The following is a 109,815-nucleotide window of genomic DNA, read 5'->3' on the forward strand; positions in this document are numbered from 1 at the left end:
GCCCGCGCGCGCCCCCCCCCCCCCCCGCCCCCCGGCCGCCCCCCCCCGCCCCCCCCCCGCCCCCCCCCCCCGGGGGGGGCCCCCGGCCGGGCCCCCCCCTCCCGCCTGTTCCCGCCGGTTCCGCCCGGGCGCCGCAGTCGCGGCGCCGCGGCGGAGAGCGGCGTCAGTCCCGGTAGAGGGCGTCCAGCTCCTCCGCGTACCTGTCCCGGATGACGCGCCGCCGAAGCTTGAGGGAGGGGGTGAGCTCACCGGTGTCCGGGCCCCACTCCCCCGCCAGCACGCGGTGGCGCTTGACCTGCTCGGCCCGGCTCAGCCGGGCGTTGGCCGCGGCGATGGCGCGCTCCAGCTCGGCGTTCACCTCCGGATGGGCGACCAGGGCGTCCCAGTCCCCGCCGGTGTCGATGCCCCGGGCCGCCGCCCACACCGGGGCGACCTCGCGGTCGGGCACCACCAGCGCCACCAGGTAGGGCCGGCCGTCCCCGTGGGCGTAGACCTGGCCGACCAGCGGGTGCTCCTTGAGGGTGTTCTCCACCAGGGCGGGCGAGACGTTCTTGCCCCCGCTGGTCACGATGATCTCCTTCTTGCGGTCGGTGATCCACAGGTGGCCGTCCCCGTCCAGGCGCCCGACGTCGCCGGTGGCGAACCAGCCGTCGGCGTCGGTGGCCGGGCGCACCGCGCCCCCGGCGTCCACGTACCCGTCGAACACCGTCTCGCCGCGCAGCAGGACCTCGCCGTCGTCGGCGACCCGGACCTCCACCGTGGCGAGCGGGCGCCCCACCGAGCCCAGCCGGAACCCGGCCGTCGGGGTGTTGACGGTGGCCACGCCCAGGGATTCGGTCAGGCCCCAGGCGTCCATGACCGGCACGCCCAGGCCCGCCCAGAAACGGACGACCTCCTGGGGCATCGGGGCGGAGGCACTGGAGGCCCACACCACGCGGTCCAGCCCGACCTTCTCCAGGAGCGGGGCCAGCGCGAGGCCGCGGACCACCGCGAACCGTTCGGCGAGGTCCGGCGGGACCGGCTCGCCGCGCTCCAGGTGGGCGGTGTGCTCGGTGGCCACCGCCATGGCGGCCTCGATCCCCGCGCGCTGCTCCTCGGGCAGCCCCGCGATGCCCGCCCGCAGCGCCGAGGCCAGCTTCTCCCACACCCGGGGCACCCCGAAGAACTGGGGCGGGCGCACGTGCCGCAGCACCTCCACCAGGCGGGCCGGGTCGTCGCACATCCACACGTGGGAGGCGCGCAGCAGCGGCAGGTACAGGCCCAGGACGCGCTCGGCGATGTGGGCCAGCGGCAGGTAGCAGATGTGGGCGGCGTGCTCGGGCAGGTCGATGAGGGAGTCCAGGGCGGCCAGGTTGGTGAGCATCCGCCGGTGGGTGACCGCCACGCCCTTGGGGTCGCCGGTGGTCCCGGAGGTGTAGACGACGGTGAGCAGGGCGTCGGGCTTGAGGTCGTGGCGGCGCCCGAACGCGTCGCCCGCGGGGGTGGCGGCCAGGGCGGCGTAGTCGAGGTGGCCGCGGCCGGGGTCGGCCCCCGAGACCACGACCAGGGACTCCAGCGCCGTGCCCGGGTCGGCGGCCAGGGGTTCCCAGGCGGCCGCGACGGCGGCGTCCTCCACGACGGCGAGGCGGGCCCCGCTGTGCCGGGCGATGTAGGCGACCTGCTCGGGTGCGGCGGTGCCGTAGACGGTGGTGGGGACCGCGCCGATGTGCACCAGCGCCAGGTCGGAGAGCCAGTGCTCGGGCCGGTCGCCCATCATCAGCAGGGCGCGGTCGCCCGGGGCCACGCCGAGCGAGGCGTAGCCCTGGGCGAGGCGGGCGACGGCCGCGTTCACCTCGGACCAGGTGAGGGTCTCCCAGTCGGTGCCGGAGCGCCAGGACAGGGCGGGCAGGTCGGGGTGGACGGCGGCGTTGTGTTCGAGGAGGTGCGCGAGGGTGTGGTCAGGGGAGACGGCTGGGGGCACGGAGGGCTCCTGACGGTCGTCACTGCACTCACATGTGATCTAGAGCACAGGCGAGCGTAACACCGGGCCCCCGCCCCGGACAGACCCCGAACGGCACTCAGCCCCTGCGGGGACGCGGGTGCAGCTGCGAGGTGACCGCCAGCCGGTTGTAGAGGTTGATCATCGAGATCGCGACCTCCAGGGCGGCCAGCTGCTTGTCATCGAAGTGCTCGGCCGCCTCCGCGTAGACCTCGTCCGAGACCCCGCGGTCGCCCAGGCGGGTCATCTCGTCGGTGAGGGCCAGCGCCGCGCGCTCGGCCGGGGTGAAGTTCTCCCCCGCCTCGTACCAGGCCGACACCAGGAAGAGGCGCTGCTGCGACTCGCCCTCCTTGAGCGCCCGGCGGGTGTGCAGGTCGACGCAGAACGAGCAGCCGTTGAGGACCGAGGAGCGCAGTTTCACCAATTCGAGCAGGGTGATGTCGAGGTGCTCGGCGACGAGGGCGTCGACCTCGTCGAGTTTGGAATAGATCTCCGGGACCTGCTTGGACCACACGATGCGGTTCTGGGACACGGGGCTCCTCCTCGGTCGGGGCGGGCCCGCACGGCCCGCACTACCGGCAACATACGCGACGACGCGGCTCTTCCCGGGGCCGGGGCCGCCCTTTCCGGCACCGCGGGCCGCGCGCCGGCGGGGCGGCGGAGGCCGTTCGGCACCGTCCGCCCCCGAACGGCGGGAGGCCCTTTTCAGAAGAATCGCCGCCGTGATGGAGAGGGCTTTTATCGACACATTCTTCCGGAGCCGCAAGAAAAAGGATGCTACGTTTTCCGGGACCCATCGGGAACCACCCCGGGAGGCCCCCGCCGTGACCACGGAACCCCCGACCGCGTCCGAACAGGCCGACTCCCCCGCACCGCTGGGACGGACCGCGCTGCGGTTGGGGGGCAAGGCGTTCCCCCTGTACTGCTCGATGCTCGCCGGGACCGCCGGGAGCATGGTCACGGTCGGCGTGATCGGCAACACCGCCACCGCCGACCTGGCCGCCTACGCGCTGCTCATCACGGTGTTCAACCCGCTGCTCATGGTGGTGCAGGGTGCGCTGCGCGGGTCGATGCCGTTCATCGCCGAGAACGGCGACGATCCGGCCGCGCTGGCGCCCGTGGTGCGCGACTCCACCTGGCTGGCCCTGCTCATGGGCGGGGCGGGCGGGGCCGTCCTGGCCCTGGCCCCGCTGTGGGCACGTGCGATCGGGGTGGCCGGGCCGACCCTGGCGGCGCTGGGCGTGCTGCCCGCGGTGCTGACGGGTCTGGCCCTGGCGGCCTCCGCGCTCAAGGCATCGGTGACGGTGCTGCTCATCGGCCTGGGGCGGAACCGGTCGGTGATGCTGCTGAGTCTGGTCAACACCGGTGTGGCGGTGACCGTCACCCCGCTGCTCGTGCTGGGCGCGGGCCCCGTCCCCGGGCTGGGGCTGACCGGGGCGGCGCTGGCGCTGTTCGCGGACGGCTGCCTCATGGCGGTGCTGTTCCTGTACGTCTCGCGCCGCCGGACCGTGCTGCGCGGACACCGGGTGGGGACGGGCGCGCCCGAGTGGGCGGGCGTCGTGAAAATCGCCCGGGTCGGGCTGCCCACCGGGGCCACGCTGCTCATCAAGTTCGGGGCGCTGAGCCTGCTGGGCCTGGTGGTGGCCCGCGTCGGCACGGAGCAGGCGGCCGCGCACCAAGTGCTGGTGGTCGTCGCCAACCTGCTGTTCCTCCCGGCGGTCGCGGTGGGCCAGTCCGGCATCCCGTTCACGGCCCGGGCCGCCAAGCGGGGGTCGGTGGCGGGGGTGCGCCGCCCCATCACCGCCGGGTACCTGGTGGCGGTGCCCGCTGTGGCGGTCGGCCTGGTGCTGCTGTGGGCGTCGGGCGGGTCCGCGGTCGGGGTGTTCACGCCCGACCCGGAGGTGCGGGAGGCGGTCGTCGCGCTGCTGCCGGTGCTGGCGGCGGCGGTGGCGGCCGACGCCGTGCAGTCGCTGCCGGGGATGGGGCTGCTGGGGCTCAAACAGGCGCGGTACTCGATGTACACGTTCGCGGTCTGCTACGGGCTGCTGTGCCTGGCGGCGGCGCCCGCCGCCGCGCTGGGCGGACTCGCCGGGGTCTGGACCGCCTACGCGGTGGCCAACGCCGGCCTCGTCGTGGGCCAGACCGCGGCCTTCCGGCGACGGTCCGCCCGCCTGTGAGAGGCGGCCCCGGCCGCCGCCGGGGCGGGCTCGGTCAGGGCAGGTCGGGGTCGCGGGCGTCGTGGGCGAGCAGCGCCAGCGGCACCCGCCCGGCCAGGTCGAGTTTGGTGAGCGCGCTGGAGATGTGCGCCTTCACCGTGCCCAGCGACATGTGCAGCGCCCGGGCGATCTCGGTGTTGGACAGTCCGGCGGCGACCGCGTCGGCCACCTCGCGCTCGCGGACGGTGAGCAGGGCCAGCCGCTCCCGGGCGGCGCGGCGGCGCTCGGCGTCCCGTCCGCCCCCGGAGCCCGGCCCGGCCGCCCCGGCACCGGCGGGGCCGCCCGGGTCGGCATCGCCCGGACCGGCGCCGCCGCCCCGGGTTCCGGTACCGGGCCCGGTGTCGGCCGCGACCCGGTCCATGAGGGCTCGGGCGACGGCGGGCGAGAGCACCGGCTCCCCGGAGGCGGCCCGGTGCACCGCCTCGACGATCCTCTCCGGTTCGGTGTGCTTGAGCAGGTACCCGGCGGCCCCGGCGCGCAGCGCCCGGGCGACGGTGTCGTCGGCGTCGAAGGTGGTCAGCACGATGACCTGGGGGTCGTCGGCGCCGCCGGTGCGCAGCGCCCGGGTGGCGGCGATCCCGTCCATGCCCGGCATGCGCACGTCCATGAGCACCACGTGGGGCCGGTGTTCGGCCACCGCGGCGACCACCTGCTCCCCGTCGGCGGCCTCCCCGACCACGGCCAGGCCGGGCGCCCCGGAGAGCATGATCCGCAGCCCGGTCAGCACCAGCGGGTCGTCGTCGACCAGGAGAACGCGCACGGGTGTGTCCACGCTCCCCACTATCGCACCCCCGGCCTGCGGACCGCGGAGCCCGCCGGGACCGGTGGGCGGGCGAGCTCCCCCGGGGCCGCCGTCCCGGATGGTCGCGGGGCCGGGACGCCCTCGGGCCAGGGCAGCTCCGCGTCCAGGCGGAAGGCGCCCCCGTCGGGCCCGTGGGCCAGGGCGCCGCCGTCGAGGCCCACGCGTTCGGCCAGGCCGGTGAGCCCGGCGCCCGCCCCGGGGATCTCGGACACGGCCACCCCGACCGGCAGCGGGTTGCGCACCGACACCGCCAGCCCCCGGCCCGGACCGCCGTGGACCCGCACCTCCACCCGGGCCCCCGGGGCGTGCTTGCGGGCGTTGGTCAGCCCCTCCTGCACCACCCGGTAGGCGCTACGGCCCACCCGGTCGGCGGGGGCGGCGCCCTCGGGCAGCTCCACCCGGGCGGTCACGCGCTGCCCGGAGTCGGCGGCCTCGCACAGCAGCCGGTCCAGGTCGGCGAGGGTGGGCTGGGGCGGGGCGGTGCCCTCCTCCCCCGGGCCGTCGCCGACCCCGTCCCGGGCGGTGTCGGCGGCGCGCAGCACCGCCAGCACCCCGCCCAGCTCGTCCAGCGCCCGGTGGGCGTTGTCGCGGATGACCTGGACGGCCGCGCCGAGCTCCTCGGCGGTCGGCGGCGGGGCCTGGCCCTGCTCGCTCTGGCGGACCCGGTAGGCCAGGGCCCCCGCGTGCACCGACAGCAGGGACATCCGGTGGGCGAGGACGTCGTGCATCTCACGGGCGATGCGCCGGCGCTCGTCCGCGCGGGCCTCGTCCAGCCTGCGGTCCCGGTCGGCGCGGGCGCGCAGCACGTCCTCGCGCAGCCGCTCGACCAGCCGGAGCCGGGACTTGATCGCCAGCCCCCAGCCCAGGCAGCCCGAGAGCAGGAGCACGGTGACCGCGATCGCGAAGGAGACCTGGTGGCCGGGGACCAGGAGCAGGAACCAGGGCAGCCCGGCGAGCAGGGTGCCCGTCGCGACCGCGGCCGCCTGCCACCAGGGACGGCGCGCGGCGAGCCCGATGAGCGCGATGACCAGCGCCGCCACCGAGGCCGAGGACACGGCCGAGATCAGCCCGACGGCCACCGCCGTGCCCAGGGGGTGCCGGGGCCGCGCGAGCAGCGCCACGGAGGCCGCCGCGCCCAGGGCCACGTCCACGCCCCTCAGCCACGGGGGCACGTAGGAGTTGTACCCCGCCGCGTACAGGAGGGCGTACAGCACGGTCCACAGCAGCCCGGCGGCGACCGCCACCACCGTCCGCCAGGTCACGCCCCACCGACCGGCCCGGACACCGCGGTGCTCCGCGCTCCCGTCCTCCCCGGTCCCGCTCCCGGCCCCGCCGCCCGCCATCACGCCCCCCGTCACCGACGTCCCTTCCAGGGTAGGCCGGGGGCGGGCGGCGGCACCTCGGCCGAAAGGCCGATCCCGCGGTCCGGGGCGGTCGGCGCGGTCGTCGGCCGATCGGCCGACACTGCGGTGGCGGACCGCGTCCGATCGGCCGATGTGCGGCCCCGCCCCGCGGCGGGACGATCGGTGGCATGGTGAACGACGCTGTGCCGACAGACGCTGTGCCGAAGGACACCGGCCCGACGGGCGCCGGGCCCGCTGCCGAAGACGTGCCCGCCCTCGAACTGGTCGGGCTGACCAAGGCCTTCAACGGGACGACGGCCGCCGACGGGGTGTCCCTGTCCGTCCCCCGCGGGTCCCTGCTGGGGCTGGTGGGCCCCAACGGCGCGGGCAAGACCACCTCGATCTCCATGGCCGTCGGCCTGCTGCGCCCCGACGCGGGCACCGCCCGGGTGCTGGGCGTGGACATGTGGTCCGATCCGGTGGCCGCCAAGCGCCTGCTCGGCGTGCTCCCCGACGGCCTGTCCCTGCCCGAGCGGCTGACCGGCGGCGAGCTGCTCACCTACTGGGGAGGGCTGCGCGGGCTCGGCCGCGACCTGGTCCGCGAGCGGGCGGAGGAGCTGCTGCGGGTGCTGGAGCTGGACGAGGCCGACCGCAAGGGGGTCCTGGTCGCGGAGTACTCCACCGGTATGCGCAAGAAGATCGGCCTGGCCACGGCCCTGCTGCACGCCCCCCGCGTACTGGTGCTGGACGAGCCCTACGAGGCGGTCGACCCGGTGTCGGCGCGGGTGCTCACCGCGATCCTGCGCCGCTTCACCGACGGCGGCGGCACGGTGGTCGTCTCCAGCCACGTGATGGCCCTGGTGGAGCAGCTCGCCGACCGGGTGGCCATCATCGCCCGGGGCCGGATGCTGGCCGACGGGACTCTCGACAGGGTGCGCGGATCGGACGCCACCCTGGAGGACACCTTCGTGCGCCTGGTCGGCGCGCGCGGGATCGGCGAGGAGGAGCTGTCGTGGCTCTCGTCCTGATCCGCCTGAAGTTGGCACTGATGCGCCGCTCCTTCACGGGCATGCGCGTCCTGGGCCTGGTCCTCGCCCTGCTGGGCACCGCCGCGACCTGGTACTTCGCCCTCGCCGTCCCGGGCCCGGGGATCCGGTCGGACCTGTTCGCCCTGGTCTTCGCCGTCTGGGCGGCGGGCTGGGCGCTGGGCCCGACGGTCGCCAACGGTGCGGGGACGCTGCGGTCGCAGTATTTCGCGCTGCTGCCGATGGACCGCCGCCGCACCGGCGCGCTGCTGCTGGTCACGGCCTTCGTGGACATCGGCCCCGCGCTGACCCTGGTCGCTGCCGCGGCCCTGGTGTGGCACGGCGCGACGCTGTCGGCGGGCGCGGCCCTGGTCGCGGTGCCCGCGGCGCTGCTGCTGTGGATCTCGCTGATCGCCCTGTCGCGCCTGGTGTTCCGGGCCCTGGGCGCGGCGATGCACTCGCGGCTCGGCGTCGAGATCGCCTCGGTGCAGTGGGGGCTGATCCTGGCCCTGCTCTTCTTCGGGTGGATGGCCGTGCAGCCGGCGCTGGCGGCGACCCTGGAGCTGCGCGAGCACGGCCTGGGCGAGGGGACGGCGGGCGCGGTCCTGGCCGCGCTGCCCGCCTCCTGGCCGGTGCACGCGGTGGACGCGGCGGGGGCGGGCGACTGGGGCGCGGCCCTGGGGTGGCTGGCGGCCACGGCCCTGACCGCGCTGGTCCTGGCCTCGGTCACCGCGGTGCTGCTGGCCCCCCGGGTCGCGGCGCGCGGGGTGCGGCGCCGGGGGCGCCCCCTGGGCGCCCGGCCGCTGTCCCGCCCGGCCCGCGGCCTGCTGCCGGACACGCCGCTGGGCGCGGTGGTCGGCAAGGAGGTGCGCCAGTGGTGGCGCGATCCGTGGCGGGGCCTGGAGGTGCGCGCCGCGCTGTGGGCGGGCCTGTTCATCGGACTGTTGAGCTGGTGGAGCGAGGTGTTCGCGTTCTTCGCGCCGTTCTCCGGGGTGATCTGCGCGTTCATCATGGTGCTGGCCACGGCGAACATGTACGGGCACGACGGGACGGCGCTGTGGCAGGCGGTCGTGGGGCAGGGACGGGACACCGCCAGGGCGGACGTGCGCGGCCGGCAGGTCGCCGTCCTGCTGCTGAGCGCTCCGGGTGCGCTGGTGCTGAGCGCGCTGTTCATCGTGTCGACCGGCGAGCACTGGACCTGGCCCTACGTGCTCACCGGGCTGGCGGCGGTGTTCGGGGTGGGGTCGGGCCTGTCCCTGCTGTTCTCGGTGGTGGCCCTGTCCCCCGGTGTGGACCCGCAGCTGCGGGTGGACGCCAACGACAGCGGCGACAACCAGGTCCAGGTGTGGCTGTCCCTGGCGGCGCTGCCGGTGCTGACCGCCCCGGCCGTACTGGCGGCGGTGTTCCTGGGCCTGGCCGGGACGCCGTGGGCGGCGCTGCCGGTGGGGGTCGCCAACGGCCTGCTCGGGGCCTGGTGGCTGGGGCGGGTCGCGCACCGGCGGCTGGCGGCCCGCCTGCCGGAGACGTTCACCCGCATCCGCTACGGCAGGGAGGTCGCGCTCCGGTCGGTGCCGGAGCGGGGGTCCCTGCTGGACCGGCTGGAACGGACGGCGATCTCCGGCAACGGGGAGACCCGGCCGCAGGGGTCGTGAACGCGGCGCCGGGCCCGGGCGCGGACGGCGGCCCGGCTCAGCGCCCGGGCTCGGTGCGGACCTTCTCGTAGAGGGTGTCGAGGCCGTCCAGGAACGACGACAGGGCCAGGTCGAAGCTGTCCTCGTCGATCTCGGCGGCGTGCTCGGCCAGCCGGTGGGCCTGGGACAGGTTGGGGTAGCGGTCGCGGTAGACGCGCACGTCGTCGTCGAAGCCGCGGGCGAAGGAGCCGGTGGCCGACCCCAGGACCAGGTACCGGGTGGAGGCGCCGATCATGGTGGCGTACCGGGGCGGCCAGCCCGCGCCCACCAGGCCGCCGTGGATGGCGTCGGCGCGGCGCAGCGCCTCCTCCCGGCGGCCGGGGCCCGCGGCGATCACCGGCAGCAGGTTGGGGTGGGCGACCAGGGCGTCGCGGTAGGAGCGCGCCCACGCGGTGAGGCCCCGGCGCCAGTCGCCGCTCTCGAACGCGGAGACCTCGATGTCCCGGGTGACCTCCTCGGCGATGGCGGTGAGCAGCTCCTCCTTGGTGCGGTAGTGGCTGTACAGGGAGGCGGCCCGCACGTCGAGCTCCTCGGCGAGCTTGCGCATGGACAGCCCGTCCAGCCCGTCCCGGTCGATGAGCGCGAGCGCGGCGCGGCGGATGGCCTCACGGCTCAGGATCGGTGTCTTGGGTCGGGCCACGGGCGTAGGTCCCCTCTGCGGTCTGCCGGCACCGGCCCCTACCGGTGTCCGGCCCGATCATCGCACGCTACCGGGCCGGCCGGGCCGTTCGCGGAAGGGCGGGCCCCCTCTTGCACCGGCGGCGGGGATCGTCGTACCCTCACATAACCGAACACTGTTAGGTTAATTGGGAGCAGGCCGTGATCGATTTCTCGTTGAGCGAAGAGCAGCGCGCCGTCCGCGACTGGGTCCGGACCTTCGTCGAGCGGGAGCTGATGCCGCTCGAGAACGACGTGCTGCGGCGCGAACGCGAGGGGCACCCCCCGGGCCTGAACCGGGAGGAGCGCACCAGACTGCGCGACCTCGCCCGCAAGTCCGACTTCTGGGGCGTGGAGACCCCGGTGGAGTACGGCGGCATGGGCCTGGACCCCGTCACGGCCGCGGTCATCGAGATGGAGCTGGGCCGGACCTTCCTGACCTTCAAGTTCGGCGGCGAGGCCGACAACATCCTCTACCACTGCAACGAGGAGCAGAAGGAGCGCTACCTGCTGCCCACCATCGCCGGCGAGAAGCGCTCCTGCTTCGCCATCACCGAGCCGGGCGCGGGATCGGACGCCAAGGCCATCCGCACCCGGGCCGTCCGCGAGGGCGACGAGTGGGTGATCAACGGCGAGAAGACCTTCATCACCGGCGGCTACGAGGCCGACTTCGCCATGGTCTTCGCGGTCACCGACCCGGAGAAGGGCGCCAACGGGGGCGTGACCTGCTTCCTGGTGGACCGCGACATGGGCTGGACCGCCGAGCCCATCGACACCATGGGCGAGCGCCGCCCGGCCGCGCTGGTCTTCCAGGACGTGCGCGTCCCGCACGAGAACATCCTCGGCGAGGAGGGCAAGGGCTTCGCGCTGGCCATGCAGTGGATCGGCAAGGGCCGCTACCTGCTGCCCGCGCGCGCCGTCGGCAGCTGCGAGCGCCTGCTGACCATGGCCGTCGACTACTCCAAGACCCGGGAGACCTTCGGCGCGCCGATCGCCGACCGCCAGGCCATCCAGTGGATGATCGCCGACTCCCAGGTGGAGATCGAGGCGCTGCGCCTGCTCGTGCTGCACGCCGCCTGGCAGGTGGGCGAGGGCCGCGACTCGCGCCACGCGCAGTCCATCGCCAAGCTCTTCGGCGGCGTCAAGGCCAACGAGATCGTCGACCGCGTGCTCCAGATCCACGGCGGCATGGGGTACACGCGCGAACTGCCCATCGAGCGGTTCTACCGCGACCTGCGCCTGCTGCGCATCTTCGAGGGCACCGACGAGATCCAGCGCCGCACGATCGCCCGCGACCTGCTCAAGGGCCACGTCAAGGTGGGCGCAACCCTGGGCTGACCGCGGGGACGGGGCCCGTGCCGCGCAGGCACGGGCCCTTCACGCGTGCTCCGCCGGGAGTGTGTCCTAGCGGACGGCGACCAGGTCGCAGACGAAGATCAGGGTCTCGTTCGGGCCGATCGCGCCGCCCGCGCCGCGCTGGCCGTAGGCCAGGTGCGGCGGGATGACCAGCTTGCGGCGGCCGCCGACGCGCATGCCCAGGACGCCCTGGTCCCAGCCCGGGATGACCTGGCCCTTGCCGAGGGTGAAGCTCAGCGGGGCGCCGCGGTTCCAGCTGGCGTCGAACTCCTCGCCGTTGGAGAAGGCCACGCCCACGTAGTGCACGTCGACGGTGTTGCCGTGTCCGGCCTGCTGCCCCTCGCCGACCACGATGTCGGTGATCTGCAGGTCCGCCGGGGGCGGGCCTTCGATGGGGTCGATCTCCGGGCGCTCCAGAGCCATGGTGCTACCTCTTCTGTGACACAAGTGAACAGAGAGGGCCAGCGTATCGGTCCCGGGACTCAGTCCAGCAGCGCGCCGACCGTGGCGGCGACGACGTGCCCCTGCCCCTCGATCTTGAGCGGCCCGCTGTCGGCCTGGACGAACACCGACTCGCCGCGGCGCAGCTCGATCCGGCGGCCGACCTCGGGGATCAGCTCGACCCGGCCGTTGAGGGCCAGCACCACGGCGGGCCCCTCCCCCGGCAGGTGGGCGGTGACCCGGCCCGGGCCGATCTCGTGCAGGGCGAACTCCGGCGCGGCCGGGCGGAACTGCCGCCGCCCGTCCTGGACGGTCGGCAGGGAGTACGGGATGGGCAGGACCGAGAAGTCGACCACGTCGAGCAGCTCGGCCGGGTCCACGTGTTTGCGGGTCAGCCCGGCCCGCAGCACGTTGTCGGAACCCGCCATCACCTCCACGGCCGTGCCCTGGAGGTAGGCGTGCAGGTTGCCCGCGGGCAGGAAGAGGGCCTGGCCCGGCCACAGGGTGACCCGGTTGAGCAGCAGCGACGCCACCGCTCCGGGGTCGCCCGGGTAGCGGGCGGCCAGGTCGCCGATGATGCCGGCGTGGGCGCACCGGGGGCGGACCCGCTCCCACTCCTCCACGAAGCCGCCGATGAGCCGTTCGCGGTCGGCCCCGTCCAGGGTGAGCAGGCGGGTGAGCGCCGCCCGCAGCGCGGCGCGGTCGTCCTCCCGGGAGAGGTCCTCGCGCAGCAGGGCGGCCAGGTCGCAGGACAGGTCCAGCAGGTCGCGGTGGGCGGCGGCCGGCTCCCGGAAGCCGCACAGGGCCTCGAAGGGCTCCAGGGCCAGCAGCAGTTCCGGCTTGTGGTGGGGGTCGCGGTAGTTGCGGTGCGGCGCGTCGACCGGGATGCCCCGGCCCTCCTCGGCGGTGAACCCGGCCCGGGCCCGGTCGGCGTTCGGGTGCACCTGGAGGGAGAGGGGCTCGTCGGCCGCCAGGACCTTGAGCAGGAACGGCAGGCGCACCCCGAACCGGTCGACGACCTCCGGGCCCAGGACCCGGTGGGGTTCGGCGGCGATGAGCGCGGGCAGCGGGAGCGGGCCCTGCTCGCATTGCGCGGTGCTGGGGGCGCCGTGGTGGGCGCCCAGCCACAGCTCCGCCTGCGGGGTGCCGTCCGGCTCCAGGCCCAGCAGCCGGGGGATGGCCGTGCGCGCCCCCCAGGCGTACGGTCGGACCTGGTTGGTGAGCCTGTGCATCCGCTCCCCGCTTTCCCGTCTGCGTGTTCTCACCCCGTGGACGCTCCGGCGAGGTGGGGCCAGTCTCGCGAACGGAGCGCCCCTGCGTCGACCCGGCACGCCCCACTTCCGCGGTGGTGCACGCGTCACCTCACTGTGTGAGCGGGCGCCCGGCGGTCCCGGGACCCGGCGGCGGCAATGAAGTTACTGGGAAGTAAATCATGATCCCGGACACATGGACAGCACCGCCGTGTCACCGTCCGGCGAACAGCCGGGGGCCGAACGGGCGGAACGGCGTCGCGCCGGGGCCGCGCAGGGGACCGGGGGCTCCCGGAGGGGTCAGCGTACGCGGCGGACCCGGTCGGACTCGGCCGCCAGCCGGTCGATCACGGCCTGGAGCAGCGCGGGGTCGGCGGAGGGCAGGCCGACGATGTCCGACAGGTACAGCCCGTCCCCGGCACGCAGGATGATCTCGGCCAGGACGGGGTCCTCCAGCTCCTCGTGGAGCAGGCGGCGCCAGCGGTCGAACAGGTCCTGGACGTGCGCGAAGGCCTCGGGGGGCATGTCGTCCTGGCCGCGCAGCGCGGCGATGATCGCCCAGTAGAGCTCGCGCTCCTCCGAGCTCTGCGGCAGCGAGGTGCGCAGGAAGACGCGGACCACGCCCTCCTCTCCCTCCACCGCCTCGCGGAACTCCTGCTCGGCCAGGACGGACAGGCGCTCGATGAGGCCGGTGAGCATGGCGGCCTTGGAAGGGAAGTGGTACAGCAGACCGCCCTTGGAGACCGAGGCGGCGCGGGCCACCGCCTCGAGCGTCACCGATGAGTAGCCCTCCCGGATGAGGATCTCCTGGAGGGCGTCGAGGATGCGGTCGCGGGTGTTGGAAGTGTTCACGATTGACACTGTACCGGCTGGACGGTACTGTACCGTCTGGACGGTTGAAGAATCCCCGAGGTGCGCCCCGCGCGCCGCACGGTCGACAGCGCTTCCCGTCCCCACCGTCCGGCCCGGAGCCCGCCATCCCGCCGGAGCCGCGCCCGGCCGCTGCCGGGAACGCGGGAACAGCGAACACGTAACGAGGAGAGATGACTTCCGCCAAGGCCGGAAACGGACACGACCGCGCACGCAACGGCAGCCCCGCGCTGGCCGGTCCCCGCGAGTGGACCGCGCTGGCCGTCCTGGTCCTGCCCGTGATCCTGATCTCGGTCGACTCGACCGTGCTCGGCTTCGCCGTACCCGCATTGAGCGAACAGCTGGCGCCCACCGCGGGCCAGCTGCTGTGGATCGTCGACGTCTACGGCTTCATCCTGGCCGGGCTGCTGATCACCATGGGCTCGCTCGGCGACCGCATCGGCCGCCGCCGGCTGCTGATGATCGGTTCGGCCGCGTTCGGCGCCGCCTCGCTGCTGGCCGCCTTCGCCCCGACGCCCGAGGTCCTCATCGCCGCCCGCGCCCTGCTGGGCGTCGCCGGCGCCTCGCTCATGCCCTCGACCCTGTCCCTGCTGCGCAACATCTTCCTGGACGCGCGCCAGCGGCTGCTGGCCATCGCCCTGTGGGCCTCCGGTTTCTCCGGCGGCGCCGCGCTGGGCCCGATCCTGGGCGGCTGGCTGCTGGAGCACTTCTTCTGGGGCTCGGTGTTCCTCATCAACCTGCCGGTGATGGCCCTGATCCTGGTCCTGGTGCCGCTGCTGGTGCGCGAGTCGAGCAACCCCGACGCGGGCCGCCTCGACCCGGTCAGCGTGGCCCTGTCCCTGGCCGCGATGCTGCCCGCCGTGTACGGCGTCAAGAAGCTCGCCACCGAGGGCCTGTCCGTGGTCCCCGTCGCCTCGCTGGCGATCGGCCTGATCCTGGGCTACGCCTTCGTGCGCAGGCAGAAGAAGCTGGACGACCCGCTCATCGACGTGGACCTGTTCCGCAACCACGTGTTCAGCGTGGCGGTGGTCACTAACCTGATGATCGTCTTCTCGCTGGTGTCGTCCCTGTTCTTCCTGACCCAGTACCTCCAGCTGGTGCTGGACATCTCGCCGATGCGGGCCGGGATCGTCCTGATCCCGGGTCTGACGCTGTCGGTCCTGGCCGGCCTCGTGGCGGTGCGGCTGTCGCGCCGGCTGAGCCTGGCCACCGTGATCGGCGGGTCCCTGCTGGTGACCGCCGCCGGGTTCGCGGTGCTGGTCATCGCGCCGGTGAACGACGTCACGCTCGGCGTGACGGTCGTGACCACCGGGTTCGCGCTGATCGCGACCGGCGCCGGGTTCGCCGAGACGCTCACCAACGGCGCCATCATGTCGGCGGCCCCGCCCGAGCGCGCCGGTGCGGCCTCGGCCATCTCCGAGACCGCCTACGAGCTGGGCGCGGCCCTGGGCGTGGCCGTGCTGGGCAGTGCGCTGACCGCGTTCTACCGCTCGCACCTGACCGGCCCCGAGGGCGTGCCCGCCGACGCGGTGGACTCCGCCCGCGAAACCCTGGGCGGTGCCGCGAACGCCGCCGCCGACCTGGGCGGGGCCTCCGGGGCGGCGCTGATGGAGGCCGCGCGCACCGCGTTCACCAGCGGTATGCACATGACCAGCGCGATCGCCGTGGCGATCGTGGTGGTGGCGGCGGTCCAGGCGTGGCTGCTGCTGCGCGGCCGGGGCAACCCGGCGGTCGAGCAGCCCGAGCCGCCGGTGCTCGCCGAGCAGCACGGGCAGGAGCCGGCCGACCGGTCCTGACCCCGGCCCGGGAGGCCCCGCAGGGATGTCCTGCGGGGCCTCCCGCCTGTTCAGGGCAGGTGCAGCAGATCGACCGCCCCGCCACTCCAGCGGGGCGGCACCACGGCGTAGGCGTCGGCCAGGGCCGCGCCGCGCAGGCTGGCCGGACGGTCGTGGCCGACCGGGACGGCCCGGCCGCGCTCCAGGCGGACGGCGACCAGCCGGGTGTCGCGGGGATGGGCGTCCACCTCCCCGTCCAGCGGCACCGGGTCCGGATCGGCCGCGGGGTCGGGGCGCCCGGCCATCGCGCACAGCAGCGGAACGACCAGGGTGAGGGCCGCCACCAGGGCGGCCCCGGGGTTGCCGGGCAGGCCGACGACCGTTGTGCCCTCCCGGCGCGCCAGCAGCTGCGGGTGCCCGGGGCGGCAGGCCACCCCGTCCACCAGGACCTCCGCGCCCAGCTCGGCCAGCACGGAGCGCAGGTGGTCGGCGGGGCCCTTGGAGGAGGAGCCGCACACCACGAGCACGTCGGTGTCGGCCGCGGCGATCGCCGCCGCCAGCGCGCCGCGGTCGTCGTCCAGGTGGTCCGTCCGCTCCACCCGGCCGCCCGCCCACTCCGCCAGGCCGGGCAGCATCGGGCCGATGGCGTCGCGCACGAGGCCCTCGCCGGACAGGCCCGACGTGGTGACCTCGGCACCGGTGACCAGCACCCCGACCCGGGGTGCCAGCACCGGCAGGGTCTCGTGGCCCAGGGAGGCCGCCAGGCCCAGGACCGCCGGGCCCACGGCACGTCCCCGGGTGAGGACCGTCTCGCCCGGTGCGGTCTCCTCCCCCGTCCAGCGCACGTGCCGCCCCGCCCGTACCGGGCCCGAGACGCGGCCGCCGGAGCGTTCGGCCAGTTCGTAGGGCAGGACCGCCTCGGTCCCCTTGGGCACCCGCGCGCCGGTGGCGATCTCCACCGCCTCCCCGGGCGCCAGGCCCGCGGCGGCCACCGGGGCGCCCGCCAGGCCCGCGCCCACCAGCTCCCAGGGGCCGGGGCCGGCCACCGCGAAGCCGTCCATGGCGGAGGCGTCGAACGCCGGGACCCCGGTCAACGCGCGCACGTCCGCGCCCAGCACGGCGCCCAGCGCCTGCGCCAGCGGCACCTCGCGCACCGCGGCGGCCGCCCGCTCCCCCGCATCGCGCGCGCGGTCCCGGGCCGCCGGCCAGTCCAGCGGCCCGCCGCGGTCCGATCCGCACCCGCCCATGGCGTCGCCCTCCCGTCGTCAGCGGTCTGGCCACCATTGTCCACCCGGGGCCGTGACGGCGGCGTTTCCGCCTCCTCCCAGCGTGTGGGCCGGGGCCCGCGCAAACCCGATTTGCCGTCTGACGACTTTCCGCTAAAGTTCTAACCAGCGACAGGGCAACGGCCGAGGGAACGAGGCCGGGCCGGTCGACAAGCGGACGTGGCTCAGCTGGTAGAGCATCACCTTGCCAAGGTGAGGGTCGCGGGTTCGAATCCCGTCGTCCGCTCGGAGGAGACGCGCGGCCACCCCGGTGGCCGCGTGGAACTCGGTGGAGTGGCCGAGAGGCGAGGCAGCGGCCTGCAAAGCCGTCTACACGGGTTCGAATCCCGTCTCCACCTCACATCGCTTCACGCGGGCGGTTAGCTCAGTTGGTTAGAGCGCTACCTTGACACGGTAGAGGTCACAGGTTCGAATCCTGTATCGCCCACCAGTACGCAGCGGGCCGGAGGACACCTCCGGCCCGTTCGTCATGTGGGGGCCGTGGCCGGGCCCCGCGAACGCTCGGAAACGACGGCCCGGGGCGCGGTGCCCGTACGCATCACGGACGCCGGCGGTCAGGCCCCCTGTTTTCGGAGAGCACGTAAGACGCGCGTTCTTCGTTCCCATCCCGGCAGGCCGGCGAGCGGGAGGCCCCGCACCCTCCCCCGGCCCCCGCACGCGGCGACCCGCGTCGAATGCCCCTCTTTGCCCTGCCCTGTCAGGCCGACCTCTCTTCCCAGGGGTCGATCCCCCACCCCCTCCCCCACCAGAACATCTGGCAACGAATCCCTTTGCACCTTATGCCTAATTCTCCCTTTGGGTTCACATTAGAGCTTCTCTGCGACTGAGGATTCTGTTGTTTTAGACGAAGGATGCGCACTCCTTTTTTTGGCCCACCCGAAACGCGAGATATTTTTTCTCCGGCGACTCTTTCCGCTTTTTCGCTGTTACGGTTTCATCAAATGCCCGGCACCCGGGCCCACCGGAAAAGCCCGCGTTCCATTCCCATGGGCCCGCCCCCTCCGCAGCATGGACGGTGTGACCGTTGTCCGAAGAGAAACTCGTGGTCGTCCTCTCCGACCCCGACCGGCAGCGCCTGGAAGCACTCCGGGAAACGCTCGACGACTGGCTCGGGAACGACGCCCGCCTCATCACGACCCCCGACCTGGACCGGGCGCGCGAAGCGCTCCGCACCCTGTCCTTCGAACCCTCCGGTGGACCGCCACAGGTGGTCGTCGTCGCCGACGAGGACGCGGTGGCCGGCGAGACCGGGCGGACCGCGCTGAGCGCCCTAGGCGACGCCCCGGACGAGGCCGTCGTGGCCGAGACCCTCCTGCTCACCGCACGGCCCCCGGCACCGGACGGCATCGGGGACGTGACACCGGAGTACCTCGCCGCCCTCCGGGACGAGCCCGTGGCCCTGCTCCACCGCCCCTCCGAGACGGAGGACCTCGCCCTCCGCCTCACACGCAGGCTCCTGCCCGAACCCGTGCCGGAGTACCCCCTGGTCGTGGTCTTCGGGGACCAGCTCAGCCCCCGCGCGCACCGCACCAAGCGGTTCCTGGCGCTCAACTGGATCAACCACCTCGCGTTCCCGAGCGGCACCCCGACGGACGAGATCTGGGTCCTCATCGAATGGGGGTCCGGACACCACACGGTGCACGCCGATCCCTCGCTCACCACGCTGGCGAAGGAGCTGGGGCTCTTCCAGAGGGGCGGGGAGGGCCAGCGGTTCGACCTGGTCGTCACGGGCGGCGGCCCGGCGGGCCTCGCGGGGGCCGTGAGCTCCGCGGCCATGGGGTTCAGCACCCTCGTCCTGGAGGACGACTCTCCTGGCGGCCAGGCCGGGACCGGCATCAACCGCATCGAGAACTACCTGGGCTTCCCCGGCGGCATCCCCGCCCCCAGCCTGATCCGGCGCGCCCTGTCCCAGGTCATGCGGTCCCGGTACACCTACTGGATGCCGACGGTCACCGCCACCGCGCTCGAGCGCGAGATCCTCTCGGTGGACCTCGGGCAGGGAAACGTCGAGCTCAAGAGGTACCGGGTCCACTGGCGCGACCAGGACGGCGCCACCGGCACCTACTCGGCGGGCATGGTGCTGCTGGCCTGCGGGCGCAGGCCGCGCCGTATCGGCGCGCAGGACGAGGAGAAGTACGTCGACCGGGGCCTGTACTACGACGCGCTCCCCGGGGACGCCGACCTCCTCCGGCCCGACCCCGGCGGCGCCCGGAAGAAGGTCGTCATCGTCGGCGGGGGCGACACCGCGGGGCGCGCGGCCGTCCTCTTCAGCGCGGTCGCCGACGTGACCCTGGTGGTCCGGTCGGACCTGAGCATGGGCGGCCCCCTCCGGGAGGAGGTGGAAGCGCTCGTCAAGGCGAAAAAGGTCACCCTGTACAAGGAATGGATCGTTCGGAAATTCGTCGCCGGGGATATCCGCCCCTTCTCCCACGTGGTCGTCCATCCCACACGGTCGACCACTCCGGAAAAGACGATACCGGCGGACTTCGTCTTCGCGCTCATCGGCGGCGTGCCCGCCACCGAATGGCTCCGCCCGCCCGATGGCCAGAACCCGAACGCGGCCCGTGTGGCCCGGGACGGGAACGGCTTCGTCCTCACGGAACAGATCCCCTGGCCCTATCCCCGCAAGTACAAGCCGAACGGTGAGGAGGACCCCGACACCGAGAACCAGAAACCGAAGGTCCTGGCCTTCCAGACCACCGAGGAGGGCCTGTTCGCGGCCGGCGACGTGCGCGCCGCGTCGGTCCAGCGGATCGCACAGGCCGCCGGCGAGGGGACCGCGGCCACGGTGAGCATGGACGCCCACCTCAGGCGCAGGGACAACGCCGGCCTGGTCCTCGGCGACACCGTCAGCAAGGCCTACAGGTACTACCGGCGCGCCGGAAAATGACGACGGAGCACCAAGAGGAGAACACAGTGGCGGAGAAACTCACTCCGAACGTCCTCGTCGTGGGCACGGGCCCCATCGGGGCGCTGTTCGCCCGCGACCTGCACGCCCAAGGCAAGAACGTGCTGATGGTGGACGCCGGTCCCCAGACGGCCGGACGCTACGGGGAGCACCAGAAGAACTCCTTCCTCTACCAGCGCAACATCGACGAGTTCGTCAACGTCATCAAGGGACACCTCCACCCCCTGTCGGTGTCCACCCGAAGCGACATCCCGACGACCCTGGACCCCTCCTCCTACCGCTATGACACGGAGGAGTACGCGGGCTTCGTGCTCAACAACCAGAATCCGTACCAGAAGGAGGAGGACAACCTCGGCGCCTACGCCGCCACCTACGCGGTCGGCGGGATGGCCACCCACTGGACCTGTGCGATGCCCGAGTTCGACAAGGCCCTGGAACGCACCTGGGTGGACGAGAACGGCAACGAGATCGGTTACCCGCTCGGCGACCAGGACCTCAACGGCGGTTACGCGCACTCGGCCGAGGTGCTCAAGCGCACCACCGAGGCCTACCGGCACTCGGCCCGGCACCAGCTGGTGAAGAAGGTCCTCAACCAGGACGCCGGCTTCCAGGTCTCGGAGCTGCCCCTCGCGGTGCAGCGGCGCACGGACCAGAACGAACACGGCCACCGGGAGTTCGTCACCTGGAGCGCGGCCGACACCGTACTGGGAAGGCTCGCCGACCCCGCGTGGAAGAAGGGGGACGGCGAGGCCGAGTTCACGCTCCGGGCCGAGTGGCAGGCCACCCGGATCGAACTGGAGGGGGGCTCGGATTCCACGCCCGCGAAGGTCAAGCGCGTCCACCTGCGCAACCTGCGCGATCTCGGCAAGACCGCCGAGGTCGAGGCCGGGGCCTACGTGATCGCCTGCGGCCCGGTCCTCACCGCCCAGCTGTTGTACGCCTCCGAACTCGACGAGAAGCTCAACCTGCCCATCGGCAAGTACATGACCGAGCAGCCCATGGCCTTCTGCCAGGTGGTGCTCCGACAGGAGCACCTGGACGGCCTGGAAAGGCACCTGGACGAGGTCACCGGGGACAAGGACAGGCCGCTCGCACAGCAGGCGAAGGCCCGGGTCGCGGCCTACCGCGCCGCCCAGCGCAAGGTCCTCAAGGAGAACCAGAAGAACTTCCGCAAGGCCCCGGCCGACCCCATCCCGTTCCCCAAGGACGAGCCGGAGCCGAACCTGTACATCCCGGCCTCGACCGCGCGCCCCTGGCACTGCCAGATCCACCGCGACGCGTTCAGCTACGGGGCGGTCCCGCCCAACATCGACACCCGGCTCATCGTCGACCTGCGCTGGTTCGGCCTGTCCCGGCCCCGGGCGGCCAACCGGGTGGAGTTCAGCGAGCGCTACCGCGAGAACGGCGTGCTGAAGTTCCGCAACGTCGACTCCTTCGACATGCCCCAGCCCACCTTCCACTTCCAGCTCACGGAGGAGGAGCGGCACACGGCCGGGATGATGATGGCCGACATGATCAAGGTCGCCTCCCACCTGGGCGGTTTCATGCCCGGGTCGGAGCCCCAGTTCCTGGTTCCGGGGCTGCCGCTGCACGTGGCGGGGACCACGCGGATGGGCAACGACCCCGCCAACGACGGCAGGGCCCAGGTGACGGAGGAGCGCGACCACGTGGTCACGCCCCGGTCGAGGGTGTGCGGGACCTCGAACCTCTGGCTGGGCGGCAACGGCCTGCACCCGTTCGGCAACGCGGGCAACCCCACGCACACGAGCATGGCCATGGCGCACGTGGCCGTCCAGGACGTGCTCAGCGTCCTCAACGCCGGCACGCAGAGCTGAAGGGGGCGTCATGGCAGAGAGCAACACGGGCAAGAGCATCCTCACGGGCGTGCGGATCGGGATCACGCCCACCGGCTGGCGCAACGCCGACTTCCCGGACCTGACCGCGAACGCGAACGGAACGCAGTACTACACGGCCCAGGAGTGCCTGAAGGAGATCATCGCGACCGGGTTCACCGGGTGCAGCGACGACCGGGACTTCCCGAAGGACGCCGCAGCCTGGAAGGCGTTCCTGACGGCGGCCGGGCTGCCGAGCGGCCGGGAGTTCCACGTCACGGAGCCCTGGATCAGCACCTGGTTCACCACGGCCGGAGGCCACCGGCGCACGCTGGACTTCTACGAGGCGAACAAGGGGCAGTGGTCGGCCCGCGGGGTGCAGAACATCGGGGCCGCCGAGTTCGGCAACGCCGTGCACCTGCGGCCGCACGTGCCCCTCAAGCAGCGCAACCGGTTCTCCGACCAGCAGTGGAACGCCCTCGTGGAGGGCCTCAACGAGTTGGGGAGGCGGGCCGCCGCCGACGGGTTCCGCCTGTGCTACCACCCCCACATGGGGACCGGCGTGCAGACCCAGCCCGAGATGGACCGCCTGATGGCGGGCACCGACGCCGCGTACGTCCACCTGCTCCTGGACACCGGCCACCTCACCTGGGCGGGCGGCGACCCGGTGGCCGCCGTGCACCGGCACGGTGAGCGGATCAAGCACATCCACCTGAAGGACCTGAGGCCGGACAGGCTCGCGGGTCTGGACCTGGCGAAGACCTCCTTCAAGGACGGGGTGAAGGCCGGGATCTTCACCGTCCCGGGCTCCGACGGGAAGTGGACGGTGCCCTTCGACCAGGTGCTGAAGGCCCTGGACGACGTCGACTACGCGCGCGAGGACCGCTGGAAGAAGACCGGCCAGGCGCCGGACCCGCAGAAGAAGTGGCGCAAGTGGCTCGTGGTGGAGGCGGAGCAGCCCACCGTCGCGGACTTCCACCACGGAAAGAAGCCCAAGGACTACGCGGTCGACGCCTACTGGACCGTCAACAGCCTGCTCGGCGGTGCGAAGTCCTCCCCGAAGGGGGGTTCGTGATGACGGCCCACGCGCGGCCCGCCTTCACTCCGGAGACCATCGCCTCCGACACCGGGGACGGCTACTGGGTCCACCGGACCGGGGCGGGGCTGGTGACCTCCGGGCTGACGAAGCAGAAGGTGGAGAGGTACGGGCACTCCAACGGCACCTGGACCCGGAGCGACGTCTTCGACTTCGGCACCGGGGGACTGAACAAGCCGGTGGCGCTGGACCACGCCCGCCTCGGCACCGGCCCCCACCCGGACCTCGTCGTCTGCCACAACTACGGTCGGTGCATGTTCGGCTGCGGGAACGACGACGGGAAGATCTCCTGGCTCAAGCCGGACGCGAACGGGGCGTACACGCGGAAGGAGGTGGCCTCGCTGGTGGCGACCCACCGGGTGCGCCTGGGCGGATTCACCAGGAACCCGGCACAGGGCCTCCAGTTGGCGGCGTTCCCCGTCGTGGGCAAGGCCGCCCCGGGGACGCCGGAGGCCGAGAAGGGGGAGAAGGGGTTCCTCACGCCCTACAGCCCGGTCCTCTACGACATCCCGGCGGATCCCGCCGGGGAGTGGAGGCCCGCGTCGGCCCCCGGCCTGGACGGGCTGAAGTTCCGGATCATCCACGCGGTCGTCGCCGGGCACTTCCCCGGCACGCCGCGGCCCGACCTCCAGTCGTTCGTCGTCGCCTCCCACAGCGGCCTGGACTGGATCGGGCCGGGGCGGGACGGCGTCTGGATCCGCCGGCACATCGGCGACGGGGTCCCTCCGCGCGCGTCACAGGAGATCGGCAGGCCGCCGAACTACAAGGAGACCCCCCTGTTCGGCGGCAGCGGCAACGTCGCCGTCGGGCGGATCGGAGGACAGACCGCCTCCTGCATCGTCACGGTGGAGCCCTTCCACGGCAACACCGTCGCGGTCTACACCCGCCCCTGGGGGACGGGGAGCCCGTTCGAGCGGCCGTGGGAGCGCCGGGTGGTGAAGGTCTTCCCCCAGCCGATCGAATCCGATGAGGAGGGCCCGAAGAAGCGGTACGACGCGGTCGGGCACCACGTCGTGGCCGCGGACTTCGACGGGGACGGCGACGACGAGTTCCTCATCGCCATGCGCGGACCGCAGAACAGCGACCCGAACGAACCCACGCAGGGCGTCCTCTACCTGAAGGCGGACTCCACCGGCCGCGTGGTCGTGCGCGAGTGGGTGAGCAGGGACTCCACCGCCCACATCGCCGTGCTCGACGCGAACGGCGACGGCAGGCTGGACTTCGCCACCACCTCGTACCACACGGTCGGCTACTACAAGAGCAGGAAGACCGAGGTCCGGCTCTTCCGCAACACCTTCGCCCGGCCGGTGGCCGATCCCGTCATCCCGTCCAGCGCCGACGGCTGACCCACCGTCCACCGCCGCACGCGCCGCGCGGCGGAGAGCGCTCCGGAGCCGGGTACCGGTCCGGGGGGAGGGAGCGGAGCGTCCGCCCCTCCCCCGCACGGTGTGCCGGGCCGCGCGGCCCGGCACGGCCCCGGGGCGGCCGCGGGCGGGCTCCGGGCCGGCGGAGCCGGTCAGGGGCCCTTCCCGGCCTCCCCGGCCTTCCCGTGTTCCTCGGCGATGGCGCGGAAGCCGGTGATCAGGCAGCGCAGGCCGAACTCGAACTGGCCCTCGTGGGAGGTGAGGGCGCCGCCCTCCACGGCGCGCTGGAGGGCGTGGGCGCCGGAGTAGGCCTCCCCGACCTCGGCGGCCAGCTCCGGGGCCGCGACGCGCTCGTCCTCTCCGGACTGGGCGTCGCTGGTGGCCGCCCCGCAGACGTAGGCGTCCAGGGCCTCGATGATGTCGAGCTTGACCTGTTCGGGCAGGCCGGTGCCGTCGAACACCCGCAGCGCCGAGTCCAGCCAGGTGATCAGGGCCGGGCCGACGCCGCGGGCGGACCGGCGCAGATCCAGGATCCACGGCCGCTCGCGGAAGGCGGCCAGGTCCCGCCGGGCCCACTCCTCCAGCCGGTGCCACCACGGCCCCGGCTGTTCGTGCGGGAGCGCGTCCCGGGCCACCACCGTGTCCAGGATGAGGGTCTCCAGCGCCGTCCGGTTGGCGACGTAGGTGTACAGGGTGCCCGGGGCCACGTCGAGGCGTTCGGCGAGGCGGCGCATGGACAGGGCGGGCAGCCCGTCGGCCTCGATGACCGCGATCGCCTCGTCGACGATGCGTTCTCGGGTCAGGCTGCGGCGCGGACCGCGGCGGGGCGGGGATGTCGACGGCACCGGCCCAATCTAGCGCGCCGCCTCCGTCCGGCGGCGCACCGCGCGGGCGCCGAGCCCGCGCAGCAGCACCTCGAACGGCCCGCGCATCCCCTTCTTCTCCATGAGGGCGGCCACGACGACGGTGAGCAGCCACAGGCAGAACGCGAACAGGGCGGCGGTCGCCTCGGTCAGGTGCGCCGCCAGGCCCAGCCCCCACAGCGAGAGCACGGGGGCCATGACCATCGAGTGGGCGAGGTAGCCGCTCAGGGACCTCTTGCCCAGGGCCGCCACGGCGGCGACCGGCCGGGGTGTGCGGCCTTCCCGGGTGAGACGCCCGGCGGCGAGCACGAACAGGGCCGCGTACCCCAGCCCGCCCGCGAGCCCGGAGGTCCAGGCCAGCAGGAACAGCGCCGCCTCCGCGGCCTCCGACGCCGGGGTGAACACGCCCGCGTACGCCAGTGCCGAGGGGAGCGACCCCGCCAGTCCGAGGCCCACCCCGACGGCGGCCGTCGTGGTGATGAGGCGGCGGTGCCGGTGCGGCTCCTCCAGGATCCGCCTCCGGGCCGTCCACATGCCGATGAGGATCGCGGTGGGCATCACCACCCCGAGCCCGTTGGCGAACACCATCAGGAAGACCCAGCCCCACAGGCGGGTGACCACGGACTCCAGGTAGTCGGTGGTGCCGGAGCCGTTGAGGCTCAGTTCCTGCGCGCCCGGCTCGAGCGCCGGCGCCGCCCCGGTGGGCGGCAGGATCACCGAGGCGGCCAGGACGGCCGCCGACACGAGCAGGACCGCGGCGAGCAGGCCCGCTCCGGTGAGGATCGCGGCCCTGAGCCGGCGTTCGCCGCGGCCGAGGAACACCGCGCACAGGATCAGGCCGATGACGCCGTAGTCGCCCAGGACCTCGCTGCCCATGAGCAGCGCCGCGTGCGCGAGGCCGAAGACGACGAGCCACCGGTTGCGCGAGCGGATGACGGCCCGCGCCGCGTCCTCCCCCAGTTCGGCGGACCTGGCCTGGTAGGCCCGGACCAGCCCGTAGCCGACGAGGAAGGCGAACAGCGGGTACACGCGGACGTCGAGGAGGGCGATCATCGCGAAGCGGACGACCTGGTCGGCCACCGGGGTCGCCGAGGTCCCGCCTTCGACGGCGGCGACCCCGTGGAAGAAGATCGCGGTGTTGGACAGCACGATGAGCAGGAGCATCCCGCCCCGGGCGAAGTCGGGTGCCAGCAGTCGTCCGTTCATCGGCGCCTTCCTCTCTGAACGGCGTTCAATAATTGAACGGCGTTCAAGATTCTAGGCCGCGCGCCGTACCGGCACAAGGGGGCCGGGCGGGGGCATGATGGGCCCATGGCGGACGGCAGGGCCACTGTGGCCGAAGCAGCGGACCGGTACACGATCAGCGTCGACGGGGAGGTCGTGGGGTTCACGAAGTTCGTGGACGCCGACGACCGGCGGCGCATCTTCTTCCACACCGAGATCGACGAGCGCTTCTCCGGGCGCGGACTGGCCGGCACGCTGGTCGCCGAGGCCCTGGCGGAGACCCGCTCCCTGGGCCTGGGCATCGTGCCCGTCTGCCCCTACGTCGCCAGGTACGTCGAACGCCACCGCGAATTCGACGACGCCCTGCTCGAGGTGACGCCCGACGACCTGGAGCTCGTGCGCGCCCTGCCTCAGTGAGCCGGGCCCTCGACCGCCGTCCGACCGCGGAGGGTCCGCCCCCAGGGCTTGACGACCGAGATCGCGATGGCGAACGCGACCGCCGTGGAGGAGACCACCGGCGGGAAGAGCATCCCGGGATCGAAGGCCAGGTCGCCCCCGGAGGCCAGCGCCGCCCGCCCCTCCCCGGCCAGCGCCCCGACCTGCGGGGAGAGCGCGACGACCACCAGGAACACCAGGACCACGTTGAGCACCAGCTTGACCAGCACCCACCTGTAGCGCACGAGTCCGTACCTGCTCCCCAGGCCCAGCACCACACCGCTGGCCAGGGTGAGGGCGCCGACCGCCACCATGGGCCAGGTGGCGAACGCCGCCACCGCCACCGCCAGGGCCGCCCCGTCGCCGCCCAGCAGCGCGGTGGCCACCAGGATCCCCAGGACCAGGTCGAGCCCGAGCCACGCACCCGAGGCGGCGATGTGGACGATGAGGACGGCCTTGCGGGTGCGGGGGCCGAGCCTGCCCGCGCGCCGCCGCGGGACCCGCCGCGACCGCTCCCGTCCGCCCTGCCGCGCCTTCTCCGTGGCCCCCGCCGTGTCCATGGCCCCTCCGCTCCTCGCCCGTGCGGCCAGTATCCGCAGGGGACGGCGACACGGCGTACAGCGTGCGACGTATCCGCGCGTACGTGATTCCGCGGGGGTCCGGGTGATCCGCGCCACGTTCGACCGCCGGGGTGTCCATCGGGTTGAACGGTGTTTACCCTGGCGGTGAACGCCTGTTCACCCCCCTCCCCGGAGGCCCCATGTCGTCCGCACCGCGGATGCCCGTCCGGCTCACCACCGGTGTCCTCACCCTCTGCGGCATGATCGTCTCCCTCCAGCAGACCCTGGTCATACCGCTGCTCCCCGACCTGCCCCGCATCCTGGGCGTCTCCGCCGACGACGCCTCCTGGCTGGTCACCGCCACCCTGCTGACCGGCGCCGTGGCCACCCCGATCGTCGCCCGCATGGCCGACATGTACGGCAAGCGCCGCATGCTGCTGGTCTCGCTCGCGGTGATGACGGCCGGATCCCTCATCGCCGCCGTCGGCGGGGGCTTCGTGCCGCTCCTGGTCGGGCGCGCCATGCAGGGATTCGGGACCGCCCTGATCCCGGTGGGCATCAGCATCATGCGCGACCAGCTGCCCCGGGAGAGGCTGGCCGGGGGCATCGCCCTGATGAGCGCGACCCTGGGCATCGGGGGCGCGCTGGGGCTCCCGCTGTCGGGGGTGCTCTACGGCGCGTTCGGATGGACGTCCCTGTTCTGGTCCACCGCGGCCGTCGGCGCCGTGCTCACCCTGCTCATCCGGCTGGCGGTCGCCGAGTCGCCGCAGCGCTCCCCGGGCCGTTTCGACGTCCTGGGCGCCCTGGTGCTGTCCGTCGTCCTGGTCGGCCTGCTCCTGGTGCTGTCCAAGGGCGCCGCCTGGGGCTGGGGCGGACCGCGCGTGCTCGTCCTGACCGGGGTGTCGCTCCTGTTCCTGGCCCTGTGGATCCCGCTCCAGCTCAGGACCCGCGCCCCCATGGTCGACCTGCGCACGGCGGTGCTGCCGCCGGTGCTGCTGACCAACATCGCGTCGTACTTCACCGGGTTCGCGATGTTCCTCAACGGCCTCGTCCTCACCCAGGAGCTCCAGGTCCCGGCGGAGACCGGGTACGGCCTGGCGCTGCCGGTGGTCACCGCGGGTCTCCTCATGGTGCCGAGCGGGCTGATGATGCTGGTGTTCTCCCCCGTGGCCGGCCGCATGCTCGACCGCTGGGGAGGCAAGCCGACCCTGCTGTTCGGGCTGGCCGTCATGGGGCTGACCTACCTGGGCCGGGTCCTGGCCCCCGGTTCCCTGGCCAACGCGGTCCTGGGGAGCACCCTGGTCAGCGTGGGCACCGCCGTCTCCTTCGCGGCCATGCCCGTCCTCATCATGGGCGCGGTGCCCCGCGGAGCAACCGCCTCCGCCAACGGGATCAACTCCCTGGTCCGCTCCCTGGGCACCTCCTCGGCCAGTGCGGTGCTCGCCCTGCTGTTCGCCTCGCTGACGGTCACCGTGGACGGCGTGCCCTACCCGTCGGGCACGGGCATGGACGCCGCGCTGTGGGCGGGGGTGGCGGCCTGCGCCGCGGGCACCGTCGTCGGGCTGTTCATCCCGGTGCGGGGACGCGGGGCGGACCCCGGGGAGGACCCGGCCCCCGGCCCGGCCGACCGGGACCGCCGGCCCCGGGAGTCCACCGGGACCTGACACCGGGCCCGGAACCGGCGGCCGCGGGGCGGCCACCGCCGCCGCCCGGATGCGCGGTCCCTCCGGAGGCGGACCGTGTCCCGGCGCGCGGGAACCCCCGGTCGGCGCGGCCCGTATCATCGGCGACACCGCCCCAGGGCGCAGGACCTGCCGCCGCAACGGACCCGGGACAAGGCCCGCCGGGTCCCCTCCTCCCCCAGGGCCCGAACAGAGAGCACCCCCATGAGGATCAACAACGAATTCGTCGTCCACGCACCCGTCGAGCGGTCCTGGGAACTGCTCACCGACGTGGAGTCCCTCGTCCCCTGCGTTCCCGGGGTACGCCTGGTGGGGACCGACGGCGACACGCACCTGGCCGAGGCGCGCATCAAGGTCGGCCCCGCCGTGGTCGCCTGCCACGGCACCGCCCGCCTGGTGGAGAAGGACGAGGGCGCGCGCCGCATCGTCGTCGAGGCGACCGGACGGTCCCGGCGCGGCGAGGGGACCGGCTCGGCCCTCATCACCGCCGGCCTGCGCGGACGCGGGGAGGACACCGTCGTGTCCGTGACCACCGACCTGGAGCTGACCGGAGGGCTGACCCGCTGGAGCGAGCCCGTGCTCACCGAGGTCGCGGGCGGGCTCATGGAGCGCTGCGCCCGCCGCCTGGACGAGCGCGCGCCCGCATCCGGCACGGACGCCGCCCCGGCCGCCCCGGAGCGGGGCGGGGCCGGGGTCCAGCGGCTGTGGTCGGCGGCCGCCCTGGTGGTGGTGGCGGGCGGCATGCTGCTGGGCTACCTCCTGTTCGGCTGACCCGGCACCCCCGCTCTCCCGGCCAAAGCATGGCGGGAGGCTCGGTTCTCCTTGACCCCGGGCCGGGCACGCCCTGATGGCGCACGCATGGCAACTGATCACTCACTTGGAGTGACGACCATCGGGGGAACCGGAATGACCCACCTGGAGGACGACCGCGCGGCCCAGCGCCGTCTGGAGGGGCTCAGCCCCTTCGAGCTCAAGGGGCACCTCATCGACCTGGCCGAGGCGGAGCAGCGCAAGACCGCGCACGCCATGCTCAACGCCGGCCGGGGCAACCCCAACTGGACCGCCGCGCCGCCGCGGGAGGCGTTCTTCCTCCTGGGCCGGTTCGCCGTCCTGGAGAGCCGCGCCGCCTGGAACGAGTGGCCCGCCGTCGCCGGCATGCCCCGACGGGAGGGCATCACCGAGCGCTTCTCGGTGTTCCTCGACCAGAACGCCGGAGAACCCGGCACCGACCTGCTGCGGCGGATCCTCAACCGGGTGACGCACGACCGCTCCGACGCCGTCCTGCACGAACTCGTCGACGGCATCATCGGCGACAACTACCCGGTGCCCGACCGCATCCTGCCGTTCGTCGCGAAGTCCGTGCACGAGTACCTGGTGCACGCCATGGGCGGCCGGCAGCCCGAGGCCCCCTACGACCTGTTCGCGGTCGAGGGCGGCACCGCCGCCATGTGCTACATCTTCGACTCGCTCCAGGTGAACCGGGTGCTGCGGGCGGGCGACCGGATCGCGCTGATGACCCCGATCTTCACGCCCTACCTGGAGATCCCGCACCTGGACCGGTACGGCTTCGACGTCGTCGAGGTCAGCGCCTCGCGCGGGACCGCGGACGGCTTCCACACCTGGGACTACGACGACGCCGAGCTGGACAAGCTCGCCGACCCCTCGGTCCGCATGGTCTGCCTGGTCAACCCCAGCAACCCGCCGTCGGTGGCCCTGTCGGAGCGGGCCCTGGACCGCATCCGCGACATCGTGGAGAACCGCAACCCGGACCTGGTCATCGTCACCGACGACGTCTACGGCACGTTCGTGGAGGGCTTCACCTCGCTGATGGAGGTGTGTCCGCGCAACACCATCGGCGTGTACTCGTTCTCCAAGTACTTCGGTGCGACCGGCTGGCGGCTGGGGGTCATCGCGCTCCAGCCGGACAACACCGTGGACGCGCAGATCGCCCGGATGGGCGGGGAGGACGCCGAGGCGCACCGGCGCCGCTACGCCTCCCTCACCCTGGACCCGGCGTCGATGAAGTTCATCGACCGGATGGTCGCCGACAGCCGCTCGGTGGCGCTCAACCACACGGCCGGGCTGTCCACGCCCCAGCAGGTGCAGATGGCCCTGTTCGCGCTGTTCGCCCTCACCCACGCGCCGGAGGAGTACCACCGGCCCGTCAACGAGGTGCTGCGCCGCAGGCTCGCCGCGCTGTCGGAGAGCCTGGGCGTGGAGTTCCCCGACAACCCGCTGCGGGCCGGCTACTACGTCGAGCTCGACCTCCTGTACTGGGCCGAACAGCACTGGGGCTCGGAGTTCGCGGCCTGGATGAGGGAGAACTACGAGCCCGTGGACCCGGTGCTGCGCCTGTCCGAGGAGGACGGGGTGGTCCTGCTCAACGGCGGCGGCTTCGACGGCCCGGCCTGGTCGGTCCGGGTCAGCCTGGCCAACCTCGACCACGACGCCTACACCCGGATCGGCCGGGCCCTGCGGGAGATCGGGGAGGAGTACCACCGCCGCTTCACTTCGTCCCACGGCGCCTAGGACCTGTTCTCGGGTGTCCTCCCGTGCCGTCCGGCGTCCGCGGGGCGCCGGCGGGGCCGCAGGTCCCCGCCCCCGGCGGGCGGCGGCGCCGCGGCCGCCGGGCCGTCCGCCGACGGTGATGGCGGGCGGCGGGCGGGCCGGTGCGGAACGGACATTCGAAGGGCACGGCCTGGGCCGCCCCGAGTCGTGAGGAGGCCGCCGTGGGCGGTTGGATCACCGACCTGTTCCAGAACACCCCGGAGATCGCGCTGTTCACCGCGCTGGCGCTGGGGTACGCGTTCGGCAAGGTGCCGTTCGGACCGATCCGGTTGGGCGGGGTGTGCGGCACCCTGCTGGTGGCGCTGGTCATCGGCTACCTGACCGGAGCCCAGCTCGACGACGGGGTCAAGAACCTCGCGTTCGCGCTGTTCATCTTCGCCCTGGGGTTCAGCAGCGGGCCCCAGTTCTTCGCCAACCTCAACCGCAAGGGGTTGCGCTACCTGGGCTTTCCGATCATCGAGGTGGTCTCGGTGATCGGGGTGGTCCTGGTGTTCACGGTCCTGCTGGGGCTGGACCAGGGCACCGCCGCCGGGCTGATGGCGGGCGGCGCCACCGAGTCGGCGGCGCTGGGCACGGCGAGCGAGGCGATCGGCCGCCTGGGCCTGTCCGCCGACGAGACCACGGAGCTCCAGAACAACGTCGCCACCGCCTACACCGTCAGCTACCTGTGCGGTCTCATCACCATCGTGCTGCTGACCAGCCAGATCGCGCCCCGCATCATGCGGTTCGACCTGCGCGAGGAGTCGGCGAAGCTGTGGCAGAAGATGAGCGGCGGCCGGGAGCGGGCCGACGGGGAGACCCCGGCGCTGCCGGACCTGGTGGGCCGCGCCTACCGGGTCGAGCAGTCCGACGGGCGCAGCGTGGACGACATCCACGCCTCCCTGAACGGCCATTCGACCGTCGAGGAGGTGCGCCGCGGCGACCAGACCGTCAAACGCCCCGACCCGGGGTTCCGGGTGCGCACCGGCGACCTGCTGGTGCTGGTGGGCCGCCGGGCGGCGCTGGTGGGCGCCGAGGCGGTCATCGGCCCCGAGCAGGCCGAGGAGCCCGACACCGTCCTCCAGAGCCTGGACGTGGTGCTCACCCACCGCGGCACCGACCACCTGCCGCTGGAGTCGCTGGGCGAGGTGCTCGGCGCCGACCTGCGCGAGGCCGTGTTCATCCGCAGGCTCACCCGCACCGAGCAGGAGATCCCGGCGCTGCCCAAGACCCTGCTGCACACCGGCGACGTGCTCACCATCGTGGGGGCGCCCGCCGATGTGCGGGCGGTCGAGAAGAAGCTCGGGTACCCGGTGGTCTCCCAGAAGACCACCGACTTCGTCTACCTGGGCCTGGGCCTGGTGCTGGGCATCCTGGTCGGCCAGATCGTCATCCCGGTCGGGGGCGCCGACCTCACCCTGGGCACCGGCGGCGGGGCGCTGCTGTCCGGGCTGGTGTTCGGCTACCTGCGGGCCCGGCGGCCCACCTTCGGCTCGCTGCACCCGGCGGCCGCCGGGACGATGAAGGACCTGGGGCTGGCCACCTTCATCGCGGCGGTGGGCATGTCCGCGGGCCCCTCGGCCTGGCAGCTGGTGCAGCACTACGGGGTGATGCTGCCGGTGGCGGCGGTGCTGACCACGCTGATCCCGGCGTCGATCTCGCTGTTCGTGGGCCGGCGGCTGATGAGGATCGAGCCGCCGCTGCTGATCGGCGCGGTGGCCGGGCAGCAGTGCAGCACCCCGGCGATCAGCCAGGTGGTGTCGACGGCCGGGAACACGGTGCCCGTGATCGCGTACACGATCACCTACGCCATCTCCAACATCCTGCTGCCGTTGACCGGGCCGATCATCGTGGCCCTGGCAGGAGCGGTGGTCTAGTACCGAGGGACACGCGAGGGGCCCGCCGCCGGCCGGACCGGTGGCGGGCCCCTCGCGTGTCCGGTGCCGCCCGGGACCGCGTTTCCGGGGGGCCGGGCTTGTCCCCGGAACGCGGCTCTGGTGGTATGGATGTGTCCCCCGTCACCCTCGGCGGGGCGCACCCCGATCTGGCGCACGGAGCACGCGCGGGCGTGCCACGGACGGCTCCGCCGTGCGTCCGCGCCGGAGGAGACATGACCCGTCCCCCGCGGGAGAGCGGCCGCACGGACCCGTTCTCCGACATCCCCCCGGAGGTGGGCGCCCGCATGCGCTCCCTCGCACCGGTACTGGTGGAGGAGGCGCTCGCCGGCATCCACCACAGGCTCGGCGAGGCCCTGGTGGCACCGGACGCGAAGGCGGGGGCGCGCCGCCTGCTCGACATCGGGGTGAAGGGGTTCATGGAGCGGTTGGGGACCGGCCGCGGCCCCGACGAGGCGCTGCTCGCGCGCTTCCGGGCGTTCGGCGCCCACGAGGCCGGGCACGGACGCGGCCTGGAGCGCCTGCACGCCGGGATGCGCGTCATCGCCGCCGCCGTCTGGCGCGTCCTGTCCGACGACGACACCCTGTCCCGCGACCTGCTGGGGCCGCTGGGCGAGGCCGTCCTGCTCTTCGAGGAGGAGCTCGGCGAGGCCGCGGCCCAGGGGCACGCCCGGGTGAGCGCCGCGGGCGCCGACGCCTCCCGGCACCGCCGCACCCGGTTCCTGGAGGCCCTGCTGGCCGGGGTCGGCCGGGATCCGGCGGCGGTCACAGCGCTGGCCCGCGGCGCCCACTGGCGCACGCCCGAGCGCGCCGCCGTGGTGCTGCTCCACCCCGGGTCCGCGGGCGAGGGGGCCGCCCGGTCCGACGCCCTGCCCCCGTCGCTGCCGCCCGATGCCCTGGTGGACCTGGAGCGCCCCGAGCCCTGCGCCCTGGTGCCCGACCCCGAGGGCCCCGGCAGGCTGCGGGCCCTGGAGCGGTCGCTGCGGGGCTCCTGCGCGGTGCTGGGGCCGAGCGTGCCGCTGGAACGCGTCCCGGAGTCGCTGGAGCGGGCCCGGGAACTGGCCGAGCTCGTGCGTTCGGGCGCGGTCCCCGGGGAGGGGCTGGTGCGCTGGGACGACCACCTGCTGGCGCTGCTGCTGTCCCGCGACCCCGCCCTGCTGTCGGCGATGGCCCGGTCCCGGCTGGCACCGCTGGCCGAGCTGCGCCCGCACCAGCGGGAGCGGATGGCCCAGACCCTGCTGGCCTGGCTGGAGGCCGGGTCCAACGCCAACGAGGCCGCCGAGCGGCTGCACATCCACCCGCAGACCGTGCGGTACCGGATGCGGCGGCTGGAGGAGCTGTTCGGTGCGCGGCTGCGCGACCCCGGCGAGCGGTTCGAGCTCGAACTCGTGCTGCGCGCCCGCGGGCTGCCCGGGACCGCCGAAGGGCTCTGAGGGCCGCTCGGAGGGTCCCGGGCCGAACGGGGCCGGCCCCCGCGGGGTCAGTCCCGCGGGGCCAGGGCCCGCACCACCCGGGCCGGGTCGGTCCCCGGCGGCAGGATCGGGGCCAGGGCCGGGGTGGTCACCCCGTTCTCGACGTAGGCGGCGACGCGCTCGCGGCAGTACCCGGCCGGTCCGTGCACGATCAGCTCGTCCACCACCGCGTCGGGGATGGCGGCCAGCGCGCCCTTGCGGTCGCCCTCCTCCCAGGCCTTCCACATCGGGGCCAGCTCCTCTCGGCCCAGCCACTCGTGGAACGCCCGGTAGACCGGGACGTTGAGGTAGGCCGCGATCGCCCGGCGGCCGATCCCCCGGGCGGTGTCCGGGTCCACTTCGGGGATGACGAAGATCCGGGCGACGATCTCCTTGCCCTCGCCCTGTTCGTGCACGTGGGGGACCACGGTGCGCACGTCCTCGGCGGACAGCCAGTTGATGATGGCGCCGTCGGCCTCGCGTCCGGCCAGCCGCAGCATGCCCGGGCGCAGCGCCGCCACCAGGATCGGCGGGGCCTGCGGCGGCACCGCCCCCAGGGTGAAGCCCTGGACGGAGAACGTGTCGTAGTCGGCCTTGACCCGGGCACCGGTGAACGCCTCGCGCAGGAAGCGGACGGTGTCGCGGACCTTCTTGTAGGGCTCGGTGAAGGGGACGGCGTTCCAGCGCTCGACGATGATGTTGGAGGAGGTGCCCAGCCCCAGGGCGAACCGGCCGGGCGCGGCCGCGGCCAGCGTCGCCGCGCTCATCGCCAGGGTCGCCGGGCCGCGCGTGTAGGCGGGCACGATGGCGGTGCCCAGGCGCAGGTCGGGGGCCCAGACCGAGGCCAGGGCCAGGGGGGTGAACGCGTCGGTCGAGCCCGCCTCGGCCGACCACAGGTCGGTGTAGCCCTGGTCGGGCATGCGCTCGATGATCGCTCTCTGATCGGGGAGCGGGATCCCTTCGAGCGGAACGGTCATGCCCCAGCGACTGGTCATGGTGGCTCCCTGTCGGTGTCGTCCGTGCCGGTGACCCCCGACCATACCGCCCGGTCGGTCTGCCGTCTTCGGGCGGCCCCGCGACACGGCGGCCGGGAGCCGGGACGCGCGGTCGCGCACCGGCGTATGTTCGTAGGGCCCGAGAAACAGCAACGAACGAAGGAGGCCCCTCACCGTGGCCGTGCCACCCTCCCCCTACGACTTCCTGCCCCCGGTCGCGTCGTTCACCGTGACCAGCACCGACGTCGCCGACGGGCGCGCCCTGCCCCGAGCCCAGGTCAGCGGGATCATGGGCGCGGGCGGCGAGGACGTCTCGCCGCAGCTGTCCTGGAGCGGCGCCCCCGAGGGGACGCGGAGCTTCGCCGTGACCTGCTTCGACCCCGACGCCCCCACCGCGAGCGGGTTCTGGCACTGGGCGGTGGCGAACATCCCCGCCGACGTCACCGAACTGCCCGCGGGGGCCGGGTCCGGCGAGTCCGGCGCCCTGCCCGCCGGGGCCGTCACCCTGCGCAACGACGCCGGGTCCCACCGCTACATCGGCGCCGCCCCGCCGGCCGGGCACGGACCGCACCGGTACTTCTTCGTGGTGCACGCCGTGGACGTCCCCGAACTGTCCGTGGACGCCTCCGCCAGCCCCGCGTTCCTCGGGTTCAACCTGTTCTCGCACTCCATCGGGCGCGCGATCGTCACCCCCGTCTACGAACAGAGGTAGGACGGTCGGACGGCGTGTCGAGGGCGGGTGTCCTCTCCCCAGAGAGCACCCGCCCTCGGCCCTCTTCCTCCCGGGGGCCGATGGATACACGCGCGAGGGGCCCCCGCGGTTCACCGCCGAGCCGGAACCGGCCAATGACGGGCCATCGCGCCCGCCGCGGACTACTCTCGGTCCATCCCCCGCGATCCGCCCGACACGGCTTGGAAGGATTCGTCCGGTGCCAGAGAAGTCTTCGAGGAAACCGACCATCGTGGTGACGACGGCGGGGTCGGCGCCCACCCCCGGCACCATCCTCCACCTGCGGTCGCGGGGCTACCGCGTGGTCGCCACCGACGTCGACCCGACCGCACCGGGCCTGTACCTCGCCGACCGCGGCCACCTCGTCCCCCCGGGCGACAGCGAGGCCTTCCTGCCCCGCATGCGTGCGCTGTGCGCCGAGGAGGGCGCCGCCGCGGTCGTCCCCCTGGTCGACGAGGAGCTGCTGCACGTCGGCGGCCTGGCCGAGGACGGCGTCGCCGTGCTGCTGCCGCTGCCCGGGTTCGTCGCCACCTGCCTGGACAAGTACCGGCTCATGCGCGAACTCGACGCCGCCGGGATCGGCGTCCCCCGCACCCGGCTCGCCTCCGAGTGGCCCACCGACACCTTCGACGCCGCACGGGGCCTGGTGGTCAAGCCGCGCAGCGGCCGGGGCAGCCGCGGGGTGCGGTTCGTCGACTCCGTCGGCGACCTGGCCCGGGTCGTGGCCGAGAGCGGCCTGCCCGCCGACGAGCTCATCGTCCAGGAGCGGATCACCGGGCCCGAGTACACCGTGTCCGTGGTGGTCTGGCGCGACGGCGGCGTGCAGGCCGTCGTCCCCAAGGAGGTCGTCCTCAAGCAGGGCGTCACCAAGTACGCGGTGACCCGCCGCAACGAGGCGGTCATCGAGACCTGCCGGGCGGTCCAGGAGTCCCTGCGGGCCGACGGCCCCTTCAACGTCCAGCTGAGCCTGGACGGGGACGGCGCGCCCCGGGTGTTCGAGATCAACCCGCGCTTCTCCTCCACCTCCGCCCTCACCACCGCCGCCGGGGTCGACGAGATCGCCGGGCTGGTGGGCCAGGCCGTGGGGGGCGGTCCGCGGCTCGCCGACGACTGGCGCGAGGGGGTGGCCATGGTGCGGCACTGGACCGACGACTTCATCGACGAGGAGCAGTTCACCTCGCACGGCATCAGCCCGGCGCCCGCGGCCGTCGGCGTCCCGGTCCGGGACCCCGCCCTGGCCCCGGCGACCCCGCTCGCGGGGCGGTGAGCGGACCCGTGAGCGAGCTGTTGAGCGGAACGGCCGACGGGGCCGCAAAGGGCCCGGGGAGCGCGCACCCGCTGGCGGAGGCGGTGGCCGGAGCGGTCACCGAGGTCGGCGCCCTGCTGCGCGAATGGCGCGGGGACGCCGAGGCCCTGCGGGGGGTGTGGGAGGGGAGCCAGTTCAAGGCCGGGGCCGACGCCCGGGCGCACCGGGCTCTGTCCGACCGGCTCACCGCGATCGACCCGGACATCCCCGTGGTCAGCGAGGAGGACCCCGGCTCCCTGGCCCGGGAGCGGCCGCCCCGGTACTGGCTGATCGACCCCGTCGACGGGACCGCCAGCTACGCGCACGGGTTCCCCGGGTACGTCACCCAGGCCGCCCTGGTCATCGGCGACCGCCCCGAGGTCGCCGCCGTGTACGCCCCCGAGTCCCGGACCCTGTACACCGCCGTGCGCGGCCGCGGAGCCCGCCGCGACGGCGTCCCCCTGCCCCGCCACCCGGCCGTCCCGCCCGGGCAGGGGGTGCTCACCGACAACACCCCCGAACCGCGCGGCATCGCCGCCCGGGTCGCCGAGCGCTTCGGGTACGGCGGCTACCTGGAGAGCGGCAGCATCTCCCTGAAACTGTGCCTGATCGCCGAGGGGACCGCCCACCTGTTCGTCAAGGACGTGCCCGTGCGCGACTGGGACGTGGCCGCGCCCGGCCTGGTCCTGGCCGAGACCGGGGGCCTGCTCACCCGGCTGGACGGTACGCCCTTCCCCTATCGGGGAGGGTACGAGCACACCGGCTTGGTCGGCGGAGCCGACCCGGCGACCTGCCGCACGGTCGCGCGCTGGCTCACCGCCCGATGACCCTTCCCCCGTCCCGGGGGTCACGCGTATCGTGTGGGCACCGCACCGCGCCCCGGGGGGTGGGAAGTGGAGAACAGGTACCGCACACGCGCCTCCGACGACGAGCGCGAGCAGATCGTCGAGCGGCTCACCACGGCGTTCGTGGAGGGCCGCCTGGACCTGGTCGAGTACGAGCGCCGGGTGGAGTCGGCACTGAGCGCGGTGCTGATCGGCGAGCTCGACCGGCTCATCGCCGACCTGCCCGCGCCCGCCCCGCCGCCGCTCGTGCCGTCCGCCCGGGAGGAACCCCGGTGGGAGCACGCCGACGAGTGGCGGTGGTGGCTGGGCATCGCCGTGCTCCTCACGGGGGTGTGGGGCGCGGCGGTCCTCATCGGCGGCGAACCCGTGCCGTACTGGCCGCTCGTCCCCCTGGGGATCTGGGCGGCGGTGCTGCTGGCCTCCCTCATCTGGCCCGACGAGGGCGAACCCCTCTAGGCCGGGTTCTTTGAACCTCCGCCGCGCCTCGGCCCACCCGGCGCCCGCCACCGCCCTCGACGGCCGGGCTGCGGCCGCAGCCCGGCCACCTCGCCCGGCGCCCCCTGAGGGGGAACCCTCGGCCCCTCCGGAGCGGTCCTCGCCCGCCCGTCGCGTGGCGGAAGGTCCTCGACGGACGGCCTGCGGCCACAGGCCTCCCTCGGGAACCGCTCCTCCGGGGCCTCCAGAACCCCATCGGGCGCCTCACGAACCCCAGTGGCAGAGGAGACTCAGCCCACGGCGTGGAGCCAGCGGACGGGGGCGCCGTCTCCGGCGTAGCGGAAGGGCTCCAGCTCCTCGTCCCAGGCGCGGCCGGTGAGGCGGTCGATCGCCGCGGCCAGGTCGGAACCGCCGCCGGCGGCCTCCTCCACGGCCAGGCGCAGCCTGCCCTCCGGTACCAGGACCTCCCCGGCGGCGCTGGTGACCGCGGTGAACATACCGAGGGACGGCGTGTAGCTGTAGCGCACGCCGTCGCAGCCGGGCGACCCCTCCTCGGTCACCTCGAACCGCAGGCGCTGCCACGTGTTCAGCGCCGAGGCCACCTGCCCCGCGGTCCCCGGCCGCCCCTGCCAGTTCAGCTCGGCGCGGTGGTTGCCGGGTGCCGCCGGCTGGGCGACCCAATCGAGTTTCACGGGCACTCCTACGACACCCGCGACCGCCCACTCGACGTGTGGGCACAGCGCCGCGGGCGCGGAGTGGACGTACAAGACGCCACGTGCGGACACCGAACCTCCTGATACGAACGAGTGCGCTTCCCCGACGCCCTCGTACCACGAGAAGGTTGCATACCCGCCTGAATGCCTTTGCCCCATTGTGCCCGAAGGGCACCCTGAGGACCAGCGATCTTCTGGGATCTCCCAGTATCCCCCGCCCCTCCGGAGTAACGTGTGCCCCGAAGGTGCTATGGGGGAATCCGATCATAGTGGGGGCGCGTTTGCCAGACCAGTCGCACGAGGACCCTGAAACCGTACTTTCCAGCGACCTACGGCACGAACACCCCTCGACATTGGCCACAAGCGGACTCGGCCTTGACGACGCCGAACTCGTGCGCCGGGCCGCGAATGGCAGCCGCGAGGCCTGGCGGGACATCGTCGACCGCCACCTGCCGATGGTCAACGGCATCGCCCGCTCCTTCGGGCTGTCCGCGCCGGACCGCGAGGACGTCGTCCAGACGGTGTGGCTGACCCTCAACCTGCACCTGCCCCGGCTCCGCGAGCCGCACCGCCTGCGAGCCTGGCTGTCCCGGGTCACCCGCGACAAGTGCCTGCGCCAGCGCGGGCGCGACGCCCGCCAGTACCCGACCGACCCGGAGGAGTTCGCCCGTGTCGGCGGGAACGCCCCGGACCCGGAGGCCGAGTACCTGCGCAAGGAGCGCGACGAGGCGCTGCACCGGGCGGTCGACCGCCTGCGCGACCCCGCCGAGCGCCGGGCCGCGCTGCGCATCCTCGAGCCCGGTTCCACCCCGCCGCCGCAGGACCGCCGGGCCGCGTTCAACGAGCGCCGCCGCATGGTCCGCCGGCTGCGCAACACCCTGGAGGACGAGATATGAGCAGCCGGGAGGAGCGGGAGGGCCTCGAGGGCCGGGAGGCCGCGCTGGCGGCCTTCGACCGGAGCGTGGACGCCGTGGACCTCGCCGTCCTCGTGGCCGAGCGGGGCCCCCGCACCGAGGAGGTGCGCTCGGTGGACGACCCGGTCGTCGGGGAGCTGTCCTTCGAGTTCGGGGACGTGCGCATCGACCTGGCCCTGCACGCCCGCGGCCCCTCCCGCACCCTGTCGGGGACGGTCCGGGGCGATTTCGAGTACGCCCTGCTGGAGGCCCACCGGCCGGGCGGCGGCGAGGACGTCGCCTCCGTCGAGGAGACCGGCGAGTTCGCCCTGCCGGACCTGCGCCGCGGGCCGATCCGGCTCACCCTCCGCCGCGACGCCGAGGCCCCGCTCAGCACGGAGTGGTTCACCCTCTGACCGCCGTCCGCAGACAGGGCCGGACGGTCACAGAAGGGGCGGTTCCGAATTGCCATTGCATCCCGCCGGGAACCCCCGCGCGCTCGTCGGCCTTCGCACCCCCTTGTCCGCTTTTGGGCGGCCGGCTCCGAGGTGACTTCACGTTCTCACCTCCACACGGACCGTCACCCGCTGCTATTCCTAGAGGTGCTCCTCCCCCTCGGAGAAAGGCGGCCGGACCTTGCCCCCGTCCCGTCCCGCACCCCGTTCCTCGACCCCCTCCGTCCGTTGGCGAACAGGCCGGGACGGGCGGGTGGAAAGGTCCGGCCGCCTCCTCCTCCAACGGGTGGTCCTCGGTGTCGCCCTGGCCGAGCGCGGGCTGTTCGACCGGACCGTGGAGATCCTCGACGACACCCACGTCCGGCTGCGGCGGCACCCGTTGGCGGAGGAGGCCGCGCCCGTCCTGCCCGGGTTCCTCGCCAACCTGGGGCTGGCCCGGATCCTGTGCGGAGGGTTCGGCGCGGCCGAGGACCACCTGGAGGAGGCCCGTTCCCTGGCGTTGGAGCGGGACCTGCACCTGTTGGAGCTGGTCACCCGGCAGAACCTGGGCTGCCTGGCACTGCGCAGGGGCGACGCCGCCGGGGCGATCGCCACGTTCACGGGCCTGGCGCACCGGCTGCCGACCGACCGGCGCGAGGCGCTGTGCGCCGACCTGGCGGAGGCCCTGCTGGCCGAGGGACACCTGGAGGAGGCCGCGCTCACCCTGGCGGACGGCCCGTGGGCGCACGGCCGGTCGGCGCAGCCGGTCACCCTGCTGGTGGAGGCCAAACTGCGGCTGCTGCGCGGCGACCGCCACCGGGCGCGGGAGCTGGCCCGCCGGGTTCGGGAGACCCACGGCCCGGGGTCGCTGTGGTACCGCCTGGCCGTGCGGCTGGAGGAGATGGCCGAACGGGTGTGCGCGGCTCCGCTGGACTGGTCGTCCGCGTCGCCGCAGGAGCGGGCGCACGCCGCACTGGAACTGCGGCGGCCGGTGAGCGCCTCCGAGCCCGTTCCCCGCCTGGTCGCGGCGCACCGGGCGGTGGACGTGCAGCTCCCCCCGTGGCCCCCGGCCCCGCGGACGGCCGATGGCGCACGGGCGGCCCGCACCGAACAGCCGCCCCCGGAACCGCGGGCGCTCCGGTTCCCCGAGGGATCCGCCGGTCACCGGCCGGCCGGCGGTGCGCGGGGGGCCGGGGACCGGCGGGCGGCCCCCGGTTCGCGGCTGACCCGTGAGTCGCAGGAGGTCCGCGGCCCGTGGACCGCCTTCGCGGGGCCCGCCGAAGCGGACCCCCGGGTGCTCGGGGACCCGCAGGTGGCGCGGGCCGGGGTGGAGGTGTCGCTGGCGCGGGGCGACCTGCGCGGTGCGCTGGAGTGGGCCGAGTTCACCGTGCCCCCGGCGCCGCGGGTGCCGGCGGGGCGGTGCGACCCGGTGGTCGAGCGGTACCGGGAGGCGCTGGCGAACGGACGGGACCGGCACTGCCTGGTGTACGCGCGGCGGTGGGAGCGGGCGCGGTACGCGCAGGGTGCGGCCGCGCGGGAGTGCGCTCCGGTGGGCGCCCGGCTGGCCGGGCTGCTGGGCGGCCGGGCGTTCGTGCGCCTGGTGGTCGTGGGCGACGTGGTGGCGCTGGTCGTGGTCGACGGCCGGGTGCACGCCCGGTCGCTGGGCCCGCCCGCGCGGGTGGCGCGGGAGTTCGGCGCGGCGCTGGCCCCCGTGCTGGAGCTGGTGGACGACCGGCCGCTGGTGGTCGCCGCCGACCCGCGGCTGGGCCACCCGCCGTGGGGCGCGCTGCCCGGGCTGCGCGGCCGGCCCGTCGCGGTGGTGCCGTCGGCGCGGGCGTGGGCGGACCGGGTGGTGCGGCCGCTCCCCCGGTGGCGGCGGGTGCTGCTGGCGGCGGGCCCGGCGCCGCGGGGCGCCGTCCGCGAGGTCGCCGACCTGGGCAGGGTCCACTCCCGGGCGCACAGGGCCGTGCGGGTCGGCGAGGTGGCGGCGGGCGCCGCGGGCTGCGACCTGGTGCACCTGTCCGGGCACGGCCGGGTGGCCGAGCGCTCCCCGCTGCTGTCGTCGGTCGCCCTGGCCGACGGCCCGCTGCTGGCCCTGGACCTGGTGTCGGCGGCGCCTCCGGAGGTGGTGGTGCTGACCTCGTGCGGGGCCGGGCGCTTCGCCGGGGCACTGCTGGAGGCGGGGGTGCGCGCCGTGGTGGCCAGCCCGGCCCCGGTACGCGATGCCGGGACCGGGCGGGCCGTGGCCGGTTTCCACCGGGCGCTGGCGGCGGGCGCCGCCCCGCCCGAGGCGGTGGCCGCCCACCTGGGGCGGCACGGCTTCGTGTGTCTGGGGGCCTGACTCACCAGCCCCGTTCGCGCCACTCGTCCAGGTGGGGGCGCTCCACTCCCAGAGTGGTGTCGCGCCCGTGGCCGGGGTAGACCCAGGTGTCGTCGGGCAGGACCCCGAACACGCGCTCCTCGACGTCGCCGAGAAGGGTTCGGAAGTCCTCGTCGGACCAGGTGCGGCCGACCCCTCCCGGGAAGAGGCTGTCGCCGGTGAACAGGTGGACGTGCCCCTCGGGGTCGTCGTAGCGCAGCGCGATCGACCCGGGCGTGTGGCCGCGCAGGTGGATGACGGTGAGGTGGCAGTCCCCCACGGAGATCCGCGAGCCGTGGACGACGGGCTCGTCGACGGAGACGGGCAGTTCCTCGCCGTCCTCGGGGTGGGCCACGGTGCGGGCGCCGGTCTCCCCGACCACCTCGGCCAGGGCCTGCCAGTGGTCCTGGTGGCGGTGGGTGGTGATCACCCGGTCGAGGCCGTCGGCGCCGATGAGTTCGAGGATGCGGTCGGGCTCGGCGGCGGCGTCGATGAGGGCGGCCTCGCCGGTGGAGCGGCAACGCAACAGGTAGGCGTTGTTCTCCATGGGGCCGACGCTGATCTTGGTGATGGTCAGATGCGGTAGTCGTCGCAGGTCGGCGGGGCCGCCGACCCTGGTATCTCCGGAGTAGCTCACCCGACCATTGTGACCTCTGCGCAGGAGCGGACGCACCGGACGCCCCGAAAGGAGGGGCGTCCGGCCGCGGTCACCTGGCCCAGCGCGGCGGGCGCTTCTCGAAGAAGGACAGCCGGCCCTCGGCGGCGTCCTCGCCGGCGAAGAACTCGGCGGACAGCTCCCCCATGCGGGCGAACGCCTCGGCCCGCCGCTCGGGGGCGGCCAGCGCCCCGGCGCCGAGTTCGCCGAGCAGTTCCTTGGTGCGCGAGAGCGCCTTGGGCGCGGAGCCGCGGATGCCCTGGAGGACGGCGTCGAGGGCGTGCGCCATGTCGCGGTCGGGCACCGCCTGGGTGATGAGCCCGGCCTTGGCGGCGGCGGAGGCGTCGAAGAGCTCGCCGGTGAGGAAGTAGCGGCTGAGCTGGCGCGAGTGCATCCGGGCGGACACGGGGACGGAGATGATCGCGGGCACCACGCCGATGCGCACCTCCGTGAACGCGAAGGTGGCGCTCTTGGGGGCCAGGGCGATGTCGGCGGCGGCGACCAGGCCGATGCCGCCGGCGCGGGCGGCGCCGTTGAGGACGGCGATGACGGGCTTGGGGGCGCCCATGATCTGCTCGAAGACCTCCGGCAGCTCCGGGGCGGGCTCGACGGGCTCCCCGGCCAGCGCGGCGGCGACCTCCTTGAGGTCGGCCCCGGCGCAGAACACGGGCCCGGTGCCGGTGAGGACGACGGCGCGCACCTCGTCGTCGGCCATGGCGTCGGACAGCGCCTTGGAGAGCTCCGACCGCAGCCGCGCGGACAGCGCGTTGCGGTTGCGGGGGGAGTCGAGGGTGACCGTGGCCACCCCCCTGTCCACGTCGAGGCGTACCAGGGGCGTGTCGTCCTTGGGCGTCGGGGACGAGTGCTGCGTCATCGCAGACCGACCTTTCTCCGGGTCCATCATCTCCGCGGGTGCGGGGAGTGTGTGAGAGCGGGCGCGCCGTCGGGGTACGGCGTGCACGGAAACGCCTGGTTTGTGACCGGACGCGCCTCTCTTGTGGCGGAATGCACGAATCCGGTTCCACCCTAGACGGACGGGTCGCCGGGGCACCACGGCCGGGTGAACCGTGTTCGTTAAGTCCGCGTCACGGCCGGGGGGCGAACGCGTGAAACGCGGCGGGGCCGGGGACCGCGGCGGTCCCCGGCCCCGCAGGGTCCCGGTGTCAGCGGGTGGCCGCCGACAGCGCGTTCGCGAAGTTCAGCATGGTGGCGACGGCCTCGGCCCCGTCGGCCGCCTCGCTCACCCGCAGGGTGAGCGGCTCGGCGGTGATGGCGCCGGTGTAGCCGTGGTCGAGCTCGCAGCTCTCGTCGGCGCAGGAGGCCGGCTCCAGGTCGATGTGGGCGACCGCGCCCCAGTTGACGGAGAGGTTGACGCTGAGGACCAGCTCGCTGGGCATGCTCCCGGGCGTGTACTGCGCGGGGTTGGGCACGACCCTGGTGAGGGCGACCGACTGGATGTTGCCGAGCTGGATGCTGTCGGTGGTGGTGGACGCGTGCGAGGTGCCGCCGGGCTCGGTGGGCGGGTGCTCGTCGGTGTGGCACACCACGAGCCGGGTGGCGGTGAGCAGCATGACGGTGATGTGCCGCCGCATCTCCATCGCCGGGTCGAAGGTCGCCTCGTGGTGCACGACGAACGCCTCGGCGCTCTCGTCGCCCAGGGCCGTGGCGACGGCGTCGATCACCAGCGCGGGATAGTAGCCGCTGCGTTCGATCTCCAGCCGCCAGTCCGTGGACACGGCGCGTGTTTTCCTCATATCCCTATCCTGCCTCCTCCCCGCGGCACTTCGCGACCGCTGGGAGAAACGGGATGCCCAGTGCCTGATCAGGACGCCACCCCTCGCCCGGACCCGGGCGCGGGCCGCCGCATCAGAACGTCACCCCGCGCAGCCGCCGGGGGCCGGCGTCGGGCCGGACCTCGGGGGCCTCGCGCAGCCACATGCGGGCGCCGAGCACGTGCGCGCCGGTGGCGTTGACCAGCACCGGGTCCAGGTCGATGTAGCCGATCTCGGGGAACGCCTCCACCAGGCGCGAGACACGGATGAGGAGCTCCTCCAGCGCCTCCACGTTGGGCTGCTCGGCCAGGGAGGTGGCCCCGGCGGGCAGCCCGAACAGCAGCGGCGCGGCGCGCACGGCGTGGATGAGGTCGGCGGCGTCCATGTCGGTGAGCGGGGCCAGCCGGAACGCCCGGTCGTCGAGGAGTTCGGCGGTGACGTCGGCCAGGCCGAAGGAGACCACCGAGCCGAACGACCGGTTGTCGCCCGCGCGCACCACGGTGGGCACCCCGGGGGCGACCATGCGCTGCACGACCAGGTCGGCCTCCGCGCCGAACCGGTCGGCCAGCGACAGGTAGGCGCTGCGCACGTCGTCGGGGGTGCGCAGGTCGGCGCGGACGAAGGTGCCCCCGGCCCGCACCCGCAGGTCGGGCGAGTCGGCCTTGACCACCACGGGGTAGCCCAGCCGCCCGGCGGCCACCACGGCCTCGTCGGCGGAGGACACGGGGATGTCGGGGTAGGCGGTGATGCCGTAGCAGGAGAGGAGTTCGCGGGTGTCCTCGGCGGAGACCGCGGTGTCCTCGTCGTAGCGGCGCTCGCCGCCGAACCAGACCTCCTCCCCCGGGGCGTTCTTGAGCGCCCGGGTGATGGTGGCGCGGGCCCGGGCGCCGTCGATGTCGGGCAGCTCGGGGTGGCGGCCGGGCTTGCGGTCGCGCCACTGGGTGTACCGGGTGGCGTAGGCCAGGGCGCGCACGGCGTCCTCGGGCGCGGGGTAGGAGGGCACCGAGCCGCGCAGGGTCTCCCCGCGCTCGCCCACGTGGCGCAGCTCCTCGGGGACGCCCTGGCGGGCCAGGTAGGTGGTGACGATGGGCTTGTCCGAGCCCAGCGAGCGGGCCCGCAGCACCCGGGCGACGTCGTCGGAGATGGGGTGCAGGGCGGGGACGAACACGACCACGACGGAGTGGACCTCGTCGTCGGCCAGCGCCGCCTCCAGGGCCCGGTCGAAGTCGTCCGCGGTGGCCTGCGGGCCCAGGTTGACGGGGTCGTGCGGCTTGAGGCCCTGGCGGACCGCGGCGTCCTTGACCAGCAGCTCCAGGGAGTCGGAGTTGCCGATGACGCCGACCCGGGGGCCCTTGGGGAGGGGCTGGTAGGCGAACACCTGGGCCGCGTCGAACATCTGCGTGATGTCGTCGACCCGGACCACGCCGGCCTGCTGGAACAGCGAGGTGACGGCGTAGTCGGGCAGCGCCAGCCCGCCCGCCGCGTGCCCCGTGGGGGTGGTCTGCGCGGACCCGCCGCTGCGCACCGCCACGACCGGCTTCAGCTTGGCCAGGCGCCGGGCCAGGCGGGTGAACTTGCGCGGGTTGCCCAGGGACTCCAGGTACTGGAGGACGACCTCGGTGGAGGGGTCCTCCTGCCAGTACTGCATGAGGTCGTTGCCGGACACGTCGGCGCGGTTGCCCGCGGAGACGAACGTGGACAGGCCCATGCCCCGGTCGGCGACGCGCTGAAGGATGGCCCGGCCCAGGGCGCCGGACTGGGAGAAGAACCCGATGGGACCGCTGCGGGGCAGGTCGGGCGACAGGGTGGCGTTGAGGGACACCGAGGGGTCGGTGTTGGCGACGCCCAGGCAGTTGGGGCCGACCACGCGCATCCCGGCGGCGCGGGCGGTGCGCACCAGCTCGTCCTGGCGGGCGCGCCCCTCGGGACCGGTCTCGCCGAAGCCGGAGCTGACCACGATCAGGCCGTGCACGCCCTTCTCGGCGCACTGCTCCACCACGTCCGCGACCGCGTCGGCGCGCACGGCGACCACGGCCAGGTCCACCTGGTCGGGGATGTCCAGCACGGAGGGGTAGGCGCGCACGCCCACGACGGCCTTGGCCTCGGGGTGGACCGGGTAGACGGGGCCCTGGAACTCGCTGTCGAGGAGGTTGCGCAGGGCGGTCTGGCCGATGGTGTGGGCGGTGCGGCTGGCGCCGATGACCGCGACGGACTCCGGGAACAGCAGCCGGGCGATGGAGCGCGACTCGGCGCGCTGCTCGCGGGCCCGCATGACCTCGGTGGAGTCGTCGGTGGGCTGGATGTCGAGGGTGAGCCGGATGACCCCCTCGTCGAAGGTCTGCTGGGCGGTGTACCCGGCCTCGCGGAAGACGTTGATCATCCGCCGGTTCTCCGGGAGCACGTCGGCGATGAACCGGCGGATGCCGCGTTCGCGGGCGGCCGCGCCGATGTGCTCCAGCAGGACGGAGGCCAGCCCGCGCCCCTGGTGGGCGTCCTCCACGACGAAGGCGACCTCGGCCTCCTCCGGGGCGACCTTGTCGTAGCGCACCACCGCGACGAGGGCGTCGGAGATGGTGGCGACCAGGGCCACCCGGTCCTCGTAGTCGACCGTGGTGAAACGTCTCACGTCGCGGTCGGAGAGGCGGGGGTAGGGCGCGAAGAACCGGTAGTAGATCGTCTCCGGGGAGAGTCTGCCGTGGAACTCGCGCAGCAGGTCGGCGTCGTCCGGGGTGATGGGGCGCAGGTGGGCGGTGCCTCCGTCGGTGAGGACGACGTCGGCTTCCCAGTGGTTCGGGTAGGACTGCACGACTGCGAGACTAGACGACAATCGGTCGATTCCGGGGAAAGTCGATGCGGTCGGCGCGAAAACACCCGCGGTACGTCCCGTCCCCGGGGGCCCGAGGTCCCGATCCGGGACCGAGCACCCTATGGCCGGATACGCTTGTCCACGGGGCTCGGCTCCGGGACGAGGGCCCCGAATCGGCGTGTGTCCGGGGTGCCGTCACTTCGTTACACACCGCTGACGATTCACCTGTTAACGTCGAGCGGGCACGAATTCTCATGACTCGGTGGTGGCTGGCGATATGACACGAGTGGTCGTGATCGGTGATCTGATGACCGACGCCGTCGCGCGCGCGTTCCACCCGTTGGCCCGCGGCAGCGACACCCCGGCGTCGGTGGTGATGTACGGAGGCGGCTCGGGGGCCAACATCGCCTCCTGGCTGGCCGTGGAGGGCACCGAGACCACGTTCGTGGGCCGGCGCGGATCCGACATCACCGGGCGCACCCGCGAGATGGAGCTGATGGGCTACGGGCTCGACTCCCGGATGGTGATGGACCCCGAGGTCGCGACCGGGACCTGCGTGGTGATGATCACCCACCGGGGCGACCGGACGATGCTGAGCGACCCGGGCGCCAACGCCCGCCTCCAGCCCGAGGACCTGCCGCGCGACGTGTTCGGCCCGGACGGGCACCTGCACGTGTCGGGCTACACGCTGATCAACGCGGACTCGCGCCGGGCGGCGCGGGTGGCGCTGCGGATGGCGCGCGAGAGCGGCATGTCCATCTCGGTGGACGGCGGCTCGCACGCCCCGCTGGAGCGCGCCGGCGCGGAGAACTTCCTGGACTGGACGCAGGGCGCCCGCCTGCTGTTCGCGAACCTGGCCCAGGCCAAGGTGCTGACCGGCCGGGAGGACCCGGAGGCGGCGGCCAAGGTGCTCACCGCCTGGTTCCCGAACGTGGTGCTGAAGCTGGGCGAGGAGGGCGGCCTGTGGGCGTCCAAGACCCGCGACGACGTGGTGTGGGCCCCGGCCGACCAGGTGGACCCCTCGCCGGGCTCGGTGGGCGCGGGCGACGCGTTCATCGCGGGCTTCCTGCCCGCGTGGCTGGCGGGCCGCCACCCCAAGGAGGCCCTGGCCCGGGCGCACCGCCTGGCGGCGCGCGCCCTGCACCAGCCGGGCGCCCGCCCGGACCTGGGCAACGGCCAGCCGGTGCGGCGCGGCGCCCCGCGCGGCCAGCGCATCCGCTGACCCGCACCCCCATGACGTCCCGCGACGGGGCCCGGCTTCGGCCGGGCCCCGTCCGCGTTTTCGGAGTGCCCCAGGACCGGCCGTCGGACCGACCACGGCCCGGCGGGGGCTCCGCACACCCGGGATGCGGCGGCCGAAGACCGTTCGCGGCAGCGGGCAAGGGAGCGCACGCGCCGGTGGGCGTCCGCGGCGCTCGGGTGTCCGGTGCCGACCCGAACGGACGGCGGGTGTCCGTGGCGGCGCGGGCACCGGGCGTGGGCGGGAACCGCGTCCGGGCGGGGGTCAGCCGCCGGTGGTGGCGAGGGTGAGGGGCAGGACCGCGGGCGCGCCGAGTTCGCGCAGGATCGCGGCGCCGACGGTGAGGCTCCATCCGGTGTCGGTGTGGTCGTCGACGAGCAGCACCGGCCCCGGCGTCTCGGCCTGGAGGCCGTCCAGGGCCTCGGCCAGGCCGGGGGCCGGGACCAGGGCCCGGTGCACCTGGGCCAGGCGCATGGCGCTGTTGTGCCGCCGCTCCCCCGGGCCCTCCGGGGTGGCGTAGGCCAGGGAGCCCACCGGGGCGAGGCGGCCCAGGGCGCACAGGCGCCCGGCCAGGTCGTTGATCATCCGCGGCCGGGTGAGCGAGGGCATGGCCACGACGCCCACCGGCCTCTGCTCCCAGTCCCAGGCGGCCAGGACGCGCACCAGCCCCTGGAGGACGCGGTCGCTCACCGGGGCCTCGGGGGCATCCTCGGCGAGCAGGGCGCGCAGCTCGGCCCCCCAGCCGATGTCGGTGAACCGGCCCAGGGCGCGGCCCGGCGCGGCCTGGAGCTCGGGCTTGATGCGCCCCGACAGCGGCACCCCCAGGGTGTCCATGCCGGTGGGCCACTGGCGGCGCGGCTCGATGAGCACGCCCGGCCGGTCCAGGTGGGCGGCGGCCGCCTCCCGGCGGCCGGGGTCGACCCCGGTCTCCCAGGTGCGGCCGGTGCAGTTGTCGCAGCGCCCGCAGGCGGTCGCCTCCGGGTCGTCCAGCTGGCGGCGCAGGAACTCCATCCGGCAGGTGTCCAGGGCGGTGTAGTCCAGCATCGCCCGCTGCTCGGTCTCCCGTGCCTTGGCGACCGCCTCGTAGCGTTCGGCGTCGTAGGACCAGGCCCGCCCGGTGGCCTCCCAGCCGCCGCGCACCCGGCGCACCGCCCCGTCGACGTCCAGGACCTTGAGCATCTGCTCCAGACGGCTGCGGCGCAGGTCCACCCGGGTCTCCAGGCGGGCGACGGACAGCGGCCCGCCCTCGGCCAGCGCGTCCAGGGTGCGGCGCACGGTCTCCTCCGGCGGGAAGGACAGGCTCGCGAAGTACTCCCAGATGCGGGTGTCCTCGCGCCCGGGAAGCAGCACCACCTCGGCCCGCTCGACCCCGCGCCCGGCACGGCCGACCTGCTGGTAGTAGGAGATCGGCGAGGAGGGCGCGCCCAGGTGCACGACGAACCCCAGGTCGGGCTTGTCGAAGCCCATGCCCAGGGCGCTGGTGGCCACCAGCGCCTTGACCCGGTCGGCCAGCAGGTCGTCCTCGGCGGCGCGGCGCTCGTCGGGGTCGGTCTGCCCGGTGTAGGAGCGCACCTCCATGCCCTGCTCGGCCAGGAACCGGGCGGTCTCCTCGGCCGCCGCGACGGTGAGGGTGTAGACGATCCCGGAGCCGGGGATGCGGGGCAGCTGCTCGGCCAGCCAGGCCAGCCGGTCGGTGGGCTCGGGCAGGTCCACCACCGACAGGTGCAGGCTCTCCCGGTCCAGGGGCCCGCGCAGCACGAGCGTCTCGTCCCGGTCGGCCCCGGCCCGCAGCTGCTCGGCGACGTCGCGGGTGACGCGCTCGTTGGCGGTGGCGGTGGTGGCCAGCACCGGGACGCCGTCGGGCAGGTCCAGCAGCAGGGAGCGGATGCGCCGGTAGTCGGGGCGGAAGTCGTGGCCCCAGTCGGAGACGCAGTGGGCCTCGTCGACGACGACCAGCCCGGCCCCGGCGGCCAGCTCGGGCAGCACCCGGTCGCGGAACTCCGGGTTGTTGAGGCGCTCGGGGCTGACCAGCAGCACGTCGACCCCGCCCGCCTCCACGTCGGCGTAGACGGCCTGCCAGTCGGTGGTGTTGGCGCTGTTGACGGTGCGGGCGCGGATGCCCGCGCGCTCGGCGGCGGAGATCTGGTTGCGCATGAGGGCCAGCAGCGGCGAGACGATGACGGTGGGCCCCGCGCCCCGGGCCCGCAGCAGGGCGGTGGCCACGAAGTACACCGCCGACTTGCCCCAGCCGGTGCGCTGGACGACCAGGGCCCGGCGCCGCTCGGCGACCAGGGCGTGGATCGCGGTCCACTGGTCCTCGCGCAGCCGGGCGGAGTCCCCGGCCAGGGCGCGCAGGTGCGCCTCGGCGCGCTCGCGCAGGTCCCCGTCGGCGGGGTCGGTGGTGAGGGTGGGGTCAGGGGTGGTGGCCATGATCCCTTCGTACCAGAGCGGGCCGACGCCCGGGGCGTCGTCCACTCCCGCCCGTCGCCCACCACCGCCCTCAACGGACACCTCCGGCGCGGCCCCCCTGCCCGTCGCCCGCCACCGCCGCCGAGCGGTACCCCCGAAGCACCTCCCCCGTCCCTCGCGCGCCGCCCGGTTCGCGGGTCGCTCCGGTTCCCGCCGGCCACGGGAGCCGACGACGGTAACAAAACAGAAACTTTCGAAGTTTCCTCCATTGCGCTCACATCTTCGCCTGAGCACACTCTGAGCACGGTTCCTCACGCATGGGAGCGCTCCCATACGCGAACCCCCCGCTGAACCCAGAGAGGCGAACCGATGGACGACAACCACCCGCCCCCCGCCCCCTCCCGACGGTCCCCCGGCCGCGGCACCGCCGCCGTCCTGGCGGCGCTCGCGATCGGCGGCGCGACCGCCCTCACCACCACCGCCCTCACCGCCGGCCCGAACGCGGCCCCCGCCGCGGCCGCGGCCCTGGTCCCGGTCGGCGCCGGGAGCTACGACGACGCCCTCCCCGCCGGCGCCACCGGCCCCTCCGACCTCAACGGGGCGCCGGTCGACCCCAAGGTCACCGAGGATTTCGAAGGACCGGCACCCACCAACGAGTGGTGGTCCTCACTCATCTTCCAGCGCTACCCGGACAACCCCTACGGCGAGAACCTCTACGCCCACCCGGCCACCTACCGGCCCCACGCCGGGGGCCTGGAGATGGGCCACCCCCGCGAACCCCGGCTGGTCGCGGACGGCCTCAAGTACGAGTTCCCGCACACCGCCGACCTCTCCCTGGGCGCCGTCGGCCTGGACTCCCCCGACACCCGGGTCGCCGACAGCGGCGACTGGACCGTGACCGCCCGCTGGTCGGGCGGCCCCACCCTGGACGTCACCATCGGCCAGGGCCTGCCCTTCGCGCACGCCCGCACCGACGGCGGCGACGCCGAGGTGGCCTTCACCGGTTCGCCGGACGTCTGGCACGAGGAGGGCTCGACGGTCGGCGCCACCGTCAACGGCAACCACTACGCCCTCTTCTCCCCCACCGGGTCCCCCTGGACCCGCTCGGGGGACACCTTCACCGCGCCCACCGGGGACGGCGGGCACTACTCCGTCGCCCTGCTGCCCTCGCCGGACGCGCTGGACGACTTCGCCCCCTACGCCCACTCCGCCGTCACCGGCTCCGTCGTCGAGTACGACTACGACGAGGCGGCCGCCACCCTCACCAGCACCTACCGGGTGGAGACCGAGGCGCTGGAGGGCGGCGCCGAGGGCACCGTCCTGGCGATGTACCCCCACCACTGGGGCAACAGCGACGACGAGGTCGCCGGCCTGTCCTACGCCTCCCCGCGCGGGGAGATGCGCGTGGCGCTGGGCGGCTCCTTCACCACGGAGCTGACCACACAGGGCATCCTGCCGAGCCTGCCCACCGTCGACTCCGCCGACCACGACCGGCTGCGCCTGCTCATCGACGAGGTCCTCGCCGAGGACGCGCACTTCCCCTCCCCCGGGGACACCTACTGGGACGGCAAGGCCATGGGCCGCCTGGCCCAGCTGGTGCCCATCGCGGACTCCATCGGGTACACCGAGGCCCGCGACGAGCTCCTGGGCCTGCTCAAGGGGCGCGTCGAGGACTGGCTGACCGCCGGGGGCGGCCGCGGCCTGCACTACGAGGCCGACTGGGGGAGCCTCCTGGGCTACCCGGACAGCTTCGGCGCCACCACCGAGCTCAACGACCACGACTTCCACTACGGCTACCTGGTCTCGGCCGCCGCCACCATCGCCCGCTACGACCGTGACTGGGCGGCCGAGGACGCCTGGGGCGGCATGGTGCGCATGGTCATCGACGACGTGGCCGCCACCGAGGCCGGCCTCTTCCCCCGCCTGCGATCCTTCTCGCCCTACGCCGGGCACGGCTGGGCCTCCGGCCACGCCGGGTTCGCCGCGGGCAACAACCAGGAGTCGTCCTCCGAGGGCATGCACTTCGCCTCCTCCACCGCGCTCTTCGGCGCGCTGACCGGCGACGAGGAGCTGCGCGACCTGGGCGTCTTCCTGCACACCACCCAGGCCTCCACCGTCACCCGCTACTGGCAGGACCACGGCGGGGAGGCCTTCCCCGACGGGTTCGGCCACGACGTGGTCGGCATGGTCTGGGGCGACGGCGGCGACTACCGCATCTGGTGGGACGGCGGCGACGAGGAGCACTACGGCATCAACTACCTGCCGATCACCGCGGGCTCCCTCTACCTGGGCCACGACCCGGCGCACGCCGGGGCGATGTACGAGTCCCTCGTGGACCGCCTGGGCCGCGAGCCCGAGATCTGGCGCGACATCCACTGGGCGCACCGGGCGCTGTCGGACGGCGACGCCGCCCTGGACATGTTCGAGGCGCAGTGGCAGACCTACGAGCCGGAGGCGGGCGGCTCCAAGCCGCACACCTACCAGTGGATCTCCACCCTGGCCGAGGTCGGCACCGTGGACACGTCCGTCACGGCCGACACCGCCCACTACGCGGTGTTCTCCGACGTCGACGGGCGCGCCTACACCGCGTTCAACCCCGGCGGCTCGCCGATCACGGTCACCTTCTCCGACGGCACCGAACTGGAGGTGGCCCCCGGCACCCTGGCCTCCACCGTCGGCGAGGGCGGCGGGGGCGACCCGGGCGGCCCCGACCCGTCGCCCGACCCCGACCCCGGGGGCGGCGACCTGGGCGACGGCGTGCTGTACCCGAACGGGTCGGACCTGTCGGCCGAGCCCCCCGGCACCGCGGGCGTCATCACGGTCCCCGACGCCGGGGGCGCCAACCGCGACGGCGACCCGCCCGCGGACGCCGTGGTCCTCGAACTGGAGGGTGTGAGCGGTTCCTTCGACGGCGGGGAGACCGCCTTCTCCCTGCCGGTGGACTCCGGGGCCTCGGTCGCCAACGCCGTCCAGGTGCGCGTCGAGTACGACTTCGACGGCGACGGGACCGTCGACCGGACCGAGACCTACCCCTACTTCGCCACCGACGACGTCGCCGGGTGGGAGTCTTACACGCAGGGCCGGGGCCCCTCCTCCGTCTCCGGCGGCTTCGCCGACCTCGACGGCGGGACCGTGCGCCTGAAGATCTGGAGCGCCCTGGGCACGGCCGACTCCAGCGTGCGGACCGGCGCGGACGGGGGTGCCACCCTGACCGTCCCCTTCGGCGGCTGACCCGCGCGACGACACCCCGGCGGCCCCGCTCCGATTCGCTCCCGGAGCGGGGCCGCCCCTCAGTGGGAAGGTCATAAAGCGCCACCGCCACGGACGAAACCCGCCAGTCGCGCGACTCACACACGCCCGACCACGCGCACACGTACGTTTCAGTCTCTGGTTCGGGCCAGAATTACGGACATGGCCCGTACAACTTCCCACCCCCCCGAGGATCTCGCAGAGAAGATCATCGACATCGACGTCTCCGAGGAGATGCGCGGCAGCTTCCTCGAGTACGCCTACTCGGTGATCTACCAGCGCGCCCTGCCCGACGCGCGGGACGGCATGAAGCCCGTCCAGCGCCGCATCCTGTACCAGATGAACGAAATGGGGCTGCGCCCGGAGCGCGGGCACGTCAAGTGCGCCCGCGTGGTCGGTGAGGTGATGGGCCGCCTGCACCCCCACGGCGACTCCGCCATCTACGACGCGCTGGTGCGCCTGAGCCAGCCCTTCGCCATGCGCGTCCCCCTGGTGGACGGCCACGGCAACTTCGGCTCCCTGGGCGGCGACGACGCCCCCGCCGCCATGCGGTACACCGAGGCCCGCCTGGACCGGGCCGCCGAGCTGCTGGTGTCGGGCATCGACGAGGACGTCGTCGACTTCAAGCCCAACTACGACGGCCAGGAGACCGAGCCCGAGGTCCTGCCCGCGGCCTTCCCGAACCTGCTGGTCAACGGCGCCGCCGGCATCGCGGTCGGCATGGCCACCAACATGGCCCCGCACAACCTTGGCGAGGTCATCGCGGCGGCCCGCCACCTCATCGCCCACCCCGAGGCCACCCTGGAGGAGCTCACCGAGTTCGTCCCGGGCCCGGACCTGCCCACCGGCGGCACCATCGTCGGACTGGACGGCATCCGCGACGCCTACCGGACCGGGCGGGGCACGTTCAAGACCCGCGCCACCGTCGCCATCGAGAAGGTCAGCGCCCGGCGCACCGGCCTGATCGTCACCGAGCTGCCCTACAACGTGGGCCCCGAGAAGGTCGTCGCCCGCATCAAGGAGCTGGTGCAGTCCAAGAAGCTCCAGGGCATCTCCGACCTGAAGGACCTGACCGACCGCAACCAGGGGCTGCGACTGGTCATCGAGCTCAAGAACGGCTTCAACCCCGAGGCCGTCCTGGAGGAGCTCTACCGGCTGACGCCGATGGAGGAGTCCTTCGGCATCAACAACGTCGCCCTGGTCGACGGCCAGCCCCAGACCCTGGGCCTGCGCGAGCTCCTCCAGGTCTACGTCGGCCACCGCCTGGAGGTCGTGCGCCGCCGCAGCGAGTTCCGCCGCCGCAAGCGCCGCGAGCGGCTGCACCTGGTGGACGGCCTGCTGGTGGCCCTGCTCGACATCGACCGCGTCATCGCGCTCATCCGCGAGGCCGATGACTCCACCGCGGCCCGCGAGTCGCTGATGTCGGCCTACGACCTGTCGGACATCCAGGCCCGCTACATCCTGGACACCCCGCTGCGCCGCCTGACCAGGTTCGACCGGCTGGAGCTGGAGACCGAGCGCGACCAGCTCAACAGCGAGATCGACGAGCTCACGTCGATCCTGGAGTCGGACAAGAAGCTGCGCCGGGTCGTCTCCAAGGAGCTGGGCGACGTCTCCAAGAAGTTCGCCACCCCGCGCCGCACGCAGCTGCGCGAGAGCGACGGCGTCTCCCGCGCCGCGGTGATCCCGCTGGAGATGGCCGACCAGCCCTGCCACGTGCTCATGGACGTGGACGGGCGGATCGGCCGCAGCCGGGGGGCCGTCCCGCCGCCCATGTTCGAGGGGCTGCGCGTGCGGCACGACGCGATCGCCGTGTCGGTGCCCACCACCTCCCGTTCGGACGTCGGCCTGGTCACCGACCTGGGGCGGATGATCCGCGTACCGGTGGTGGAGCTGCCCGAGCTGCCCGACGAGGGCGAGGAGGCCCCGCCGCTGGCGTCGGGCCTTCCGGTCACCGAGTTCGTCCAGCTGGACGGGGACGAACGGGTCGTCTCGGTGGTGTCCATGGACGCCTCCGGGCCCGGTTTCGTGCTGGGCACCGTCGCCGGCGTGGTCAAGCGGGTCGCCCCGGACTACCCGCCCAACAAGGACGACTTCGAGGTCATCACCCTCAAGGACGACGACCGCGTCATCGGCGTCTCCCAGCTGTCCACGGGCGAGGAGGACCTGGCGTTCGTCACCTCCGAGGCGCAGCTGCTGCGCTTCTCCGCCTCCGCGGTGCGCCCGCAGGGCCGCCCGGCCGGCGGTGTGGCGGGCGTACGGCTGCCGGAGGAGGCCCGCGTGCTGTGGTTCGGCGCGGTGAGCAGCCCCGAGGACTCGGTCGTGGTGACCGTGTCCGGTGCGAGCAGCGCCCTGGAGGGCACCCAGGCCGGAGCGGCCAAGGTCACCCCGTTCTCCGCGTACCCGGCCAAGGGCCGCGCCACCGGCGGTGTGCGCTGCCACCGCTACCTCAAGGGCGAGGACACCCTGCTCATGGCGTGGATCGGCCGGAGCCCCGCGCGGGCCGCCCGCGCCGACGGCAAGCCGGTGCGCCTGCCCGACACGACCGAGCGCCGGGACGGGTCGGGTGAGGCTCTGCCGCGCGCGATCGTTACGGTAGGGAGTGGACGGACCGACTTCGGTATCACGGCCCCGGGTTCCGGGGCCTGAGGAAGTCGCAACATGCCGTGCACACCGACCTGGTTCGATGTGCACGGCATCGTCTTGGGTACGGACTGAGGGGGATCTCATGAGCAACGACAGCACGAGCGGCCCGGCGGGCGGCGCGTTCGACGACGTCATCGCCGCCAACGAGGACTACGCGGCCCGGTATTCGCTGGCTGGGCTCAAGCCCGTCGCCGCGCGCGGCCTGGCCCTGGTGACCTGCATGGACTCCAGGATCGAGCCGCTGGACCTGCTGGGCCTCAAGCCCGGCGACGCCAAGATCATGCGCAACGCGGGCGCCCGGGTGACCGATGACACCCTGCGGACCCTGGTGCTGGCCGTGTACCTGCTGGGAGTGGAGCGGGTGCTGGTCATGCCGCACACCAGGTGCAAGATGGCGTCCGTTCCCAGCGACGACGCTGTGCACGACACCATCATGGAGGAGTACGGGGTGGACACCCGCAGCCTGGACTTCCACACCGACAACGACCAGCTGGGGGCGCTGCGGCACGACCTGGAGCGCATCCGCCACCACCCGCTGCTGCCCGCCGGACTGCCGGTGGCGGGGGCGGTCTACGACGTGGACACCGGCCGGATCTCCCCCGTCGACTTCTGAGGGGGACCCGCGGGCGTGTGCGCCCCCGGTGACCGGGGATCAATCAGGGGAATGCGGTCGTCCCCCCGACCGTTCGACCCGACGACGGCCCCCGTGCCGCCGGGAGGAGCACTCGTGGAAGAGAGCACGTACGACATCTTCAACCGCGCCCGCATGTTCATGGAGCTGGGCGACCCCATCTACGCGGCCAGAACCCTGGAGCCGGCCGTGGAGGACGAGCCCGAGAGCCGTTCCCTGCTGGAGCTCCTGGGCCGCGCCTACTTCCACTCCGCGCAGCTGAACAAGGCGGAGCGGACGTTCCGCCGGATCATCGAGCTCGACCCGGTGGACCACTGGGCGCACATCGCGCTCGCCCGCACCCTGGAACGCCAGAGCAGGCACGAGGAGGCGGCCACCTACCGCCGCATGCACGCGGTGATGTCGGGCGGCTCGCTCGACTGAGGGCCGCACCCCGCCGAGGGCCCCCGGGACGCGAAGTCCCGGGGGCCCCGCCGTGCCCGCCCGCTACCCTGCTGGTCATGGCACCTCCGACAGACCCCGACGGCACCCCCTGGGTGGACCGATGCAGCGACTCGCGGCGCTCCTGGGCCGACGAGGCGGTCCGCAAGGTGATCGCGGACGCGAACCGCTCGGCCGACACGCACCTGCACGTGTTCCCGCTGCCCCCCGAATGGGGCATCGACCTCTACCTCAAGGACGAGTCGGTCCACCCGACCGGCAGCCTCAAGCACCGGCTCGCCCGGTCCCTGTTCCTGTACGGGCTGGCCAACGGGTGGATCGACGAGGGCACCACGATCGTGGAGGCCAGCTCCGGCTCCACCGCGGTGTCGGAGGCGTACTTCGCACGGCTGCTGGGCCTGGACTTCGTCACGGTGATCCCCCGCAGGACGAGCCCGGAGAAGATCGCCCTGATCGAGCGCTACGGGGGCCGCTGCCACTTCGTGGACTCCCCGCCGGACATGTACTCCGAGGCGGAGCGGCTGGCCGCGGAGAGCGGCGGCCACTACATGGACCAGTTCACCTACGCCGAACGGGCGACGGACTGGCGCGGCAACAACAACATCGCCGAGTCGATCTTCGAGCAGCTGTCGATGGAGCGGCACCCGTGCCCCGACTGGATCGTGGTGGGCGCCGGCACCGGCGGCACCTCGGCGACGATCGGCCGTTACCTGCGCTACAAGCGGCTGCACACACGGCTGGCGGTGGTGGACCCGGAGAACTCGGCGTTCTTCCCGGGGTGGGTGACCGGCGCCGCGGACTACGGCACGGGGATGCCCTCGCGCATCGAGGGGATCGGCCGCCCGCGCATGGAGCCGAGCTTCGTTCCGTCGGTGATCGACCTGATGATGCCGGTGCCCGACGCCGCGAGCATCGCCGCCATGCGCCACCTGTACGACCGGACCGGCCTGTCGGCGGGCGGCTCCACCGGGACCAACCTGTGGGGCGTGTGGCACCTGGTGGCCCGGATGCTCGACGAAGGGCGCCGGGGCAGCGTGGTGACCCTGATCTGCGACGGCGGCGAGCGCTACCGGCACAGCTACTACAACGACGCCTGGGTGGCCGAGCGCGGGCTGGACCCCGCCCCGTACCGGGACGCCATCGACCGCTTCCTCGGCGAGGGCGTCTGGACCCCGCCCGCCTGACCCCGACGGCCCCGGCCCCGGAGTGTCCGGGACCGGGGCCGAGGGGGCCGTGGCGGGCGGGGGCGGCCGTAGGGGCTAGGCGTCGATGCGGGCGACGTCGAGCTCCTGGGCACCCTGCTGGATGAACCGGCGGCGCGGCGCGACCTCGTTGCCCATGAGCAGGTTGAACACGTTCGCGGCCTCCTCGGCCTGCTCCACCCGGATGCGGCGCAGGGTGCGGTACCGCGGGTCCATGGTGGTCTCGGCCAGCTGGTCGGCGTCCATCTCGCCCAGGCCCTTGTAGCGCTGCACCGGCTCCTTCCAGGCGATGCCGCGCTTCTCCAGGTCCAGGAGGGTGCGGGTCAGCTCGGCGTCGGAGTAGGTGTAGATGTACTTGTCCTCGGGCTTGGCCCCCCGCTTGCGGCGGGTGTTGGTGAGCTCGATGCGGTGCAGCGGCGGGACCGCGGCGAACACCCGGCCCGCCTCCAGCATCGGCCGCATGTAGCGGTAGATGAGGGTGAGCAGCAGGCACCGGATGTGCGCGCCGTCCACGTCGGCGTCGGCCATGAGGATGACCCGGCCGTAGCGGGCGGCGTCGAGGTCGAAGCTGCGGCCGGACCCGGCGCCGATCACCTGGATGATGGCGGCGCACTCGGCGTTCTTGAGCATGTCGGCGACCGACGACTTCTGCACGTTGAGGATCTTGCCGCGGATGGGCAGCAGCGCCTGGAACTCCGAGTCGCGGGCCAGCTTGGCGGTGCCCAGCGCCGAGTCCCCCTCGACGATGAACAGCTCGCTGCGGTCCAGCCCCTCGCTGCGGCAGTCCACCAGCTTGGCGGGCAGCGCCGAGTTCTCCAGGGCGTTCTTGCGCCGCTGGGTCTCGCGCTGCTGGCGGGCGGCCAGGCGGGCCTTGGCGGCGTTGACCACCTTCTCCATGACGGTGCGGGCCTTGGCCTTGTCCGCCTTGTTGGTGGAGGTGAGGAATTCGCGCAGCTCCCGGCCGACCACCTGGGAGACGATGCGGGCGGCCGCGGAGGTGCCCAGGATCTCCTTGGTCTGGCCCTCGAACTGGGGCTCGGGCAGGCGGACGGTGACGACCGCGGTGAGCCCCTCCTGGGTGTCGTCCTTGGTGACCGGGTCGTCGCTGTTCTTGAGCAGCTTGACGGCGCGCAGCTGGTCGTTGATGACCCGGACCAGGGCGCGCTCGAACCCGGTGATGTGGGTGCCGCCCTTGGGGGTGGCGATGACGTTGACGAAGGAGCGGACCGTGGTGTCGTAGCCGGTGCCCCAGCGCAGCGCGACGTCCACGTCCAGCCGGCGCTCCACGTCGGCGGGGACCATGTGCCCGGCGTCGTCGAGCACGGGGACGGTCTCGGTGAAGTTGCCGCTGCCCTGGATGCGCAGCACGTCGCTGACCGCGTCGTCGGGTGCCAGGAAGGTGCAGAACTCGCTGATCCCGCCGTCGAAGCGGAACTCCTCCTCGAAGGGCTGCTCCTCGCCCTCCACGCGCTCGTCGCGGACGGAGATGGTGAGCCCGGGCACCAGGAAGGCGGTCTGGCGGGCCCGCTCCAGCAGGGACTCCCGGGCGATCTCGGCGCCCTTGATGAAGATCTGCATGTCCGGCCAGAACCGGATGCGGGTGCCGGTGAGCTTCTTGGCGATCTTGCGGAACTGCTCCAGCCCCGAGACGGCGGTGAACTCGGCGTCGGGCCCGGCCCCCGCGAAGCGGCCGGGGATGCCGCGGCGGAAGGAGAGGCCGTGGGTGTGGCCCTGGCGGTCGACCTCCACGTCGACGCGGGCGGACAGGGCGTTGACCACGGAGGCGCCGACACCGTGCAGGCCGCCGGAGGCGGTGTAGGAGCCGGAGCCGAACTTGCCGCCGGCGTGCAGCTTGGTCATGACCAGCTCCACACCGGAGAGCCCGCTCTTGGGCTCGATGTCGACGGGGATCCCGCGGCCGTCGTCGGCCACCGACACCGAGCCGTCGTTGTGCAGGACGACGTCGATACGCGTGCAGAAGCCGCCCAGGGCCTCGTCGACGGAGTTGTCGATGATCTCCCACATGCAGTGGGTGAGGCCGCGGCTGTCGGTGGAGCCGATGTACATGCCCGGCCGTTTGCGCACCGCCTCAAGACCTTCGAGGACCGACAGGTGCCGGGCGGAATAGTCCTCGGGGTCGTGGACGGCTGCGGTCAAGGCGGTCACTCGGACATCTCCTGCGTCTTGAGGGCCATCGGGGCTCGGATGCGGTGCGTGCCCTTTGTACCGCGCCGCACCGACGAAAAGGGCCAGGCCACGGCGTACGGGTCGGTTCACCTCGTACGCCGGGGAGGGTTCGGGCGGGTTCGTACGGGTCCGGCGGCGGTGCCGGACGGTCGCCCGGGGCGGGTCGGCGGCGACCGGGAACACCGCGGGGAGCGGGGTCGGCGGCGGCCGGAACGGTCCTGCCCCGCGCGAGACTACCACCTCCGGTGGATGCGACCTGGATACTCCCCTTTTCCGGGGATGCGTCGGGCGTTCAGGGGGTACACCAAGGAGTAGAAACGACGAGCGGCCACAAAGGCCCCAAAGGGAGATCTCCAGGCACCAATCAGGCGGATTCCGCTGTCGGCGTACACGGCCCCGGGTTGGGAACGTCTGGGTCGGGTTAGATGTTGTCTGAGGTGACCGACGCCGAGTATTGAGGATGGCGAAGTGACTGGAACCCTTGCCCCCACCCAGCCGCTGACGGCTGCTGACCGTTGCGACCGCTGTGGTGCACAGGCTTACGTCCGGGTGCTGCTGAACTCCGGTGGCGAGCTGCTGTTCTGCGCGCACCACATGCGCAAGCACGACGATTCCCTCCGGAAGATCGCTTCGGACATCCACGACGAGACCGACAAGCTCAACGACGACAAGTAGCGCCGGTCGCACCGCACGGACACGGGCGGCGGCCCCCGACAGGGGACCGCCGCCCGTCGTGTGCCCGGCCCGCGGAGCGGCCTCAGGCCAGGACGCGGTTGTGGTACGCGGACACCTCGGTGAACCCGAAGCCCTCGTAGAGGCGGCGCGCCGCCGTGTTCTCCGTCACCACGCACAGGTAGGCGTCGGTCGCGCCCTTGTCATGGGCCGCGGCCAACAGGTCGGCCAGGATCCCCGAGGCGACGCCCCGGCGCCGGGCCCCGGGGGCGGTGACCATGGCGCAGACCGCCGCCGAGCGCCCCGACAGCACCGCGCAGCCCCGGCCGGCGCCGCCGGGGGCGGTCCCGTACAGCGCGGTGGTCCCGCCCAGGATGCGGGCGACCACGTCCACCCGGGCCGGGCCGTGGGCGAGCCAGTCGGCGCCGGGCGCGGCGGCGACCGCCGTGGTGCCCGGGGCCGGCGGGCGCCCGAGCGGCTCCCGGGCCAGGACCAGTGTGGGCTCCACCACCGCGTACCCGTGGCGTTCCAGGCGCGCGTCCGCCTCCTCCTGCCCCGGCCACACCTGGGCGCAGGGGGTGAGCCCCCGCTCCCGGTAGAACGCGGTGACCTCGGCCGGGTCCGCACCGGGCGCCAGGAGCACGGCGCTGTTGGCGCGCTTGGTCACCCCCTCCGCGGTGCCGAACCGCCAGCCGCCCCGTTCGACGACCTCGAACGCCGGCCAGTCCCGCGCCACCCGCGCCGCCCACTCGTGCACGCCCGCCGCCTCCCTCTCTCCGGAAGCGGCGATCCTAGCGGGCCGCGGGCCCGCCCCGGCCGCCGGGGCGCCCGTCACGCCCTAGCATGTGGACCGTCCACCCCGATCGAACCTGGAGACCGTTCGACCATGCTCATCCTGCTGCCGCCGTCCGAGGGCAAGGCCACCTCCGGCACCGGTCCCGCCGTGGACCCGGAGTCCCTGGTGCTGCCCGCACTGGCCCCCGCCCGCCGGGAGGTGCTGGCGGCGCTGGAGGAGCTGTGCTCGGGTCCGGAGGACACCGCTCTGGAGGTGCTGGGACTCACCCCGGGGCAGGCCGACGCGGTCAAGCGCGACCTGGACGCGGCCACCGCGCCGACCCTGCGCGCCGCCGACCTGTACACCGGCGTCCTCTACGACCGCCTGGGCCTGCCCGAACTGCTCCGGGAGCACTCCGGCCGCGTCCGGGAGCGGGTCCTGGTCTTCTCCGGGCTGTGGGGCGTGGTCGGCCCCGACGACGCGCTGCCGCCCTACCGGCTGTCGATGGGTGTGAAGCTGCCGCCGCTGGGCGGGCTGGGCGCCTACTGGCGCAGGGCCATGGCCGGCCCGCTGGGGGAACTGGCCGGGGACCGGCTGCTCGTGGACTGCCGGTCGGCGACCTACGCCGCCGCGTTCAAGCCCCGGGGCGCCGCGGCCGAGCGGCTGGTGTCGGTGCGGGTGCTGCGCGAGCGGGTCGTCGGCTCGGAGGTCCGGCGCTCGGTGGTCAGCCACATGGCCAAGGCCACCCGCGGCGACATCGCCCGGTCGCTGCTGGCCGAGGGGGTCGAGGCGGCCGGCGTGGCGGAGCTGGCCGCGGCGCTGCGGGACCTGGGGCACACGGTGGAGACGCCCGAGGCCAAGGCCGGGGCCCCGCGGGTCCTCGACGTCGTCGTGCGCGACTGAGCCGGAGGGACCGGGAGGACCGGAGACCGCCCCGTCGCTCTGCGTGAGATAACGAACCGGCATCGCGACTTTATCCCGCACCTACAGGCACTGCGCGAGCATGGTCGGTGTCGGATGGACGACGGAACACCTGGGATCGAATCCACCGCGGCCGGGCGGTACCCGGTCAGGTCGGAGCGTGTGGGAACGCGCCGGCCGATGGTGCGGGAACGCGGGCGTCGCCACACCCGTCGACCGACGAAGGCACCGCGGAACCCGTGTGCCCTCCCGTTCAGCGAACGGAAGGGCACACGGGTTCAGGCCGTCTCAGGCCGCGATGTACTCCGGACGGCCTAGTCCAGGTAGTCGCGGAGCACCTGGGAGCGCGACGGGTGGCGGAGCTTGGACATCGTCTTGCTCTCGATCTGCCGGATGCGCTCGCGGGTGACCCCGTAGACCTTGCCGATCTCGTCTAAAGTCTTCGGCTGGCCGTCGGTCAGGCCGAAGCGCATGGAGACCACGCCGGCCTCGCGCTCGGACAGGGTGTCCAGCACCGAGTGCAGCTGCTCCTGGAGCAGGGTGAAGCTGACCGCCTCGCCCGGCTGGATGGCCTCGGAGTCCTCGATGAGGTCGCCGAACTCGCTGTCGCCGTCCTCGCCCAGCGGGGTGTGCAGGGAGATCGGCTCGCGGCCGTACTTCTGCACCTCGACGACCTTCTCGGGGGTCATGTCGAGTTCCTTGGCCAGCTCCTCCGGGGTGGGCTCGCGGCCCAGGTCCTGGAGCATCTGGCGCTGGACACGGGCCAGCTTGTTGATGACCTCGACCATGTGCACCGGGATGCGGATGGTGCGGGCCTGGTCGGCCATCGCGCGGGTGATCGCCTGGCGGATCCACCACGTGGCGTACGTGGAGAACTTGAAGCCCTTGGTGTAGTCGAACTTCTCCACCGCGCGGATCAGGCCCAGGTTGCCCTCCTGGATCAGGTCCAGGAAGAGCATGCCGCGGCCGGTGTAGCGCTTGGCGAGCGAGACGACCAGGCGGAGGTTGGCCTCCAGCAGGTGCTTCTTGGCGCGGCCGCCGTCCTCGGCGATCCACTCCAGCTCGTCGCGCAGCTCGAAGGAGAGGCCGTCGGCCTCCTCGGCGAGCTTCTCCTCGGCGAACAGGCCGGCCTCGATCCGCTTGGCGAGCTCGACCTCCTGCTCGGCGTTGAGGAGCGGCACCTTGCCGATCTGCTTGAGGTAGTCCTTGACCGGGTCGGCGGTGGCGCCGGCGGCCACCACCTGCGCGGCGGGGGCGTCGTCGTCATCGTCGTACAGGACGAAGGACTCGTCCTCGTTCCCGGTCTTGACCGGGGCGCCGACGGCCTCGGGGCGGGCCGGCTTGAGGTCCTTCTCCGGCACCTCCTCGGCGGTGTCCTCGACCAGCTCCAGCTCGGCGCCGGTGTGCTCGAGGTCGTCGAGGTCGTCCTCGTCGAAGTCCTCCGCGTCCGCGTCCGCCTCCGGGGCGAGCTCCAGGTCCTTCTTGCCCGCGGTCTTGCGGCCGGCGGTCTTCTTGGCCGCGGCGGGGTCCTTGGCGACGGCGGCCTTCTTGGGCGCGGCCGTCTTCTTGGCGGCGGCCGCGGTGGTCTTCTTCGCGGTCGTCGCCTTCTTGGCGGCGGCCTTGCGGACGGGCGCCTTCTTGTCGGCGGCGGCCTCGGCGGAGTCGACGACGGCGGTGACCGTCTCCGGCTGCTCCTGGGCGGCCGCGGCGCGCACCGGCTTGGCGGTCCGGGCCGTGGTGGAGGTCGTGGTGACCTTGGTGGACCTGGTCGAGGTGGTGGACCGCGTGGCCGTCGTCTTGCGCCGCGTGGTCTTGCGCCGGGAGGACGCGGACTCGGGGACGAGTACGGTCACGCCCTCCTTCGCGAGGCTGCGGAGCACGGACTGCGCCTGCGACATCGGGATTTCGGCCTCTTCGAAGGCACGGCGCACGTCCTCGGGCTCAAGATAGCCCTGGGACCGCCCACGCTCGATCAGCTGCTGAATGACGGGCTCTTGCAGTGACTCGGACTGCTTCGAGCGAGTCGAACTGGCAGATGACACAAACACCTCTCGAACGGACGTGTGGCGAGATTGTCGGACCCGGTGGTCCGCCTGGCCGGGACCGGGCACCGCGCCCTCTCCCACCTGCGGCCTGGGATCGTCCCCGCCGGGGCGGGGAAGCCGTTTGTCTTTCAAGCGTATGCGCTCTCGGAGATCATTCCCCGCAGGAGACGCACGGTGAGCGGTCGGCTCTCCGGGCGGCTGCGCGGAATCACCCCCGTGCGGGGCGGAACGGCTTCTTCACTGTAGGCAAAGGAATGGACTTGTTCGTACGGTCCACCGCTCCTCCCCACGGTGTCCTCCTCCGTACGCGACTCAACGGTCGGCGACGGACTCGATCACCGGGAGCTGGACGGCGAGCAGAGTGACGTCATCGTCCTGCTCATACCCTTCGAGCATGCTCTCAACAAGGTACTCCAGCATCTGCTGTGGATCGCCCACCACTTCCGGTGGAGCCGAGGACGCCACGTCGACGAGCTCCTCGAGCCCGGAGTCGACGGACCGTTTGCGGTTCTCGACCAGTCCATCGGAGTAGAGGGCGACGGTGTTACCGGGTTGGACGAAGAATTTGTGGTGTCCTCGCACAGAGGTGATCCCCAGCGGTGTGTCGGGGTCGGTGTCCAGCAGTGAGGGCCGGGTCCCGCCCGCCACGACCAGCGGCGGCAGGTGCCCCGCGTTGCTGAGGTCGAGCTGGCCGGTGACCGGGTCCAGGACGAAGTACACCAGGGTGGTGACCTGGTCCATGGCCTCGGTGGCGCTGAACATGCGGTCCAGCCCGGTGAGGACGTCGGCGGGCTCCGGCATGGAGAACGCCAGTGCGCGCAACGCGTTGCGGATGCGGCTCATTCCCGCGGCGGCCGGGATGCCCTTGCCCATGACGTCGCCCAGCACGCCGGCGATGCGCCCGTCGGGCAGCGGGAAGGCGTCGTACCAGTCGCCGCCCACCTGGACGTGGCGGGAGCCGGACCGGTAGTACGCGGCCAGGCGCACCCCGCGCACGTCGGGCAGCTCCTCGGGGAGCAGGCTGCGCTGGAGCTCCTCCGCGGTGTTGTGCTCCTGCTCGTAGAGCGCGGCCCGGCCGATGGCCAGGGCGCACTGCCCGGCCAGGGCCTCCAGGAACACGCGCTCCTCGTCGCCGATCTCGCGCGGCGCGGTGAAGGCCAGGCGCAGCGCCCCGATGGGGCGGCCCGCCACCATCATGGGCAGCGCGGCCCAGGCCCGCTCGGGGGTGAGGCGGACCAGCTCCTCGACCGCGGACGCGTCCTCCAGGAGGGCGGCGAGCCCGGCCGGGTCGGCGGCGGTGCGGGGGGCGCGCTCGGCGATGGCGAGCGCGCTGATCTCGGGGTGGCCCAGCGGGAACGACGCGCGGGGCAGCGGGTGGGCCCCGGCGGCGACGACGGTGTCCAGCCGCGCCCCGTTGCGGTCGAGCAGGACCACGCTGATGTGGTCGGCGCCCACGCCGGAGCGGCCGATCTCGGACATGGCGGCGACGACCTCGTCGACGGTGAGGGCCTCGGCCAGGTCGGAGGTGGCCTGCTGGAGGCGGGCGGTGCGCATGGCCGCCTCGCTGAGCTGCTGGTTGAGCCGGCGGCGCAGCTCGTCGGCCTCGCGCTCGGTGGTGACGTCCACGAGGCTGCCCACCCACTCGACGGGCGCTCCGCCCTCGGTCACGGGCTTGGCCCGGGCCCGGAAGTGGTCGTAGCCGCCGGAGCGGGTGCGCACCCGGAACAGCGCGTCGAACGGGGTGCCGTCCAGGACGGCGTCGTCCCAGGCGCGCTCGACGGAGGCCCGGTCGTCGGGGTGCAGGGCGTCGAGCCAGCCGCGGCCGAGGTAGTCCTGCGTGCTCTGGCCGGTGATGTTGCGCCACTGCGGGCTGTCCTCGTGGACCTCGCCCCGGGCGTCGGCGGTCCAGACGACCTGGTTGCCGATCTGGAGCAGGGCGCGCAGGCGCTGCTCGTCGCGGTGCACGCCGCCGCCGTCGCGGATCGCGATGAGGGCGAGCCGGGGGTCACCGGTGACGGGGTCGACGACGGGGAACCAGGTGAGGTCCCACAGCCGGCCGTCGTCGGTGCGGTGGCGGACGCGGACCACCCGGTCCTCGGCGCGTTCGGCGACCGCCGACCCGGCGGCCGGGACGCCGCAGGCGCGCATCAGCTCGACGGGCTCGTGCCCCGGGCACAGCTCGGGGGCGCGGCCGAGCACCTCGGCGACCAGGCGGTTCGCGGCGATGATCCGCCCGGTGGAATCCATCAGGGCGAATCCGATGGGGGAATCGTCCAGAAGTGCGCGGACCGCGTCGTCCGGAACGGCGTCGCCGTCGGAACGGGGCGGAGGAATGGACGTCTCGGCGCTCACCTGCTCGACACCTCCGCTGAACCCTCGGATTTCCCGACCCGACCGACCGAGCACACGGACCCCTCGTCCCGGGGACCGGACCGCGCGGGGGTGATGTGAATCCGCGGCGCGGTGCCGAAAGGGGATCGGGGGGCTCCACGGCCCTCGGGAGTCACTCCCACGACTCCTCTCGGCCGCTGTCACGGCTCAAGCATAGGACACGCCCGTCCGGGCGCAACGGCCCGCGGGGAGCGGGCCCCGCACGGACGGGGAGGTAAATAGTAGGCCACCGGCGGACCTCGTACGAGGAGACCATTGGTTTTCCACAGGAGGTTTCTCCCGAATTCCCAGGCATCGGGATACTTGTCCGCTTTGGGATCATAGCTTGGAAACAGCTCCGTTATATGCCCGAAACGTCCTTTTCGCCTTGTTGACCTGGGGTGATGGTGGTGTCCGAGTAAACGATGCCCACCTCAGGTTTTATCAACAGCGTGCCGGGAGAGGGGTTGACAGCCCGCTCAGAACAAGTGGAATGGGTGGAGGTCACCGTCCAGGCCATCACCAACCAGGAGTGTGAGCGAGAATGCTCCAGACCTTCCCGGTCCAGGATCTCCGACGGATCTCGGCTCGTCTGCACGACGAGTTCAACGGTCTGTCCCACCGCTGCGTCGAACGGTGCGTCAGCGACGCCTGGAACTGCGCCGAACACCTGGGCATCGCGGTCACGCCGCACCTCGTCGAACGCATCGCCCGCGAGCACCTGGAGGCGATGGTCAACTCGGTGCCGCCCTCCCAGGGCGCGCGCAAAGCGGCCAAAGCTGCCGCCCGAGCCCAGGGGCCGACCCTGTTCGCCGGCCACCGGGTGGTGCCCCGGCCACGGTGATCCGCCCGACCCGCGGCGAGCGGGGCGTGCCCGTCCGGGCACGCCCCGCTCCCCTTTCCGGAGCGGCGGACGCGCCGGGAGGAACCGGGTGAAACCCCCGGACCGTGAATCACGGGCCCCCGGCTGTCATACGCTCGGACCGTGCCCTCCCCTACACCTCCCTCATCCGCGAACCCCGAACCGGTTCCCGGCGCCGCCTTCGACGAGATGCTGCGCGCCGCCAGGGCGATGCTCGCCATGCGGCACCCCCTCGACGCCGAGCTCGCCTTCAGCGAGCTGCTCGGCACCTGGTGGGGCGAGCGCGTGCCCGGGCTCGACGTCGAGCGGGTGCTCGGCGAGGGCCTGATCACCCACGCCGCCGCCTCCGGCAAACCCGCCGGACTGGGCGTGCTGGCCGCGGTCGCCGCCCTGGGCACCACGCCCGGCCTGCGCCGCCTCGCCGAGCAGGGCATGATCGCGCTGCGCGGGCAGGGGCTCCAGGTCCCCGAGTGGGCGTCCCAGCTGGGCCGGGTCGTACCGCTGGGCGCCTACGTCAACAGCGACCTGTTCGGGGACACCGACGACGTGGTGTGCGTGTTCGGCCGCGGGGAGGGCGAAGCCGCGGCCGTCCCCGAGCACGCGCTCATCCTGGTGGTGGACCACAACGCCGGCGGGGTGCTGCGCGACGCCTGGGTCACCACCAAGGTCGAGAAGCTCCTCCAGGGGTGCCGGGAGCGGGCCGCCGCCGACGAGTTCACCCGGTTCGCCGAACTGGACCCCGCCCAGGCCCGCAGCCGCCTGGTCCGCGCCCTGCGCGTGACCGAACGGGTGATCGCGGGCGGGGGCGCCGACGCCGCCCCGCTGCCGGCCGGCCCCACCGCCGCCGACCTGGCGGGCGGTTCCCTGGCCGCGCACTTCGCCCTGGCCAACGCCCGGGTGCGGACACTGCCGGAGCCCTGCGGCCGGGACGCGCAGGACGGCGTCCCGGTGTGGCGGCGCGACCGACGGGCGGTGCTGGCCGCCCGCTTCCTGTCCTCCGACGAGGCCGCCGAGCTGTCGGACTCCTACACCGCGAGCCGCTGCGTCGACCACATCATCGCCTACGGCTGCGACGTGGACGCCGGCCGGCCGACGCGGGTGAGCCCCCGCAAGGTGGAGGCGTTCCTGCTGCGCTGGCTGCCCGGCCGGGTGGTGCTGCTGCCCGAGGAGCAGGAGGCCATGCCCCACGTGCTGGCGGCCTGGGTGCGCTGGGCCGGTCCGCGCACCGGCCTGCCCGAGGTCGCCGTCGGGGCGACCCTGGACGCGGTGTGGGAGTCCACCGCCGAGTTCACCAGGGTCTACCGGGACCCCGCCCGACCGCTGGGACTGCGCCAGGAGGCGGTGCGCAGACTGCTGCCCGACGGCGACTTCTCGGCGCTGGCCCGGCGCATGTTCGCGTTCCCGCTGCTGGCCAGCGACCTGATCTCGTGGGCCCCCGAGGAGTTCGACCCGGCGACCCCGCGGGGCCGCCGGGCGCTGCTGCGGCTGGACCACTTCGGCGAGTACGAGGCGGCCACCCCGCCCAGCGGCCGCCACTCCACCGGACAGGACCACTGGTACCGCCCGGTGACCGGCGACGACCCGGACCGGGAGCGGGCACTGGACCGGCACGAGCGGCTGGCCGAGCGGCTGTGGTCCGGGCGCCCCGCCGAACTGTGGTCGGCCGCGCGGCGGCTGCTCGACCGGGGCCGCGACCGGGCCTCGGTCCTGGCCGAGCTGGGCGACGTGCTCGACGCCGCCACCGACGGCGCCGACCTGCGCCGCCGCCTCGACGCCCTGTAGGCGCGGGTCAGGCGACCATGCGGGCGCGCAGTGCGTCCACCGTGGCCCGGGACAGGCCCAGCCCGTCGAAGACGTAGCCGTCGAAGGAGCCGTACACCTCGTCGATGTGGGAGAACGAGGTCTGGAGGTACTCGGCGCGCACCCTGGTCATCGGCACGACCTCCTCCCACTCCAGGCCGCTGTGCTCCGACAGCATGCGCATCCACTTGTCGGTGTTCTCCTGGCGCTCGTTGCTGGCCAGGTAGTCGGCGACCACCGCGGCCCGGTCCACGCCCAGCAGGGTGAGCAGCAGGGCCGCGCCCCACCCGGTGCGGTCCTTGCCGGCGCTGCAGTGGAAGACCAGGGCCGTCGGGCCCTCGGCGGCGCGCTCGACCAGGTCGCGGTAGCCGGTCAGGGCGGCCCCGTCGGTGACCAGCTCGCGGTAGACGCCGAACATGAAGCGCTCGGCGGCGCCGTCGGCGAACATGGCCCGGGCTCGCTCGCGGTCCAGCAGGGCCTGGGAGAAGTTGGCCCCGGCCGCGGTCGGGTCCTGCACCGAGATGGCGGTGTAGGCGGCGCCCTCGGGGGTGATGTCCGGCAGGCTCTCCCGCTCGTGGGCGGTGCGCAGGTCGATGAGCTGGCGGATGCCCAGGCCGTTGTAGACCGGCAGGTCCGGCTCGGAGATGGTGTGCAGGGCGTCGGAGCGGTACAGCAGGCCGTGGCGGACCGTGCCTCCCCCGGCGGTCCTGTGGCCGCCGAGATCGCGGAAGTTGGGGGCGCTGGAGAGGATGAAACCGTTGTTCGTCACGAAGGCGACGATACCGACCGCCTCCCCGGCGCCCCGAGCCCGGTTCGGGGTCAGGCCCCCTGCCGCATGGCGGTGATCTCCTCCCCCGCCTCCTTGACGTCCTTGGCGGTGTCCACCCCGCGCCAGAACCCGCTGATGCGGTAGGCGGTGAGCCGCCCCTGCCCGGCCAGGTCGGGGAAGGTGGACGACTCGTGGTCGCCCTTGACCGGCAGCAGCGGGGTGATGCCGGGTTCGAACAGGTACACGCCGGCGTTGATCCACACCGGCAGCAGCGGGCTCTGGGTGAACCCCTCGATCCGGTCCTGGCCGTCGACGTCGACGATGCCCCAGGTGGTGCGGAACTGGGCCAGCGCCAGGGTGGCCAGGCCGCCCTTGGCCCGGTGGTGGGCGGTCATCTCGTCCAGGGGGAACCAGGTGAGGACGTCCCCGTTGAGTGCGAAGTAGGGCGCGTCCTGCGCGGGCAGCCCCTGGGAGGCGTAACGCAGGGCGCCGCCCCGGCCGAGGGGTTCGTCCTCGACCAGGAGGGTGATCTCGGGGCCGCCGTCGCGGGAGGCCAGGTACTCGCGCAATACCTCGGCCTTGTACCCGCAGGAGACCACGACGTGCTCGACGCCGTGGCCCGTCAGCCATTCGAGTTGGTAGTCGATGATGGGCCGTCCGGCCACCTCCACCATCGCCTTGGGGCGGGTGTCGGTGTAGGGCCGCAGCCGGGTGGCCTGCCCGCCGGCCAGGATCAGGGCCTGGGTGACGGGCGCCGCGGAGGTTGAGGGTGAAGCGGTCATGCCCGGACACTAGCAGTACGCGGAATCCGGTGGCCGGTACGCCACCGGCGCCCGCCGGATCAGCTCTGCTGGGTGGCCTCGGCGTAGGCGGAGCGGACGTCGGCACTGGTGAGGACGGTCAGTTCGGCGGCGGTCGCCGCGTCGCCGACCTCCTGGGAGACCCGCAGGTCCCGCTGGGAGCACGCCTTCTCGAACAGGGATCGGGCGAAGCGCCCGTTGCCCAGCTCGTCGATCCACCCCTCGGCGCACACGTGGGAGAAGATGCTGCGCAGGTCCTCCACGGCGGTGTCGTCGAAGGCGTCGCCGGTGCGGGCGGCCAGCGCCTCCGCGATCGCGGTGAGCTCGTCGGCGCTGTAGGACGGGAAGCGGACCCGGACGTTGAACCGCGAGGCCAGCCCCGAGTTGGAGGCCAGGAACCGCTCCATCTCCGCCGGATAGCCCGCCAGCACCACCGCCAGGCGGGAGCGGTCGTCCTCCGCGCGCTTGAGCAGGGTCTGCACCGCCTCGGCACCGAAGGCGTCCCCGCCGCCGTACCCCGGGTTGATCAGCGAGTACGCCTCGTCGATGAACAGCACCCCGCCCAGGGCCCGGTCCACCAGCCGGTTGGTCTTGATGGCGGTGGCGCCCAGGTGCTCGCCCACCAGGTCGGCGCGCTGGGCCTCCACCACGTCGGCGCGGGCCAGCATGCCCAGGGCCGCGAAGACCCGGCCCAGCACGCGGGCGACGGTGGTCTTGCCGGTGCCCGGCGGCCCCGTGAAGACGAAGTTCCGCATGGGCGCGTGGTTGAGCAGCCCCTGCTCCTCGCGCAGCCGGGCCACCCGCAGCTGGGCGACCAGCGAGCGGACCTGGGCCTTGACCGGCTCCAGCCCGATCATGGCGTCGAGCTCGGCCAGGGCCTCCTCGATGCCCGGCGCCTCGCCGAACCCGGGCAGGTGCGCGGTCAGCTCGTCGTAGGCGGTGATCACGTCGGCGGACCGCAGGGTGATGAGCTCCTCGGCCTCGGGCCGGGGCGCGGGCCGGTCGCCCGCCACCCCGGAGGTGACCACCCGCACGTCGCGGGCCTGGGCCGCCTTCTCCACCAGGGAGCGGGCGAACCGGCCGTTGCCCAGCTCGTCGACGGCCTCGCGCTGCACGGCCTGGTCGAGTCTTCGCCGCAGGGTCCGCTCGGCCTCGGCGTCCAGGACGTCGCCGCGCTGGGCGACCAGGCTCCCGGCGATGCGGAACAGCTCGTCGGCGGTGTAGCTGGGGAAAGTGATCCGGGTGGAGAAGCGCGAGGCCAGGCCCGGGTTGGACGACAGGAAGGCGTCCATCTCCTTCTCGTACCCGGCCAGCACGATGACCAGGTTCTCCCGGTCGTCCTCGGCGCGCTTGAGGAGGGTCTGCACCGCCTCGTTGCCGAACCGGTCGCTCTGTCCGTCACCCTCGTTGACCAGGGAGTACGCCTCGTCGATGAACAGCACCCCGCCCAGGGCCCCGTCGATGAGCGCGTTGGTCTTGATGGCGGTGGCCCCCAGGTACTCCCCCACCAGGTCGGCGCGCTGGGCCTCCACCACGCGGGCCGTGGGCAGCAGCCCGAAGGAGTGGAAGATGGTGGCCAGGGTGCGGGCCACACTGGTCTTGCCGGTGCCGGGCGGGCCGGAGAAGACCAGGTGGCGCAGCGGCCGCTCGACCGGGAACCCGGCGTCGGCGCGCAGCCGGGCCGCCTCGATGGACGCGGCCAGCCCGCGGACCTGCTGCTTGACCGGGTCCAGGCCGATCATCGCCTCCAGCTCGGCCAGGGCCTCGTCGACCGGCACCGGCTCGCCTCCCCCCTCGGCCGCCGCGCGCCCGCGGGCGGGTGCCGCGGGCCGGGAGGCGTCGGCGCGGCCCTTCACACGTTCGGGGCGGGCGCCGCGGGAGACCGGGCGGGTGTCGGCCTGGGCGCTCTCCCGGGCGGCCTCGGACTCCTTGCGGATCTGCCGGGACGCGGACAGCCGCCACAGCAGGCAGGCGCCGGCGGCGGCGTAGAGCGCCCCGATCCCCCAGGAGGAGGGCGGCGTGGGGGCGACCATGCCGACCAGGGCCAGGGAGAAGCCGAAGACGAGGCCCGCGGTCAGGGACAGCGCGGCGGTGTGCCAGACCGGGAACTCGCGCACGGCGGCGGCCGCCGCCACGACCGGCAGCGGCAGCAGCAGGACGAGCAGGGTGACCGGCTCCCCGGCCAGCGGGAGCTGGAAGAGCGGGAAGGCGACCGCGGTCCAGATCAGGCAGACGACCACGGTGACCAGGGCGTCGGCCGAGCGCATCAGCGCGGCGAAGAGCAGGATCAGGGCCAGCGCGACCGAGACCGCGGTGACCACGGGCACCGAGGCGACCAGGGCGGCGACCGCGACGACGGCGAGCACGGCCACCCCGGCGACCAGCCGTCTGGCCGGGGGGACGGCCCGGTACCTGGTGCGCAGGCGTTCCAGCCCGGAAGGTCCGGGGACCTCGGTACCGGGGCGCGTGTCGCGCGTCATCGGTGCCCCTTCCTGCGTGGGGGTCCGGAGGCGGGCCTCCGGCCGGGGGTCGCTGGCCGGAGGGGGGTCGAGGGGTCGACGCCACGCCTTCAGCCTTGCCCCAACCGCCCCCGGTTGTCCAGTGCGGGGCGGCGTGTCGCCCCGCGCACCGCCGGGGCGCGGGCGGTCACAGCAGGGGGATCTGGCCCCCGGGGCCGGGCCGGGGCCTGCGCAGGTGGCTCCACCGGGGCAGGTCGTCGAGGTAGGACCAGCTCATCCGGTGCTGCGGGGTGGGGCCGTGTTCGGCCAGGTGGGCGCGGTGGACGGGCGAGGGGTACCCGGCGGCCCGCTCGAAGGCGTAGCCGGGGTGCAGCTCGGCGAGCTCGGCCATGTGCGCGTCGCGGCGGACCTTGGCCAGGATCGCGGCGGCGGCGACGCTGACGCAGGTGAGGTCGCCCTTGACCTGGGTGCGGACCCGCCAAGGGCGGCCGATGAAGTCGTGGGAGCCGTCCAGCAGGACGGCGTCCGGGCGGACGGTGAGCCCCGCCAGGGCCCGGCGGGCGGCACGGCGCAGGGACTCGGTCATGCCGACCTCGTCGATCTCGGCCGCCTCGGCCCAGCCGAAGGCGTGGTCGGCCACCCAGGGCTCCAGCCGGGCGGCCAGGTCGCGGCGGCGCGCGGGGGTGAGGCGCTTGGAGTCGGTCAGGCCCGCGGGCGGCTCGCCCTCGCCGGGGACGGCGGCGCAGACCAGCAGCGGCCCGGCCCAGGCCCCGCGCCCCACCTCGTCCATTCCCGCGACGACGCGCGCCCCGGCGGCGCGGAGCTGCTCCTCCACCTCGTAGGTGGGCGCGGCGGGGGCCGCGGCGGGTGCCTTGGCGGCGGGCTCGGAGATCGACACGCCCCCAGCCTAAAGGGCGGCGGCGGGCTCCGCCGCCGGTTCGCGCAAGGACCGGGACAGGCCCACGGCCACGACCAGTGAGGCCAGGGTGGCCAGGGAGGCGGCTGTGAGGAGCACGGGCTGCCCGACCACGGCCAGGGCCGCGCTGCCGGCGGCGAAGCCGACGTTCTGGGCGGCGAAGGCCCAGGAGAAGTACCCGGCGCGCTGCCCCGGCGGGACGGCGAGGTCGATCATGTGCGAGCGCAGGCCCAGCAGCGCGGCCACCGGGAGCCCGCTCAGCGCCAGGGCCAGGGCGGCCAGGGGCAGGGAGGGCCCCGAGGCCAGCAGCAGGCAGCCCGCGACGAGCAGGGCCGCCGCGCCGAAGGCCCACAGGCCCTCGCGGCGGCCGGGGGTGCGCGCCGCGTCCGGCTGACACGGGGCCGGGCGGCTCCGCGACGACCGCGGGCCGCCGCCAGGGCGCCCGCGGAGCGGACGAACGCCGGGAACGGGCGTCCGGGACGGGTCTTTGCACGACTCGCCGTTTATCACACCGCGTCATGGCTCATGACTTTCGGTAGTTTCCGCTTGTCAGGACCGCGCACAGGTGTGACCCGGAGGAATGGACATGCAGCGCCCCACCCGGCATCCCCGGAGCCAGAGGCCACGCCCCCGGTCGCGCGTCCGCCTGCGCCGCCGCGGCCTGTACGACATCGGGGCCGCGCTGACCCGGATCGGCGTCGGCTGGGTGTTCGCCGACCACGGCCTCGCCCTGCGCGGCCAGGAGGCGCGACTGGCCGCCCACCTGGCCGAGTCCGGGACGCCCCTGCCCTCCCTCGCGGTCCACCTGCTGCCCGCCCTCATGGTCGCCACCTCGCTGTCCTTCGCCGTGGGCCTGCTCACATGGCTCGCAGGCCCCCTGCTCGCCCTGTGCGCGGTGCTGGGCACCCTCTCCCCCGCCTCCCCCGGGCTCTCCCCGTTCGACTCCTGGCCGGTGACGGCGCTGGTCACGGCGGTGTGCCTGCTCATGGCGGTCAACGGCGGGCGGTGGTCCTGGGACCACCTCGTCCTGGCCCCCGAACCCACCGAGCACCCCGAACGGCGCAGGGCGGCCCGTCCCCGCCCGGACCGGGCGGAGGGGAAACCTCCCGCTATTTCCACGCGTCGCCCCGAACACGCTCCGCCGCTGCTCTATCCTGTGGGACAGGCCGCTGTACGTCGGCCGTCTCAACTGTGACGCGGCCCGTTCCGGCTCCTCCTTCTCACGCCCTCCCGGGACCGCGTCCGTCACCAGCATGGATTCGGTGGGGGGAACACCATGTCCGCCGTAGGTTCCGGCCCGACCCCTGACGGGTCCGTGGCCAAACTGATCGAGATCGCCGAGAAGCCCACCCTGGGCCGGCGGCTCATCAGCTGGGCCTCCCGGCCCCCGGGGCGGCTCTACATCCCTTCCTGCACGGTGGTGGCCCTGCTCATCCTCTTCGAGGACAGCGTCCCCTCCGGCCACCTGCCCACCTTCGTGGTGGGCCTGGTCGGCGGCATGCTGCTGGCCGGGATGGGCGCGCTGCGCCTGGGCATCGCCCTGGCCGTCGCCCGGCCGATGATCCGCCACTACTGGCTGCGCTGGATCTCCGCGCCGCTGATCGCCGCCCTGGCCATCGGGGTCTCCGCGGCCGACGTGCCGCTGAGCGCCCGGGTGCAGGCCTCCGCCGAGGACCTGCTGGCCATGGCCGACCGGGCCGACGAGTCCTCCGCCATCCCCCTCAACGGGGAGCGGGCCGGGCTGTACTCGCTGCGCAGTCTCAGCGTGACCGAGGGGGTGCTCCACTACGAGGTGGAGGGCGCCGGGCTGGTGGGCCGCTCCGGGCTGGCGCACAGCGACGGGGACCTCCCCGAGGGCGTGTTCGTCAGCGGGCAGGGCACGCGCATCTACGAGCACGTCACCGACGACTGGTACGTGTGGGTGGAGCACTAGCGGCGGGGCCGCGCGGCCGGGGGCCCTCCCCGGGGAGCCGCGCACCGCGACATCCGGACGAGGGCCCGGCGGCGCAGGCCGCCGGGCCTTCTCCGTGCCTTTGCCGGGGCTTGTGCTCCTCCAACGTGGTTCTCACCTTTGCCGTGTAGACAGGGAGGTGCCCGGGAGGGGTCCCCCTGACCCCGGCCCGACGGCGGACCCTGAGGAGAGGATTCATGCGCGAGTTCACGCTCACCCTTCACCTGCGCATCCACGACTCGATCACTGCGCTGCGCCGGGCCCACGCCCGGGGCGACGACGACCTGGCCCTCGGCCAGGCCGGGGAGATCGAGGACCTGGTGGAACTGGCCGCCCGCAACGGCATCGACATCGGAACGGGCTACGCCGACCTCTCCCCCCGCGGCTGACCGGAACGGAGAAGGGCTCCGCGACCACGACGGTCGCGGAGCCCTTCCGCTCTCAGGGGGTACGGGTCAGCGGCGGCCGCCGAACCCCTCCCCGTTCTCGAACTGGTGCCGCATGGCGATGTCCTGCTGCTCCTGGTACTCGTCCGCCAGCTGCTGCTGGCGGGCGGCAGCGGCGGCGACCGCGCCGCGCGCGGACTCCAGGCCCTCGACCGCCTTGGCCGTCGCGCTCGCGGCCCGCGCGCCGTTGCCCAGCACCTGCGGCAGCAGTTGCGCGGTGAGCAGCGTCGACAGCGCCGAGGAGTCCCCCGACCCGGCCTCGGTCTGCACCACGACCGGGCGCGGGGCGCGCTCGGCCAGGGTCGCGCCCACGTCCAGGCGGCGGCGGGCCAGCTCGTACTCCAGCACCGCCCTGTTGTCCCGGTAGGCGGTGGCCAGGCGCTGCTGGGCCTTGGCCTCGTTCTCGGCGGCGACCAGGTCGGCCCGGCCGCGCGTCTCGATCTCGTAGCGCACCCGCTGCGCCTCGGTCTCCTGCTCCTGGAGCATCTGCGCGACGTCCTTGCGGGCCTTGTTCAGGGACGCGTTGACCTCGACGATCTTGGCGTCCCGGACCTTCTTGGACCGCTCGATGTCCATCAGCAGGGTGTCGATGCGGCGCTTGCGGGTCAGCTCCCACTCCTGCTCGTAGGCCACCAGCTCCTTGGACACCCGCTCCCGGGTGGCCAGGTGCTGCTGGTACTGGTTGGGCAGCTGCACGTCGGGGATGTTGCAGCCGGTGATGACCACACCGTACTTCTCCAGCTGCTGGTTGAGCAGGGTGCGCATGTCCTCGACGTTGGACCCGCGCAGGTCGTAGGCGGCCTCGGTGCGCACCAGGCGGCTGCGCTGGCGGATGGCGTCCTGCACCGCGCTGGACAGCACCAGGTCGAAGTTGCTGGCGCCGATCGACAGCACGAACCGCTGCGGGTCGTGGATGCGGAACTTCAGGAAGAACTCGATCGACTTCAGCGGCACGTTCTCACGGGTCGGGCAGGCCACCACGGGGGCGGTGTACGGGATCTCCGTGCTGGTGTCCACCACGTAGTCCACGCGCTTCCACGGGTGCCACAGGTAGTGGCGGCCCGGGGCGATGACCTTCTGCACCTTGCCGTACTTGGTGAGGATGCCCTGGGTGCCGTGCTCGATCTCGATGATCGAGCTGCGCCACCACCACAGCACCGCCACCACGATGGAGATGACGCCGACGAACAGGGCGGGCAGCACGAGCCACTCGTTGATCGGCGCGGCCATCTCGCCCTCGATCGCCACGTTGATGGACATGACCAGGCCCGAAGTGAGGGCGAACAGCCCGATCCACACCAGGACCATCCACCGCAGGCCGCGGTTGTCCTTGGGGATGACCACGGGCACCACGGCGCCCTGGTCGCCGCCGCGCAGCAGCCCGGCGAGATCGCTCCAGGAGGAGAGGGACTCCTTGATGCTGGAGCCGCTCCTGACATTGACCTGCTGGCTCATCTAGCGGCCTCCCTCGAACGTGTCGGGTCCCTGGGACCACGGCGGCAGCGGCGGGTCCTGCGGGTCGGCGTAGGGCTCGGCCGCGGGCGGGGCGTCCGGTGCCGGCCCCTGCGGCGCCGACTCGGCGTCGCGCGCCTCGGCCAGCCGCTCGTCGATGGCCTGGTCGGACACCGACTGGCGGATCTCCTCGACCAGGTCCTCGCCGGGGGCCTGCGCGTCCGCCGCGGCCTGCTCCCGTCCGGCGCCGTCCTCGCGCAGCAGGGCGTCGATCTCGCCCTGGCGCTCGGAGATGCGGGCGTTGATCTCGCCCAGGCGGGAGCGGATCGCCTCCATGTCCTCCTGGGAGAACAGGGCGGCGTCGGCCTGGCCGATGATCTCCTGCGCGATGCGCAGGTAGTCGACGCTGGCCGCGTCCCCCGAGCCGATCCGCAGGACCTGGGGCAGGCTGTCGGCGACCTCCGAGAGCTTGTCCAGCAGGCTCTCGCGGAACCGGTAGTTGAGGATCTCCGGGGCCTCGGCCGCGCTGACCGCGCGGATGTCCAGGGCCTGGGCCTGCAGCAGGGCCGCGTTGGCGTTGGCCTCGGACTCGGCCTCCACGAAGCGCTGGCGGGCCAGTGCGCGGGCGCGGTTGGTCTCCCGCTCCAGGGCGGTGTCCATCTGCGCCTGGTACTGGGCGATGTCGGCCTGGATCGCCGACAGCGTCTCGTTGAGGGTGGCCAGCTCCTTGTTCAGGTCGCCCTCGTTCTGCTCCTTGCGCAGCTGCAGCTCGTACTCGAACGTGTAGGCGTCCTTGGCGACCCGCACCATCTCCGACGCCGCCAGGTCCATCCGGTACTCCTGGCTGGAGGGCTCGGCGTGGGTGATGTTGGCGCTGGTCAGCACGACGATGTCACTGAACTGGCGGTTGAGCTGGGCCAGCAGCCCCTGGGTGCTCTCCCCGACCAGGTCGTAGATCGCCGAGGCCTCCTGCTCGTAGATGAGGCTGCGGGTGGTCTCGCTGATCGCGTTGTTGAGCTTCTCCTGGAAGCCGTGCACGCCGCCCAGCGTGTAGACGAACCCCTCCGGGTTCTTGATCTGGAACTGGACGAACAGGTCGACCGACGCCTGCACCCCGCTCTTGGTGGGGGCCGAGCGGATGGGCGCGTTGAACGGGTACTCGCGCACCACGTTCACGATGTAGGACACCCGCTTCCACGGGTTGAACAGGGTCACCAGGCCCGGCGGGTAGATGCGCTCCATCCGCCCGAAGTGGGTGACGATGGCGACGCAGCCCTCCGGCACCATGACCATGCCCTGGCGCCACCACATGAAGGCGGTGATCGCGATGGTGATGATCCAGTAGTGGAGGCCGAAGAACGGGTTGAGCAGCGCGTTGCCGCCGGCCAGGGAGTACGGCAGGAGGACGAGGAGGGCGCCCACCAGGCCCAGCGCGATGAGCGCGACGGCCGGGAGCATGGTGACGAACGTGCGGCCCCGGGGGATGACCATCGGGCAGACCACGTGCACCGGGCCGTTGGGGCCGCGCTCGTAACTGCTGCGGTTGATGGCCTCGCCGGCGTTGTTGAGCGAGGCGGTCTTCTGCTCGATCCGAGTGCCCACGGAACCGCCCTGGTCGCGGGCGGCGACGAAGTCGCTCGGGTCGAGTCCACCACCTTCGGTGACCTGCCTGGAGGTCTGTTGCAGGGCGTCGGTCACGGCCTGCCGCGGGTCGCCTCCCTGGGCGACCGCCGCGGCAGCGCCGCGCACCGTCTGCGCGAACGACATGGGCGGGAACTCCTAGGTTCGGAGATGTCTGGGAACTATCCGCTTCGACGCCGCGTATCGGGGACCGGTTCCAGGTCGACGGCGGTTCCTGTGGGGCGAATGCCATAGCGGATGGTTCCGACCTTCGCATATGTGATGCCCGGAACCCAGAGGTGCCCCCGGAGCGTGGCCGTACGGTGATCACCCCGCGTCGGGAGCGTGCCGAATGGCACCCCCGGGACGCGGGCGATAACGTCGTTCGCGCGTACCGTCCCCGAACACGAGGAGCTCCCATGGCCGCCGTACCGAGCGCCGTCCTGACCACCGCCGGGCTCATCGGCGGCTACACCGTGGCCAGGGCCACCGGGAACCGGCCGCTGGGCGGCGCCGTCCTGGCCGGGTTCGGCGCGGCCGCGTTCGAGACCTGGCGCCGCGGCCCCGGGCTGGGCACCGCCGTCGCCCTCACCGGCGTCTACGTGGCGGCGTTCGGGCTGTCCCACCCGCTGGCCAAGAAGATCGGCTCCTGGCCGGCCGTACTGGGCGTGACCGCGGCCACCGCCGCCGTCGCGGTCGCCGCCGAACGCGACTGACCGCGGGCGGGGCGTCAGCGGCCGTGGATGTAGGCCTCCAGCTGGGCGCGGTCGTACTCCAGGCCCCGCACCCGGCTCTTGACGACGTCGCCGATGCTGACGATGCCCGCCAGCCGGCCGCCCTCCACCACCGGGACGTGCCGGAACCGGCGCCGGGTCATGGTCTCGCCGATCTCCTCGACGGTGTCGCGCGGTGTGCAGGTGACCACGTCCGCGGTCATGATCGAGGAGACCGGCGCGGCCAGGAGGTCGGCGCCGTGCCGCTCCAGGCCGCGCACCACGTCGCGTTCGGAGGCGATGCCCAGCAGGCGGTCGCCGTCGGTGACGACGACGGCGCCGATGTTGTGCCGGGCGAGCTCGGTGAGCAGCAGCGCGACGGTCGCGTCGGGCGGGACGCGCACCACGTCGGGTCCCTTGGTCCGGAGGATCGCGGCGATCAGCATGGGGTCCACCTTCCGCGGGCGTGTCGCTGTTGAAGGGCTACCCGCCGCCCCGCGCGCCCAACCACCGGTGTCCGCCCCACGGGACGGGCTCGGTGGGGCCCGCCCATGCCGCCAGCAGAGCGCGCCCCAGGCGGCGCGCCCGCCGCGGGTCCCAGCCCAGTCTCTCCGGCGTGTTCGCGTGGAGGTGGCGGGTGAGCTCCTGCACCGCGCGGAACCTCGCGGACGTGGGCCCCAGCCGGGACACGTGCTCGAAGAACGCCGTGACGGCGACCCGCGCGTGCGCGTAGCCGAGCAGGTCGGTGCCCATCCCCCGGCAGTGGGTGAGCGTGAGCAGGAACAGGCCGGTGTTGTCCACCAGGGCGGGGTCGGCGTCGGGTCGGGCCACCTCTTCGTGCGCCCGGGTCCCGGCCAGGACCGCGTGCGCGAAGTACCCCTGGGCGATATCGCCGTCCGCCGGGCGGCGCAGCAGCCACTGCCGCGCCTCCTCCGTGTCCTGGCGCAGCAGCGCCTTCACGGCGTACACCAGCCCCCACCCCTGGGAGCGCTCGGCCGCCCAGATCAGGGAGGCCGTCGCGTCCGGCAGCCGCTCCAGGATCCGGTAGGCCAGCGGGCCGAAGGTCTCCGGGTACAGCGCGATCGTCTGTACCAGCGGAATGTCGGCGGGTTCGGCGCTCTCCAGCAGCAGAGCCAGACCGATGAGGACGGAGTTGACGTCGGTGGCGCGGCGGACCAGCCAGCGGCCCGTCCGGCGGGCGTGCGCCGGGTCCGCCTCGCGCACGGCCTCGGCGATCCGCTCGTCCCGGAAGATCGGCACGGCCACCTCGCGCACCGCCCACCCCAGGTAGCAAGGGTGCAGGTCCGGCCAGGCCAGGTGGGCGCGCACGGCCTCGGCGGCGTCGATCCCGATCCGGCCGCGTTGTGCGTGGCGCAGGTTCATCGCCCCCTCCGGGAAGGGGTCGTTCTGCGGCTCCAGAGGACGATCGGGGATGCGGGCGTGCAGGCGCAGGGCGTGCTCGTACAAGGGGATCCCGGCACCGGGCGCCGGGCTCACCACGCGTTCGTGGACTCGCTTCCGTTGATCATGGCGGAGATGATCCCACGCCGCCCCGCCCCGCACAAGGCGTTCGGACGTGGTTCAGGTGCCCTCGGTCCAGTACCTCTGCATGCGCGCCACCGCCTCGTCCTTGCTCATTCCGGCGATCTCCCCCTCGGGGACGCCGACCCGGGTGATGAGGAGGTGGACCAGCTCGGCGGGCAGCGGCTCCGCGGCCGGGGCGGGGAATCCGCGGTCGGGCGGCGTTCCGTCGCGGACGCACGCCCAGAACACCGCCTCGGTCACCCCCAGCTGGTCCCGCAGGATGTGCGCCCACATGCTCCTGCCGTAGTCGGTGCGGTCCACGGGGCGGGAGATGCGGGTCCGCAGCACCCGCCCGTCGGGCAGCACCAGCTCATAGGTGACGTGGTGGGTACCGCTCCGGCCGCGGGAGTCCCTGACCGGCGCCCACCCTTCCGCCTTGCAGAACCGCTCGTGGTCGTCACGTGTGGGGGGCGGCCAGGTCACGGCGCCTCCCCGAGGATCCAGGCGCGCAGCTGGCGGTCGTCGCTGAACTCGACGAGCTGGACCAGGGCCCAGTTGTCCCGGTGGTTGGGGGCATCGAGGAGGCGGTCCTGCCAGTCCTCCGCGTACTCGCGCAGGGCGTCGACCATCTCCGCGGCCGCCTCTTCCAGTGTGGCCCCCTCGGCCGCGACCGGCACCCCGGGAATGAACACCGAGAATCCGCCGCCCTCGGCCACCACCTCGGCCCGCCACGGGGTGACCGCGGTCAGGTACCGGCGCAGCCGCTCGACATCGACGACGGCCGCTCTGGCCGAGTGCCTGCGCACGGTGGCGACCCGGCCGCGCTCCGCGGCGTCCAGCAGGAGCTTCAGGTGGTCCCGGGCCTCGGTGTAGCTGTCGTAGTGGACCGCGCCCATGAAGACCTCCGGTGATGTCGGCGAACCCTGGCCCATTATACGTACGTCGCGTACGCCGCGTACGTAGAAGGGCTCAGACGGACCAGAGGGCGCCGCGGCGGTGGCGGCCGGGGGGCCACAGGACCTCCTCGGCGGCGTCGGGGACGAGGCGCCCGTCGGCGGTGGCCGCGTGCCGGGCCAGGCCGGCGGCCCGGCGGGCGCGGCGTCGCTCGCGGCGCTCGGCGACGGCCGCCTCCACGGCCAGGGACCCGTCCCGGACGAGGACCCGGGCGAGTTCGTGGACCCGCACCCGGCGGACCACGCGTTCCGGAGGGCGGCCGCGGGCGTACCGCAGGGCGGCCAGCGGCCTGCCCTCCCGGTGGATCCGCGCGTGGTGGGCGGTGCGCGCCATGGGTGCTCCCTCCGCTCACCGCGAGCGTAGCGGAGGGGGCACCCCGGGTTCAGCTGCAGCCGCTGGTGGAGCCGCAGCCCTCGCAGACGTAGCAGCTCCCCGCCGGGCGCATCTTGGTCCCGCAGGTGACGCACAGCGGGGCGTCGGCGACGAACCCCTGCGCGCGCTCGACCACCTCCGTGGTGGAGTGCGCGTCGTCAGCCCGCGCGGACGGCGCGACCCGCGGCTCCCGCTCGCCGGTCGGCGCCGACTGGGCGTAGGACTCCACCTGCGCCGCGACCTGCGCCGGGTCCTCCCCCGCCAGCTGCGCCTGCCGCTCGGCCGCGGAGAACACCCCCAGGGCCGCCCGCTCCTCGTAGGGCAGGTGGTCCAGCGCCAGGCGGCGGAAGATGTAGTCCATCACCGACTGCGCCATGCGGATGTCGGGGTCGTCGGTCATCCCGGCGGGGTCGAACCGCATGTTGGTGAACTTCTCCACGTACGTGTCCAGGGGGACGCCGTACTGCAGGGCGATGGAGATCGCGATCGAGAACGCGTCCATGACCCCGGCCAGGGTGGACCCCTGCTTGCCGAGCTTCATGAACACCTCGCCCAGCCCGTCGTCGGGGTAGGACCCCGCGGTGATGTACCCCTCGGCCCCGCCCACCGAGAACGACGTGGTCTCGCTGGGGCGCTTCTTGGGCAGCCGCCGCCGCACCGGCCGCGCGGGCGCCTCGGCCTCCTGCGGCTCCTTCTTCGCGGTGGACAGGGGCTGCCCGACCTTGCAGTTGTCCCGGTAGACGGCGAGCGCCTTCAGGCCGAGCTTCCAGCCCTGGAAGTAGATGTGCTCGAAGTCCTCGACGGTGGCCTCCTCCGGCACGTTCACCGTCTTGGAGATCGCCCCGGACAGGAACGGCTGCACGGCGGCCATCATGCGCACGTGGCCCATGGGCTCGATGAACCGGCGGCCCATGGCGCAGTCGAAGACCGGGTAGTGCTCCTCGCGCAGGCCGGGGGCGTCGACCACGTGGCCCTGCTCGGCGATGTACTCGACGACCGCCTCGACCTGCTCGGGCTGGTAGCCGAGGTGCTCCAGGGCCCGCGACACCGAGCGGTTGACGATCTGCATGGACCCGCCGCCGACCAGCTTCTTGAACTTCACCAGCGAGAAGTCCGGCTCGATCCCCGTCGTGTCGCAGTCCATCATGAACCCGATGGTGTTGTGGCTGACAAGCCCGTTGGCCACATAGGTGACGTTGTCGGGGACCGAGAGGTCGTAGGTGGGCTGCACGCCCCCGTCCTCGTTGGCCGCCACCCGCTCGAAGAGGTACCCGAGGGCGCGCCCCAGACGGGTGTCCGGCGTCTCGGCGTGGACCAGCGAGGCGGTGCGGCGGGGCACACCCGCGTACTTGCGCAGGGCCTGCAGGACGTCGCCGCGGAGCGGGTGCCCCGGCGGGACCAGGTCGTCCCAGACCGCACGCGGCAGCACGATCCGGTCCCGCTTCGGCGCGCGGTCAGGTTCCAGGTCCGCCACGAGCCGGTTCTTGCGGTCGCCCAGGAAGCCGACCGCCTCGTCGAAGCGCAGGGCGTGGTCGAGGTTGCGCAGCCGGAGGATGTACAGGTCCCCGCCCAGGCCGCTGCGGGTCGTCCGGGTGGTGGTCGCCATGCCCAGGGCCAGCAGCAGGGTGCGCACCTCCCCGGCGAAAGCGTCGTGTGCGGTGGACAGGCTCGGGACCCCTTCGAGCACTGTGCCGTCGGCCTCGAAGAGGCCCCGCAGGAAGGCCGCGTACACGGCGGGGTCGTTGGCCTCCAGGACCGCCGAGGGCACCCGGGGCGTCCACCCCTTGCCCGTGTGGTCCTGTCCGGGCGATCCCTTGGCGAACCCGGCCGCCTTCCACCACCGGGCCAGCCGGACCGAGGAGAGCAGGACCTCCAGGTAGCCCTGCCTGCGCGTCACCTTCGGGACCAGCCCGAAGCAGTCTTTGGCCAGGACGGCCAGGCGTTCGACGACGTCCTCGTCGGTGTCGGCGACGCAGAGCCGGATCCCCTCGGCGTGCAGGCTGCCGTCCCCCATGAAGTAGCCGACGAGTTCGGCCAGCTCCTCATCGACCGTGTCGGGGACGGTGACCCCCCGGTCGCCCGTGTAGTAGGCCTGGTCCAGGACCGGCAGCGCCACGTTCCGCGGGACGCCGACGAGGGTTCCCAGCTGCAGCGGGACGAGGTCGCCCTCGGCGATGTCCGCGAAGCGCTTCCACCTCCAGGCCCCGTCCGCGTCCACCACCTTGATCCGGTGGGTGTGCGTTCCCTGGAGCCGGTAGCCGCCCTCGGTGACGATGCGGCGGGTGGGCGCCTCGCCGTTGACGTAGAACTTCGTGGCCCGCCTCGGTCCCTCGTCCGTGGAGACGGTGGCGGACAGGTCCTGCCAACGGGGGCCGCGCACATCGCCCAGCTCGGTCAGCCGGGTCAGCCCCCGGTCGGTGGTGACCAGGGTGTCCCCGGTCAGGCACCCCGTGGGCGCGAGGAGGCTCGCCTGGGCGTTGCGCCAGCCGTGGCGTTCGCCGGTCTCCAGGCAGTCGGCCCAGGCGCGGGTGGCGGCGGCGTGGATCGGCTCCTCCAGGGCGCCGACGGTGCGCAGGGCGCCGTTGGCGGCGGCGTGCTTGCGCATGACCCGGATGTGGGACGCCTCGTTGCGCCGGTAGCCCTCGTAGGGGCCCACCACACCGGCCAGCTCGGCGCTGCGCCGGTAGGCGACGCCGGTCATCAGCGAGGTGATCGCGGCGGCGACGGCGCGCCCGCCCTCGGAGTCGTAGGCGTGGCCGGTGGCCATGAGCAGGGCGCCGAGGTTGGCGTAGCCGATGCCGAGCTGGCGGTAGGCGCGGGTGGTCTCGGCGATCTTCTCTGTGGGGAAGTCGGCGAACGTGATGGAGATGTCCATCGCGGTGATGACCAGCTCCGTCAGCCGGGTGAACCCCTCGACGTCGAACGTGCCGTCCTCGCGCAGGAACGCGAGCAGGTTGACCGACGCCAGGTTGCAGGACGAATCGTCCAAATGGAGGTATTCCGAGCACGGGTTGCTGGCGGTGATGCGTCCGGACTCGGGGGTGGTGTGCCAGTCCTGGATGGTGTCGTCGTACTGGACGCCCGGGTCGGCGCACTCCCAGGCGGCCTCGGCCATGCGGTGGAACAGGGCCTTGGCGTCGACCTCGTCGACGACCTCGCCGGTGGTGCGGGCGACCAGGCCGAAGCGCCCGCCGTCCTCGACGGCGCGCATGAACGCGTCGGAGACCCGCACCGAGTTGTTGGCGTTCTGGTACTGGACGCTGGCCATGTCGGCGCCGCCCAGGTCCATGTCGAACCCGGCGTCGCGCAGCGCCCGGATCTTGCGCTCCTCGTGCGCCTTGGTGTCGATGAACTCCCCGATGTCGGGGTGGTCGACGTCGAGCACCACCATCTTGGCGGCCCGCCGGGTGGCCCCGCCGGACTTGATGGTGCCCGCGGAGGCGTCGGCGCCGCGCATGAACGACACGGGCCCCGAGGCGCTGCCCCCGGAGGAGAGCAGTTCCCTGCTGGAGCGGATCCGGGAGAGGTTGACCCCCGCCCCCGAGCCGCCCTTGAAGATGATCCCCTCCTCCTTGTACCAGTCGAGGATCGACTCCATGGTGTCGTCGACCGACAGGATGAAGCAGGCGCTCACCTGGGCCTTCGCGCGGGTTCCGACATTGAACCAGACGGGTGAGTTGAAGCTGAAGAGCTGGTGGGCGAGCGCGTACTTGAGTTCGTGGTCGAAGACCTCGGCGTCGGCCTCGCCGGCGAAGTACCCGTGCTCGCGGCCGGTGCGGGTGTAGACGCCGACGACCCGGTCGATGAGCTGCTTGAGGCTCCACTCCCGTTCCGGGGTGCCGAGCGCGCCCCGGAAGTATTTCCCGGCGACGATCTGTGTGGCGTTCATCGACCAGGTCGAGGGGAACTCGACCCCGCGCTGTTCGAAGTTCACCGTTCCGTCGCGCCAGTTCGTCATGACGACGTCCCGGCGCTCCCATTCCAGGGTGTCGTAGGGATGAACGCCTTCGGTGGTGAAGATCCGCGGGATCTTCAGCCCCTTGCGCCTCCCCTTGCCCTTGCGTCCCGTCGATCCGCTGGTGGTTTCCGTCATGGCGGAGTCCCCCGAAGATAGGGCGCGGGCGCGGCCCGCGCGCGGAACCGTCGCTCGGGGGCGTTCCCTCGGCGCCCCCGGGGAGCGGTGCGTCAGGCCGTAGTGTCGGCCTCTTCCTTGGCCCGGGCCTCGGCCTCGCGGTCGCTGCGCAGGCTGGCGATCTCGGCCTCGAAGTCGGCGAGGCTCTCGAAACCGCGGTAGACACTGGCGAAGTGCAGGTAGGCGACCTCGTCGAGGTCGCGCATGGGGCCCAGGATGGCCAGGCCGATCTCGTGGGCCGGGACCTCCGCGACGCCGCGGCCGCGGATCTCCTCCTCGACCTGCTGGCCGAGCTTGGCCAGCGCGTCCTCGGAGACCGGGCGGCCCTGGCAGGCCCGGCGGACCCCGGCGATGATCTTGGTCCGGCTGAAGGGCTCGGTGACGCCGGAGCGCTTGGCGACCATCAGCAGGACGGTCTCCTGTGTGGTGAAACGGCGTTCGCAGGCAGGACAGGAACGGCGGCGGCGGATGGCCGCGCCGTCGTCGGTGGACCTGCTGTCGATCACCCGGGTGTCCGGATGGCGGCAGAACGGACAGTGCATCCCGGCTCACCTGCTTCCCTCGCCGAACTGACAACCCTGGGTCTACTTAACCACAACTCCTGGGCCGACGCCTCAAACAGCGACACCAGATGTTGTGGTCGAACCTAGTCGGAGGGTCGGACGAACCGCAACTTTCGCGCGCCCCGCGTGTCACAGCCGCGCGCCGCCCAGGATATCGCCGCGAATCCCCTTCCACGGCGCGGCTCGGGGTTTTCGGTCGAGCCCTTGCCCGGGGGTGATCCGCCCCGCATCCCCCCGTTCTCGAACCCGACGGCACATCTTCCGCCATTCCGGGGGCGACGCGACGTGAACACGTGTACACACGTAAGTGAGGCCGGAAAAGCGCCGCGGAAAATCCTCTCGGCAATTGCCCACAGGCCTCGAACGCTTGTTTGATATCACCGTGCGCAACGACTAACGTTGGCCTTGATTTCACGCCGGTTTCGCCATCACGTGGACACAGGGTCCGGAGCGGTCGCAGACCGGTGGTGGCCAGTCGTGCAAGCAGGCCCTGACCGAACCGATGCCGAGGAGGCCGGCCGTGCCGGAGGAGAATCCCGGACCCCTGGATTCCGCAACCACCACCGTTCTCGCGCCCGTGGGCGAGGCGGGCGCGCCCGAGGAGGCGCCCAAGCTCACCGCCCGCCAGCAGAGCGTCCTGAACTGTATCCAGCGGTACCTGCGCGAGCGCGGCTACCCGCCGTCGATCAGGGAGATCGGGGAGTCGGTCGGCCTGTCCAGCCCCTCCAGCGTCGCGCACCAGCTCAAGGTGCTCCAGCGCAAGGGGTACCTGTACCGCGACCAGAACCGGCCGCGGGCCGTGGAGCTGCGCCAGCCGGGCCGCCCCGGGGTGCGCGCGCTGGTCGCCGCCGAGGAGTCCGACCCGGCGCACGCCGCCCGGGTGCCCCTGGTGGGGCGGATCGCCGCGGGCGGCCCCATCCTGGCCGAGGAGTCGGTGGAGGACGTGCTGTCGCTGCCGCGGCAGCTGGTCGGCGAGGGCCGGCTGTTCATGCTCACCGTGGTCGGCGACTCGATGACCGACGCCGCCATCACCGACGGGGACATGGTGGTGGTCCGCCAGCAGCCGGACGCCGAGAACGGGGACATCGTCGCGGCGCTGCTGGACGAGGAGGCCACGGTCAAGGTGCTGCGCCGCACCGAGGACGGGCACGTGTGGCTGATGCCGCGCAACGACGCCTACGAGCCGATCAACGGCGACGCGGCCACCATCCTGGGCAAGGTCGTCACCGTGATGCGCCGCGTCTGAGCGGTACGCCCCCGGTCGTCCCCCGGCCGGTCCGCCCCGCCGGGCGGCGCCGGGCGCGGGTCCGCGGGCGGTACGGGACATGTCGCACCCGTGCGGGGCCACGGGTGCGACCGGCGGGCCGCCGCGGCGGCGGCCGGTGGCCGTCCCGGACACGGGTGGCGGCCCCCGCCGCTCCGGGCCGCCCGGGGCATCGGGCGTCCTCCCGGGCGCCTAGGCTATGGGGGTGTTCGCTTCCCTCGTCTTCCCGCGTGTCCGAGGGCGCGCCGTGGCGGTCGCCGCGGCCGCGGCCCTGCTGTCGACCTCCGCCTGCGCTCCGGCCGAGGAGGAGGCCGCCCCGCCGCCCGGGGTGGCGGGTTCCGAGCGGGAGCTGAGCTTCACCGTGGACGGGATCGAGGTGTTCGCCACCCTCACCCTGCCCGCGGACACGTCCGGCCCGGTACCGGGCGCGCTGATCGTCTCGGGCAGCGGCCCCACCGACCGCGACGGCAACGCCGACATGCGCCCCGACGCGAACACCAACCTCAACTTCGCCCGCCTCCTGGCCGAGTCGGGGGTGGCCTCCCTGCGCTACGACAAGCTCGGCAGCGGCGAGACCGGACTGGGCGGCCTCGACCCGGACGCCCCGGTGGACCCGGACGTGTTCGACGCCCAGATGGCCGCGGCCTACGAGGCGCTGGTGGGGCAGAGCGAGGTGGACCCGGCCCGCACCGCGGTGGTCGGGCACAGCGAGGGCTCCCTCTACGCGCTGCGCGCCCACACCCTGGTGGACGCCGCACCGGCCCTGGTGCTGGCCGCCCCGGTGGGCGACCGCTACCTGGACGTGCTGGACCGCCAGCTCACCGAGCAGGTGCGCGCGGTCGAGGCGGCGGGGCAGCTCACCGAGACGGAGGCGGTGACCATGCTCTCCGACGCCCGCGCCGGTCGGGCCGCGGTGCGCGGCGGCCGGGAGGTCCCCGACGACCTCACCGGCGTCGTCGGCACCCTGTACTCGCCGCAGAACACCGGGTTCCTGGCCCGGATGGACCGGATGGACCCGGTGGAGCTGGCCGCGGAACTGCCCGAGGACACCCCCGTCCTGGTGCTGTGGGGCGAGGCCGACGCCCAGATCACCGGCGAGGAGGTGGACCGGCTGATGACCGGCCTGCCCGAGGCCGAGCGGGTGGACATCCCCGACGCCGACCACATCTTCCGCGTCTACGAGGACGGGCCGGGGGCGACGGTGCTGGACGCCGAGCGCCCCTTCGCCCCACAGGTCGCCCCGGCGCTGGCGGAATTCGTCGACACCGCCTGGTGACCGGCGGCGGACCGCGGTGACGGCGCGTCCGTCGCCGCGGCCCGATCCGCCGGGGCGGGTCAGTCGCCCTCGGCGGTGATCTCCTCGGGAAGGGCGTCCACGGTGGCGCGGGCGATCTCCTCGGCGCCGGCGGAGAGGCGCTCCTCGTCGGCGGGTTCGCGGCCGTCGTACCCGGCGGCGGCCGAGTAGCAGTTCTCCAGGTAGAGGTTGGACACCCGCACCGCCACGCAGGAGGTGGTGTAACCGGTCTCGTCGAGCCAGGTCACCGCCTCCTCCCCCAGGTCGTCGACCGGGGAGGTGCTCTGGGCCCCGGTGGTCTCGGCGAAGTTCTCCCGCGCGGTGACCACCCCGCCCGGGTTGGGCGCGGCCACCATGACGAGGGTGGCGGTGGCGGGGACGGAGTCGCCGTCGCCGCCGGGTGTGGCCCAGCGGCACTGCCAGCCCTGGCCGAAGGGGTCGGCGGCGCCGCCGACGGGCTCCTCCAGGGTGAGCTCGCGCTCGGGCACCCGGGCGTCCAGGGCCTCGGTCTCGCCGACCTCGCAGCCGGGGGCCGCGTCGTACACGCCGGTCTCGGGGTCCTCGCGGGTCAGCACGTACCAGGCGGCGCCGCCCGCGGCGGAGAGCAGCAGGAGGGCGAGGGCGACCACGCCGGCGGTGGCGCAGCCCCGGCTCTGCGGCTGGCTGGAGGGCACGGTCTCGGGCGGCTGCCCGGGGGGCATCACAGGGAGGCTCCGATCCGTTCGGCGAAGGCGACCGCGGTGGCCCGGCCCTCGTCGGGGGAGACGGGTTCGCCGCCGGTGACGGCCGTGTAGGAGACCCGGACCAGCAGGTTGTCGGCCCAGAAGGCGAGCTCGGTGTCGCCGGAGCCGCCGCGCCACACCAGGCCCCGGCCGGTGGACAGGTCCACGGTCTCAGCGGCGTCGGGGGCCAGCGCGGCGGCGGCCGCGCTCACCCGGTCCTCACCGGAGACGGGCTCCTCGGCGGTGGAGTCCGTGAACAGGGCGGAGTACTCCACCCGCAGGACGCCCTGGCGGGGGGTGTCGGAGGTCCCGGCGGAGGTCCACCGGCACACGGTGCCCTCGCCTCCGGTGAGCGGCCCGCGCTCGGCGAGGTCGCGGACCGCGCCGGGCAGGTGCTCGTCGAGCAGTTCTCCGAGGTCGCCGCAGTCGGGCGCGGCGGTGTGGACGTCCCCGGGGTGGGGTCGGTCCGGGTCGTCCTGTGCGGCCCACAGGCCGCCGCCGATCGCCAACGCGGACACCACCACCGCGCCCGCCGCGATCACACCCGCCCGTGCGAGGGGACCCAACCGGTCACCGCCTCCCTGTCCGGCCGCCGATCGACCGAGGTGCGACGGCGGCCGCGGGTCGCGGCCGCCGTCGCGGTGGTCAGCCGACGACGATGTTCACCAGTTTCGGCGCGCGCACGATCACCTTGCGGATCTGCTTGTCGCCGATGAAGCCCTGCGCCTTCTCTGACGCCAGCGCGAGCCTTTCCAGTTCGGCCGGGTCGATGTCGGGCGCAACGGACAGCTTGTCACGGACCTTGCTCTGCACCTGCACGACACAGGTCACGGTCTCCTGGACCAGCAGGGAGGGGTCGGCCTCGGGCCAGTTCCCGACGGCGACGGTGCCGGTGTGGCCCAGCCGCTCCCAGCCCTCCTCCGCCACGTAGGGGGCGAACAGGGACAGGGCGACGGCCACGAACTCCGCGGCCTCGCGCACCGCCGGGTCGGCGGCGCCGGGGCCGGAGTCGATGGCCTTGCGGGCGGCGGAGACCAGTTCCATGACGCGGGCGATGGCCACGTTGAACCGCTTGGCCTCGATCAGGTTGGTGACCTGGTCGATGGCGTGGTGGGTGGCGCGGCGCAGCTCGATGTCGCCGGCGGCCGGGTCGGCGCCGGGCTTGGATGCGGCACCGGCCTCGTTCATCACCCGGTAGGCCCGGTTGAGGAACTTCTGGGCGGCGACGACGGACACGTCGGCCCAGTCGACGTCCTCCTCGGGCGGGCTGGCGAACAGCATGGTCAGCCGGACCGCGTCGACGCCGTAGGCGTCGATCTCCTTGCCCAGGTCGACGCCGTTGCCCAGGGACTTGGACATGGCCCGGCCCTGGTTGATGACCTGGCCCTGGTTGGTCAGGCGGCGGAACGGCTCGGTGAAGGACACCATGCCCATGTCGTGCAGGACCTTGGTGAAGAAGCGCGCGTACATCAGGTGCAGCGTCGCGTGCTCCTTGCCGCCGATGTAGTGGTCGACGGGGCCCCACTCGTTGACCAGGTCGGAGTCGAAGGGCGCGGTGTCCAGGTGCGGCGAGATGTAGCGCAGGAAGTACCAGGACGAGTCCACGAAGGTGTCCATGGTGTCGGTGTCGCGCTGGGCGGGGCCGCCGCAGGACGGGCAGTCGACGTTGACCCAGTCGGTGGCGGAGGCCAGCGGGGACACGCCCTTGGGGGCCAGCTCGGCGCCCTTGAGCTCGGGCAGGGTGACGGGCAGCTGCTCGTCGGGGACGGGCACCTGGCCGCAGGCGGGGCAGTGGATGATCGGGATGGGCGTGCCCCAGTAGCGCTGGCGGGACAGCAGCCAGTCGCGCAGGCGGTAGTTGACGGTGCCGCGGCCGGTGCCGCGCTCCTCCAGGACGCCGATGATGCGCTCGATGGCCTCGGCCTTGGACAGGCCGTCCAGGGGGCCGGAGTCGCGCAGGCTGCCCTCGCCGGTGGTGGCGACGCCGGTCTCTGCGGGGTCGGGCTCGCCGGTCTCGACGACGACGCGCACGGGCAGGCCGAAGGCCAGGGCGAAGTCCAGGTCGCGCTGGTCGTGGGCGGGGACGGCCATGATGGCGCCGTGGCCGTAGTCGGCCAGGACGTAGTCGGCGGCCCAGACGGGCATGCGCTCGCCGTTGACCGGGTTCACCGCGTAGCGGCCCAGGAAGACGCCGGTCTTGGGGCGCTCGGTGGTCTGGCGCTCGATGTCGGAGAGCTTGGCGACCTCGGAGCGGTAGGCCTCGAAGGCCTCGCGCTGCTCGGGGGCGCACAGCTCGTCGGCCAGGTCGGCGTCGGCGGCCACCACGAAGAAGGTGGCGCCGTACAGGGTGTCGGGCCGGGTCGTGAAGACGGTGACCGGCTCCTCGCGCCCCTCGATGGCGAAGTCGACGTCCGCGCCGGTGGAGCGGCCGATCCAGTTGCGCTGCATGGCCAGGATCTCGTCCGGCCAGTTGCCGCCCTCCAGCTGGTCCATGTCGTCCAGCAGGCGCTGCGCGTAGTCGGTGATCTTGAAGTACCACTGGTTCAGGCTGCGGCGCACGACCTCGGTGCCGCAGCGCTCACAGCGCCCCTGGACGACCTGCTCGTTGGCCAGCACGGTCTGGTCCTTGGGGCACCAGTTGACCTGGCCGTCCTTGCGGTAGGCCAGCCCGCGGTCGAAGAACCGGGTGAACAGCCACTGGTTCCACTTGTAGTACTCGGGGTCGCTGGTGTGGATGCGCCGGGACCAGTCGACGGCGATGCCGTAGCGGCGGAAGGAGGCCGCCTGGGTCTCGATGTTGGCGTAGGTCCACGCGGCGGGGTGCGAGTCGTTCTTGATGGCGGCGTTCTCGGCGGGCAGGCCGAAGGAGTCCCAGCCGACGGGGTGCAGCACGTTGTCGCCGCGCTGGAAGCGGTAGCGGCCGATCACGTCGCCGATGGCGTAGGCCTCGGCGTGGCCCATGTGCAGGTCGCCGGAGGGGTAGGCGAACATGTCGACGATGTAGGAGCGGGGGCGGGTGTCGCCGGGGTCCTCGTCGGCCTGGAACGGGAGCTCGGCGGCCCAGCGCGCCTGCCACTTGTCCTGGAGGGCGCGGGCGTCGTAGGTGTCGCCCGTCGTCTGGTCGCCGTCTACCGCTGTCATCGCTGCTTGTTCCCTCGGGTTCGGTCGTACATGGGATCCGCGGACCAACATGCGAGATCCGTTCCCCCTCAGGTTATCGGCTGGGGGACCGGGACGCGGACGGGTTTCCCCGCCTGTGGACGGCGCCCCCGGACCGGCCGCGGCACCCCGCATTCGTCACGGTGCGTCACCTGACATTGCGTGAGATTACGGACCTCCTTCCCCTCCACACCGACTGTCCGGTTTGTTACTCTTCCGTCAACTCAGTCGTGAGAGTGGCGCAGAACACGCGACCCGGATCACACCCGGGTCCCGTTCCCTTGTCGTCCCTGGACACATCTGCCTGCGGGAGGCCCCATGCTCAACCTGTCCGTGGTCCTGGAGGACGGTGCCAGATCCGTCCCGGAGAAGGACTGCCTGGTCTTCGGCGATCTGCGCCTGAACTACGCGATCACCAACATGATCGCCAACCAGGTGGCCAACCTCCTCGTCTCCCGGGGCATCCGGCCCGGCGACCGGGTGGCCCTGGCCAGCCCCAACGTGCCGTACTTCCCCTTCGTCTACTACGGAGCGCTCAAGGCGGGCGCGGTGGTCGTCCCCCTCAACGTCCTGCTCACGCCGCGTGAGATCGCCTACCACCTGGAGGACTCCGGCGCCAAGGCGATCTTCGCGTTCACCGGCACCCCGGAGCTGCCGTTGGGCGAGCGCGCCTTCGAGGCGTTCGGCCAGGTGGACACCTGCGAGACCTACATCGACCTGCCCGCCGTCCCGGGGGCGACCGAGTCCGCCATCGAGGGCGCCCAGACCCTGTGGAAGGCCCTGGAGGGGCAGCCCGGCGAGTTCGAGACCGTCCAGGCCAGCTCCGACGACACGGCCGTCATCATCTACACCAGCGGCACCACCGGCAAGCCCAAGGGCGCCGAGCTGAGCCACAACAACCTGATGATGAACGCGGTCGTCTCCTCCAGCCTGGTCAACCCCCACCCGGACGGCCGCGACGTGGCCCTGGTGGTGCTGCCGCTGTTCCACATCTTCGGCCAGACCGTCATGCTCAACGCGGCCCTCTACCGGCACGCGACCCTGGTGCTGATGCCGCGGTTCGACGGCGACGAGGCCCTGCGCCTGATGGAGAAGGAGGGCGTCACCGGCTTCGCGGGCGTGCCCACCATGTACTGGGGCCTGCTCAACGCCGTGCGCTCCGCCGGCGAGGGGAAGTACGACATCAAGGCGATCGCGGACAACATCGTCGACGCGGTCTCCGGCGGCGCGGCGCTGCCCGCCCAGCTCGCCCAGGACTTCCAGGACACCTTCGGCGTCGGCATCAAGGAGGGCTACGGCCTGTCCGAGACCTCCCCGGTGGCGTCCTTCAACAACCCCAACGTCAAGGCCAAGACCGGCTCGATCGGCAAGCCGGTGTGGGGTGTGGAGATGAAGCTGATCGACCCGGAGTGGAACGAGGTCGTCAAGACCGGCGACGAGGACCCGGTCGGCGAGATCGCCATCCGCGGCCACCTGGTGATGAAGGGCTACCACAACCGGCCCGAGGTCAACGCCGAGGTGATCAGGGACGGCTGGTTCCGCACCGGCGACATCGCCCGCCGCGACGACGAGGGCTTCTACTTCATCATCGACCGCTCCAAGGACATGATCATCCGCGGCGGGTACAACGTGTACCCGCGCGAGGTCGAGGAGGTCCTGATGGGGCACGAGGCGGTCAGCCTCGCGGCGGTCGTCGGCGTCCCGCACGACACCCACGGCGAGGAGATCAAGGCGTTCGTGATCCTCAAGGAGGGCGCCGGGCTCACCGCCGAGGAGCTGACCGGGTGGGCCAGGGAGCGCCTGGCGGCGTACAAGTACCCGCGAGAGATCGAGTTCCGGGAGAGCCTGCCGATGACCGCCACCGGCAAGATCCTCAAGCGCGAGCTGCGCGACTGACCCCGCAGTGCGGACGAGGGGCGGGACCCGGCCGGGTCCCGCCCCTTCCCTTCGCCCCCGGCCCGCCCCCGGCCCGCCGCCGGGCCCGCTCAGCCCTTGACGGCGCCCTGGACCAGCCCGGAGGCCAGCCAGCGCTGCACGAGGACGAAGAAGACCATGACCGGCAGGGTGATGAGGGTGGACGCGGCCATGACGTGCCCCCACTCGTTGGCGTACTCGCCGAAGAACTGCCGCAGGCCCACGGCGACCGTGTACTTGTCGCTCTGCTGCATGAACGTCAGGGCGAGCACGAACTCGTTCCAGGCGATGATGAACGCGAAGATCGCGGTCGCCACCAGGCCGGGCGCGACCAGCGGGAACAGCACCTTCCAGAACATGACCGGCCACGAGGCGCCGTCGATGTAGGCGGCCTCCTCCACCTCCTTGGGGACCGCGGCCACGAACCCGCGCATCATCCACACCGCCAGCGGCAGCGACAGGGCGATGTAGACGATGCCCAGGCCCAGCACGGTGTTGAGCAGCCGGAGGTCGCGGACCTGGAGGAAGAGCGGGATGACCAGGGCCTCCAGCGGCACCATCTGGACGACGAGGATCATCACCAGGATCGCGGTGCGGAACCGGAACCGGAAGCGCGCCACGGCCACGGCCGCCAGCAGCGACAGCACGCACGCCCCGGCGACGGTGATGCAGGCGACCGCCAGCGAGTTGAGCATGTACGTCCCGAAGTCGCCCTCGGTCAGGACGTGGACGAAGTTGTCCAGGGTGGGGTCGCGGGGCACCAGCGTCCCGACGGCGGAGGTCATCCGGTCGGAGAACGCGCTGGCGAGCATGAAGTAGACGGGGAACAGGGTGAACAGCAGGATCGCGGCCACCCCGGCGGCCCGCCCGGCGAGCCGGGTCAGGCGCAGGGCGCCGCCGCGGCGGCGGGCCCGGCGGACCCGGCTCTCCCAGGCGGCGGCCGCGGCGGTGTCGGCCCGGGCGCTCAACGCAGTTCGTCCTCTCGGAACAGGGCCCGCAGGTAGACCGCGGTGACCGCCAGCAGGAGCAGGGTGAGGACCACGGCGATGGCAGATCCCATTCCGTAGTCCCTCTGGCCGAAGGAGCTCACGTAGGTCCACACGCCCAGGTTGAGCATCTCCGAGCCGCCGACCCCGCCGCCGGGCATCAGGTAGACCTGCGCGAAGACCTTGAAGTCCCAGATGGTGGACAGGATGGTGACGACGGCGAACACCGGGCGCAGGACCGGGAAGGTGACGTGCCAGAACCGCTTCCACGCCCCGGCGCCGTCCAGCAGGGCGGCCTCGTGCAGTTCACGGGGCACGGTGAGCAGCCCGGCCAGGACGGTGACGGCCACGAAGGGGAACCCGCCGTGGACCACGTTGAGCACGACGACCGCATAGAAGAACAGCCGGTCGGCGAACCAGTTGTACCCCTCGGGGCCCAGCAGGCCGGCGCCCTTGAGGGCCTGGGCGACGACGCCGCCGTCGACGTCGAAGATCCACAGCCACACGTAGGTGCCGCTGACGGCGGGCATGGCCCAGGCGACCATGATGCAGGAGACCACGACGACCCGGGTGACCGGGCGCAGCCGGGACAGCAGCAGGGCCACGAGGGTGCCCAGCACCACGGTGGAGACGACCGCGACCACGGCGAACCCCACCGTGTTGGGCAGGGCGACCCGCCACAGGTAGGAGTCGGTGAACAGGGTGACGTAGTTGGCCGGGCCGATGAAGTCCGACTCCCCCGACACCAGGTTGCGCAGCCGGTACTCGCGGAACGACAGCCACACGATCCGGGCGAGGGGGAAGAGCAGCAGGGCGGCGATGACCGCCAGGGCGGGGGCGAGCAGCACCCAGGGCAGCAGTGCGCCGCGCCGCCTCAGGCCGAGGGCGGGAGCTCGCCGCCCCCGGCCGGGCGGGCCGGCCGGCGCCCGGAGCCCCGGGCCCGTGCCGCCGACCGCCTGCCCGACCGGTGTTCCCACGTGTCAACCTCCGTTGAGGATGCGTTCGATGTCGTCGGCGGCCTGGGCGGTGGCGTCCTCCACCGAGGTGCCGTTGAGGATGGACTGCTGCATGCCGACCAGGACCTTCTCGGCCTCCACCTGGCTCCAGGCGGGTGCGGTGGGCACGCCCTTGCTCGCCTCCCCCAACTGGACGGCGTAGGCCTCCAGGACGGGGTCGGCCGAGGCGGTGAACGCGTCGACGCTCCCGGTGAGGCCGGGGAAGAACCCGGTCTGCTCGGCCCAGAGCATCATGTTGTCCTCGCCGGTGAGGTGCTCCACGTAGCTCCAGGCGGCCTCCTCGTTGCCGGTGCCCTCGAACACCGACAGCAGCGAGCCCCCGGCGAACGACGGCGTGTAGGTCCCGGCCTCCCGCCCCGGGATGGGGAAGGAGCCCAGCCGGCCCTCCAGCTCGGGGTTGTTCTCGACGATGGCCTTGGGGTTGGCGCTGCCGAGCAGCGCGATGGCGGCGTCGCCCTCGGAGAACGACTCCATGATGTTGATCTCGTTCCAGTTGACGGCGCCGGTGGTGGAGGTGCCGTCCTCCAGGGCCAGGCCGGTGAAGAACGCGATGCCCTCGCGCGCCTCGGGGGAGTCCACCCCGGACACCCACGTGCCGTCGTCCTCCTGGACGGCGATCTCGGCCCCGCCGCCCCAGATCCACGGCATGACCGAGTACTGGGCGTCGCCCGGCACCGGCAGGGCGACCATGTCCGGCTCGGCCTCCTTGATCTCCAGGGCGGTCTCGCGGAGCTCGTCCCAGGTCCGGGGCACCTCCAGGTCGTGCTCCTCGAACACGTCGGTGCGGTAGACCATGGAGCGGATGGAGGCGTACCAGGGGACGCCGTAGACCCCTTCGTCCAGGGCCCCCATCTCCATGAGGCCCGGCACGTAGAGGGAGGTGTCGACCCCGTAGGCGGACAGGTCGTGCAGGGCCCCGGAGTCGGCGAAGCCGGGGACGAAGGTGTTGCCGAGTTCGATGACGTCGGGCATGGTGCCGCCGGCGATGGCGGTGGAGATCTTGTCCTGGGCGCCGTCCCACGGGACGAACTCGACCACCACCTCGATGCCGGTCTCCTCGGTGAAGGCGGCGTTGACCTCGTCGAAGAAGCCGGTGGCGTCGGGGTTGGTGCCCTCCATGATCCACACGGTGAGGCTGTCGGTGTCACCGCCGCCGTCGCCGCCGCCTCCCGCGCACGCGGTCGCGGCCAGGGTCAGGGCGAGTGCGGCTGCGGGGAGCGGAACGTGCTTTCGGGTTCGTCTGCGGGCCATGGGCTCGCCTCCCGTTCCTGTCGTGGGTCCCCTCGGGGTTGGTAGGAAACCTACGTAAAGAACGGCTCGGAGTGAAGTAAACCACTCCATTTTGTGTCTGAGCTGTTAGGGGACGCCGCCGGCCACGCCCGGGAACCCCGGTGCCGCAGGGGTTTCCGGGGCTCCGGAGAGGCGTGCCGGAGGAGGGCCCGCCTCCCCCGGCCCCGCCCCGGGGCCCCGTGCCCCCTACTCGGAGAGGCCGGTCACCTGGCGCAGGGTGGAGATGAGCTCGGCGCGCTTGTACACCGCCAGGCCGATGGCGGCGGAGAAGGCGGCGAGCATGTGGACGTAGACCATGGGGTCGCCGCGGGTGAAGCGCTCGGCGGCCTCCTCCTCGCCCACCGTGTGGGCCTCCCAGGCGGTGGAGACCGCGAACTCCAGCTCCGGCGGGAGCATCTCCGCGACGGTGCGGGCCACGGCCTCCCGGGAGTCGGCGGGCTTCCACACCACTCCGGTCTCCTGGACCCGGCGGCCCAGGAACGCGGAGATGACGCGCAGCTCCGACTGCACCGCCCCGGCGTCGTCGGCCGCCCGCGGGATCACCCGCTCCAGCTCGTCCCGGTTGCGGTCGGCGTAGGCCGCGATCAGGTCGATCGCGGTGCGCTTGACGTGGTCCGGCTGGTCCGGGACGAGGGGGCCTTCCCCCCCGGCGTTCTCGGTCACGGGCACTCCTCGTAGGGTCTCGCGTCCATGATGCCGTGCCGCGGGCCGCGGCGGGGCGCGGACAGGCCGGGATCGCCGCGGGCGAACGGCGTTCCCGGCCCCGCCCCCTACTGGAACCGCGGGCGCAACGGCATGTGGGCGTCGGTGCCGTCGAGCTTGACGCCCAGGATCTGGTGGAGCTGCACCACGTTCCGCTCGAAGCCGAGCACGCACCCGGCCATGTACAGCCGCCAGACCCGGGCGGTGCCCTCGCCGACCTCGGCGACCGCCGCGTCCCAGTTCCGCTCCAGGTTGGCGCCCCAGTGGCGCAGGGTGAGCGCGTAGTGCTCGCGCAGGTTCTCCTGGTGCCGGATCTCGAACCCGGCGTCGTTCATGGCCGTCTGGATCTGCCCGGGCCCCTCCAGCTCGCCGTCGGGGAACACGTAGCGGTTGATGACCCCGTCGGTGTCCATCGGGGGCAGGTCGTTGCGGGGCCGGGTGATGCAGTGGTTGAGCAGCCGGCCGCCCGGCACCAGCTTGTCGTTCAGCGACGAGAAGTAGGAGGGGAGGTTGCGGGCGCCGATGTGCTCGGTCAGGCCGATGGAGCTGATCCGGTCGAAGCCGCCGTCGGGGACGTCCCGGTAGTCCATGTGGCGGACCTCGGCCAGGTCGGACAGCCCCTCCTGGGCGATGCGCTTGGCCGCCCACTCGGCCTGCTCCTTGGACAGGGTGACGCCCAGGGCCTTGACCTTGTGCTCGCGGGCCGCGTGCATGACCATGCCGCCCCAGCCGCAGCCCACGTCGAGCAGGCGCATGCCCGGCTCCAGGCCGAGCTTGTTCGCGACCAGTTCGTACTTGCGGAACTGGGCGCTCTCCAGGGCGCCGTCGTCCGCCTCCACCCGGTCCAGGACCCCGTCGGCGTCGTCGAAGACCGCGCAGGTGTAGGTCATGGACGGGCCCAGCACCAGCTCGTAGAAGGCGTTGGAGACGTCGTAGTGGTGGTGGATGGCCTCGGCGTCGCGCTGCTTGGAGTGGCGCCAGCCCAGCCCGGCCAGGCGGCCGCGCGTCACCTCCTGGGGCGGCGGGGCGACCCGGTTGACGAACTTGACCCAGCCCACGGAGCGGGCGATGGCCGCCAGGTCGCGGGCGGACACGTTGAACCCCTCCGCGAAGACGAAGTCGGACATCCGCCGGAGGATCGTGTACATGTCGCCCTCCACCTCCAGGTGCCCGGAGACGTAGGCGCGGGTCAGGCCCAGCGCGTTGGGCGACTGGGCCAGGTAGTTGACCGCGACCGGGGTGCGCACGTGCAGGTGGACGTCGCTGTCCGGGTCTCCGGAGGCACTGCCGTCGTAGGCCGTGAAGCGGATGGGCGCGTCGGGTCCCACGACGCGCTCGAAGATCTCGGCGAGCCGCATGTTCTTCTTTCCCTTCCTCTCGCGGACGCGGCCCGCTCCACGGGTCGCCTCCCGTTTCCGTGCGGTGTCATCCATTGCGTACGCACTTGGCGTACAGGTCGAGCAGCCTCCCCCGCGGGTCGTAGGTCTCCTTGAGGTCGGCGTAGGCGGAGCCGTTGTAGAGGCGCCAGAACTCCTCCTCGGTGTAGAAGGAGTCGGAGTACAGCGACTTGTGGCCGTCGAGCTCGGCGACGCGCTCCTCCACCCGCCGGTTGTGGTGGGCGCGGCGCTGGCCGGGCTTCATGTCGACCATGCCCCAGAAGCCGAAGTTGACGTAGAGGCGGTCGTTCTCCAGCGGGTAGAGCGGCCACACGTGGCCGCCGGGCTCCAGGCCGGCCCGGCGCGGCTCCTGCAGGCGCAGCGGGCACATCCACACCGGGGTCATGCCGATCTCCCCGTGGAAGAAGTCGAGGAACTCGGCCCCGCGCTCCACGCCCACCTCGATGTCCTGGATGAGGGGTTCCTGGGGGCGGCGGCCCCGGTAGTGGTTGAGCAGCCGGGAGAAGGCGGTGCGCCGGTCCCAGGCCACCAGCCTGCGGTAGACGTCGGAGCGCTTGAGGGAGCGCGGCCACAGGGAGCGCACCACCGGGTTCTGCACGCCGAAGGCGCGCGAGCACCAGAACCAGTCGGTGTCCCAGCGCCACAGGTAGTCGTGGACGGTGAGGTAGTCGCCCGGGCCGTTGTCGGCGTTGGCCTGGATGGAGCGGTAGTAGATCTCCTGCCCGGTGTAGTCGCTCGCCCAGGGGGCCCGGTCGGTGAAGCGGGCCACCGTCAGGTACAGCTCGTCGCGGGAGAAGGCGACGCCGTCGACGAAGTCGACCGGCTGTCCGTCGTGGGTGCGGTCGGCGCAGATGCGGGCCAGGGCGTCCATGGCCTCGGCCGCGTCGTGGAAGCGCAGGTGGCGCAGGTGCACGTACGGGGAGACGGGTTCCAGCTCGATGCGCAGGCGCAGGCTGTAGCCGAGGGTGCCGTAGGAGTTGGGGAAGCCGTGGAAGAGGTCGGCGTGGGCGTTGTCGCGGGTGGCGGTGACGATGTCGCCGGACCCGGTGAGGATCTCCATCTCCTGGACGGCCTCGTGCGGCAGGCCGTTGCGGAAGGAGGAGGACTCGATGCCCATCCCGGTGACGGCGCCGCCCAGGGTGATGGTGCGCAGCTGGGGGACGACGGTGGGCATGAGCCCGTGCGGGAGCGTGGCGGCGACCAGGTCCTCGTAGGTGGTCATGCCGCCGACGTCGGCCAGGCGCTCGACGGGGTCGATGGAGATGACGCCGGTGAAGGCGGAGACGTCGAGGGTGGGCGCGGAGGTGGGCTCGCGGAACCGGAAGAGGTTGGAGGTGGGCTTGGCCAGCCGGACCGGCGCGTCGGAGGGCAGGGACCGGTAGTCGCGGCGCAGGCGGTTGACCGCTGCGATGTGCCGGGCCAGCCCGGTGTCGCCGCCGGAGGCGGTGTCGCTGTTCGTTCCCTGCCGTTGAGGACTCATCCCTGATCCCGTTCCCGGTCGTGGCGCGCGCGAGTGAGGCACAGCGTGGAACGGTCGGATCCGGTCGCGGTGGGCCGGAAGTGACCGATCCCCTCAGTTCTACCTATCGGTAACGAAGGAGACCACCCCATTTATGTCGTGTCGCGGTGGAAACGGCCCGCCCCGGGGCCGCACCGCCGGTCAGGGCGGTGGGTCGGGTGGGGGACGGGGGCCCGCGGATAGGATCGGGGTTCATGCGCATCGCTGTCGTAGATTCCGGAATCGGCATGCTGTCCACCGCCGCGGCGCTGTTCGCCGCCCGGCCGGACGCCGAGCTGTACCTGTCCATGGATCCGGACCACATGCCGTGGGGGCCGCGCACCCACGACGAGATCGTCGAGCGCGCCCTGGCCGGCGCCCGGGCCGCCGTGGACGCGGCGGGGGGCGATGTGGACGCCGTGGTGGTGCCGTGCAACACGGCGTCGGTGCACGGGCTGGCGGAGCTGCGGGAGCGGTTCGAGCCGGGTGTGCCGGTGGTGGGGACGGTCCCGGCGATCAAACCCGCGGCGGCCGCGGGCACGCCGATCGCCGTGTGGTCGACCGAGGCGACGACGCGCAGCGAGTACCAGCGGCGGCTGGTGGAGACCTTCGCCCGGGGCGTGGACGTGACGCCGGTGGCGTGCGTCGGGCTGGCGGAGGCGGTGGAGTCGGCCGACCCGGGACGGATCGCCGACGCGGTCGCCTACGCCGCGGAGCGCACGCCGGGCCGGGTGCGCGGGATCGTGCTGGGGTGCACGCACTACGACCTGGTCGGTGAGGCGATCACCGAGGCCCTGAGGGCCCGGTCGGGCGCCGCGGCCGGGGTGGAGCTGTTCACCGCGGCGGACGCCGTGGCCGCGCAGACGCTGCGCCGTATCGGTGCCGCCGAAGACGTCGGGGCCGCCGGGACCGCAGCGGTCGGCGGGGGCCGGGTGCGGGTGCTGGCCAGCGGCCGCCCGGCGCGCCTGCCCGCGGCCGCCCTGGCCTATCCGGCCGGCCGGGCGCTGGCCGCCGGGGAGCCCTCTCCCGCCCGTTAGCGCGAACGGGCCCTGCCGCGGACGGGGCGGGGTCCGCGGCGGGTCGGTGTCGGCGGGTCAGCTGTGCGGGGCGAGCACGGCGGCGCGGTCGGCGGCCAGGACGTCGCCGGAGTGCGCGGGCAGGGCGCCGGCGGCCAGGGTGCGGACCAGGTCGCGCACGCCCGCGGTGTCGTTGTCGTGCAGCAGGGTCTCCAGCAGGGACAGCGCGGCGCGCTGGTCGCCGGGCCGTTCGCGGACGTGGCGCCACTGGGGCTCGGTGGCGGCGTCGGAGAGCATCAGGGTGCGGCCGACCTGGCCCAGCGCGGTGAGCAGCAGGGTGTCGTGCGGCCGGTGCTCCAGCGCGGCGTTGACCTGCTCGGCCTGGTTCTCCGGGTCGACCTCCTCGGCGGGCTGGGCGCGCAGGAAGTCCAGGATGCGGTCGGGCGGGGCCAGGGGGCGCACGGCCGGCATGGCGGCGATCATGGCGTGCACCTCGGCGAGGTCGCCGCGGATCTCCCCCGTGTTGGCGAGGTCGCCCATGAGGCGTTCGGCGCGGCGGGCGGAGCAGCCCGCCACCCACAGGGCGCCGCGCCCCACGGCCAGGCGGGCCGCGGCCAGGGCGAGTTCGGCGCCGCGCCGGGGCGCGCCCACGCGCTCGAAGTAGCGGGACCAGGTGGTGACGCGCACGCCCAGCCGCCAGTCGTTGCGGACGATGCCCTGGCAGACCAGGTTCTCCACCGCCTCCACCCAGGCCGGCCGCAGGGCCGGGTGGGCCTCGGCCTCCTCCACGGTGGGCAGGGGCGCCACGGCGTCGCGGGCCGGGCACTGGCCCAGGCGGGCCACCCAGGACAGCAGCCGGGCGCGCTCGAACCGGATCCGGCGGCGCAGGGCGGGCCTTCGCGGGTTGTTCGGCTCCAGCGCGAGCTCGGCCTCCATCCGGTCCAGCACCTCCAGTGCCTGGGTGTGCGCGTCGCGGTGGCGCAGGGCGCGGACCAGGGTGAAGATGCCGTCGGCGCCGAGCAGGGCGGGGCCGGTGGCGGTGTGCTCGTAGCGGCGCAGCTCGGCCTCGGCGCGCTCCGGGTCGCCCTCGTCGATGAGCAGGTGCACCCGGGCCAGGGTGAAGGCCGGCCAGGCGGGGGTACGCTCCCACCCGGCGAGGTTGCGCGACGACAGCAGTTCGCGGCGCAGGCCGACGGTGCCCGCGGCGTCGACGTTGGCGTGGCAGCGGACCAGGGTCTCCAGCGCGGAGACCGGCAGCGGCCCGTGGGCGTGCGGGCCCGGCGCGTCCTCGGCGGCGGCCACCGCGCGGGGCAGCGCCCGGCCGCCCTCGGCCAGGGCCGAGACCCGGACCGCCAGCGGCCAGTGGGCCAGGAAGAAGAGGGTGGCGGGGCCGAACACCCCGGGCACCTCGGCGTTCTCGGCGCCCGCCTCGGCCACCAGGCGGCGGGCGGTGCGCAGTGCGGAGCGGGCGACCGCCTCCACTTGGACGGCGTCACCCGCCTCCGCCAGTTCGGGCAGGCCGACGACGGCCTCGGCCAGCTCGGCCTGTCCTGCGTTGGCGAGTCGGCGTGCGGTCTCCCCCGCCCACGTCCACATCGGCATCATCGTCTCCCCCTGTAGTGCCGTGGGAACAGAACGTAGCAGCCGGTGTGCGGGCCTGTCCGGAAAACGCGTGAAACCGGTGCAGGACAGGCGGTCGAGGCCTCTGATCATGAAAGTCGCATCGATAGACTCGGGGCCACCCGACCGCACTACCTCTGTTAGGGGACAAGGACACCGATGGGATGGCGAGACCGCTTCGGCTTGCGCAAGGCCAATCGTTCCGGCAAGGCCCGGTTCGACCGCGCCACCGAGGACGGTGACATCAAGGCTCTGATCGAGTTCGCGCAGAGCAGGGTGGGCGTGGAGTTCTTCGTCGAGCCGGAGACCTTCGCGACCCAGACCACGGCGGTGGCGGTGGCCACCGACGGCGAGTGGATCCGGCGCCGCTGCGGCTCCCCCGCGGTCATCCGCAAGGTGGCGTCCAAGCGGGGCATCCCGGTGTACGACGTGCAGATCATGGGCTACCCCCAGCGGATGCGGGACTGGAGCGCCCGCAACAAGAACGGTCGGACCCTGGACTGATCCCGGCGCGTCCCGATCCCCCCTTCCCCCGACCGGATCCATGAGACGTAGGTCACCTTGTATGCGTACTCGGCGCCCCCGCCCTCCCCTGCGGACGGGGACGCGCCCGGACGAAGGAGGTGAGAACGGACACGTCGAGAACCGGGACCTGCCCACGCGAAACCCGTCACCGGGTCATTTTGGGCATTGATGACGAGTCCTTGCCGCGACTTCCTCACCGAACGGGTTCCCTAACGACCCGCATCCGTCGCATACTCACCTGGGAGGGGGGACTCTGATGAAGCAGGATCTCACGGCCCTGTGCTGCGAATGCGGCACGATTCGCGAGGTGAGCGACTACCAGAGTGTCGGCGAGGCCCAGTCCGCCTACGGACTGGCCCGGTGCGTCGTCTGGCGCAAGTGCCGCACCTGCAACCGTCGCACGTACCACGCCTACCTGCGCGCCGACGAGGACCGCGACGAGCTGGAGGACGCCCTGCGCCTGGACGGCGCGCTGGCCGCGGAGGCCCTGGACGAAGAGGTCGAGCAGCTGCGGCTGTGCGGGGTCGAGGTCGGCCACGCCCCCGTCCCCGCCATCTGGGACGGGCAGTCCGTGGGCATGGTGACGCAGCGGCTGACCGACCGGGCCTACTCGATCGTGCTGGACCCCGAGGCGTCGGTGGTCTCCCGGCTCAAGCTCATCGACATGATGTGGAACGAGCTCCTGGTGGGAGAGCACGACGACCGCTGGTTCATCCAGGAGGCCGAGAACGACTCCCCCGGGTACGCGGTCCGGCTCTTCGGCTACCGCACCCGCGGCTGACACGGACGTGCGACGGCCGGGCGCCCCGAGGGCGCCCGGCC

89 protein-coding genes and 3 tRNA genes are annotated in these 109,815 nt (G+C 73.2%); 45 read left to right on the forward strand and 47 right to left on the reverse strand.

Features of this window, described 5'->3' with window-relative positions:
- Window positions 1-163 precede the first annotated feature (163 nt).
- A complete protein-coding gene (locus tag ABZ249_RS25835) occupies window positions 164-1,960 on the reverse strand; it encodes an AMP-dependent synthetase/ligase (RefSeq protein ID WP_355267806.1) in 1,797 nt (598 codons plus the stop codon).
- Between the two features lie 97 nt (window positions 1,961-2,057).
- Entirely contained in the window at window positions 2,058-2,510 is a 453-nt protein-coding gene (locus ABZ249_RS25840) for a carboxymuconolactone decarboxylase family protein (RefSeq protein WP_220559753.1), read from the reverse strand.
- Between the two features lie 292 nt (window positions 2,511-2,802).
- Here ABZ249_RS25840 and ABZ249_RS25845 point away from each other — a divergent pair, with 292 nt between their 5' ends.
- Window positions 2,803-4,155, forward strand: a complete 1,353-nt coding sequence (locus ABZ249_RS25845; RefSeq protein WP_355267809.1) for an MATE family efflux transporter — start codon at window positions 2,803-2,805, stop codon at window positions 4,153-4,155.
- Window positions 4,156-4,189: 34 nt separating this feature from the next.
- Here ABZ249_RS25845 and ABZ249_RS25850 read toward each other — a convergent pair whose 3' ends face one another.
- Both ABZ249_RS25850 and ABZ249_RS25855 read right to left on the reverse strand, forming a co-directional pair.
- Window positions 4,190-4,975 (reverse strand): response regulator transcription factor, encoded by a 786-nt coding sequence (locus ABZ249_RS25850; protein WP_355267812.1) that lies wholly within the window; start codon window positions 4,973-4,975, stop codon window positions 4,190-4,192.
- Window positions 4,975-6,258 (reverse strand): histidine kinase, encoded by a 1,284-nt coding sequence (locus ABZ249_RS25855; RefSeq protein ID WP_355267815.1) that lies wholly within the window; start codon window positions 6,256-6,258, stop codon window positions 4,975-4,977. The genes ABZ249_RS25850 and ABZ249_RS25855 overlap by 1 nt, the downstream gene beginning before the upstream one ends.
- Before the next feature lie 347 nt (window positions 6,259-6,605).
- On the opposite strand from ABZ249_RS25855, the gene ABZ249_RS25860 reads away from it, so the two are divergent.
- A complete protein-coding gene (locus ABZ249_RS25860) occupies window positions 6,606-7,367 on the forward strand; it encodes an ABC transporter ATP-binding protein (protein WP_355268011.1) in 762 nt (253 codons plus the stop codon).
- Window positions 7,352-9,016 (forward strand): hypothetical protein, encoded by a 1,665-nt coding sequence (locus ABZ249_RS25865; RefSeq protein WP_355267818.1) that lies wholly within the window; start codon window positions 7,352-7,354, stop codon window positions 9,014-9,016. The genes ABZ249_RS25860 and ABZ249_RS25865 overlap by 16 nt, the downstream gene beginning before the upstream one ends.
- Before the next feature lie 37 nt (window positions 9,017-9,053).
- Here ABZ249_RS25865 and ABZ249_RS25870 read toward each other — a convergent pair whose 3' ends face one another.
- Window positions 9,054-9,695, reverse strand: a complete 642-nt coding sequence (locus tag ABZ249_RS25870) for a TetR family transcriptional regulator (RefSeq protein WP_355267821.1) — start codon at window positions 9,693-9,695, stop codon at window positions 9,054-9,056.
- Window positions 9,696-9,874: 179 nt separating this feature from the next.
- On the opposite strand from ABZ249_RS25870, the gene ABZ249_RS25875 reads away from it, so the two are divergent.
- Window positions 9,875-11,050, forward strand: a complete 1,176-nt coding sequence (locus ABZ249_RS25875; RefSeq protein ID WP_355267824.1) for an acyl-CoA dehydrogenase family protein — start codon at window positions 9,875-9,877, stop codon at window positions 11,048-11,050.
- A 66-nt stretch (window positions 11,051-11,116) separates the two neighbouring features.
- Here the strand turns inward: ABZ249_RS25875 and ABZ249_RS25880 are convergent, their stop codons facing one another.
- From ABZ249_RS25880 to ABZ249_RS25890, 3 genes are all read right to left on the reverse strand, one after another.
- Window positions 11,117-11,491 carry an FKBP-type peptidyl-prolyl cis-trans isomerase gene (locus ABZ249_RS25880; protein ID WP_355267827.1) on the reverse strand — a complete coding sequence of 125 codons (375 nt, stop codon included), beginning with the start codon at window positions 11,489-11,491 and terminating at the stop codon, window positions 11,117-11,119.
- 59 nt (window positions 11,492-11,550) lie between these two features.
- Window positions 11,551-12,741, reverse strand: coding sequence for a mannose-6-phosphate isomerase, class I (gene manA / locus ABZ249_RS25885; protein WP_355267830.1), 1,191 nt, complete (start codon window positions 12,739-12,741; stop codon window positions 11,551-11,553).
- 318 nt (window positions 12,742-13,059) lie between these two features.
- Window positions 13,060-13,611 (reverse strand): TetR/AcrR family transcriptional regulator, encoded by a 552-nt coding sequence (locus ABZ249_RS25890; RefSeq protein WP_355267833.1) that lies wholly within the window; start codon window positions 13,609-13,611, stop codon window positions 13,060-13,062.
- 191 nt (window positions 13,612-13,802) lie between these two features.
- Here ABZ249_RS25890 and ABZ249_RS25895 point away from each other — a divergent pair, with 191 nt between their 5' ends.
- Complete coding sequence (locus ABZ249_RS25895) at window positions 13,803-15,425, forward strand: MFS transporter (RefSeq protein WP_355267836.1); 1,623 nt, start codon at window positions 13,803-13,805, stop codon at window positions 15,423-15,425.
- 50 nt (window positions 15,426-15,475) lie between these two features.
- On the opposite strand, the gene ABZ249_RS25900 is transcribed toward ABZ249_RS25895, so the two are convergent.
- On the reverse strand, window positions 15,476-16,651 hold the full coding sequence (locus ABZ249_RS25900) for a molybdopterin molybdotransferase MoeA (protein WP_355267839.1): 1,176 nt from the start codon (window positions 16,649-16,651) through the stop codon (window positions 15,476-15,478).
- Window positions 16,652-16,843: 192 nt separating this feature from the next.
- Between ABZ249_RS25900 and ABZ249_RS25905 the strand changes: the two genes are divergently transcribed.
- From ABZ249_RS25905 to ABZ249_RS25935, 7 genes are all read left to right on the forward strand, one after another.
- Window positions 16,844-16,916: transfer RNA gene (locus ABZ249_RS25905), tRNA-Gly, on the forward strand.
- A gap of 41 nt (window positions 16,917-16,957) precedes the next feature.
- Window positions 16,958-17,028 (forward strand) — tRNA-Cys (locus tag ABZ249_RS25910).
- Window positions 17,029-17,043: 15 nt separating this feature from the next.
- A tRNA-Val gene (locus tag ABZ249_RS25915) sits at window positions 17,044-17,120 on the forward strand.
- Window positions 17,121-17,714: 594 nt separating this feature from the next.
- A complete protein-coding gene (locus ABZ249_RS25920) occupies window positions 17,715-19,580 on the forward strand; it encodes an NAD(P)/FAD-dependent oxidoreductase (protein WP_355267842.1) in 1,866 nt (621 codons plus the stop codon).
- Between the two features lie 26 nt (window positions 19,581-19,606).
- A complete protein-coding gene (locus ABZ249_RS25925) occupies window positions 19,607-21,433 on the forward strand; it encodes a GMC oxidoreductase (protein WP_355267845.1) in 1,827 nt (608 codons plus the stop codon).
- Window positions 21,434-21,443: 10 nt separating this feature from the next.
- Window positions 21,444-22,505: a TIM barrel protein gene (locus tag ABZ249_RS25930; protein WP_355267848.1), complete on the forward strand. Its 1,062-nt coding sequence runs from the start codon at window positions 21,444-21,446 to the stop codon at window positions 22,503-22,505.
- Window positions 22,505-23,872, forward strand: a complete 1,368-nt coding sequence (locus tag ABZ249_RS25935) for a hypothetical protein (RefSeq protein ID WP_355267851.1) — start codon at window positions 22,505-22,507, stop codon at window positions 23,870-23,872. The genes ABZ249_RS25930 and ABZ249_RS25935 overlap by 1 nt, the downstream gene beginning before the upstream one ends.
- Window positions 23,873-24,042: 170 nt before the next feature.
- Here the strand turns inward: ABZ249_RS25935 and ABZ249_RS25940 are convergent, their stop codons facing one another.
- A complete protein-coding gene (locus ABZ249_RS25940; RefSeq protein WP_355267853.1) occupies window positions 24,043-24,735 on the reverse strand; it encodes a TetR/AcrR family transcriptional regulator in 693 nt (230 codons plus the stop codon).
- A gap of 9 nt (window positions 24,736-24,744) precedes the next feature.
- The gene (locus ABZ249_RS25945; RefSeq protein ID WP_355267856.1) at window positions 24,745-25,959 is read right to left on the reverse strand and encodes a DUF418 domain-containing protein; all 1,215 of its coding nucleotides are present in this window, start codon (window positions 25,957-25,959) and stop codon (window positions 24,745-24,747) included.
- Window positions 25,960-26,064: 105 nt separating this feature from the next.
- Here ABZ249_RS25945 and ABZ249_RS25950 point away from each other — a divergent pair, with 105 nt between their 5' ends.
- On the forward strand, window positions 26,065-26,394 hold the full coding sequence (locus ABZ249_RS25950; protein WP_355267859.1) for a GNAT family N-acetyltransferase: 330 nt from the start codon (window positions 26,065-26,067) through the stop codon (window positions 26,392-26,394).
- Here ABZ249_RS25950 and ABZ249_RS25955 read toward each other — a convergent pair.
- The gene (locus ABZ249_RS25955; RefSeq protein WP_355267862.1) at window positions 26,388-26,972 is read right to left on the reverse strand and encodes a hypothetical protein; all 585 of its coding nucleotides are present in this window, start codon (window positions 26,970-26,972) and stop codon (window positions 26,388-26,390) included. The two genes, ABZ249_RS25950 and ABZ249_RS25955, sit on opposite strands and share 7 nt — an antisense overlap.
- Window positions 26,973-27,172: 200 nt before the next feature.
- Here ABZ249_RS25955 and ABZ249_RS25960 point away from each other — a divergent pair, with 200 nt between their 5' ends.
- The 5 genes from ABZ249_RS25960 to ABZ249_RS25980 all read left to right on the forward strand — a co-directional run bounded on the left by ABZ249_RS25960 (window position 27,173) and on the right by ABZ249_RS25980 (window position 34,529).
- A complete protein-coding gene (locus ABZ249_RS25960; RefSeq protein ID WP_355267865.1) occupies window positions 27,173-28,636 on the forward strand; it encodes an MFS transporter in 1,464 nt (487 codons plus the stop codon).
- Window positions 28,637-28,858: 222 nt separating this feature from the next.
- Window positions 28,859-29,425, forward strand: a complete 567-nt coding sequence (locus tag ABZ249_RS25965) for an SRPBCC domain-containing protein (protein ID WP_355267868.1) — start codon at window positions 28,859-28,861, stop codon at window positions 29,423-29,425.
- A gap of 135 nt (window positions 29,426-29,560) precedes the next feature.
- Window positions 29,561-31,183, forward strand: coding sequence for a bifunctional aspartate transaminase/aspartate 4-decarboxylase (locus ABZ249_RS25970; RefSeq protein ID WP_355267871.1), 1,623 nt, complete (start codon window positions 29,561-29,563; stop codon window positions 31,181-31,183).
- A gap of 200 nt (window positions 31,184-31,383) precedes the next feature.
- A complete protein-coding gene (aspT, locus tag ABZ249_RS25975; protein WP_355267874.1) occupies window positions 31,384-33,078 on the forward strand; it encodes an aspartate-alanine antiporter in 1,695 nt (564 codons plus the stop codon).
- A 233-nt stretch (window positions 33,079-33,311) separates the two neighbouring features.
- Window positions 33,312-34,529 carry a helix-turn-helix domain-containing protein gene (locus tag ABZ249_RS25980; RefSeq protein ID WP_355267877.1) on the forward strand — a complete coding sequence of 406 codons (1,218 nt, stop codon included), beginning with the start codon at window positions 33,312-33,314 and terminating at the stop codon, window positions 34,527-34,529.
- A 47-nt stretch (window positions 34,530-34,576) separates the two neighbouring features.
- Here the strand turns inward: ABZ249_RS25980 and ABZ249_RS25985 are convergent, their stop codons facing one another.
- Window positions 34,577-35,542: an LLM class F420-dependent oxidoreductase gene (locus tag ABZ249_RS25985; RefSeq protein ID WP_355267880.1), complete on the reverse strand. Its 966-nt coding sequence runs from the start codon at window positions 35,540-35,542 to the stop codon at window positions 34,577-34,579.
- A 175-nt stretch (window positions 35,543-35,717) separates the two neighbouring features.
- On the opposite strand from ABZ249_RS25985, the gene ABZ249_RS25990 reads away from it, so the two are divergent.
- The 4 genes from ABZ249_RS25990 (at window position 35,718) to ABZ249_RS26005 (ending at window position 38,858) form a co-directional block, all read left to right on the forward strand.
- Window positions 35,718-36,254 carry a YbhB/YbcL family Raf kinase inhibitor-like protein gene (locus ABZ249_RS25990; RefSeq protein ID WP_355267883.1) on the forward strand — a complete coding sequence of 179 codons (537 nt, stop codon included), beginning with the start codon at window positions 35,718-35,720 and terminating at the stop codon, window positions 36,252-36,254.
- A gap of 250 nt (window positions 36,255-36,504) precedes the next feature.
- A complete protein-coding gene (locus tag ABZ249_RS25995) occupies window positions 36,505-37,539 on the forward strand; it encodes an ATP-grasp domain-containing protein (RefSeq protein WP_355268014.1) in 1,035 nt (344 codons plus the stop codon).
- 8 nt (window positions 37,540-37,547) lie between these two features.
- Window positions 37,548-38,384 carry an inositol monophosphatase family protein gene (locus ABZ249_RS26000; RefSeq protein WP_355267886.1) on the forward strand — a complete coding sequence of 279 codons (837 nt, stop codon included), beginning with the start codon at window positions 37,548-37,550 and terminating at the stop codon, window positions 38,382-38,384.
- A gap of 66 nt (window positions 38,385-38,450) precedes the next feature.
- Complete coding sequence (locus tag ABZ249_RS26005) at window positions 38,451-38,858, forward strand: DUF1707 domain-containing protein (RefSeq protein WP_355267889.1); 408 nt, start codon at window positions 38,451-38,453, stop codon at window positions 38,856-38,858.
- A gap of 269 nt (window positions 38,859-39,127) precedes the next feature.
- Here ABZ249_RS26005 and ABZ249_RS26010 read toward each other — a convergent pair whose 3' ends face one another.
- On the reverse strand, window positions 39,128-39,622 hold the full coding sequence (locus ABZ249_RS26010; protein WP_355267892.1) for a DUF3145 domain-containing protein: 495 nt from the start codon (window positions 39,620-39,622) through the stop codon (window positions 39,128-39,130).
- Between the two features lie 281 nt (window positions 39,623-39,903).
- On the opposite strand from ABZ249_RS26010, the gene ABZ249_RS26015 reads away from it, so the two are divergent.
- The 3 genes from ABZ249_RS26015 (at window position 39,904) to ABZ249_RS26025 (ending at window position 43,218) form a co-directional block, all read left to right on the forward strand.
- A complete protein-coding gene (locus tag ABZ249_RS26015; protein WP_355267895.1) occupies window positions 39,904-40,446 on the forward strand; it encodes a sigma-70 family RNA polymerase sigma factor in 543 nt (180 codons plus the stop codon).
- Window positions 40,443-40,859: a hypothetical protein gene (locus ABZ249_RS26020; RefSeq protein WP_355267898.1), complete on the forward strand. Its 417-nt coding sequence runs from the start codon at window positions 40,443-40,445 to the stop codon at window positions 40,857-40,859. The genes ABZ249_RS26015 and ABZ249_RS26020 overlap by 4 nt, the downstream gene beginning before the upstream one ends.
- Window positions 40,860-41,184: 325 nt before the next feature.
- Entirely contained in the window at window positions 41,185-43,218 is a 2,034-nt protein-coding gene (locus ABZ249_RS26025; protein WP_355267901.1) for a CHAT domain-containing protein, read from the forward strand.
- A 1-nt stretch (window position 43,219) separates the two neighbouring features.
- Here ABZ249_RS26025 and ABZ249_RS26030 read toward each other — a convergent pair whose 3' ends face one another.
- The 4 genes from ABZ249_RS26030 to ABZ249_RS26045 all read right to left on the reverse strand — a co-directional run bounded on the left by ABZ249_RS26030 (window position 43,220) and on the right by ABZ249_RS26045 (window position 48,469).
- Entirely contained in the window at window positions 43,220-43,873 is a 654-nt protein-coding gene (locus ABZ249_RS26030; protein WP_220559722.1) for an MBL fold metallo-hydrolase, read from the reverse strand.
- A 70-nt stretch (window positions 43,874-43,943) separates the two neighbouring features.
- Window positions 43,944-44,765, reverse strand: coding sequence for an enoyl-CoA hydratase-related protein (locus ABZ249_RS26035; protein ID WP_220559721.1), 822 nt, complete (start codon window positions 44,763-44,765; stop codon window positions 43,944-43,946).
- 289 nt (window positions 44,766-45,054) lie between these two features.
- Window positions 45,055-45,627, reverse strand: a complete 573-nt coding sequence (locus tag ABZ249_RS26040) for a DUF5998 family protein (protein ID WP_220565625.1) — start codon at window positions 45,625-45,627, stop codon at window positions 45,055-45,057.
- A gap of 130 nt (window positions 45,628-45,757) precedes the next feature.
- Window positions 45,758-48,469, reverse strand: a complete 2,712-nt coding sequence (locus ABZ249_RS26045; protein WP_355267905.1) for a GNAT family N-acetyltransferase — start codon at window positions 48,467-48,469, stop codon at window positions 45,758-45,760.
- Window positions 48,470-48,755: 286 nt separating this feature from the next.
- Here ABZ249_RS26045 and ABZ249_RS26050 point away from each other — a divergent pair, with 286 nt between their 5' ends.
- Window positions 48,756-49,691 (forward strand): sugar kinase, encoded by a 936-nt coding sequence (locus ABZ249_RS26050; protein ID WP_220565624.1) that lies wholly within the window; start codon window positions 48,756-48,758, stop codon window positions 49,689-49,691.
- A gap of 282 nt (window positions 49,692-49,973) precedes the next feature.
- Here ABZ249_RS26050 and ABZ249_RS26055 read toward each other — a convergent pair whose 3' ends face one another.
- Window positions 49,974-52,139, reverse strand: coding sequence for a RecQ family ATP-dependent DNA helicase (locus ABZ249_RS26055; RefSeq protein ID WP_355267908.1), 2,166 nt, complete (start codon window positions 52,137-52,139; stop codon window positions 49,974-49,976).
- 348 nt (window positions 52,140-52,487) lie between these two features.
- Between ABZ249_RS26055 and ABZ249_RS26060 the strand changes: the two genes are divergently transcribed.
- The 5 genes from ABZ249_RS26060 to ABZ249_RS26080 all read left to right on the forward strand — a co-directional run bounded on the left by ABZ249_RS26060 (window position 52,488) and on the right by ABZ249_RS26080 (window position 60,269).
- A complete protein-coding gene (locus ABZ249_RS26060) occupies window positions 52,488-55,349 on the forward strand; it encodes a glycosyl hydrolase (protein WP_355267911.1) in 2,862 nt (953 codons plus the stop codon).
- A gap of 180 nt (window positions 55,350-55,529) precedes the next feature.
- Complete coding sequence (locus tag ABZ249_RS26065; RefSeq protein ID WP_355267914.1) at window positions 55,530-58,016, forward strand: DNA topoisomerase IV subunit A; 2,487 nt, start codon at window positions 55,530-55,532, stop codon at window positions 58,014-58,016.
- A gap of 79 nt (window positions 58,017-58,095) precedes the next feature.
- Window positions 58,096-58,626: a carbonic anhydrase gene (locus tag ABZ249_RS26070; protein ID WP_355267917.1), complete on the forward strand. Its 531-nt coding sequence runs from the start codon at window positions 58,096-58,098 to the stop codon at window positions 58,624-58,626.
- Window positions 58,627-58,740: 114 nt separating this feature from the next.
- Window positions 58,741-59,067, forward strand: a complete 327-nt coding sequence (locus ABZ249_RS26075) for a tetratricopeptide repeat protein (RefSeq protein WP_220559714.1) — start codon at window positions 58,741-58,743, stop codon at window positions 59,065-59,067.
- 77 nt (window positions 59,068-59,144) lie between these two features.
- Window positions 59,145-60,269: a PLP-dependent cysteine synthase family protein gene (locus tag ABZ249_RS26080; protein WP_355267920.1), complete on the forward strand. Its 1,125-nt coding sequence runs from the start codon at window positions 59,145-59,147 to the stop codon at window positions 60,267-60,269.
- Window positions 60,270-60,344: 75 nt separating this feature from the next.
- Here ABZ249_RS26080 and ABZ249_RS26085 read toward each other — a convergent pair whose 3' ends face one another.
- Complete coding sequence (locus ABZ249_RS26085; protein WP_220559713.1) at window positions 60,345-62,453, reverse strand: DNA topoisomerase IV subunit B; 2,109 nt, start codon at window positions 62,451-62,453, stop codon at window positions 60,345-60,347.
- Window positions 62,454-62,942: 489 nt separating this feature from the next.
- Between ABZ249_RS26085 and ABZ249_RS26090 the strand changes: the two genes are divergently transcribed.
- Window positions 62,943-63,149 carry a hypothetical protein gene (locus ABZ249_RS26090; RefSeq protein WP_220559712.1) on the forward strand — a complete coding sequence of 69 codons (207 nt, stop codon included), beginning with the start codon at window positions 62,943-62,945 and terminating at the stop codon, window positions 63,147-63,149.
- Window positions 63,150-63,231: 82 nt separating this feature from the next.
- Here the strand turns inward: ABZ249_RS26090 and ABZ249_RS26095 are convergent, their stop codons facing one another.
- Window positions 63,232-63,903 (reverse strand): GNAT family N-acetyltransferase, encoded by a 672-nt coding sequence (locus ABZ249_RS26095; protein WP_355267924.1) that lies wholly within the window; start codon window positions 63,901-63,903, stop codon window positions 63,232-63,234.
- Window positions 63,904-64,032: 129 nt separating this feature from the next.
- Between ABZ249_RS26095 and yaaA the strand changes: the two genes are divergently transcribed.
- A complete protein-coding gene (yaaA, locus tag ABZ249_RS26100) occupies window positions 64,033-64,824 on the forward strand; it encodes a peroxide stress protein YaaA (RefSeq protein WP_355267927.1) in 792 nt (263 codons plus the stop codon).
- A 332-nt stretch (window positions 64,825-65,156) separates the two neighbouring features.
- Here the strand turns inward: yaaA and ABZ249_RS26105 are convergent, their stop codons facing one another.
- Together ABZ249_RS26105 and ABZ249_RS26110 are read right to left on the reverse strand one after the other, a co-directional pair.
- Window positions 65,157-66,884 carry an RNA polymerase sigma factor gene (locus tag ABZ249_RS26105; RefSeq protein ID WP_355267930.1) on the reverse strand — a complete coding sequence of 576 codons (1,728 nt, stop codon included), beginning with the start codon at window positions 66,882-66,884 and terminating at the stop codon, window positions 65,157-65,159.
- 315 nt (window positions 66,885-67,199) lie between these two features.
- A complete protein-coding gene (locus tag ABZ249_RS26110; RefSeq protein WP_355267933.1) occupies window positions 67,200-69,239 on the reverse strand; it encodes a SpoIIE family protein phosphatase in 2,040 nt (679 codons plus the stop codon).
- A gap of 562 nt (window positions 69,240-69,801) precedes the next feature.
- Here ABZ249_RS26110 and ABZ249_RS26115 point away from each other — a divergent pair.
- Both ABZ249_RS26115 and ABZ249_RS26120 read left to right on the forward strand, forming a co-directional pair.
- Window positions 69,802-70,101, forward strand: a complete 300-nt coding sequence (locus tag ABZ249_RS26115) for a hypothetical protein (RefSeq protein ID WP_220559706.1) — start codon at window positions 69,802-69,804, stop codon at window positions 70,099-70,101.
- Between the two features lie 207 nt (window positions 70,102-70,308).
- Window positions 70,309-71,901, forward strand: a complete 1,593-nt coding sequence (locus ABZ249_RS26120; RefSeq protein WP_355268017.1) for a hypothetical protein — start codon at window positions 70,309-70,311, stop codon at window positions 71,899-71,901.
- 7 nt (window positions 71,902-71,908) lie between these two features.
- Here ABZ249_RS26120 and ABZ249_RS26125 read toward each other — a convergent pair whose 3' ends face one another.
- From ABZ249_RS26125 to ABZ249_RS26145, 5 genes are all read right to left on the reverse strand, one after another.
- Window positions 71,909-72,688, reverse strand: a complete 780-nt coding sequence (locus tag ABZ249_RS26125) for a tyrosine-protein phosphatase (protein ID WP_255646407.1) — start codon at window positions 72,686-72,688, stop codon at window positions 71,909-71,911.
- Window positions 72,689-72,738: 50 nt separating this feature from the next.
- Complete coding sequence (locus tag ABZ249_RS26130; RefSeq protein WP_220559704.1) at window positions 72,739-73,470, reverse strand: nucleotidyltransferase family protein; 732 nt, start codon at window positions 73,468-73,470, stop codon at window positions 72,739-72,741.
- A gap of 59 nt (window positions 73,471-73,529) precedes the next feature.
- Window positions 73,530-75,968 (reverse strand): AAA family ATPase, encoded by a 2,439-nt coding sequence (locus tag ABZ249_RS26135; RefSeq protein ID WP_355267938.1) that lies wholly within the window; start codon window positions 75,966-75,968, stop codon window positions 73,530-73,532.
- Between the two features lie 166 nt (window positions 75,969-76,134).
- On the reverse strand, window positions 76,135-76,845 hold the full coding sequence (locus ABZ249_RS26140) for a ribonuclease HII (protein ID WP_355267941.1): 711 nt from the start codon (window positions 76,843-76,845) through the stop codon (window positions 76,135-76,137).
- 9 nt (window positions 76,846-76,854) lie between these two features.
- Window positions 76,855-77,373 (reverse strand): hypothetical protein, encoded by a 519-nt coding sequence (locus ABZ249_RS26145; RefSeq protein WP_355267944.1) that lies wholly within the window; start codon window positions 77,371-77,373, stop codon window positions 76,855-76,857.
- A gap of 76 nt (window positions 77,374-77,449) precedes the next feature.
- Here ABZ249_RS26145 and ABZ249_RS26150 point away from each other — a divergent pair, with 76 nt between their 5' ends.
- From ABZ249_RS26150 to ABZ249_RS26160, 3 genes are all read left to right on the forward strand, one after another.
- Window positions 77,450-78,058, forward strand: a complete 609-nt coding sequence (locus tag ABZ249_RS26150; protein ID WP_355267947.1) for a DoxX family protein — start codon at window positions 77,450-77,452, stop codon at window positions 78,056-78,058.
- A gap of 81 nt (window positions 78,059-78,139) precedes the next feature.
- Window positions 78,140-78,796, forward strand: a complete 657-nt coding sequence (locus tag ABZ249_RS26155; protein ID WP_220559698.1) for a hypothetical protein — start codon at window positions 78,140-78,142, stop codon at window positions 78,794-78,796.
- A gap of 215 nt (window positions 78,797-79,011) precedes the next feature.
- Window positions 79,012-79,203, forward strand: coding sequence for a hypothetical protein (locus ABZ249_RS26160; protein WP_220559697.1), 192 nt, complete (start codon window positions 79,012-79,014; stop codon window positions 79,201-79,203).
- A gap of 66 nt (window positions 79,204-79,269) precedes the next feature.
- Here ABZ249_RS26160 and ABZ249_RS26165 read toward each other — a convergent pair whose 3' ends face one another.
- Window positions 79,270-80,715 (reverse strand): SPFH domain-containing protein, encoded by a 1,446-nt coding sequence (locus ABZ249_RS26165; protein WP_355267951.1) that lies wholly within the window; start codon window positions 80,713-80,715, stop codon window positions 79,270-79,272.
- Window positions 80,716-82,479: an SPFH domain-containing protein gene (locus ABZ249_RS26170; RefSeq protein WP_355267954.1), complete on the reverse strand. Its 1,764-nt coding sequence runs from the start codon at window positions 82,477-82,479 to the stop codon at window positions 80,716-80,718.
- Between the two features lie 272 nt (window positions 82,480-82,751).
- Between ABZ249_RS26170 and ABZ249_RS26175 the strand changes: the two genes are divergently transcribed.
- A complete protein-coding gene (locus ABZ249_RS26175; RefSeq protein ID WP_220559693.1) occupies window positions 82,752-83,048 on the forward strand; it encodes a hypothetical protein in 297 nt (98 codons plus the stop codon).
- Between the two features lie 14 nt (window positions 83,049-83,062).
- Here the strand turns inward: ABZ249_RS26175 and ABZ249_RS26180 are convergent, their stop codons facing one another.
- The 7 genes from ABZ249_RS26180 to nrdR form a co-directional block, all read right to left on the reverse strand.
- Window positions 83,063-83,491 carry a CBS domain-containing protein gene (locus ABZ249_RS26180; RefSeq protein WP_220559692.1) on the reverse strand — a complete coding sequence of 143 codons (429 nt, stop codon included), beginning with the start codon at window positions 83,489-83,491 and terminating at the stop codon, window positions 83,063-83,065.
- A 37-nt stretch (window positions 83,492-83,528) separates the two neighbouring features.
- The gene (locus tag ABZ249_RS26185) at window positions 83,529-84,542 is read right to left on the reverse strand and encodes a hypothetical protein (RefSeq protein WP_355267958.1); all 1,014 of its coding nucleotides are present in this window, start codon (window positions 84,540-84,542) and stop codon (window positions 83,529-83,531) included.
- An 84-nt stretch (window positions 84,543-84,626) separates the two neighbouring features.
- A complete protein-coding gene (locus ABZ249_RS26190) occupies window positions 84,627-85,052 on the reverse strand; it encodes a cytotoxic translational repressor of toxin-antitoxin stability system (protein ID WP_355267961.1) in 426 nt (141 codons plus the stop codon).
- On the reverse strand, window positions 85,049-85,465 hold the full coding sequence (locus ABZ249_RS26195) for a prevent-host-death protein (protein ID WP_355267964.1): 417 nt from the start codon (window positions 85,463-85,465) through the stop codon (window positions 85,049-85,051). Before ABZ249_RS26195 ends, ABZ249_RS26190 begins: the two co-directional genes overlap by 4 nt.
- A 73-nt stretch (window positions 85,466-85,538) precedes the next feature.
- On the reverse strand, window positions 85,539-85,856 hold the full coding sequence (locus ABZ249_RS26200; RefSeq protein WP_355267967.1) for a hypothetical protein: 318 nt from the start codon (window positions 85,854-85,856) through the stop codon (window positions 85,539-85,541).
- Window positions 85,857-85,905: 49 nt separating this feature from the next.
- Complete coding sequence (locus tag ABZ249_RS26205) at window positions 85,906-89,988, reverse strand: vitamin B12-dependent ribonucleotide reductase (RefSeq protein ID WP_355267970.1); 4,083 nt, start codon at window positions 89,986-89,988, stop codon at window positions 85,906-85,908.
- 92 nt (window positions 89,989-90,080) lie between these two features.
- Window positions 90,081-90,569 (reverse strand): transcriptional regulator NrdR, encoded by a 489-nt coding sequence (gene nrdR / locus ABZ249_RS26210; protein WP_220559688.1) that lies wholly within the window; start codon window positions 90,567-90,569, stop codon window positions 90,081-90,083.
- Window positions 90,570-91,110: 541 nt separating this feature from the next.
- Here nrdR and lexA point away from each other — a divergent pair.
- A complete protein-coding gene (gene lexA, locus ABZ249_RS26215; protein WP_355267974.1) occupies window positions 91,111-91,836 on the forward strand; it encodes a transcriptional repressor LexA in 726 nt (241 codons plus the stop codon).
- A 223-nt stretch (window positions 91,837-92,059) separates the two neighbouring features.
- On the forward strand, window positions 92,060-93,130 hold the full coding sequence (locus ABZ249_RS26220) for an alpha/beta hydrolase (protein ID WP_355267977.1): 1,071 nt from the start codon (window positions 92,060-92,062) through the stop codon (window positions 93,128-93,130).
- Between the two features lie 59 nt (window positions 93,131-93,189).
- Here ABZ249_RS26220 and ABZ249_RS26225 read toward each other — a convergent pair whose 3' ends face one another.
- From ABZ249_RS26225 to leuS, 3 genes are all read right to left on the reverse strand, one after another.
- Window positions 93,190-93,849, reverse strand: a complete 660-nt coding sequence (locus tag ABZ249_RS26225) for a hypothetical protein (protein ID WP_355267980.1) — start codon at window positions 93,847-93,849, stop codon at window positions 93,190-93,192.
- Window positions 93,849-94,436 (reverse strand): hypothetical protein, encoded by a 588-nt coding sequence (locus tag ABZ249_RS26230; protein WP_355267983.1) that lies wholly within the window; start codon window positions 94,434-94,436, stop codon window positions 93,849-93,851. The genes ABZ249_RS26225 and ABZ249_RS26230 overlap by 1 nt, the downstream gene beginning before the upstream one ends.
- A 79-nt stretch (window positions 94,437-94,515) precedes the next feature.
- Entirely contained in the window at window positions 94,516-97,011 is a 2,496-nt protein-coding gene (gene leuS / locus ABZ249_RS26235; RefSeq protein ID WP_355267986.1) for a leucine--tRNA ligase, read from the reverse strand.
- 336 nt (window positions 97,012-97,347) lie between these two features.
- Between leuS and ABZ249_RS26240 the strand changes: the two genes are divergently transcribed.
- On the forward strand, window positions 97,348-98,925 hold the full coding sequence (locus ABZ249_RS26240; protein ID WP_355267989.1) for a long-chain fatty acid--CoA ligase: 1,578 nt from the start codon (window positions 97,348-97,350) through the stop codon (window positions 98,923-98,925).
- 89 nt (window positions 98,926-99,014) lie between these two features.
- Here ABZ249_RS26240 and ABZ249_RS26245 read toward each other — a convergent pair whose 3' ends face one another.
- The 6 genes from ABZ249_RS26245 to ABZ249_RS26270 all read right to left on the reverse strand — a co-directional run bounded on the left by ABZ249_RS26245 (window position 99,015) and on the right by ABZ249_RS26270 (window position 105,814).
- Window positions 99,015-99,827: a carbohydrate ABC transporter permease gene (locus ABZ249_RS26245; RefSeq protein ID WP_355268020.1), complete on the reverse strand. Its 813-nt coding sequence runs from the start codon at window positions 99,825-99,827 to the stop codon at window positions 99,015-99,017.
- Window positions 99,828-99,907: 80 nt separating this feature from the next.
- A complete protein-coding gene (locus ABZ249_RS26250; protein WP_355268023.1) occupies window positions 99,908-100,807 on the reverse strand; it encodes a sugar ABC transporter permease in 900 nt (299 codons plus the stop codon).
- Window positions 100,808-100,909: 102 nt separating this feature from the next.
- Window positions 100,910-102,196: a sugar ABC transporter substrate-binding protein gene (locus tag ABZ249_RS26255; RefSeq protein ID WP_355267992.1), complete on the reverse strand. Its 1,287-nt coding sequence runs from the start codon at window positions 102,194-102,196 to the stop codon at window positions 100,910-100,912.
- 225 nt (window positions 102,197-102,421) lie between these two features.
- Window positions 102,422-102,898 (reverse strand): hypothetical protein, encoded by a 477-nt coding sequence (locus ABZ249_RS26260; protein ID WP_255646404.1) that lies wholly within the window; start codon window positions 102,896-102,898, stop codon window positions 102,422-102,424.
- 107 nt (window positions 102,899-103,005) lie between these two features.
- The gene (locus ABZ249_RS26265; RefSeq protein WP_355267996.1) at window positions 103,006-104,295 is read right to left on the reverse strand and encodes a cyclopropane-fatty-acyl-phospholipid synthase family protein; all 1,290 of its coding nucleotides are present in this window, start codon (window positions 104,293-104,295) and stop codon (window positions 103,006-103,008) included.
- 67 nt (window positions 104,296-104,362) lie between these two features.
- Complete coding sequence (locus tag ABZ249_RS26270; RefSeq protein ID WP_355267999.1) at window positions 104,363-105,814, reverse strand: FAD-binding oxidoreductase; 1,452 nt, start codon at window positions 105,812-105,814, stop codon at window positions 104,363-104,365.
- Window positions 105,815-106,047: 233 nt separating this feature from the next.
- Between ABZ249_RS26270 and ABZ249_RS26275 the strand changes: the two genes are divergently transcribed.
- Window positions 106,048-106,869, forward strand: a complete 822-nt coding sequence (locus tag ABZ249_RS26275; protein ID WP_355268002.1) for an aspartate/glutamate racemase family protein — start codon at window positions 106,048-106,050, stop codon at window positions 106,867-106,869.
- 57 nt (window positions 106,870-106,926) lie between these two features.
- Here ABZ249_RS26275 and ABZ249_RS26280 read toward each other — a convergent pair whose 3' ends face one another.
- A complete protein-coding gene (locus ABZ249_RS26280; RefSeq protein ID WP_355268005.1) occupies window positions 106,927-108,450 on the reverse strand; it encodes a hypothetical protein in 1,524 nt (507 codons plus the stop codon).
- A gap of 177 nt (window positions 108,451-108,627) precedes the next feature.
- On the opposite strand from ABZ249_RS26280, the gene ABZ249_RS26285 reads away from it, so the two are divergent.
- Both ABZ249_RS26285 and ABZ249_RS26290 read left to right on the forward strand, forming a co-directional pair.
- Window positions 108,628-108,972: a hypothetical protein gene (locus ABZ249_RS26285; RefSeq protein ID WP_355268008.1), complete on the forward strand. Its 345-nt coding sequence runs from the start codon at window positions 108,628-108,630 to the stop codon at window positions 108,970-108,972.
- A gap of 277 nt (window positions 108,973-109,249) precedes the next feature.
- On the forward strand, window positions 109,250-109,774 hold the full coding sequence (locus ABZ249_RS26290) for a DUF6315 family protein (protein WP_220559674.1): 525 nt from the start codon (window positions 109,250-109,252) through the stop codon (window positions 109,772-109,774).
- Window positions 109,775-109,815 lie beyond the last annotated feature (41 nt).

The sequence above is a fragment of the Nocardiopsis sp. NPDC006139 genome (genome assembly GCF_040614155.1).
In the GTDB taxonomy this organism is placed as follows: Bacteria; Actinomycetota; Actinomycetes; order Streptosporangiales; family Streptosporangiaceae; genus Nocardiopsis; species Nocardiopsis changdeensis.

What these genes read in the sequence shown, in the direction of transcription:
- ABZ249_RS25880 (WP_355267827.1), bottom strand. Translation starts at nt 11,491, where the DNA reads ATGGCTCTGGAGCGCCCGGAGATCGACCCCATCGAAGGCCCGCCCCCG.
- manA (WP_355267830.1), bottom strand. Translation starts at nt 12,741, where the DNA reads ATGCACAGGCTCACCAACCAGGTCCGACCGTACGCCTGGGGGGCGCGC.
- ABZ249_RS25895 (WP_355267836.1), top strand. Translation starts at nt 13,803, where the DNA reads ATGACTTCCGCCAAGGCCGGAAACGGACACGACCGCGCACGCAACGGC.
- ABZ249_RS25900 (WP_355267839.1), bottom strand. Translation starts at nt 16,651, where the DNA reads ATGGGCGGGTGCGGATCGGACCGCGGCGGGCCGCTGGACTGGCCGGCG.
- ABZ249_RS25930 (WP_355267848.1), top strand. Translation starts at nt 21,444, where the DNA reads ATGGCAGAGAGCAACACGGGCAAGAGCATCCTCACGGGCGTGCGGATC.
- ABZ249_RS25935 (WP_355267851.1), top strand. Translation starts at nt 22,505, where the DNA reads ATGACGGCCCACGCGCGGCCCGCCTTCACTCCGGAGACCATCGCCTCC.
- ABZ249_RS25945 (WP_355267856.1), bottom strand. Translation starts at nt 25,959, where the DNA reads ATGAACGGACGACTGCTGGCACCCGACTTCGCCCGGGGCGGGATGCTC.
- ABZ249_RS25950 (WP_355267859.1), top strand. Translation starts at nt 26,065, where the DNA reads ATGGCGGACGGCAGGGCCACTGTGGCCGAAGCAGCGGACCGGTACACG.
- ABZ249_RS25955 (WP_355267862.1), bottom strand. Translation starts at nt 26,972, where the DNA reads ATGGACACGGCGGGGGCCACGGAGAAGGCGCGGCAGGGCGGACGGGAG.
- ABZ249_RS25960 (WP_355267865.1), top strand. Translation starts at nt 27,173, where the DNA reads ATGTCGTCCGCACCGCGGATGCCCGTCCGGCTCACCACCGGTGTCCTC.
- ABZ249_RS25965 (WP_355267868.1), top strand. Translation starts at nt 28,859, where the DNA reads ATGAGGATCAACAACGAATTCGTCGTCCACGCACCCGTCGAGCGGTCC.
- ABZ249_RS25970 (WP_355267871.1), top strand. Translation starts at nt 29,561, where the DNA reads ATGACCCACCTGGAGGACGACCGCGCGGCCCAGCGCCGTCTGGAGGGG.
- ABZ249_RS25980 (WP_355267877.1), top strand. Translation starts at nt 33,312, where the DNA reads ATGACCCGTCCCCCGCGGGAGAGCGGCCGCACGGACCCGTTCTCCGAC.
- ABZ249_RS25985 (WP_355267880.1), bottom strand. Translation starts at nt 35,542, where the DNA reads ATGACCAGTCGCTGGGGCATGACCGTTCCGCTCGAAGGGATCCCGCTC.
- ABZ249_RS26020 (WP_355267898.1), top strand. Translation starts at nt 40,443, where the DNA reads ATGAGCAGCCGGGAGGAGCGGGAGGGCCTCGAGGGCCGGGAGGCCGCG.
- ABZ249_RS26035 (WP_220559721.1), bottom strand. Translation starts at nt 44,765, where the DNA reads ATGACGCAGCACTCGTCCCCGACGCCCAAGGACGACACGCCCCTGGTA.
- ABZ249_RS26055 (WP_355267908.1), bottom strand. Translation starts at nt 52,139, where the DNA reads ATGGCCACCACCCCTGACCCCACCCTCACCACCGACCCCGCCGACGGG.
- ABZ249_RS26060 (WP_355267911.1), top strand. Translation starts at nt 52,488, where the DNA reads ATGGACGACAACCACCCGCCCCCCGCCCCCTCCCGACGGTCCCCCGGC.
- ABZ249_RS26065 (WP_355267914.1), top strand. Translation starts at nt 55,530, where the DNA reads ATGGCCCGTACAACTTCCCACCCCCCCGAGGATCTCGCAGAGAAGATC.
- ABZ249_RS26070 (WP_355267917.1), top strand. Translation starts at nt 58,096, where the DNA reads ATGAGCAACGACAGCACGAGCGGCCCGGCGGGCGGCGCGTTCGACGAC.
- ABZ249_RS26080 (WP_355267920.1), top strand. Translation starts at nt 59,145, where the DNA reads ATGGCACCTCCGACAGACCCCGACGGCACCCCCTGGGTGGACCGATGC.
- yaaA (WP_355267927.1), top strand. Translation starts at nt 64,033, where the DNA reads ATGCTCATCCTGCTGCCGCCGTCCGAGGGCAAGGCCACCTCCGGCACC.
- ABZ249_RS26115 (WP_220559706.1), top strand. Translation starts at nt 69,802, where the DNA reads ATGCTCCAGACCTTCCCGGTCCAGGATCTCCGACGGATCTCGGCTCGT.
- ABZ249_RS26120 (WP_355268017.1), top strand. Translation starts at nt 70,309, where the DNA reads ATGCTGCGCGCCGCCAGGGCGATGCTCGCCATGCGGCACCCCCTCGAC.
- ABZ249_RS26130 (WP_220559704.1), bottom strand. Translation starts at nt 73,470, where the DNA reads ATGACCGCTTCACCCTCAACCTCCGCGGCGCCCGTCACCCAGGCCCTG.
- ABZ249_RS26135 (WP_355267938.1), bottom strand. Translation starts at nt 75,968, where the DNA reads ATGACGCGCGACACGCGCCCCGGTACCGAGGTCCCCGGACCTTCCGGG.
- ABZ249_RS26150 (WP_355267947.1), top strand. Translation starts at nt 77,450, where the DNA reads ATGCAGCGCCCCACCCGGCATCCCCGGAGCCAGAGGCCACGCCCCCGG.
- ABZ249_RS26155 (WP_220559698.1), top strand. Translation starts at nt 78,140, where the DNA reads ATGTCCGCCGTAGGTTCCGGCCCGACCCCTGACGGGTCCGTGGCCAAA.
- ABZ249_RS26160 (WP_220559697.1), top strand. Translation starts at nt 79,012, where the DNA reads ATGCGCGAGTTCACGCTCACCCTTCACCTGCGCATCCACGACTCGATC.
- ABZ249_RS26165 (WP_355267951.1), bottom strand. Translation starts at nt 80,715, where the DNA reads ATGAGCCAGCAGGTCAATGTCAGGAGCGGCTCCAGCATCAAGGAGTCC.
- ABZ249_RS26170 (WP_355267954.1), bottom strand. Translation starts at nt 82,479, where the DNA reads ATGTCGTTCGCGCAGACGGTGCGCGGCGCTGCCGCGGCGGTCGCCCAG.
- ABZ249_RS26175 (WP_220559693.1), top strand. Translation starts at nt 82,752, where the DNA reads ATGGCCGCCGTACCGAGCGCCGTCCTGACCACCGCCGGGCTCATCGGC.
- ABZ249_RS26180 (WP_220559692.1), bottom strand. Translation starts at nt 83,491, where the DNA reads ATGCTGATCGCCGCGATCCTCCGGACCAAGGGACCCGACGTGGTGCGC.
- ABZ249_RS26195 (WP_355267964.1), bottom strand. Translation starts at nt 85,465, where the DNA reads ATGGGCGCGGTCCACTACGACAGCTACACCGAGGCCCGGGACCACCTG.
- ABZ249_RS26200 (WP_355267967.1), bottom strand. Translation starts at nt 85,856, where the DNA reads ATGGCGCGCACCGCCCACCACGCGCGGATCCACCGGGAGGGCAGGCCG.
- ABZ249_RS26205 (WP_355267970.1), bottom strand. Translation starts at nt 89,988, where the DNA reads ATGACGGAAACCACCAGCGGATCGACGGGACGCAAGGGCAAGGGGAGG.
- nrdR (WP_220559688.1), bottom strand. Translation starts at nt 90,569, where the DNA reads ATGCACTGTCCGTTCTGCCGCCATCCGGACACCCGGGTGATCGACAGC.
- ABZ249_RS26225 (WP_355267980.1), bottom strand. Translation starts at nt 93,849, where the DNA reads ATGCCCCCCGGGCAGCCGCCCGAGACCGTGCCCTCCAGCCAGCCGCAG.
- leuS (WP_355267986.1), bottom strand. Translation starts at nt 97,011, where the DNA reads ATGACAGCGGTAGACGGCGACCAGACGACGGGCGACACCTACGACGCC.
- ABZ249_RS26240 (WP_355267989.1), top strand. Translation starts at nt 97,348, where the DNA reads ATGCTCAACCTGTCCGTGGTCCTGGAGGACGGTGCCAGATCCGTCCCG.
- ABZ249_RS26255 (WP_355267992.1), bottom strand. Translation starts at nt 102,196, where the DNA reads ATGGCCCGCAGACGAACCCGAAAGCACGTTCCGCTCCCCGCAGCCGCA.
- ABZ249_RS26265 (WP_355267996.1), bottom strand. Translation starts at nt 104,295, where the DNA reads ATGCGGCTCGCCGAGATCTTCGAGCGCGTCGTGGGACCCGACGCGCCC.
- ABZ249_RS26270 (WP_355267999.1), bottom strand. Translation starts at nt 105,814, where the DNA reads ATGAGTCCTCAACGGCAGGGAACGAACAGCGACACCGCCTCCGGCGGC.
- ABZ249_RS26275 (WP_355268002.1), top strand. Translation starts at nt 106,048, where the DNA reads ATGCGCATCGCTGTCGTAGATTCCGGAATCGGCATGCTGTCCACCGCC.
- ABZ249_RS26280 (WP_355268005.1), bottom strand. Translation starts at nt 108,450, where the DNA reads ATGCCGATGTGGACGTGGGCGGGGGAGACCGCACGCCGACTCGCCAAC.
- ABZ249_RS26285 (WP_355268008.1), top strand. Translation starts at nt 108,628, where the DNA reads ATGGGATGGCGAGACCGCTTCGGCTTGCGCAAGGCCAATCGTTCCGGC.
- ABZ249_RS26290 (WP_220559674.1), top strand. Translation starts at nt 109,250, where the DNA reads ATGAAGCAGGATCTCACGGCCCTGTGCTGCGAATGCGGCACGATTCGC.